Genomic DNA, 115,343 nt, shown 5'->3' with positions numbered 1-115,343 from the left:
TTGTCCCGCTCGTCCCACTACCGCCGTTGCCGCTCACTGGAACGCCCCCATTCCTGAGACCACTTGTCACTGAGTGCGCCAAGCCTTATCAGAATGCCGGTAAATACGGCCGTCCGTCCGGCGGTTGTCATCCTTCGAACGGGAAGCCGACTTGCCTCCGGCATACCCAGAAGTGCATGTGCCTCCAGGACTCGTGCACACAGAGTAATCCTACGATCACGCGTCCAGCCATGGCGATCCCCGAAACGCCACCTTTCGCCACCCCTTCGAATGAACTCACGGTCGCCTCCACACGATTGACTTGACAGAGGGCGACCGGGAGTGGGCGGAGCGGTGCATTCGGGGGCGTGCACGGTTGAGTACACAACCCGGGGGACCTCCGAGCGCCGACAAAACTCGAAAGTGGCAACAGAGAGTCACGGTTCGCGTTCGTCTCGTAACCACCGGCACGCCGGACACGTTGGAGGGGGCATGGGCTTCACGATCGGCGGCATTCGGGAGATCCGCTCCGGTACACGGCGACGCGGCCGCACGTCGGAGTGCACCGCCGTCGCCGAGTTCACCGGACTCTGGGGCTGGGACGTCGTCCCGGGCGCGCGGGCCGCGGCGGGCGCCTGCTCGTGCGGCCGCGCCGACTGCGCCGCCCCGGGCGCCCATCCCCTCGACTTCGCGCCCCATGTGCCGGCCGGTGCCACGCTCGACGAAGTGACCAGGACCTGGGGGGAGTTCCCCGGCGCCGCGGTGATGCTGCCGGTCGGCCGGGCGTTCGACGTGATCGAGGTGGCCGAGCCCGCCGGGCGCCACGCCCTGGTGCGCCTGGAGCGCATGGGTCTCCCTCTCGGCCCGGTGACCGCGACACCGGAGGGCCGCGCCCACTTCTTCGTCGCCCCCGGCGCCGCCGCCGAACTGGCCGAGCTGCTCTACCGCATGGGCTGGGACGACCCGTCCTCCCTCGACCTGCACGGCCTCGGCCCGGGTACGTACATCACGGCGCCGCCGTCCGACCGGGCGGGCCTGGGCCCGGTCCACTGGCTGCGCCCGCCCGAACTGGACACGGCGACGAAGCCGCCGGCGGCGCGGTTGCTGCTGGGGACGCTGGCGTATGTGGCACACCGGTCGCGCGCGTAGGCGTAAGTCGCGTAGCCGTACGTGACGAAGCGCCCGTCCCCCCATTGCACCTTGGGGGGGCGGGCGCTTCTGCGAGCACCTAGGAACGTTCCCAGGTCATTCTCCGATAAGGGCGTCAACGAACGCCTCCGGCTCGAACGGCGCCAGGTCGTCCGCGCCCTCGCCCAGGCCGACCAGCTTGACCGGCACGCCCAGCTCGCGCTGTACGGCGACCACGATGCCGCCCTTGGCCGTGCCGTCCAGCTTGGTGAGGACGATGCCGGTGATGTCGACGACCTCGGCGAAGACCCGGGCCTGCACGAGACCGTTCTGTCCCGTGGTCGCGTCGAGGACGAGCAGCACCTCATCCAGCGGGGCGTGCTTCTCGACGACACGCTTGACCTTGCCGAGCTCGTCCATGAGGCCGGTCTTGGTGTGCAGGCGGCCGGCGGTGTCGATGAGCACGACGTCGGCGCCCATCTCCTTGCCCTCCTTGACCGCGTCGAAGGCGACGGAGGCGGGGTCGCCGCCCTCGGGACCGCGCACGGTGTGGGCGCCGACCCGCTCGCCCCAGGTCTGGAGCTGATCGGCGGCGGCGGCCCGGAAGGTGTCGGCGGCACCGAGGACGACACTGCGGCCGTCGGCCACCAGGACGCGGGCGAGCTTGCCGGTGGTGGTGGTCTTGCCGGTGCCGTTGACGCCGACGACCATCACGATGCCGGGCTTGCTGGTCTCGGGCTCGGTCTTGACCTCACGGTCGAAGTCGGTGCCGACCAGCTTGAGCAGCTCGCCGCGCAGCAGGCCGCGCAGCTCGTCGGGCGTGCGGGTGCCGAGCACCTTCACGCGCTCGCGCAGACCTTCGACCAGCTCCTGGGTGGGCTGCACGCCGACGTCCGCGGTGAGCAGGATGTCCTCGATCTCCTCCCAGGTGTCCTCGTCGAGGTGCTCGCGGGAGAGCAGGACGAGCAGGCCCTTGCCGAGGGCGTTCTGGGAGCGGGACAGGCGGGCGCGCAGGCGGACCAGGCGGCCGGCGGTGGGTTCGGGGACCTCGATCTCGGGGGCTTCGACGAATGGCGGCTCCTCGACGGCCACGGGAGCCGAGCCGTCCGGAAGATCCACCTCCTCTATCGTCCGGCGCTCTTCGTCGCGCGGTGTCTCGGCCTCGTCGCCGATGTGCGGCTCGGCCGGCGGGGCGGTGATGTCGGGGGCGGCGGGGGGCGGCGGGGGCAGCGGCTTCCGGCGCCGGCTGCCGACGATGAGGCCGCCGAGCGCGCCGAGCACGACCACGGCGATGACTACAACAAGGATGACGATGTCCATAACCCGTCCAGTATGCGTGACCCACCTCCGGCGGGGCCGTCGCCCGCACGCCGAACGGGGCACGCCCCGCCTCTGGTTACCTGACGACCCGTCAGCTAACGTCCCCCTGCACCGGCACCCCACCCGTCCGGCGAAGGGGGTTTTCCCATGCCCGTCACCGTCATCCGTTTCAACCTCGTCGAGCCCGGCGCCACCCCCGCCTCGCTCAGTGCCCGCTACCGGGCCGCCCTGGAGATGGCCGCGTATGCCGACGACCACGGGATCACCACCGTGCAGACCGAGGAGCACCACGGCGTCGGCAACAACTGGCTGCCGTCGCCGTTCGCCTTCGCGGGGGCGGTCTTCGGCGCGACGCAAGGAAATTCAGCGGCGCGCAGCGCCTCGTTGAGGGGTGGTGGTCGGGCGACGGGCGGGCGGATCGCGGTCACGGTCTCGGCGGGCATCGGCCCGCTGCACGACCCGCTGCGGCTGGCCGAGGACATCGCCGTGCTGGATCTGCTGAGCGGCGGCCGGCTGGTGACGGTCGCCGGGATCGGGTACCGGCCCGAGGAGTACGCCCTGTTCGACGTGGAGTGGAAGCGGCGCGGGAAGATCCAGGACGAGGTACTGGAGACGGTGCTGAAGGCCTGGAGCGGCGACCCCTTCGAGTACCGAGGACGCACGGTACGGGTCACTCCGCGCCCGTACACCGATCCGCACCCCCTGCTGCTGGTCGGCGGCTCCTCGAAGGCCGCCGCCCGCCGGGCCGCCCGCCTCGGTCTGCCCTTCTTCCCCAGCGCGCACCTGCCGGAGCTGGAGGCGTACTACAAGGAGCGGCTCGTCGAGTACGGCACCGAGGGCTGGACCATGATGCCCGCCGCCGAGACCCCGCTGTTGCACATCGCGGAGGACCCGGACGAGGCGTGGGGCCGGTACGGCGCGCACTTCCTGCACGAGGCGCGGACGTACGCCTCCTGGCAGTCCGGGGACATCCGGTCGGCGGTGCGGTCGGCGGCCACGACGGTGGACGAGCTGCGCGCCGAGGGCGTGTACCGGATCCTCACGCCCGAGGAGTGCCTGGCCCAGGGCCTGGACAACCTCGTCCTGCATCCGCTGGCCGGCGGGATGCCGCTCGACGAGGGGTGGCGCAGCCTGCGTCTGTTCTGCGAAAACGTACTGCCCCGGCTCAGCGAGTGAACCGGGGCGGTACGCCTTACGGGTGTCGAGGAGCCGGCAGCGGGGACTTGGCCCGGCTCCTCGAGCTCAGTGGCCTCTTCGAGGAGGCTCAGCCCATCTCCTCCAGCGTCTTGCCCTTCGTCTCCTTGACGTACTTGAGGACGAACGGGATGGAGAGCGCGGCGAAGACCGTGTAGATCACGTAGGTCACGGAGAGGTTCCAGTCGGCCAGCGACGGGAAGCTCGCGGTGATGGCCCAGTTGGCGATCCACTGCGCGGAGGCGGCCACGCCCAGGGCGGCGGCACGGATCCGGTTCGGGAACATCTCGCCGAGGAAGACCCAGACGACCACACCCCAGGACAGGGCGAAGAAGAGCACGAACACGTGGGCGGCGATCAGGGCGATCCAGCCCTGGGTTGCGGGCAGCTTGCCGTCGACCAGGTCGAAGGAGAACGCCCAGGCCTCCAGCGCGAGACCGATCACCATGCCGACGGAGCCGATCAGGGCCAGCGGCCTGCGGCCGACGCGGTCGACGAAGATCATGGCGATCACGGTGCCGAGGATGTTGATGATCGACGTCGTGAACGAGTAGAAGAACGAGTCCGTCGGGTCGACGCCGACCGACTGCCACAGGGTCGAGGAGTAGTAGAACGCGACGTTGATGCCGACGAACTGCTGGAAGACCGACAGGCCGATGCCGATCCAGACGATCGGCTTGAAGAAGAAGCCGCCGCCGAGCAGGTCCTTGAAGGTCGACTTGTGTTCGCTCTTCATCGCGTGCTCGATCTCGGCGACGCGGGCGTCCATGTTCACGTCCTTGCCCTCGACCTCGGCGAGGATCTCGCGGGCCCGCTCGTGCTTGCCGACGGAGATCAGGAAGCGCGGGGACTCGGGGATCGCGAAGGAGAGCAGGCCGTAGAGGACGGCCGGGACGACCATGACGCCGAGCATGACCTGCCAGGCCTCCAGGCCCATCAGCTTGCCGCGCTGGTCGCCGCCGGCGGCGTTCAGCAGACCCCAGTTGACCAGCTGCGACACGGCGATGCCGATGACGATCGCGGCCTGCTGGAAGGAGCCGAGGCGGCCGCGGTAGGCGGGCGGGGCGACCTCGGCGATGTAGGCGGGGCCGATCACGGAGGCCATACCGATGGCGAAACCGCCGACGATGCGCCAGAAGGCGAGGTCGTACAGCGCGAAGGGGAGCGCCGAGCCGACGGCGCTGATCGTGAAGAGGGCCGCCGATATCTGCATGCAGCGGATACGGCCGATGCGGTCGGCGATGCGTCCGGCGGTCGCGGCGCCGATGGCGCAGCCGATCAGGGCGATGGCGATGACCTGGGCCAGGGCCGCGGAGCCGATGTCGTAGCGGCCCCTGATGGCCTCGACGGCGCCGTTGATCACGGAGCTGTCGTAGCCGAAGAGGAAACCGCCCATCGCGGCCGCCGCCGCGATGAAGATGACGTGCCCGAGATGATCGGGGTGAGCCGTGGCGGCTCCTGACTTGGATCCCTGCGCTGTGCTGGTCACGTGTACTCCTCGGGCCGCCGGCAACGTCGCCGGCGGGGGTCGGCCCTTCGAGGTAGGTGGTACCTGAAGGTAAAAGCAACGTTGCCGAGACTATGCCTTCAAGTTTCGAAGTCAAGAGCCAGCAGATGTGACCTATGCCCCCGCAAGTGGGGGTATTGCGTTCACGAGTTGAAGGAAAGGCAAAGCCGCGTCAGCGCAGTCGCTGCGAGATGACCTTCGATACGCCGTCGCCCTGCATGGAGACGCCGTACAGCGCGTCGGCGACCTCCATGGTCCGCTTCTGATGCGTGATCACGATCAGCTGCGAGGCCTCCTGAAGCTCCTGCATGATCCGGATCAGCCGCTGGAGGTTGGTGTCGTCGAGCGCCGCCTCGACCTCGTCCATCACGTAGAACGGGCTGGGCCGCGCCTTGAAGATCGACACCAGGAGTGCCACGGCGGTCAGCGAGCGCTCGCCGCCCGACAGCAGGGACAGCCGCTTGACCTTCTTGCCCGGCGGCCGGGCCTCGACGTCCACGCCCGTGGTGAGCATGTTGTCCGGGTCGGTCAGCACGAGCCGCCCCTCGCCGCCCGGGAACAGCCGGCCGAACACGCCCTCGAACTGGTGGGCCGTGTCCCAGTAGGCCTCGGTGAAGACCTGCTCGACGCGCTCGTCGACCTCCTTGACGACCTGGAGCAGGTCGGCGCGGGTCTTCTTCAGGTCCTCGAGCTGCTCGCTGAGGAACTGGTGGCGTTCCTCCAGCGCCGCGAACTCCTCCAGCGCGAGCGGGTTCACCTTCCCGAGCTGCTGGTACGCGCGTTCGGCGACCTTCAGCCGCTTCTCCTGCTCCGCGCGGACGAACGTCTTCGGCTGGTTCCTCGGATGCTCCGGATCTTCCGGCAGCTCTTCGCCCTCGGCGGGGGGCGAGGGGGGCACCAGCTGGTGCGGGCCGTACTCGGCCACGAGCCCCGCCGGTTCGACACCGAGCTCCTCCAGCGCCTTGGTCTCCAGCTGCTCGATCCGCATCCGCTTCTCGGCGCCGAGCACCTCGCCGCGGTGGACCGAGTCCGTCAGCTTGTCGAGTTCGCCCTTGAGATCGCGTCCGGCGCCCCGGGCGGCGGTCAGTTCCTGCTCGCGTCGCGCCTTGGCGGCCTCGGCGGCGGACCGCTCTTCGTCGGCGCGCGCGAGGGAGACCTCGACATGGGCGAGCAGCTGCCGCGTCCCGGAGGCGACCGCTTCCGCGACCGTCGCCTCGTGCCGCAGCCGGGCCCGTCGCTGTTCGGCACGCGCGCGTGCCTCGCGTTCCGCGCGGGCGGCCCGGTCCAGCGAGTCGGCCCGTCCGGCGAGCCCCTTGACGCGTTCCTCGTGCGTACGGACCTGGAGGCGGGCCTCCATCTCGGTCTGACGGGCGTTGGCCCCGTCAGCGGCGAGACGGTCCCGTACCGACGTGTCGGGCTCCTCCTCGACCGGCATCTCCTCGGCGACGGCGAGCCGTTCGGCGAGTTCCTCGACATCCTGGAGGGCCTTGTCGAGCGCCTCCTGGGCCCGCGCCGCGGCGGCGGTGGACCGCTCGGCCTCCCCTGCCGCGCCGCGCGCCTGTCCGGACAGCCGCCCCAGCTGCTGGGCTACGGCCGACTTCTCGCGGTCGGCGGCCCGGCGCCGCTCCCCCAGCTCCTCGACCCGCGCGGCACAATCCCGGCGCCGCTCGACGGCCGCGTGCTGCGCCTCGGTCAGCTCCGCGCACCGCACGGCCAGCTCTTCGAGCTCGGCGGCGGCCTCGTCCACGGACGCCTGCACTTCGAGCAGACTCGGCGCCCCGGCGGACCCGCCCTGCGCGAAGTACGCGCCCAGCAGATCGCCCTCGGCGGTCACGGCGGTCAGATCGGGCCGCGCGTAGACGAGATCCTCGGCGTCCTCGAGGGTGCCGACCACGACGATCCCGCGCAGCAGCCGTCGTACGGCGGGCATCAGCTCGGCGGGCCCGCGGACGAGGTCGGCGGCATACGGCGGCCCGTCGGTGCGTGCCTCCTGCGGTACGTCGTCGGGGGCGCCGCTCAGCAGCAGGGCGGCCCGGCCCGCGTCCTGCTTGCGCAGCAGCCGGATGGCGTCGGCGGCGGCGGACGGCGTGGTCACCGCGAGGGCGTCGGCTCCGACGCCGAAGGCCGCGGCCAGGGCGACCTCGTGGCCCTGGGCCACGGTCAGCAGTCCGGCGGCCGGGCCGAGCAGACCGCTGAGACGATCCTTCGCCGCGAGCAGCGCTCCGGTCCCGTCCTTGCGGCGCAGACCCAGTGCCAGCGCCTCGCGGCGGGCCTGGGTCGCCGCCCGCTGCCGCTCCGCCCCCGTGGCCGCCTCGCGGGCCGCCGTCAGGGCGGCCTCCGCCTCGGCGAGCTGCTGTTTCGCCGTCTCGTGCTGCTCGGCGAGTTCCTGGTCGCCGGCGTCGAGGCCGTCGACCTCGGCCTTGAGGGCCTCGTACTCCTCCTGGGCGGCGACGGCCCGTTCCTGTGCCTCGTCCCGGGCGGCGGCCAGCCGGTCGATCTCGGCCTGGGCCGAGGCAGCGCGCGAACGGGCCGCGTTGACCTGGCCGTTCAGCCGGGCGAGGCCCTCGCGGCGGTCGGCGATGGATCGGGCGACATCCTTCAGGCGCCGCTCTTCGTGCGCGAGTTCGCGTTCCAAGTCGGCCCGGTGGGCGACCGTGTCCTCCAGGGCCCGCTCGGCCGCCTCCAGGGCCGCTTCGAGTTCGGCCTCCTGCTCGCGGATCCGGGCGGCCTCGCGCTCCATGTCCTCGGGGTCCCGGCCGCGCCGCTCCTCTTCGGGCGCCGAAGTGGCGCTCTTCACGCGCGCGTCGGCCAGCGAGATCGTGCCGCGCACCCGCTCGGCCAGCTGGGACAGCTCGTACCAGGTCTGCTGGGCACGCTGGAGACGCGGGGTGAGCTGCCGCACCTCGTCCTCCAGAAGCGCCTCGCGCTGGAGCGCCTTCTTCAGGTCCAGCTCGGCGGCTTCCTTGCGTTCCTTCAGGGCGGCCTCGTCGGCGATCTCGGCCTTGAGGGCCTCCCGCAGCCGTACGAGATCGTCGGCGAGGAGCCTGAGGCGCGAGTCGCGGAGGTCGGCCTGGATGACGGCGGCCCGGCGGGCGACCGCGGCCTGGCGGCCGAGGGGCTTGAGCTGGCGCCGCAGCTCGTCCGTCAGGTCCTGCACGCGAGCGAGGTTGGCCTGCATCGCGTCCAGCTTCCTGAGCGCCTTCTCCTTGCGCTTGCGGTGCTTGAGGACACCGGCCGCCTCTTCGATGAAGGCGCGGCGGCCCATGGGGTCGGCGTGCAGCACGGAGTCGAGCTGGCCCTGGCCGACGATGACGTGCATCTCGCGGCCGATGCCGGAGTCGGAGAGGAGTTCCTGGATGTCGAGCAGGCGGCAGGTGTCGCCGTTGAGCTGGTACTCGCTGCCGCCGTTGCGGAACATTATCCGCGTGATGGTGACCTCGGCGTACTCGATGGGCAGTGCCCCGTCGGAGTTGTCGATGGTCAGGGACACCTCGGCGCGGCCCAGCGGCGGGCGGCCGGTGGTGCCGGCGAAGATGACGTCCTCCATCTTGCCGCCGCGCAGCGACTTGGCGCCCTGCTCGCCCATGACCCAGCTGAGCGCGTCCACCACATTGGACTTGCCCGAGCCGTTCGGCCCCACGACACACGTGATACCCGGCTCGAACCGGAGCGTGGTCGCCGAGGCGAACGACTTGAACCCGCGGAGGGTCAGGGCCTTGAGGTGCACGCCGCTGGACTTTACCTCCCGGGGGTGTCTCACTCCATGAACCCGCGGTTTCACCGGTGAACGTGCAGGGCACACCAGACGTTAAAGAGAGTGAAAGGGTGCGCGGGGGCAAGAAAGAAGGGACGCCGAAGCGTCCCTTGCAGATCTGACAACTTAGCGGCTGATATGGGCTGCCCAACCACTGCTGTCGTTGTTCGATGCAGTGATCAGGTGAGCGCAGGCTCCGCCTGGTGTGCGTCGATGCTCTCCATGCTCTCCATGATCCTGTCGTGAGAAGCGGCAGCCGCGAGCGCGTCGTTCTCTTCCTGGATCCGTACAAGCTCGGATTCCAGGTCCTGGACGCGCTGCTGGAGCCGTCGCATCTCGGCGAGGAGTCGAGGGTCGGAGCCGCCGACGTAACCGAGAAGCGCCTTTGCCATGATGGATGGTCCTCCACACTGAGTGACCGACCGAAGCGGTGTGGGTCGTGAGGGATTCGCACCCGCGGTGCTTGACACTTTTGAGTTCGTGCTGTTGTTCTTCCATGCCAAACAGCTAAGGTGCGCGGGGTGCTTTTAGCGTCTCACCAAAAAGTTTGACGGTCAACACGATCACGCCCGTATTGGCGGGCGAACCGGGGGCACGCGGCCGGGAAACGGCGGCGCTGCGACTCCTGCGGGACCCTTGGGCGTGGCGATCATCTTTACGTGCGGAGCCTGTCACCGCAAGGGGTTATTGGCAACCACCAGGCACTTTCTGCTTCGGGCAGGTGCCGATGGCATGCCCCTCCGGTTCCGCCCGGGGATTCCGAAGAACTGGATCACCGGATGGCGAAGCCGTCGTAACCCCCGCGAGGTGTGTCCCAGATCTCGGTGACGCCGTCCACGCGGCCGGGCGTGTCGTCGCCCTGGAGCCAGTCGAGGAGCCCCTGGCATCCCGCGCGGGGCCCTTCCGCCACCACCTGGACCCGTCCGTCACCCAAATTGAGAGCAAAACCACTCAGGCCGCCGATCTCCAGCGCCTTGGCCCGCGTGAACCAGCGGAAACCCACGCCTTGCACACGTCCACGCACCCAGGCGACCAGTCGCACATCCTCGCTCATGAGTGCAACCTAACCGGCCAATGTCTCTCGGGGCACTTCCTCCCCTGGCGCCATGCGGTACCGTCCCCACCCAATGAATCTCATACGAAACTCACTCGTTCGTGTGAGTTTTGTGAGCTTGGTTGACCGGGGGGACGCGTCGACCGCGAGGACGAGGAAGGCAAGGACATGGGACGCCACCGACGCTCCGCCGCCGGCCGCGCCGCCACGGGCCGCGCCACGGGGGTCACGGAAACCTATGGCTCCCCCACGGAGAGCCACCCGGACCACGACCCGTACGACTCGTACGCCGGCGACCGCCCCACGCTGGGCATCGCCCCCTATCTGAACCCCGAGTCGTACGCCGAGGCCTACACGAAGAGCCAGGAATACCTCTTCGCGACGGACTTCGCGCCGGACGACCACGGCCGCACCGGCGCGGTCTTCCCGTCCGACGGCTTCACGCCCTCCGACGGTCCCCGGCGCGCGGGTTCGCACCGCCGCCGGAAGAAGGGCGGGACGCCGGTCAAGACCGGGCTGCTCGGCGTCTCCGCCGCGGTCGCCCTCGGCACGGTCGCCGTCGCCACGGGTGCGGTGCCCGGCCTCGACAACTACCAGCTCGGCGGGGGCAGCGGCAGCGGCGCCGACAAGGTGCAGGCGGCAAACTCGCCGACCAACTCCCCGGTCGAGCAGGGGGGCACCGACGGCAGCGCCGGCGGCACCGAGAGCCGTGACGACGGCTCGTCGACGAGCCGCGACGCCGAACGCTCCACCTCGCCGACCCCCACGCCGTCCGCCTCGAAGTCGACGCCGTCCGCCGCCCCGACCAAGACGCCGTCCAAGAAGCCGAGGACGACGCCGCCCAGCAAGCCGAAGGCGCCCCCTTCCCGTGCGGCCACGAAGGCGCCGGAGAAGACGACCGAGCCCGTGACGGTGTCGGCGGAGACCCAGGCCGAGGCCGAGGTGCTCAAGCTCGTCAACGAGGAGCGGGCCAAGGTGGGCTGCAGTGCGCTGGCCGCCAACAGCGCGCTGGCCAAGCTGGCCGAGGACTTCAGCGAGGACATGGCCGCGCGGGGCTTCTTCGACCACACCGACCCGGACGGGGCGAGCCCGTGGGACCGGGCCGCCAAGGCCGGGATCACCGACCTCGGCGGCGAGAACATAGCCCGGGGCCAGGCCGACGCGGCCGCGGTGATGGAGGCCTGGATGAACAGCCCCGGCCACAAGGCCAACATCCTGAACTGCGACTTCAAGACGCTGGGCGTCGGTGTGCACCTCGGGTCGGGCGGCCCTTGGTGGACCCAGGACTTCGGGTACTGACGGACAGGACCCGCACTAACTTCTGGTTAGTGCAACCTATCGGTTAGCGCTGCGTTCACGTACGCTTGGGATATGGACACCACGCACGAGCGCTCGGAGGCGCAGGACCTCCCGTACAGCGTGTTCGCCAAGGCCTGCCCCTCGCGCGGCACGCTGGAACACGTCACGGGGCGCTGGGGCACGCTCACGCTCGGCGCGCTGCACGAGGGATCGCTGCGCTTCAACGAGCTGCGCCGCCGGGTCGACGGCGTGAGCGAGAAGATGCTGTCCCAGACGCTGCACGCGCTGGAGCGCGACGGCCTGGTGCACCGCGAGGCCCAGCCGACCAACCCGCCCCGAGTGGACTACGAACTGACCCCGCTCGGCCACGAGATCGCCCAGCGTCTGCTGAGCCTCATCCACTTCGTGGAGGGCACGATGGACGACGTGCTCGCCGCACGCGAGCGTTACGACGTGACGCGCGGCGCTCGCTGACAGCGCGGGCAGAAGTAGCTGGAGCGGTTCATCCAGGGCCGCCGGCGCATCGGCGTACCGCACCGATTGCACGGCAGGCCCTCACGCCCGTACGCGTCGAGCGACCGGTCGAAGTAGCCCGACTCACCGTTGATGTTGACGTACAGGCTGTCGAAGCTGGTGCCCCCGACGGCGAGGGCCGCGTTCATCACGTCTCGTGCGTGGCCCAGGAGTTCGGCGGTGCGCGGGCGGGTGAAGTTCGCGGTGGGGCGCTCGTAGTGGATGCGGGCGCGCCAAAGCGCCTCGTCCGCGTAGATGTTGCCGACGCCGCTGATCAACGACTGGTCGAGCAGGGCCCGTTTGATGGTGGTGCGCTTGCGGCGCAGAGCCTGATGGAACGCCTCGTCGTCGAAGAGCGGGTCGAGGGGGTCGCGGGCGATGTGCGCGATGACGTCGGGCAGGCCCTGAGGGGTGGTGTCGTGCAACGACAGGCCGCCGAAGGTGCGTTGGTCGACGAAGCGAAGTTCGGTCTCGAGGTCGTCCGCGAATCTCACGCGGATGCGCAGGTGCTTCTCGTCCGGCGCCGCCTGCGGCTGCACCAGGAGCTGACCGCTCATCCCGAGGTGCGCCAGGATCGCCTGGCCGGTGTCCTCCAGCGGCAGCCACAGGTACTTGCCGCGACGGCTGGGATTGCCGATGCGGTGGCCCTTGAGGCGGTGGGTGAAGTCGTCGGCGCCGGCGAGGTGACGGCGTACCGCGCGCGGATGCAGCACCTCGGCCTCGGCGACGGTCCGGTGGGCGACCCACCGCTCCAGACCGCGCCGTACGACCTCGACCTCGGGCAACTCGGGCATGGGATCCCCCGTCACATCCGGTGTATGAGTCGAGCGCCCGCCCTCGGTCAAGGGGGCGGACGCTCGGATCGCTCTTGTGCGGTCAGGCGGAGACGGACGACGGACCCTCGCCGTCCTGGGCGGCCTGCTCGACCACCGCGGCCGGCTCGACCACCGTCTTGGCGCGCTCGTCCGCCGCGGCCCGGATGGACCGCCACGCGGATTCCGCGGCCTGCTGCTCCGCCTCCTTCTTGCTGCGGCCGGTGCCGGTGCCGTACGAGACGCCTCCGACGCGGGCGGCAGCAGTGAAGGTCTTCTCGTGATCGGGGCCGGTCTCCGTGACCAGGTACTCGGGGACTCCGAGGCCTTCGGTCGCGGTGAGCTCCTGGAGACTGGTCTTCCAGTCCAGGCCGGCTCCGAGGTTCGAGGACTTCTCGATCAGCGGGTCGAACAGGCGGTGCACCAGCTCCGCCGCCGAGTCCAGTCCCTGGTCGAGATAGACCGCGCCGATCACCGCTTCCAGGGTGTCGGCGAGGATGGACGCCTTGTCCCGGCCACCCGTGCCCTCTTCACCGCGGCCGAGCCGGATGAAGGAGCCGAGTTCGAGGCCACGGCCGACCTCCGCCAGTGCGCGTGAGTTGACCACCGCGGCCCGCAGCTTGGCCAGCTGGCCTTCGGGCAGGTCGGGGTGGGTGCGGTACAGCGTGTCCGTGACCACGAGGCCGAGGACGGAGTCCCCGAGGAACTCCAGACGCTCGTTGGTCGGCAGACCGCCGTTCTCGTACGCGAACGAACGGTGGGTCAGCGCACGCACCAGAAGGGCGGACTCGAGCTTGTACCCGAGCCGCCCTTCCAACAGCGTGTGGGACGAGGCTGTGTTGTCCGCCGGGTCGACCCCGTTGGTACGGGGGGTGTTCTTCTTTGGCGTGGACACGGTGCCTCTCACCAGCCGCTCAGACCTCGAGGACCTGGCGCTTGTTATAGGTGCCACAAGCGGGGCACGCGATGTGCTGAAGCTTGGGCTCGTGGCAGCGCTCGCACGCGACCAGGTTGGGGACCGCAGCCTTCCACTGCGACCGGCGGTGGCGCGTGTTGCTGCGCGACATCTTCCGCTTCGGAACAGCCACGGCTACTTCTCCTGCTTCTCGTCGACGCCCGGTTCGGCGTCGCTGGTGTCGTCCTTCTCGCCGTCTCCGAGTGAACCGGCGAGTCCCTGCAGTGCCGCCCAACGAATGTCGACGGCGTCATGGTGGTGGTCCGGGTCGTCCGCAAGGCGTGCTCCGCACTGGGCGCACAGTCCTGGGCAGTCTTCCCGGCACACCGGCTGCATCGGCAGTGCGAGCACCACCGCATCACGCAGCACGGGTTCGAGGTCGAACAGTCCGTCCTCGATGAAGAGCATGTCCTCATCTTCCTCGGCGTCGTCGACCGGCTCCGCCTTGGGGCGGCCCCGGTCATCGGCGTCGGGGTACGAGAACATCTCCTGGAAATCCGCTTCGAGCTCCAGCTCCAGCGGCTCCAGACACCTTACGCACTCCCCCTTGGCCTGTGCACGGGCGGTGCCCGTGACGAGCACCCCTTCCATGACCGACTCAAGGCGGAGGTCGAGCTTCACCGGGGCGCCTTCCGGCACTCCGATGACCCCCTGGATACCGAAGTCCTTGGGGGCGCCGGTCTCGCGGGTCAGGCGCTGTAGCGCACCAGGCCGCCGACCCAGCTCGTGCGTGTCGAACACGAGGGGGTTGCGGTGGTCGAGGCGGGCGTTCAGGGCCATTCCTGCTTTCGATCTTCTGAGCTCTGGGGCGCTGCCCTTCGGTGTTCCCGGGCAGCGTTGATCGCGGACGTACACGCGACCGAAGAGCCAGGATACTGGACCTTTCGCTCATGGCCCAATCCGGTGTGCGCTCCCGGCCGGGAGGCGGGTGTCAGCCGTTGCCGCGCCCCTGCTCGAACGCCCGCAGCTGCTCCGCGCTGATCATGCCGGTGTCGAAGAGACTGGTCTCGTCGAGGGCGGGCATCGGCTGCTGCTCCGCGTATCCCTGCTGGGCCTGGTTGGGGTCGTAGGCGGGCTGCTGGCCCTCGTAGCCCTGGTAGCCGTAGGGATCGACCTGCTGCTGGTAGCCGTACTGATCCTGCTGGCCGGCGTACGGCTGCTGGTAGCCGCCGTAGGGATCGGGCTGCTGCTGGTAGGCGTAGGCGGGCTGGGCGCCCTGCTGGTCGTATTGCTGCGGTACGGGCTGCTGCTCGGCCGGGGCCGCCGGGGTGTCCGCCTCCGCGAGGGCGGTGAGGTTGGCCAGGTAGTCGGCGTCGCTGGAGTGCTGGACCGTGGTGAGGTCGTCGGCGAGGGAACCGAGGTCGTCGCTGGCGATACGGCCGTGCAGTTTCTGGCGGCCACGGCCGACGGCGTCCAGGGTCTTGGCGAGCACCGCCTCGAAGGCGCCCAGCTTGACGTCGACGTACTCGTCGGCGCTGCGGCGCAGGGTGTCCGGGTCGTGGCTGCGCTCGGGGGCGTCCTCGTCCTCATAGCCCTGCTCGTCGATGCCGGGGCCGGTGCCCAGGAGCTTCTCCCGGCCGCGGCCCACCGAGCCGAGGGTCTTGGTGAGGACGACCTCGAAGTTGGCGAGCTTGGAGTCGACGTAGTCGTCGGCCTCCGCGCGGATCTCCTCGGCCTGTTTGCGGGCCTCGGTCAGGATGCGGTCGGCCTCGGCCTGGGAGCGGCGGGCGATCTCGGTGTCGGAGATCAGCGAGCCCCGTTCGGCGTGCGCCTGCCCGATGATCCGCTCGGCCTCCTGGCGGGCCTGTTCGACCATCTGCTCGCGGTCGCCGATCAGCTCCTGGGCCTGCGCGAGGGAGCCCGGCAGGGCCGCGCGCACCTCTTCGAGCAACGAGAGCAGTTCGGCGCGATTGACCACGCACGAGGCCGACATGGGCATCGACCGGGCACCGGAGACCGTGGACACGATCTCGTCGAGCTTCTTCTGCACGTCCACCTGTGCTCGCCACTCTCTACAGCTGTGTTGGAGACGGACGGGACGACTGTACGGCCATGGGATGGCCGGGGGCACCCGAGTGACGGGTCGTCAGGTGCTCAGTCCTTTCTGAGGCGCTCGGCAAGGGCCTCGAGGACGATCGGGGGCACCAGGTGGGACACATCGCCGCCCCAGGTAGCGACTTCCTTGACCAGGGAGGACGACAGGAAGCTGTAGGTGGGGTTGGTGGGCACGAAGAGGGTCTCCACGCCCGAGAGGCCGTTGTTCATCTGGGCCATCTGAAGCTCGTAGTCGAAGTCGCTGACCGCGCGCAGCCCCTTGACGATGGCCGGGATGTCGCGCTGCTTGCAGAAGTCGACGAGGAGGCCGTGGAAGGCCTCGACGCGGACGTTGCCGAACTCGGCGGTGACCTGGCGGATCAGGTCGATCCGCTCATCGATCTCGAACAGGCCCTTCTTGGCCTTGTTGATCATCACCGCGACATAGACCTCGTCGTACAGACGGGAGGCGCGGGCGATGATGTCGAGGTGTCCGTTGGTGACGGGGTCGAACGACCCGGGACAGACGGCGCGGCGCACTTGAGATCCCTCGCTCTCCGGTCCGGTCATCGTGCGTCTTCACACGTAGAGGCGGCGCGACCGTACCAAAACGTTCCCTCGCCGTAGCGACGGGACCGGATCGCGTCGAAACCGTCAGGCCAACTGAATGCGCCGCCTCTGGTGCTGCGCTCCACGGTGACGAGCGCATCGGGCGTGAGCCACCCCTGCGAGCGGAGTGTGAGCAGAATCTCCCGAAGATCGTCGTCCGAGACGGCGTACGGCGGGTCGAGGAAAACGAGGTCGTACGGCTGTGCAGGCGGCGTCTGGATGATCTGCCGGGCCTTGCCCGCCCTGACCTCGGCGCCGGGCAGGCCCAGGGTTCGCACGTTCTCCCGGACGGTGCGGGCCGCCCGGGCGTCGGCCTCGACCAGCAGGGTGTGGCCGGCGCCGCGGGACAGGGCCTCCAGGCCGACGGCGCCGGAACCGGCGTACAGGTCGAGGACCCGCTCGCCGTTCAGCGGGCCGCCGAGGAGGGACTGCCAGGTGGAGAAGAGGCCTTCGCGCGCGCGGTCGGAGGTGGGGCGTGTGCCGGTTCCCGGCGGGACGGCTAGGCGACGTCCACCGGCTGCGCCGGCGATCACGCGGGTCATCTGGGGTCCTTGTTCGAGGAGGGTTACAGGTCCAGTTTGGCAGGCGGATGTGGGACCGGCTGTTCTCTAGCCCTTTTCCAGGTACTGCTCCCTCTCCTCGTCCAAGAGGGCGTCCAGGGCCGTGCGCAGGCCCGGGAGGTGGGTGAGGTCCGGGTCGGCGGCGACGAGCGCCGCCGCCTCCTCCCTCGCCTCCGCGATGATCTCCTCGTCCTCGATGACGGCGAGCATCCGCAGGCTGGAGCGGGTGCCGGACTGGGCCTGGCCGAGTACGTCGCCCTCGCGGCGCTGTTCGAGGTCGATGCGGGAGAGTTCGAAGCCGTCGAGGGTGGAGGCCACGGCGTTCAGCCGCTGGCGGGCCGCGCTCGCCTCCGGCATCTCGCTGACCAGGAGGCACAGGCCGGCCGCCGAGCCTCGGCCCACCCGGCCACGCAGCTGGTGCAGCTGGGAGACGCCGAAGCGGTCGGCGTCCATGATCACCATGACGGTGGCGTTGGGCACGTTCACGCCGACCTCGATGACCGTCGTGGCGACCAGGACGTCGGTCTCGCCGGCGGCGAAGCGGCGCATGACCGCGTCCTTGTCGTCGGGGTGCATGCGGCCGTGCAGGACTTCCACCTTGAGGCCTTGGAGGGGGCCCTTGGTGAGCTGGTCGGCGATGTCGAGGACGGCGAGCGGCGGGCGTTTCTCGGCCTCGTCCTCGGGGGACTTCTTGGCCTTTTTCGGGTCGGCGGGTTCGTCGATGTCGTCGCCGATACGGGGGCAGACGACGTACGCCTGATGGCCGTTGCCCACCTCCTCGCGCACTCGCTCCCAGGCCCGCGCCAGGAAGTGGGGCTTGTCGGCCGCCGGGACGACATGGCTGGCGATGGGTGAACGCCCGGCCGGGAGCTGGTCGAGGACGGAGGTCTCCAGGTCGCCGAAGACGGTCATGGCGACCGTCCGCGGAATGGGCGTGGCGGTCATGACCAGCAGGTGGGGCGGCTGTTTGCCCTTGCCGCGCAGGGCGTCGCGCTGCTCGACGCCGAACCGGTGCTGTTCGTCGACCACGACCAGTCCGAGGTCGTGGAACTGCACCTTGTCCTCGATCAACGCGTGCGTGCCGATCACGATCCCGGCCTCGCCGGTGACCAGGTCGAGCAGCGCCTGCCGTCGGGCGGCGGCCCCCATGGATCCGGTGAGCAGCACCACCTTGGTGGCCTGCTCGGCGCCGCCCAGCATGCCGCCCTCGGCCAGCTCCCCCATCATCTCGACGACCGACCGGTGGTGCTGCTGGGCGAGCACTTCGGTGGGCGCGAGCATGGCGGCCTGCCCGCCCGCGTCGACCACGGCGAGCATGGCGCGCAGGGCCACCATTGTCTTCCCGGAACCGACCTCCCCCTGGAGCAGCCGGTGCATCGGATGGTCGGTCGCCAGGTCGTCGAAGATTTCCCTGGTGACCTTCCGCTGGCCGTCGGTGAGGGTGAAGGGGAGGCGGTCGTCGAAGGCGGTCAGCAGGCCGTCCGGCCTGGGTCTGCGGGGAACCGCCGGGAGTTGGGCGTCGGCGTGGCGGCGGCGGGCGAGGGCGATCTGGAGGACGAAGGCCTCGTCCCACTTGAGGCGGGAGCGGGCGTCGTCGATGTCCGCCTTGGTGTGCGGGCGGTGGATCTTGAGGAGGGCCTCGGGGAGGGAGACCAGGCCGCGGCCCTCGCGGAGGGAGTCCGGGAGGGGATCGACGGCTTCCTGGGCGCCGGGCAGCACCGTCTGGATCGCCTTGCCGATCTTCCAGGACTCCAGCTTGGCGGTGGCCGGGTAGAGCGGGATGAGGGCCCCGGCCCAGGAGTCGACGGCTTCCTCCGCGCTGTCGCCGTCGCCGCGCAGCAACTCGTACGCCGGATGCGCCAGTTGGAGTCGGCGGTTGAAGACGGAGACCTTGCCCGCGAACATCGCGCGCGTGCCCGGGAGGAGTTCCTTGTGGGGTTTGTGAACGCCATGGCCGAAGAAGACCAGTTGGAGCCGGCCGCTGCCGTCCGTGATGGTCACTTCGAGGCGCTGGCCCTTGCCCCGCGGCGCCTTGGACGAGGCGAAGGTGTGCAGGCGGGCGTCGGCGACCTGGGCGACCACCGTGACGTGCTCGTCCATGGGGAGGTCGGCGAGGTGGGTGAGCTGGCCGCGCTCCTCGTATCTGCGCGGGTAGTGGTGCAGGAGGTCGCCTACGGTGTGCAGGCCGAGATGCTCGGCCATCACCTTCGCGGTGGCGGGGCCGAGCACCTTTTTCAGGGGTTCTTCCAGTGCGGGCACGAGATCCATTGCACACCACAGCACTGACAATGCCGTATACGTCTCGGGAAACCCCTGGTCAGGCGGCTGGTTGGGGACCTAGGATGGCGCGCTCCCGGCCATCTCGACTCCGCTGCCGGCCCGCCCTCGCGGTCACCGCCTCACATGGGACCGCCCGACCCCGCGCCGTCGCTCTTCCCCCCACCGGCGCTGTGACGATGGACTCCCAGACCTCACAGTCATCACACTCATCCCAGTATCCTCAGACACCTCATACGTTCCAGGTCGACCTGCGCGGTCTGGTGGACCTGCTCTCCCATCACCTCTACTCCAGTCCCAAGGTGTATCTGCGCGAACTGCTCCAGAACGGGGTGGACGCGATCACCGCCCGGCGGGCCGAGCAGCCCGACGCCCCGGCGCGCGTGCGGCTGTATGCCGAGAGCGGCTCCCTGCGGGTCGAGGACTCCGGAATCGGGCTCACCGAGGCGGACGTGCACACCCTGCTCGCCACCATCGGGCGCAGTTCCAAGCGCGCCGAGGGACTCCAGGAGGCCCGCTCCGACTTCCTCGGGCAGTTCGGCATCGGCCTGCTCGCCTGCTTCGTGGTCGCCGAGCGGATCCGCGTGGTCAGCCGCAGCGCGCGTACGCCGGGCGCCCCGCCCGTCGAGTGGACGGCGAGCGACGACGGTTCGTACACCGTGCGCACGCTGCCCGACGAGGCCCGTCCCGAACCCGGCACCACCGTGCACCTGGTGGCGCGGGCCGGCGCCGGCGAGTGGCTGACCGAGGAGCGCGTCCTCGCCCTGGCGCGGGACTTCGGCTCGCTGCTGCCCTACGACGTACGGGTGGGCGAGGAGACGGTCACCGATCTCCCCGCACCCTGGGACCGGGCGTATCCGAGCCCCGCCACCCGAAGGGTGGCCCTGGCGCGGCACTGTCACGACCTCTTCGGGTTCACTCCGCTGGACGCGATCGACCTGAACGTGCCGGTCGCCGGGATCCGCGGGGTGGCGTACGTCCTGCCGTCGGCGGTCAGCCCGGCCCAGCGCGCGGGGCACCGCGTCCACCTCAAGGGGATGCTGCTGACCGAGCGGGCCGAACAGCTGCTGCCCGACTGGGCGTTCTTCGTGCGCTGTGTCCTGGACACCGACAGCCTGCGGCCCACGGCCTCGCGGGAGTCGCTGTACGAGGACGAGACGCTGGCCGCCGTACGGGAGGCGCTGGGCGAAAGGATTCGGTCCTGGCTGACGGGCCTGGCGGCCGGTGATCCGGAACGCCTCGCGGCCTTCCTGTCCGTGCACCACCTGGGCGTGAAGTCCCTGGCGCGGCACGACCAGGAGATGCTGCGCACGATGCTGCCGTGGCTTCCCTTCGAGACCACCGACGGGCGGCTGTCCCTGGAGGAGTTCGCGCAGCGGCACCCGGTGGTGCACTTCACGCGGACCGTCGAGGAGTACCGCCAGGTCGCGCCGATCGCGTCCGCACAGGGCGTCGGGGTGATCAACGGCGGTTACACGTACGACAGTGAGCTGATCGAGGCGCTGCCCTCGGTGCGGCCGGGCACCGTGGTCGCCGAGCTGGACGCCGACACCGTGACCGCCCATCTGGACGCGGTCGACCCGGCCGAGGAGCTGGCCCTGTCCGGCTTCCTGGCGGCCGCGCGGGCGAAGCTCGACCCGCTGGGCTGTGACGTCGTCCTACGGGCCTTCCATCCGCTCTCCGTGCCCGCGCTGCACCTGGACGACCGTTCCGTCCGGCACGAGCAGGCCCGCGCGGAGGCGGAGGAGCAGGCCGACGACCTGTGGGCGGGCATCCTCGGCTCGCTGCGCGGCAGCGCCCCGCGCGCGCGGCTGGTGCTCAACCACCTCAACCCGCTGATCCGGCGGATCAGTTCACTCGGCGACCCGGAACTGATCGGCACCGCCGCGGAGTCCCTGTACGGGCAGGCGCTGCTGATGGCCCAGCGCCCGCTCAGGCCCGCGGACTCGGCGCTGCTGAACCGGGCGTTCATCGGCCTGTTGGAATGGGCCACCCACAGCGAGGACGGTCACCGATGAGCGGGATCACGGACTTCGACGACCTGCGCCGGGCGATGGCGGAGAACTCCGAGCAGCCGGAGGGACCCGCCCGCAACGCGCGCGCGGAGCAGCTGCTCGCCGAGGCGGAGAAGCTGAACATCCCGCTCGCGGTGATCGAGGCGCTCGGACACCAGCTGAAGGTCTACAACTACAGCTCCGAGAAGGCCAAGATGTTCGTCCCCTTCGCGCGCCTGCTGCGCATGTGGGACGAGCGGCCCGAGGACTTCGACGAGTACGAGACGCACTCGCTGCACTGGGTCTTCAAGTGGATGTCGTCCGGCATGCTCGACCAGCCGCACATCCCGCTCGCCTCCGTCGAGAAGTGGCTCGGCGAGATGGAGCACCGCTACCGGCTCGCCGGGCACTCCGAACGGGCCGTGCGCGGCGCCGAGTTCAGTGTGGCCGCGCACATCGGGGACGTCGGGCGGGCCGAGCGGGCGTACGCCGCGTGGCTGGCCGCCGACCGGGACAACATGGCCGACTGCCACGCCTGCGAGCTGCACGGGCAGGGCTGGTGGCAGGCGGAGCGGGACCGGGACGCGGAGGCGCTGGAGCTGTGGGGGCCGGTCCTGGCGGGCGAGTTCAGCTGCGCCCACGAGCCGCACACGGTGCTCGCGTCCTCCCTTACGCCCCTGCTGCGGCTGGGCCGCGTGGAGGAGGCGCGCGCCCACCATCTGCGGGGCTTCCGGCTCGTACGGGCCATGGAGAGCATGCGGGGCGCGTACGCCGACCACGTGGAGTTCTGCGCGCTGACCGGCAACGAGGCGCGCGGCCTGGAGCTGCTCGCCCAGCGGCCGGCGTACTTCACGAACGACGGGCATCCGCGCAGCAAGCTGGACTTCATGGCCGTGGTGGCTCTGCTCATGGACCGTCTGACCGAGCTCGGGCTCGGCGGGCAGCGGGTGCCCGGCCCGGCCGACCGGACGTGGACCGCACGCGAACTCGCCGCCCACGCGCGCGGGGAGGCACTCGCGCTGGCCGCCCGCTTCGACGAGCGCAACGGCACGCGGCATGTCAGTGAGCGGGCACGCGCGCGTATGGCGCAGCGGCCGCTGGTGGAGCGGCTGCCGCTGGGGGTGCGTACGGCGGCGCGTCCCGTCTCCGCGCCTTCGGTGGCGCCGCCGGTCACCGTGACCACGGACGAGCCCGATCTGGCCGCGCTGCTCGCCAAGGCGCGGCGGCTGTCGGAGACCCTGCAACCGAACGCCATCGAGGCGTGGGCGGCCGTCTCACGGGTGGCGGAGGGCGTCGCCCTGGACGCGCGCGACCGGGCGGAGATCGCCGACCACGAGGCGATGGACCTGGGCCCCGAGGGCGTCGAACGGTTCGAGCGTGCCGCCGAGTTGTACGCGGAGGCGGGCGACCCGGGCGAGTCACTGGCCGCACGCGCGCGTGCGGCGTACGTACGCGCCCTCACGGGCCAGGTGGACGAGGCCCTCGCGAAGGTCGCCGCGCCCTACGACGAGATCCTCGCGCTCTACGCCGAGGGCGGCACCGGAGTACGGCAGACGGCGTCCGTGCTGATGGGGCGGGCACGGATCCTGATGCGGCGGGTGCACGAGGCCGAGGGGGCCGTGGAGGACGGGGGCGTGGAAGTCGGGGGCGTGGAGGACAGGGGCGTGGAGAACGGCTCGCCCGGCGAGGCCGACGTCCCCCAGCGCACCCCGATACCGGCTGCTGACAGCTCCTTCGTGAGCTCCGTCCTCGCCGACGCGGAGATGGCCGCCCGGGAGGTGCTGGCCCTGGTCGAGGGGCGTACTGAGGGTTCTGACGCTTCTGAGGCTTCCGAGGAAGGGGCCGACGTACGGCTTGCCTCGCGAGCCGCCGAGGCGCGGGCGATGCTCGCGGAGCTGGCGGCGCAGGCTGGGGACGTGGAGAGGGCCGCGGAGCTGTTCGCGCGGGCGGCGGCGGCCTTCGTCGGTGCGGGGCTGCCGTGGTTCGCGGTGGAGTACGAGGCCCGGCTGGCCGGGCTGGCCCACCACCTCGGCGACACCGCGGCGGCCGAGCGGGCACTGCGGGCCGCGCTGGAGCACGGCGGGCCGCATCTGGAGGCGCCCGGGCGGGCTCGGCTGCACCTCCAGCTCGCCGAGGTCGTCGGCGGCAGGGGGCTGTCCCAGGAGGCGGCCGAGCACGCCCTGGAGGCGGCGCACTGGGCCGACGAGGCCGGGGAGGGCCCGACGCTCGGCGCCTGGGCCCGGCACCAGCTGGGCGGGTTCCTGCTGCGGCAGGGGCGGTGGGCCGAGGCCGCGGAGGTGCTGGAGTCGGCGCTGCCCGACCTGAGCCCCGAGACGCACGGCGACGGTGCGGTCGTACAGACCCAGTGGTGGCTCGGCGACTGTCTGAGCGAGCTCGGTGAGCACCGCGCGGCTGCCGAACGGCGGCTACAGGCGGCCGAGATCGCCCGGCACTGGCCCGAGCAGCACGACCACGCGACGCTCGCCCACCTCGCCGCCGAGTCCCTCGGACACGCGGGCCTGCCCGCCGAGGCGGACCGGGCCTACGCGCGCGCGGGCGACCTGTGGCGCGAGCTCGGCAACGTCCACGGCCTCGTCCGCTCCCTGCGCGCCCGCGCGTGGCTGGCTCTGAACACGCAGGAGGGCCCGGGCGACGCTCAGGCGAAGGACGGGGCGTACAGCGCACGGGAGTTGATGTCGAGAGCGGTCCAGGAGTGCGAGGCGGCGCTGGGCTCGGACACGGCCGACGAGGCGGCCCGACAGCGGCTCGCCGCCGAACTCGGCCACACCCGCCGCCAGTTCGGCGACCTGCTCGCCCGCTCCGCCGCCGAGGACGCCGACGACCACTCCATCCGGGCCGTCCTGGAGGACGCCCTGTCCCAGATGACGCAGGCGAGTGAGATCTTCGCCTCCCTCGGCCACACCGCCCTGCACAGCCGGACCGGCGCCGAACTCGCGGCGGGCTGGCTGGAGGCCGACCTGGGCCGCCCGGCTCCGGCGGCGGCACGCGCGCGTGCGGTACTGGCGGCGTACGGCGCCGACAGGGACGAGGACGGGGACGCACAAGCACGGCTGGCCGAAGCCCGGCAGCTGCTTCAGGTGATGCAGGAACAGAGGCACGAGCAGACGGAGGAACAGACGGCGGGGAAGGCTGAGGATCAGGCGGCGGGCTAGCGCCTACTCGACCCCTACTCGACCCCGATGAGGAGTACCGCTCCCTGCCGTCCTCCCCGGTACACCACCGTGTCGACGGCGAGGTACGACTCCCTCACGCGTGCTTCGAGGCGGTCGGCGACGGACTCGGGGGCCTCGTCGCCCAGGACGAGGGTCACCAGTTCGCCGCCGGCCGCGAGCATGCGGTCGAGGACCGTCTCCGCGGTCGCGGTGACATCCGTGCCGATCACGGCCACGTCGCCCTCGATCAGGCCGAGGATGTCGCCGGCCTGGCAGATGCCCGCCATGGTCCAGGACTGGCGCTCCGCGACGACGACTTCGGCGTAGCGGGTCGCGCCGGCCGCCGAGGTCATCGTCACGACGTCCTCGTCGAAGCGGCGCTCCGGCTCGTGCACGGCGAGCGCGGCGATGCCCTGGACCGCGGAGCGCGTCGGGATGAGGGCCACGCGGATGCCCTCGGTGCGGGCCTGCTCGGCCGCCGCGGCCGCCGTGTGGCGCAGGTCGGCGTCGTTGGGCAGCAGCACCACCTCGCGCGCGTGGGCCCGTCGTACGGCGTCGACGAGCTCCCCGCTCGCGGGCTGCTCCCCGGGGCGCGCGAGCACCGTGGTCGCGCCCGCCTCGGTGTACAGCCCGGCCAGTCCCTCGCCGGGCACGACGGCCACCACGGCCCGCTGGGCCCGCTCCCGGACCGGCCGCTCGGCCCCGGTGGTGTGCACGTCGCCGAGCCCGAAGTGCGTGATCCGGATCCGGTACGGCCGCCCTGCCTCGACGCCCGCTTCCACCGCGGCGCCCGCGTCGTCGACGTGCACGTGGACGTTCCACAGGCCGTCGCCGCCGACCACGACGAGCGAGTCCCCGAGGGCGTCGAGCCGCTCCCGCAGCCGCGCCACGGCCGTGTCCTCGGCCTCCAGGAGATAGATCACCTCGAAGGCGGGCCCACCCTCCTCCGGGCCGCCATCCCCGCACTCACGATCTGCTTGACCAACTACTTGACCGAGTTGATCGAGTTGATCGAGATCCGCGGAACCCGGACCGGCAGTCCCGCGCGCGTGGGACACCCGTTCGTCATCGCGCGCCCACGCTGTGCCCGGCCCGTGGTCACCGTCGCCGGCCCGACCGCTGCCGAGCTCCCCGCCGGAACCGGAAGCCGCACTCGCCGTCTCTCCCGGCGTCTCCCCCGTGAAGGTCGCCACCAGTGCCCCGAGGACCGTCACCAGCCCCCGTCCGCCGGCGTCGACCACCCCGGCACGCTCCAGGACGGCCAGTTGCCCCGGCGTCGCGGCGAGGGCCGCGCACGCTCCCTGGTAGGCCGCCCGGGCCACCGTCGCGCAGTCGCCCTCTGCCCCGCCGGCCGCGTCGGCGGCGGCCGAGGCGACCGTGAGGACGGTGCCCTCGACCGGATGGGCCACGGCCTGGCGGGCGGAGTCGGCCGCGTGCCGCAGGGCGAGACCGAGGCCCCGTCCGTCGGCGTGAGCGCTCCCGGTGCCACCGTCGGCGGCGAGCACCTGCGCCATACCCCGCAGCAGCTGCGCGAGGATCGTCCCGGAGTTGCCCCGAGCGCCGATCAGGGCCCCGTGCGCCATCGCGCGCACGGCATCGGCGAGCGCAGGCTTCCCGGCGGCCCCGGTGGTCCCGATCTCCACGGCAGCCCCGAATTCCCCAGAAGCACCGGCTTTCCCGGAGGCACCAGCACCCACCACACGCCCGGCGAACACCGCCTCGACGGCCGCGGCGGCCGACTCGACGGTCAGATACAGGTTCGTGCCGGTGTCCCCGTCGGCGACGGGATAGACGTTGATCGCGTCGATCTCCTCGCGCGCCCGGCCCAGCGCCTGGAGCGCGAGACCGCACCAGGTGCGCACCGCGAGAGCATCGAAGAATGTCTGCGGCACCTGCGCCACCTGCGCCTCCTTGAGCTGCTGGACGTGGGACGCAGCGTAGACCTCAGATGGGTGTCCGCCGGAAGAGGGCCTGGACGAGGCCCCTGAGCAGCCATGGTAGTTTCGTTCTACTGGCGCAGTCGTTGTATGCTGCTCCGGTTGCCCGATCCACATCGGGCTCTCCGCCTGGCACCGCCTCCCGATCTCTGATCCTGCGATCTTGATCCCGGCATGCCGGGATCAACCGTAAGTGCATCTGAAGTCTTTGGAGTGACCCGTGGCTGCCAACTGCGACGTCTGCGGCAAGGGGCCGGGCTTCGGCAACAACATCTCGCACTCTCACCGCCGTACGCCCCGTCGCTGGAACCCGAACATCCAGCGCGTTCGTACTGTGGTGGGCGGGACGCCGAAGCGCGTGAACGCTTGCACCTCTTGCATCAAGGCCGGCAAGGTCTCGCGCTGACGCAGAGCTAAGCGCGCGGCCACTGCTGGTTCGCTGCACTGAGCCGGTCCACCGAGTGTGGATCGGCTTTTTGCATGCCCGGACGGCATAACGGACGGCATGCCTGGACGTCGTACCGGACGCCCGGAGCGAGCACCCTAGTCCTGAGCCCTGAGCGCCCACCCGTGGTCCACCGGCCCGATCCCCCCGCCCAGCGCGAACCCGGCCCGGATCGCCCCGGTCACGTACTCCTTGGCCGCCGCCACCGCCTCCGGCACGGACTGCCCCTTCGCCAGCTGCGCGGCGATCGCCGACGCGAGGGTGCAGCCCGTCCCGTGCGTGTGCCGGTTGTCGTACCTCGGTGCGCGCAGCCAGTGCTCCTCGGAGCCGTCGCTGAGCAAGTCCACGGCGTCACCGGAGAGATGACCGCCCTTGACGAGCACCCACCTCGGTCCGTACGCCAGCACAGCCGCAGCCGCCTCACGCATCCCGGCCTCCGCCTCGACCCGGAGACCCGTGAGTTGAGCCACCTCGTCGAGGTTCGGCGTCGCCACGGTCGCCACCGGCAGCAACTTGGTGCGTACGGAATCCAGCGCGGACGCGGCCAGCAGCGAGTCCCCGTGCTTGGAAATCCCGACCGGATCGACGACGGCCGGTGCGTCCGTCCCGCCGATCAACTCGGCCACCGCCTCGACCAGCTCGGCCGACGCGAGCATCCCGGTCTTGACCGCCTGTACGCCGATGTCGTCGACCACGCTGCGGTACTGGGCCCGCACCGCCTCCACCGGGAGCTCCCAAGCCCCCTGCACACCAAGGGAGTTCTGCGCGGTGACGGCCGTGATCACGCTCATGCCGTGCACCCCGAGCGCGAGCATCGTCTTCAGGTCGGCCTGAATGCCCGCGCCCCCGCCGGAATCGGAGCCCGCGACCGTCAGCACCCTGGGCGGCGCGCTCATGACTCGATGTCCCCGAAGTGGTCCCAGCCGCCCTTGCTGGTCCACGGCGCCCCGTCGACCGTCACCTGGGGCAGCGCCGAGGGGTTGAGCACCTCGCCGATCACCTTCCAGCGAGCGGGCAGCTTCACGTCCGGCGGGAAGGTCGCCACGATCGCGTGGTCCTCTCCCCCGGTGAGCACCCACTGCATGGGGTCGACACCGACGGCCTGCCCGATGTCGTTCATCTGGGACGGGATGTCGATCGCGCCGGAACGGACGTCGATACGGACCTTGCTGGCCTCGGCGATGTGCCCGAGGTCGGCGATCAGCCCGTCGCTCACGTCGCACATCGCGGTCGCCCCGAGCCCGGCGGCGGCCGGCCCGGCGTGATACGGCGGCTCGGGGCGCCGGTGCGCCTCCACGAAGGCCCGCGGCGAACGGAACCCCCGGGACAGGACGGCGTATCCGGCCGCGGACCAGCCCAGCCAGCCAGTGACCGCGACGATGTCGCCAGGCTGCGCGCCCCCTCGCGTCACGGGCTCGTTGTTGCGCAGATCGCCGAGCGCGGTGATCGACACCATGATCGTGTCGCCGCGTACGACGTCCCCGCCGACCACCGACGCGCCCGCGACCTGGCACTCGTCGCGCAGGCCGTCCATCAGCTCGACCGGCCAGGCCACCGGGAGTTCGCCCGGGACGACCAGGCCGAGCAGCAGCGCGGTCGGTACGGCGCCCATCGCGGCGATGTCCGCGAGGTTCTGCGCGGCCGCCTTGCGGCCCACGTCGTAGGCGGTGGACCAGTCGCGGCGGAAGTGCCGCCCCTCCAGGAGGATGTCGGTGCTGGCCACGACCCTGCGATCGGGCGCGGCGACCACCGCGGCGTCGTCGCCGGGGCCGACCCGGACCGCCGGGGTGGTGGTGAGACGGGAGGTGAGCTCCCTGATGAGCCCGAATTCCCCGAGCTCACCAACCGTGCCCTTCATTGCCCTTACGCCCCTTCTGTCCCTGTCCGTGCCCGCTCGCGCGTCACCAGTGTCCTCGATACGGTCGAGGTGACCGTCAACTTCTTTCGTGCCCGCACCCCGGCGCGCAAGCCCCGGCCCCCGCAGGTCTCCCCGTGGCGAGCGGCGACGCGATACCGTGGCGTTCCTTTTCCCCACATGATCCTCGTGGCCGCCCTGGAGGTTCCGTGGTACAGGCGTACATCCTGATCCAGACGGAGGTCGGCAAAGCGTCGACCGTCGCCGAGACGATCAGCAAGATCCCTGGAGTCATCCAGGCCGAGGACGTGACAGGACCGTACGACGTGATCGTGCGGGCCCAAGCCGACACGGTCGACGACCTCGGCCGCATGGTGGTCGCGAAGGTCCAGCAAGTGGACGGCATCACCCGTACTCTGACCTGCCCGGTCGTGCATCTGTAGTCCCCGTCTACCCTTGGCCGGTGAACTGTTTCCGCCGCCGGCACCGCATCCTCATCGGGCCGCCCGCGCTTGCCGTGCTGATCACGGTCGCGGGCTGCTCCTCAGCAGACGACACCGCGTCGGCGGCGGTTCCCAGTCCGAGTACGAAGGTCACCAAGCTGTGCCAGAACCTGGACAAGGCGCTGCCGGCGAAACTGGACGGGCTGGGCCGCGAGGATCCCGAGCCCGCGTCCACGTTGACGGCGGGCTGGGGAAGCCCGGCGATCATACTGCGCTGCGGTGTCGTACAGCCGCCCAAGATGGTCGACCCGAAGGTGGCCGAAGGCGGCGACCCGGACGCGGTCGCCGGCGGGGTGAACGGCGTCGACTGGCTGATGGAGAAGCAGGACGACGGGGCGTACCGCTTCACCACGGCCAATCGCAGCGCATACGTCGAGGTCACGGTGCCGAAGGGGCGGGACAGCTCCGGAGCGCTGATCGACCTCGCCCCGGCAGTCAAGAAGGCGATCCCCGAAGGGATCGCCGACTGAGGCGACTGAGATGACTCAGGGGTACGACGCTCAGCGCAGGCCCGTCGACCTGCGCAACGCCGCCTGCACCAAGCGGTCCACCAGCTCCGGATAGCTGATCCCGCTCGCCTGCCACATCTGCGGGTACATCGAGATCGGTGTCATGCCGGGCATCGTGTTGATCTCGTTGATCACGAACTCGCCGTCCTCGGTGAGGAAGAAGTCCGCGCGCACCAGGCCCTCGCAGGACGCCGCCTCGAAGGCCTCCACCGCGAGCCGCCGCACCTCGGCGGTCTGCTCGTCGGTCAGCGGGGCGGGCACGATGCCGGGGGTGGAGTCGATGTACTTGGCCTCGAAGTCGTAGTACGCGTGCGTGTCCGCCGGCGGGATCTCCGAGGGCACGCTCGCCCGGGGCCCGTCCTCGAACTCCAGCACCCCGCACTCGATCTCACGGCCGCGCAGCGCGGCCTCCACGAGGATCTTCGGGTCGTGCCGCCGGGCCTCGGCGATCGCCTCGTCGAGCCCCGCCAGATCGTCGACCTTGGTGATGCCGATCGACGACCCCGCGCGCGCGGGCTTCACGAACAGCGGCCAGCCGTGCTCGCCGGCGAAGTCGACGATCTTCTTGCGGGCGGCGGACTCGTCGCGCTCCCACTCGCGCGGCCGGATCACCACGTACGGGCCCACCTTGAGCCCGAAGGAGGTGAACACGCGCTTCATGTAGTCCTTGTCCTGGCCGACGGCCGAGGCGAGCACACCAGAGCCCACGTACGGCACACCGGAGAGCTCCAGCAGGCCCTGGAGGGTGCCGTCCTCGCCGTACGGACCGTGCAGCACCGGGAAGACCACGTCGACCTCGCCGAGCGCCTTGGGCACCGATCCGGGCTCGCTGTAGACCACTTCGCGGTTGCCGGGGTCGATGGGGAGCACCACGCCGCCCTCGCGCGAGTCGGCCAGCTCCTCGACGTTGGGCGTACGGCGGTCGGTGATCGCCATGCGTTCCGGTTCGTCGGCGGTGAGCGCCCAGCGGCCGTCCTGGGTGATGCCGATCGGCAGGACGTCGTACTTCGTCCGGTCGATGGCCTTGAGGACGGCGCCGGCGGTGACCACGGAGATCCCGTGTTCGGAGCTGCGCCCGCCGAACACGACGGCCACGCGCGGCTTGCGAGGCGGCTGCTCAGGGCTCTGGGAGAGGTTCTCGGTGCTCATATCGCGTTGAGGGTACCCGCTGGTATCCGCAGAGTCAGCGACCACTTGGCCGCCGTAGCTCAGCGTCGTTCCGGCTTCGCGCTGCGCGACATCAGCTCCTTGAGAGCGACCACCGGAGGCTTGCCCTCGTGCACGATGCCGACGACCGTCTCGGTGATCGGCATGTCGACGCCGTGCCGGCGGGCCAGATCCAGCACGGACTCACAGGACTTGACGCCCTCGGCGGTCTGCTTGGTGACCGCGATGGTCTCCTGGAGGGTCATGCCCTTGCCGAGGTTGGTGCCGAAGGTGTGGTTGCGGGACAGCGGCGAGGAGCAGGTCGCCACCAGGTCGCCCAGACCGGCGAGTCCGGAGAAGGTGAGCGGGTCGGCGCCCATCGCGAGCCCGAGCCGGGTGGTCTCGGCGAGACCGCGCGTGATGAGCGAGCCCTTGGCGTTGTCGCCGAGCCCCATGCCGTCCACGATGCCGACGGCGAGGCCGATGACGTTCTTGACCGCGCCGCCCAGTTCGCAGCCCACCACGTCCGTGTTGGTGTACGGGCGGAAGTACGGCGTGTGGCAGGCGGCCTGGAGCCGCTGGGCGACGCCCTCGTCGGTGCAGGCGACCACCGCGGCGGCCGGCATCCGGGCGGCGATCTCCCGGGCGAGGTTGGGCCCGGTGACCACGGCGATACGGCTCGGGCCGACCTTGGCGACATCCTCGATGACCTCGCTCATCCGCATGGCGGAGCCGAGTTCGACGCCCTTCATGAGCGAGACGAGGATCGTGTCGGGCGCGAGCAGCGGCGTCCACGCGGCGAGGTTGGCCCGCAGGGTCTGCGAGGGGACCGAGAGGACCGTGAAGTCGGCGCCCGCGGCGGCCTCGGCGGGGTCCGTGGTGGCCCGCAGGTTCTCCGGGAGCTCGATACCCGGAAAGTAGTCGGGGTTCGTCCGCGTGGAGTTGATCGCTTCCACGACCTCCGGACGACGTCCCCACAGGGTGACCTCGCAGCCCGCGTCGGCGAGCACCATGCCGAAGGCCGTGCCCCACGAACCGGCGCTGAAGACCGCCGCCTTGACCGGCTTGCTCACGTGCTGCGCCCTTCTTCCTGTCCGGCCCTGGGCCGGGTCTGCGCCTGCGACCGCGTCTGTGACTGCGACCGGCTCCGGCGCCGCTGCTCGATCCGCTCACGGCGCGGGTCGTAGGGCGTGGCGGGGGCCTTCGCGCCGCGGATGATCTCCAGCTGGCGGGTGACGGCGGCCATGATGACCTCGGTCGCCTCCTTGAGGAGGTCCGGGGTCATCTCCTTGCCGTAGAAGCCCGACAGGTCCACCGGCGGGCCCGCGAGGACGTGATGGGTCTTGCGCGGAAGGACGTTGGGCTTCTTGGCGTACGGCGGCAGCAGTTCGTTGGCGCCCCACTGGGCGACCGGGATCACCGGGCACCTGGTCTGCAGGGCGACCCGCGCGGCCCCCGTCTTGCCGGTCATGGGCCAGCCGTTCGGGTCGCGGGTGAGGGTGCCCTCGGGGTAGAAGGCGACGCACTCGCCGCGCTCCACGGCGTCGATCGCGGCCCGGAAGGCGCTGAGCGCGTCCGTGCTCTCGCGGTAGACGGGGATCTGCCCGGTGCCGCGCATCGCGGCGCCGACGAACCCCTTCCGGAAAAGACCGCTCTTCGCGAGGAATCGCGGAACACGACCGGTGTTGTACTGAAAGTGCGCGTAGGCGAAGGGATCGATGTGCGAATTGTGGTTCACCGCGGTGATAAATCCGCCCTCGGCCGGAATGTTCTCCATTCCGCGCCAGTCCCGCTTGATCAGAACCACCAGCGGCGGTTTGCACAGGACCGCTGCGAAGCGGTACCAGAACCCGATTCTGCGGCGGGGCACGCGGACACCTTCCTCTAGGGCCTGAGGGCCGCACAAGTCTCGCCCCAGGCCGCCGGTCTGTCGAGAACACGGTACGCCCCGACACAGCGCCCGCCAGATAGGTCGGTGACGGCTGAGTAACAATGGCCGCGACAAGAGAGGGACGGAACACTCGTGCAGTGGACCTTGGTCATACCCCTGAAAGCCCTGGCGCGGGCCAAGAGCAGGCTCTCGGACACCGCCCACGACGGGTTGCGCCCCGGCCTGGCACTCGCCTTCGCCCAGGACACCGTGGCAGCCGCGCTGGCCTGCCCGTCGGTGAAGGATGTGGCAGTCGTCACGAACGACGCCCTGGCCGGCCGCGAACTGGGCGCGATGGGCGCCCGCATCGTCCCGGACGAACCCAGCGGCGGCCTGAACGCCGCGCTGGCACATGCGGAAGCCGTCGTACGGACAACACGCCCACAAAGCGCGGTGGCGGCCCTGAACGCGGATCTGCCGGCGCTGCGCCCCCTGGAATTGGCCCGGGTCCTGGACGCGGCCACGGAATTCCCCCGCGCTTTTCTCCCGGACGCCGCCGCAATCGGCACCACACTGCTGGCCGCGATCGCGGGAAGGGAATTGCGCCCGCTATTCGGCACTGATTCCCGGGCCCGCCATCGCGCATCCGGCGCCGCGGAACTCGCCTTGGCCGCGGTGGATTCGGTACGCCAGGACGTGGACACCGGCGACGATCTGCGGGCCGCACTGGCCCTGGGAGTGGGACCGCGGACGGCCGCCGCGGCGGCGCGGCTGCTGATTCCCGGGCAGTAGGCTGCGGCCATGCAGGCGACCGCTTACACGTACGACTCCGACAGCCGCAGCGGGCAGGTACTGCTGGACGACGGCACCCCGCTGCCCTTCGACGCGCCGGCGTTCGACGCGGGCGGGCTGCGGCTGCTGCGGCCCGGGCAGCGGGTGCGGATCGAGACCGAGGGCGAGGGCGAGGCCCGCCGGATCACCCTGGTGACGCTCCAGACCCTCTGACAGCCCCCTGAACGCCCCGTAAGCCCCCTTGAACGCGCCGCGGGCCGGACTCCCCACGGGAGTCCGGCCCGGCGCGTGAGTGCCCCTGTGCCCTTACCTCTTGCGGGCGGTGGCCTTCGTGGCGGTGGTGCGGGACGTCGACTTCCTGGCCGGGGCCTTCTTGGCCGTCGCCTTCTTCGCCGGGGCCTTCTTGGCCGTCGCCTTCTTGGCGGTGGTCTTCTTCGCTGCGGTGGTCTTGGCGGCCGTCGTGGTCTTCTTGGCGGGCGCCTTCTTGGCCGTCGTCTTCTTGGCGGCGGCCGCCGTGGTCTTCTTCGCGGGCGCCTTCTTGGCCGTCGTCTTCTTGGCGGCGGCGGCCTTGGTGGTGGCCTTCTTCGCGGCGGCCTTCCGCACCGTCGCGGAGGCACCGGTCAGGCTGCCCTTGGGTGCCTTCTTGACCGCGACCTCGCCACCACGGGGGAGCTTCTTCGAGCCGCTCACCAGATCCTTGAAACCCTGGCCCGCGCGGAAGCGCGGTACGGAGGTCTTCTTGACCCGAACCCGCTCGCCCGTCTGGGGGTTGCGGGCGTAACGGGCCGGGCGGTCGACCTTCTCGAACGAACCGAAGCCGGTGACCGAGACCCGCTCACCCGAGACCACCGCGCGGACGATGGCGTCCAGTACGTGGTCGACAGCGTCGGCGGCCTGCTGGCGGCCGCCCATCTTGTCGGCAATCGCTTCTACGAGCTGCGCCTTGTTCACGTCTTCCCCTTCGGAGACATTGCCAGAACGAAAGTGTTCAAGCCTTTTCGCACGTTAGGCAGATATATACCGCAAATCAAACACGAAACGGGCTAATCACCCGTGCGCCGCAACGAACTCGACTGTCTCGGACCTGTTCAGCGTTCCTCTTCGGGGAATCGACCCTCGTCGAGGTCCGCGGTGAACGCCTCCAGACGCCTTGCCGCATCGGCGAGATCGTGCTTGGCCGCGGCCGTAATGACCAGCAGCTTCCGGGTCAGCGCCATCCGTACGCCCTCCGGGACTTGCAGTGCGCGCACCTTTGCGTGCGCTTCCTTGAGCTGGACCGCGACTGCCGCATAGAGCTGGAGTTGGCCGTCGTGTTCCATGCACAGATTGTGCCATCTGGGGCGAGTTGTCGCCTGCTCAGGGTGCAACTGCCACCTCAAACGGCCTCTCCGGCGCCCGTGGAAGCCACGGCTACAAGGCTCGCGTACCCAGACAACAGCCGCCGTAACGTGGGAAGTTGAGAGGATCTCCCGGCGCACCCGGGGCTGTTCGGGTGCAGACAAAGCTGTACCCCCGATCGGGCCGATCGGGGGTACAGCGGGGGTGTCGAGGTGGCTGAAACTCGACTTGCCAAGGCCCTCCGCGGGCCCTCGGCGTCAGACCTGGAGCGTCCGCGGCTTGTGCGCAGGGCGCTTGGCCTCGTACGCGGCGATGTCGGGCTCGTTCTGGAGGGTGATGGAGATGTCGTCCAGCCCGTTCAGCAGCCGCCAACGGGCGTTCTCGTCGAGTTCGAAGGCCGCGGTGATGCCCTCGGCACGCACCTCACGAGCCTCAAGGTCCACAGTGACCTCAGCAGTCGCGTCCTTCTCCGTGAGCTCCCACAGGGCTTCCACGATCTCCTGCTCCACGATCACCGTGAGCAGGCCGTTCTTGAGCGAGTTGCCGCGGAAGATGTCGGCGAAGCGGGAGGAGATGACGGCCTTGAAGCCGAAGTTCTGCAGCGCCCACACGGCGTGCTCACGGGAGGAGCCGGTGCCGAAGTCGGATCCGGCGACCAGAACGGTCGCGCCCTCGCGCTCGGGCTGGTTGAGGACGAAGGACGGGTCCTTGCGCCAGGCCTCGAACAATCCGTCCTCGAACCCGTCCCGGGTGACCTTCTTGAGCCAGTGAGCAGGGATGATCTGGTCGGTGTCGACGTTGCTGCGGCGCAGCGGGACGACCCGGCCGGTGTGCGTGGTGAATGCTTCCATGGCTGATCAGACTCCAGCGGGCGTACGGGTCTCGGCGTCGGACAGGTCGGCCGGGGAGGCCAGGTGGCCCAGGACCGCCGTAGCGGCGGCGACCTGCGGCGACACCAGGTGCGTACGGCCGCCCTTGCCCTGCCTGCCCTCGAAGTTGCGGTTGGAGGTGGACGCGGAGCGCTCACCGGGGGCCAGCTGGTCCGGGTTCATGCCCAGACACATCGAGCAGCCCGCGTGCCGCCATTCGGCGCCGGCGTCCTTGAAGACGACGTCCAGGCCCTCGGAAACGGCCTGAAGACCCACCCGCGCGGAGCCCGGGACGACCAGCATGCGTACGCCGTCGGCGACTTTGCGGTCCTTGACGATCTCGGCGGCGGCGCGCAGGTCCTCGATGCGGCCGTTGGTGCACGAACCTACGAAGACGGTGTCCACCTTGATGGAGTTCAGCGGCTGGCCGGCCTCCAACCCCATGTATTCCAGGGCCTTTTCGGCGGCCAGGCGCTCCGAAGCGTCTTCGTACGAAGCAGGGTCGGGGACCGCGGCCGAAAGCGGCGCTCCCTGGCCCGGGTTGGTTCCCCAGGTGACGAACGGAGCCAGCTCGGCGGCCTCGATGACGACCTCGGCGTCGAACTCGGCGTCCGCGTCCGTCTTCAGCGTCTTCCAGTACGCGACGGCCGCGTCCCAGTCCTCGCCCTTGGGGGCGTGCGGGCGGCCTTCGAGGTACGCGAAGGTGGTCTCGTCTGGGGCGATCATGCCCGCGCGGGCGCCGGCCTCGATCGACATGTTGCAGATGGTCATGCGGGCTTCCATCGAGAGCTGCTCGATGGCGGAGCCGCGGTACTCCAGGACGTAGCCCTGGCCGCCGCCCGTACCGATCTTGGCGATGATCGTCAGGATCAGGTCCTTGGCGGTGACTCCGTCGGGCAGATCCCCGTTGACGGTGATGGCCATGGTCTTCGGGCGGGCCATGGGCAGCGTCTGGGTGGCCAGCACGTGCTCGACCTGGGAGGTGCCGATGCCGAACGCGAGTCCGCCGAAGGCGCCGTGCGTGGAGGTGTGCGAGTCGCCGCAGACGACCGTCATGCCCGGCTGGGTCAGGCCCAGCTGCGGGCCGACGACGTGCACGACGCCCTGCTCGACGTCGCCCAGCGGGTGCAGGCGCACCCCGAAGTCGGCGCAGTTCTTGCGCAGCGTCTCCAGCTGGATCCGGGAGACCGGGTCGGCGATGGGCTTGTCGATGTCGAGGGTCGGGGTGTTGTGGTCCTCGGTGGCGATGGTCAGGTCGAGCCGGCGCACCCGGCGACCGCTCTTGCGCAGACCGTCGAAGGCCTGCGGGCTGGTCACCTCGTGCAGCAGGTGCAGATCGATGAAGAGGAGGTCGGGCTCGCCCTCGGCGCGCCGGACGACGTGGTCGTCCCAGACCTTCTCCGCGAGTGTCCTACCCATCGCTTTCCCTCCGGCCGGCAAGTGGTGCGCCGGCCCAACTAGAGATCTTGAGAGGCTGCGGCGCCCGCGCCCCCCGCATTTCCGGGCACTCGCCGCCAGGCCCTTTGCACTACGAGCCACTGTGTCTTCCAGGGTGGCGTGTTCCACCGAAAATTGAACTTGCGTTTCACAGAGTGAGACGCGAGTATCGTTTCATGGACAACAGTAGCGGCGTCGGCGTTCTGGACAAGGCAGCCCTTGTCCTGAGCGCCCTGGAGTCCGGTCCGGCCACCCTCGCGGGTCTGGTCGCGGCGACCGGGCTGGCACGACCCACGGCCCACCGGCTGGCCGTGGCCCTGGAACACCACCGTATGGTGGCGCGCGACATGCAGGGCCGTTTCATTCTCGGCCCCCGGCTGGCCGAGCTGGCCGCGGCGGCGGGCGAGGACCGCCTCCTCGCCACGGCGGGCCCGGTGCTCACCCACCTCCGTGACATCACGGGCGAGAGCGCGCAGCTCTACCGGCGTCAGGGCGACATGCGCATCTGCGTCGCCGCGGCGGAGCGCCTGTCCGGACTGCGGGACACGGTCCCGGTCGGCTCGACGCTCACGATGAAGGCCGGTTCCTCCGCGCAGATCCTCATGGCCTGGGAGGAGCCGGAGCGCCTGCACCGCGGCCTCCAGGGCGCCCGCTTCACGGCCACCGCGCTCTCGGGCGTACGACGCCGGGGCTGGGCCCAGTCCATCGGTGAGCGCGAGCCGGGCGTCGCCTCCGTCTCCGCGCCCGTGCGCGGCCCCTCCAACCGAGTGGTGGCCGCCGTCTCGGTCTCCGGCCCCATCGAGCGCCTGACGCGCCACCCGGGCCGTATGCACGCCCAGGCGGTCATCGACGCGGCCGGCCGCCTCTCCGAGGCCCTGCGCCGCACGGGCTGAGCAGCGCCGGCGATCGGGAAGACGGCCCGCCTCAACGCCGCGGCAGGCCCGGTCCCCGACGTCCGTCCCGCTCACTTTCCCCTGAGTCGACGACGAGTCGATCGGCGAGTCGATCGGCCGCACGGTCGCCGCGCCGGGCGACCGGCACCACCCCGGTGGCCTCGCCCAGGCCGAACTCGGGCATGTTCACATAGACCGACTCGTAGGATCCGGCGGGCACGACGTACGTCTCGTGCCAGAAGCCGACCTTCCCCTTCCCCTCGCGCAGTCGCCGGTTGAAGGCGGTCCAGGCCGGGCGGTGCTTCCGGTCCGGCGCCGAGGCGTACGCGAGGAGCTTCTCCTTCGAGTCCCAGTACTGCACGACGTACAGCACGCGCGGGAAGCCCAGCAGGAGCTGGTACCCCAGCAGTCCGCTGCCCTTCTCGCGCGAGAGCTCCGCGAGCATCGGCGGCATCGCCCTCGCGGTCGGCCACCAACTCCGCGGTGCGGCGAAGCTGTTGATGCGCATCCCGATGAGGAAGACGACGATCTCGCCCTCACTCGCGGCGGTCATGCGCCCTTCGATCGGCTTACCCATGATGTCCCCCATCGACGATCATTGGATAGCTTCACTATCCATGATTGGATAGTGACACTCCCCAAGCGGGAAAGCAATCGGAAACTCGAACACGGGACGGATATGCGACTGGCGGAGCTGAGCGAGCGCAGCGCGGTCTCGACGGCCACGATCAAGTACTACCTGCGCGAAGGCCTGCTCCCGCCGGGCCGCCGGATCACGGCCACGCAGGCCGAGTACGACGAGGAGCACCTGCGGCGGCTGCGTCTGGTGCGCGCGCTGATCCAGGTCGGCGGGGTCTCCGTGGCCTCCGCGCGCGACGTGCTCGCCGCGCTGGACGACGACTCCCTGGATCACAACAAGCGCCTGGGCACCGCGGTGTGGGCCCTGCCGCACGGCCAGGCCCCGGACGAGGCGGACCCGGCGACCCGCACCGCCCGACGCCGCGCGGACACGCTCCTGGAGCGGCTGGGCTGGGGCTACGGCCCGACGCCCGAGGGGGCACCGCCCCCGTACGGGATGCTGGTGACCGCGATCGCCACGCTGGAGCGGCTCGGATACCCGTGCGGCGTCGAGGACTTGGAGCCCTACGCCCGCGCGCTGGCGCGGCTGGCGATCGACGATCTGGATCTGGTGGAGCGCTACAGCGACTCCCCGGACGAGCAGGTGGAGGCGGCCGTGGCGCTGACCGTGCTGTACGAGCCGGTACTGCTCGCCCTGCGCCGGCTGGCTCAGGCGCAGGAGTCGCGCCGCCGGTTCGGCGGGAAGTGAGGCCCGAACGCGAGGCCGGACACGCCGATGGGCCCCCACCGAAGTGGAGGCCCATCGGACTACGTACCCCCGACCGGATTCGAACCGGCGCTACCGCCTTGAGAGGGCGGCGTGCTAGGCCGCTACACAACGGGGGCGAGGATCTTGCAAGCGTCTAATTTACACCGCCGCAGATCCGAGCTGGTCTACCTGGACTCGAACCAAGACTAACTGAACCAGAATCAGCCGTGCTGCCAATTACACCATAGACCAATGTGGTTTAGACCAGTTTGTACCCCCGACCGGATTCGAACCGGCGCTACCGCCTTGAGAGGGCGGCGTGCTAGGCCGCTACACAACGGGGGCCCTAGCGATCCAGGAAGAACCAGGATCCGTACCCCCGACCGGATTCGAACCGGCGCTACTGCCTTGAGAGGGCAGCGTGCTAGGCCGCTACACAACGGGGGCTTCGCGGAGATGATCCCCGCTTTTGCAGATGAGCTCTGCGAGCTGGCCTACCTGGACTCGAACCAAGACTAACGGAACCAGAAACCGTCGTGCTGCCAATTACACCATAGGCCACTGGAACTCAAGTCCCTGAAGGGATCTTGTTCTAGTGTGCTCCCCCGGGTTCCGGCCTTTCGGCCCGCTCTCCGGCGGCGCAGGAAGAACATTACCCGAAGGTGGACGGGGCTCCAAAACGGGTATCGGCGCCGAGGATCGCGGGGAGTTCGGCGAGAGAGGCGATCCGGTGCGGGCCCGCGGCGGCGTCGGAGCCGGTGTGGACGCCGGTCCGGTCGATCCAGACCGACAGCAGCCCGGCGTCGGCGGCGCCCCGCCCGTCGATCTCCGGGTGGTCACCGACGTACGCCACTTGGTGCGGGGCCAGCTCCAGGGCGTCGCAGGCCGCCAGGAAGGCGCGGGCATCCGGCTTGGAGAAGCCAAGCTCGGCGGCGCACAGGACGGCCTCGAAGCGGTCGTGCACGCCGAGCAGCCGCAGCTTGCGATCCTGGACGTGGATGCTGGAGTTGGACAGCACGGCGTGCCGGTGGCTGCTCGCGAGGGCGTCCAGCGCGGGCAGGACGTCCGGGAAGAGGGCCCAGGCGGTCTCGTAGTGCGCGACGTACCGCTCGAACCAGGCGTCGGCCTCGGCGTCGGACAGAGCCGCGTCGCCCAGGAAGACCCGTACGCGGTCCCGGCGCTGCCCCTGGAAGGTCGCCTCCCCCGCCGCGAACCGCGCCCACTGCGCGTCGGTGATCCGCCGCCAGCGAACGAGGGCCTGCTCGACGCTGTCGTAGCCGTCGAGCAGGCCCTCGGCCGCGAGGTGCCCGCGCATGCCGACACGGTCGGCGGTGGTGTAGTCGAAGATCGTGTCGTCCACGTCCCAGACCACTGCTTCCAGCGACATGCGATCGACCTCAGGTACCTCAGGTGTCGGGTGGCGGGTCAGCCGGTGGAGGCATCCTCCCACGGGCCGCAGTCCCACGGAGTGCCTCCGGCGCCGTCCTGGAGGCAGGCGCGGATGTCGATGAGCCTGTTCTCGGGCAGGGAGAGGTTCCAGGTCTTCGTCTTCCCCGCGCCGTTGGGGTTGTAGTACGAGTTGACGGTGGACGAGCCGTTGTAACGCCACTGGGCCGTGGCGCCGTGGCCATCGGCGTTGTTGTCCTCCGAGGTGAGGATCTCGCCGTAGTTGTCGAAGTACGTGAACGAGTCCAGGCCCCTGCTGCCCGCTCCGTACCTCGTGGCGGCCGCCGGGGTCGCCACCATCGCGACCACCGCGCTGCCGCTCGCGATCAGGCCGGCCATCGTCAGGAGATTTCTTCGGAGACTGCCCATAGAAGTGAACCCCACCCCATATTCGAACTAACTTCCAGAACGGGGTGAACGTATCACTCGGGGATCACCGGAAGTCCCGTGTTCACCAAGGAAGTTGACGGTTGGATCAGCCGGCCAGCCTGACCAGTGCCGCGTCGATCCGTGCCAGCGTCTTCTCCTTGCCCAGGACCTCCAGGGACTCGAAGAGGGGCAGGCCGACCGTGCGGCCGGTGACGGCGACGCGGACCGGGGCCTGGGCCTTGCCGAGCTTGAGGCCGTGGGTCTCGCCGGCGGCCAGGACGGCCTCCTTCAACGACTCCGGCGAGGTCCAGTCCGCCGACTCCAGCTTCTCGCGGGCCGTGCGGAGCAGGGCGTCCGAGCCCTCCTTCATCGCCTTCGTCCAGCTCGGCTCGTCGAAGACCGGCTCCGGCAGGAACAGGAAGTCGACGTTGTCCGTGATCTCCGACAGCACCTTCAGGCGGGTCTGCGCGTGCGGGGCGATGGCCTGCCACTTCGCCTCGTCGAAGGCTTCCGGCGCCCAGGAGGCGAACGGGGTCTGGAGCCACGGGCGGCAGCGCTCCGTGAAGTCCTTCACGTCCAGCAGGCGGATGTGGTCGCCGTTGATCGCCTCGCACTTCTTCAGGTCGAAGCGCGCCGGGTTGGGGTTCACGTCCGCGATGTCGAAGGCCGCGACCATCTCGTCCATCGAGAAGATGTCCTGGTCGGCCGAGAGCGACCAGCCCAGCAGGGAGAGGTAGTTGAGCAGGCCCTCCGGCAGGAAGCCGCGCTCGCGGTAGAGGTTGAGCGACGACTGCGGGTCGCGCTTGGAGAGCTTCTTGTTGCCCTCGCCCATCACGTACGGCAGGTGGCCGAAGGACGGGATCCGCCGCGCGATGCCCAGCTCGGTCAGCGCCTTGTACAGGGCGATCTGGCGCGGGGTGGAGGAGAGCAGGTCCTCGCCGCGCAGGACGTGGGTGATCTCCATCAGGGCGTCGTCGACCGGGTTCACGAGCGTGTAGAGGGGCGCTCCGTTGGCTCGTACGATCCCGTAGTCCGGCACGTTCTCCGGCAGGTACGTGATCTCGCCGCGGACCAGGTCCGTGAAGGTGATCGCCTCGTCGGGCATGCGGAAGCGGACGATGGGCGTACGGCCCTGGGCCTTGTACTCCTCGACCTGCTCGGCGGTCAGCTCGCGGCAGTGGCCGTCGTAGCCGGACGGCTTGCCGGCGGCGCGGGCGGCCTCGCGGCGGGTGTCCAGCTCCTCCTGGGAGCAGTAGCAGCGGTAGGCGTGGCCGGCGTCCAGGAGCTTCTGCGCGACGTCCTGGTAGAGGCCCATGCGCTGCGACTGGCGGTACGGCGCGTGCGGGCCGCCGACCTCGGGGCCCTCGTCCCAGTCGAAGCCCAGCCAGCGCATCGCGTCGAGCAGCTGGGTGTACGACTCCTCGGAGTCGCGGGCCGCGTCGGTGTCCTCGATCCGGAAGACCAGAGTGCCCTCGTGGTGCCGGGCGAACGCCCAGTTGAACAGGGCGGTGCGGACCAGGCCCACGTGGGGGTTACCGGTGGGCGACGGGCAGAATCGGACGCGAACGGGGGAGCCGGGTGCGCTAGCCACGCTTGACAACCTTGTTGGTGAGAGTGCCGATGCCTTCGATGGTGACGGCGACCTCGTCGCCGACGGTGAGGGGCCCGACGCCTGCCGGGGTGCCCGTGAGGATCACGTCGCCGGGGAGCAGCGTCATGGCCTCGGTGATGTTGACGATCAGATCCTCGATGGAGTGGATCATCTCGCTGGTGCGGCCGAGCTGACGCTGCGAGCCGTTGACGGTGAGCTGGATGGTCAGGTCGGAGGGGTCCAGGTCCGTCTCCACCCAGGGGCCCAGCGGGCAGGACGTGTCGAAGCCCTTGGCCCTGGCCCACTGCTTCTCGCGTTTCTGGACGTCGCGGGCGGTGATGTCGTTGGCGCAGGTGTAGCCGAGGATGACGTCCTTGACGCGCTCGCGCGGGACCTCGCGGCACATGCGGCCGATGACGACGGCCAGTTCGGCCTCGTGGTGGAGGTCCTCGGAGAAGGTGGGGTACTGGATCTCGTCGCCCGGGCCGATCACCGAGGTGGACGGCTTGAAGAAGGCGAACGGGGCGTCGGGCACCTCGTTGCCCAGCTCCTTCGCGTGCTCCGCGTAGTTGCGGCCGAAGGCCACGACCTTGTTGGGGAGCATCGGGGGCAGCAGCCGCACCTTGCGAAGGGGGACCTTCGTGCCGGAGAGCTCGAAGTCCGCGAACGGGATGCCCTTGATGATGTCAAGGACGAGTTCGTCCGGCTTGTCGCCCTCGACCGCGCCGAAGGCGACGTTCCCGTCGATGGAGAATCTGGCGATGCGCACGGGATCCTTGCGCCCCTCACTGAGTCACTGAGCTGCTGAAGTCTGAGGCCCCAGGGTACTCAGCGGCGCGGTGGTTGGCTCCAGGAGGCGCGGGGAGGACGGCTGCGCGTACTATTCCGCCGCGGACGCCGCGGCCGGGAGCTCCATGAGGATGGTGCGCCTGGGGTTCGCGGTCTGTGCGGGCAGGTCGACGGAGTGCTCCTGCTGCCGCTGGTCCGGGATCCGCACCTCGTCGGCGTCCTCCAGGTGCGCCAGCGTCGTGCGTCGCGGGTTGGCTGTGGTGCGGAACATCATCGTCGTCTTCACAGTTGTACGAGACCTTGTCCTGTACGGGCGCCGGAGGGCCCCAAGGGTCCTGAGGTCGGCGCGGGTTGTCGGATTTGCCATCTCTGTAAAGCGTCAGGCTAAACATCCAATTCCCCCGCGAAGCCGCACACAGCCCTTGATCCGCGTGTGAGTTTGCTCACGGAGCTACGGGCAATCCAGTCAAATCAGACCCACAGCCCATCCCAACGAAACGGACATTGGCTCCCTGAAGCCATCATTCCGCTCCTGATCATCTCGACTGGGACACCCGCTGCCCCCGGGCGACTCGCGGGCATAAGTCCGCTATGCGGGAGATCAGTTTCCACACCCCGTCACTCGCCACTCACGTGGTGTCACGTAGGTCACGGCATGGCCTACGGGCCTTGTTGGAGATCCGGCACTGTGCTGGAATTCCACGGACCGCCGCAGGATCGAGCCGGCGCACAGGGGGCGCGCAGAAGCGCCGAGCGGCGGTGAGACAGGGGGAGCCAGCGCCGGTTACTCACGACCACCCGGGGGGCGTTTTCAGGACGCCTCCTACGACGCCGACACCGTCCTTCCGTTCGCGCGGAGGGGCGCCTGGTCCAGAGGTTGCGACGCTAGTGCAGGGACGTTTCAAGAGGGATGGCAGTGCTTCGGCGAAGCCGGAGCCGCAAGGTGGGGCTGGCCCCATAAAAGGCAGCTCCTCGCCCCAGCACGCCCAGAACCCGGGCCCGGCCGGCGACGGCGGTGAGCGCTCCGGGCGCCCCGGCGCGTCCGCGCCGGCGAGCGCCTCGGCCTCGACCACGCCGACGGTGAAGCCGCCGAAGGGCCCCGCCGGCCCCGGCCCGCGCGTAGCCCTGCGCAACTGGCGCATCTCCACGCGTCTGGTGGCCCTGCTCACGCTCCCGGTGGTCGCGGCCACCTCGCTGGGCGCGCTGCGCATCAACGACTCGATGGACGACATCCAGCAGCTCGACAACATGAAGCTGCTGACGGAGATAACCAAGCAGGCCACCGAGCTGGCCTCCGCGCTCCAGGAGGAGCGCGACCTGTCGGCCGGCCCGCTGGCACACGGCTCGAAGGCGTCGACCGACTACACGGTCAAGGGCTTGCGGGACAAGACCGACCGGGCCATGACCTCCTTCACGGACGCGGCGGAGGACGTCGACACCTCCAGCAAGGACGGCAACCTCTCGGGCGTCCGCGAGAGCCTCGTCGGCCTGGTCCGTGACCTGGGCGGCCTCGCGCAGATCCGCAGCAATGCCTACGAGACCAAGAACAACGCCTCCCAGACGGTCGAGGGCTACCACCGCCTCATCACCCACCTGCTCGACCTCTCGCAGGACATGGCGGAGGCCACCAGCAACCCCGAGATGATCCAGCGCACGCGCGCCCTGTCGGCCTTCTCCTCCGCCAAGGAGTACGCGTCCGTCCAACGCGCGATCCTCGCCGCGGCGCTGCCCATTACCACCGCCAACTCGAGCGGCGACCTCTCCGAGAACGACCGCCTGTACGCCGAGGGCGCCAAGGAGAGCGAGGACTCCGAACTCTCCGGCTTCCGCAGCATCTACGGCACGGACAGCGCCCCCGAGCTCCTCAAGCCCGTCGAAGAGGGCAACCCGACCATCCAGGCCACCGACCTCTACGCCGGCCGTGCCTTCGGCCGGGTGGACGGCCTCGCCGGCCTGGACAAGCGGTCGTACAAGGACTGGGTGGACGACAGCTCGATCAAGATCGAGCAGATGGGCAACATCGAGCACACGCTGCTCGAGGACATGGAGCAGAAGGCCCGCGAGCTGCGCAACGAGTCGGAACAGGACGCGATCATCTCCGGCGCGCTGATCCTGCTCGTCCTCGGCATCTCGCTGGTCGGCGCCTTCGTCGTGGCCCGGTCCATGATCCGCTCGCTGCGCCGCCTTCAGGAGACCGCGACCAAGGTCGCCCAGGACCGCCTGCCCGAGCTGGTCAAGCAGCTGTCCGAGTCCGACCCGCAGGACGTCGACACCTCCGTCGAGTCGGTCGGTGTGCACTCCCGGGACGAGATCGGCCAGGTGGCCGCGGCCTTCGACGACGTGCACCGCGAGGCGGTCCGCCTCGCCGCCGAGCAGGCCCTGCTGCGGGGCAACGTCAACGCGATGTTCACCAACCTCTCGCGCCGCTCCCAGGGCCTCATCCAGCGTCAGCTGTCGCTGATCTCCGAACTGGAGTCCCGCGAGGCCGACCCGGACCAGCTGTCCTCGCTGTTCAAGCTCGACCACCTCGCGACCCGCATGCGCCGTAACGGTGAGAACCTGCTCGTTCTCGCCGGTGAGGAGCCCGGCCGCCGCTGGACCCGTCCGGTCCCGCTGGTCGACGTGCTGCGTGCCGCCGCGTCCGAGGTGGAGCAGTACGAGCGCATCGAGCTGGCCTCCGTGCCGACCACCGAAGTGGCCGGCCGCGTCGTCAACGACCTCGTGCACCTGCTCGCCGAGCTGCTGGAGAACGCGACGTCGTTCTCCTCCCCCCAGACCAAGGTCAAGGTCACCGGTCACGCGCTGCCCGACGGCCGGGTGCTGATCGAGATCCACGACACCGGTATCGGCCTCTCCCCCGAGGACCTCGCGGCGATCAACGAGCGGCTCGCCTCGCCGCCCACCGTGGACGTCTCCGTCTCCCGCCGCATGGGTCTGTTCGTGGTCGGCCGCCTCTCGCAGCGCCACGGCATCCGCATCCAGCTGCGCCCGTCCGACTCCGGTGGTACGACCGCCCTGGTCATGCTGCCCGTGGACGTCGCCCAGGGCGGCAAGAAGCCGCAGCCCAAGCCGGGTCAGGGCGCCGGTGCGGGTGCGGCGGCGGCCGCCGCCGGTGTGGCCGCCGCCCGCCGCGGCACCGGCCAGCCGGGCGGCGACGCCCTCGGCGCCGGTGCCAGTAGTGCCGGTGCTCTCGGTTCCGGTGCGCCCACGGGCGGCCGACTCAATCCCGGTCAGGGACCGCGGGCCGCGCTGCCCGGGCGTGACGCGGGCGGTCGTCCGGGTGCGCCGGGCGGAGCACGCGGGCCCCAGGGTCCGGGCGCGCCGCAGCAGGGCCGGCCGGCTCCGGCCGGTGCGGGCGCCGGCTTCGGCGGTCAGGCTCCCGGTGCGCCGCAGGGCCTTCAGGCCGCGGGCACGGGCGTGCCGCCGCAGGGCCAGGACGCTTTCGGGGGCACCCGAGGCCCCGTACCTCCGCAGTCGTCGTCCAACTCGAACAAGGGCTCCGAGCCGCAGGGCCGGCGCCGTCGGCCGCAGCTGCCGGGGCGCGGTGGCCCGCGGGCCGAGCTGCCCGGCGGCAACCCGCAGCCGCGGCCCAGCTGGAGCGACGAGAACGCGCAGCCGCCGGTGCCGCGCGCCTCGCTCGACGCCCCGCGCGGCCATGACGAGCAGGACACCGACCAGAACTCCCGGATGCCGCGGATCGACGACCGGCAGGGGCCGGGTTCGACCGCGGAGATGCCGGCCATTGGGCGCATGGACGGCCGCCAGGGCCCGGGCGCCACGTCCGAGTTCGCCCGCCCGGACTTCGACGCACCGCGGCCCGGCCCGAACAGCGCCCAGAACACCGGGCAGTTCCCCCGTCCCGGCTTCGACATTGCGGCCCCCGGCGGGGACAACGGCCCCCAGAACACGGGCCAGTTCCCCCGCCCGGGCGCGAACGACGGCCAGAACACGGGCCAGTTCGTCCGCTCGGACGTCTTCGGCGCCCCGAACGACAACCCGGCCGCACCGTCGACGCCGTCGACCACCGGCCAGTTCGCGATGCCTCCGGCGCCTTCGGCGTACGACAGCGGCTACGACGGCAGCTCCACGGGACAGCACGCCCTGCCGGGCGGGTCTGCCAACGGCGGCTCCTCGACCGGCCAGTTCGAGCGTCCGCAGGTCAACGGCGTGCGTGGCGCCGACTTCGGTGCCCCGCGACCGCCGGCCCCGCAGCGTCCGCAGCAGCGGCCCGCCCGTCAGGACCCCGAGGCGCTGCCGCCCGCGGGTCCCGGTGACGGCCGTACGCCGCTGTACGACACGCTCGAGACCAACTGGTTCCACGGCAGCCCGCAGGAGCAGCAGCAGAGCAACGGCTCAGCTTCCGCCCCGGCCGCCCCGCAGCAGCAGCCTCAGGCTCCCGCTGCCCCACAACGTCCCGTAGCCAGCTCCTGGCGCAGCTCGCCGAATGACGATCTCATTCGGCAGGCAGAGCGCGTACGGCAGCCGGCCGCGGGCGGCGTCACCACCTCCGGCCTGCCGCGCCGGGTGCCCCGGGCCAACCTCGTTCCGGGCACCGCTCAGCAGCAACAGCACCAAGCCGGTCCGCAGGTCTCGCGTGCGCCTGATGCCGTACGCGGCCGGCTGACCAATCTCCGTCGGGGCATAGCTCAAGGTCGACAGGCCGGTACCGGCCAGACCGAGAGCTTCCCGAGCCCCACTCACCAGCAGGAGCGTTAGTTGAGCCCGATGAGCCAGGCGGCACAGAACCTGAACTGGTTGATCACCAACTTTGTGGACAACACCCCTGGGGTGTCCCACACCGTCGTCGTGTCCGCCGACGGCCTCCTTCTGGCAATGTCCGAAGGCTTTCCGCGCGACCGTGCCGATCAGTTGGCGGCGGTCGCCTCCGGTCTGACGTCCCTGACGGCCGGGGCCTCCCGGATCTTCGAGGGCGGCAGCGTGGCACAGACGGTCGTCGAGATGGAGCGGGGATTTCTCTTCCTCATGTCCGTCTCGGACGGCTCGTCGCTCGCCGTTCTCGCCCACCCCGACTGCGACATCGGCCTCGTCGGCTATGAGATGGCGCTCCTCGTCGATCGCGCGGGCGCGGTGCTCACGCCCGACCTGCGCGCTGAGCTGCAAGGCAGTCTGCTCCACTGACCGCCCCAGATCCACCCGTCTCACCAAATCACCGTCCGGCCGCCACAAACCCCCCACCGGCCCCTGTCCGACGGCTTGACTGACCGACTTGCTGTCCCGCCCGGAGGATTCATGACCCCGCCCACCGCCTCTCATGATCCGTACGCGGAGCCGTACGAGGATGAGGGCGACCAGCCGCTGGTACGTCCGTACGCGATGACCGGCGGCCGGACCCGGCCGCGCTACCAGCTCGCCATCGAGGCCCTGATCAGCACCACGGCCGATCCGGCTGCGCTCATGGGACTGCTCCCTGAGCACCAGCGCATCTGCCACCTGTGCCGAGAGGTGAAGTCGGTCGCCGAGGTCTCGGCACTTCTGGCCATGCCGTTGGGCGTGGCCAGGATCCTCGTCGCGGACCTCGCGGAGGCCGGACTCGTCGCCATTCACCAGCCGGGCGGCGACGAGAGCACCGGCGCTCCGGACGTGACACTGCTCGAAAGGGTGCTCAGTGGACTTCGCAAGCTCTGACGGAGGCCGGGCGACCACCTCCGCCAAGATCGTGGTGGCGGGCGGCTTCGGCGTGGGCAAGACCACGTTCGTGGGCGCCGTCTCCGAGATCAACCCGCTGCGCACCGAGGCCGTGATGACGTCCGCGAGCGCGGGCATCGACGACCTCACCCACACCGGGGACAAGACGACCACCACGGTCGCCATGGACTTCGGCCGCATCACCCTCGACCAGGACCTGATCCTCTACCTCTTCGGCACGCCGGGCCAGGACCGTTTCTGGTTCATGTGGGACGACCTGGTGCGCGGTGCCATCGGTGCCGTCGTCCTCGTGGACACCCGCCGGCTCGCCGACTGCTTCCCCGCGGTCGACTACTTCGAGAACTCGGGCCTGCCCTTCGTCGTCGCCCTCAACGGCTTCGACGGGCACCAGCCCTACGCGCCCGAGGAGGTGCGCGAGGCTCTGCAGATCGGTCCGGACACCCCGATCATCACCACGGACGCCCGTCACCGCTCGGATGCCAAGAGCGCGCTGATCACGCTGGTGGAGCACGCTCTCATGGCGCGTCTGAGATAGCACCCAAGTCAGTGACGCCATATGGCAGTTGTCGTAGATGTCCCGGAGCCGGCTGTGTCCTTTGACACGGTCGGCCCGGGTGTTCATAACGTTTCGGCAGAGGAATCGGGTGGTACGGCCACGCGTCGCGGTCGTGTGGTGTCGCTACGCACACAAAGGCCCCGTCTTTTGACGGGGCTCGCTCTTTATGACCGTTTTATCTGGGCCTTACATCACTACGGATCCCCGCCTTCCACTGTTTGGAAGTGCGCAGGCCGCCGTGCTGGAATGCCTGGACTGCCCAATAGTCAACGACGTACTCACCAGTCTGTGACGTACTGGGCTCTGAGACACTGCGGCACAACGTTGGTGCCCGCCGCCGAGAGGTTGTTGGTCGAGTGAGGCGAAGCAAGAACGGTCCCGAGCCGTCGGCCCGGGGCAACTTCACCCCGCCGCCGCGCGGAGCGGCGCCTGCCCCTGTGCCCGGTTCGGAGCCCGCGGCCGCGCCCGCTTCGAGCGGCGGCCGTTTCTCCCCGCGCAACTGGCGCGTACCGACCAGGCTGAACGCGATCCTGCTCATACCCGTGGTGGTCGGCCTCGTCATGGGCGGCTTCCAGGTGAAGAGCTCGATCGACACCTGGCAGGAGGCCCAGGACGCGGAGAACACCGCGCGCCTGGTGAGAGCCTCCCTGACCTACGCGGACGCCCTCTACAACGAGCGGGACGTCAGCGCCGCACCGCTGCTGAAGGGCTCCGCCCAGACCGCCGCGGACAAGGCGACCGTCAGCACGGCCCGCAAGAACACCGACAACGCCGCCGACGCCTTCGACGCGGCCGCGCAGAACATGCCGCAGAAGGCCGGCCTGCTGCGCCGCCTGTCGATCTTCCGCGCCGAGGAGCCCAAGCTCCAGGCGCTGCGCTCCACCGCGTACACCTCCAAGCGCACCGGTGTGCAGACCGAAGAGGGCTACGTCGAGATCGCCCACCCGCTGATGGAGTTCTCCAACGAGCTGGGCCTCGGCACCGGAAACATCACCAGCTACGGCCGTACCGTCTACGCGATCGCGCTCACCAAGGCGTCCTTGTCGCTGGAGCGCTCCATCGGCATGCACCTGCTGGTCAACCCGGGCCCCAAGAACAGCGACCTCGCCGCCCAGCGCGTCGCCCTGACCTCGTACGCGTACCTCGAAGGCATCGCCGTCGAGGAGTACATCGGCGGTGGCACCGCGGCGGACGCCAAGAAGCTCGACGACGCCGAGGCGAAGATCAAGAGCGACGGCGCGGCGATGGCCAAGGAAGCCGCCCAGCAGGCCGCCGCCAAGGGCGAGAAGTACGTTCCGCCGCCGTCCGACCCGACCGACATGGTCAAGGCCATCGGGACGCTGACGACCACCGACCCCTCCGCGCGCCAGGCGCTCGCCGAGGAGGGCGTCACCGCCGAGAACTGGTGGGCGGTCAACACCCTCAAGTACAACGCCTATCGCCAGATCGAGTCCGACCTGACCGACAAGGCGGTGAACGAGGCCGCCGGCATCTCCGACGACGCCCGGCGTGACGCCTTCATCACCGGTGCCGCCGTCGTGGTCGCCCTGCTCGCCGCGTTCATCCTGGCCGGCATGGTGGCCCGCCAGATGAGCCGCGCCATGCGCCAGCTGCGCAACGCCGCCTTCGGCATCGCCGAGCAGCGCCTGCCGATGCTGGTCGACCAGCTCTCGCGCACCGACCCGGGCCGCGTGGACACGCGTGTGCAGCCCATCCCGATCACCACCAGGGACGAGATCGGCGAGGTCGCCCGGGCCTTCGACCAGGTCCACCGCGAGGCCGTCCGGCTCGCCGCCGAGCAGGCCCTGCTGCGGGGCAACATCAACGCGATCTTCACCAACCTCTCGCGCCGCAACCAGTCGCTGATCGAGGGCCAGCTGACCCTGATCACCGAGCTGGAGAACAACGAGGCCGACCCGGACCAGCTGGAGAACCTCTTCAGGCTGGACCACCTCGCGACCCGTATGCGCCGCAACGGCGAGAACCTCCTGGTCCTCGCCGGCGAGGAGCCCGGCCGCCGCTGGGACCAGCCGGTCCCGCTGGTCGACGTGCTGCGCGCCGCCTCCTCCGAGGTGGAGCAGTACGAGCGCGTCGAGCTGTCCGGCGTCCCGGAGGCCGAGATCCACGGCCGCGCCGTGACCGACCTCGTGCACCTGCTGGCCGAGCTCCTGGAGAACGCCACCACGTTCTCCTCGCCGCAGACGAAGGTCCGCGTGACCGCGACCCGGCTCCCCGACGGCCGCATCATGATCGAGATCCACGACAAGGGCATCGGCCTCACCGCCGAGGACTTCGCGGACATCAACCACAAGCTGGCCAACCCGCCGACCGTGGATGCCGCGATCTCGCAGCGCATGGGCCTGTTCGTGGTCGGCCGGCTGTCCGACCGGCACGGCATCCGCGTCCAGCTGCGCCCCTCCGGCGAGCAGGCCGGCACCACCTCGCTGGTCATGCTGCCCGACGCGATCACCCACGGCGGTGGCGGCGAGCAGCAGCCCGTCCGCGACGAGTTCACCGTGTCGCAGATCATCCCGGAGCAGAACTTCCAGGGCGAGAACTTCAACAACGGCCTGCCGATGCGTACGGCCGCGGAGCTCGGCTTCGACGACAGCCGCTACACCGAGGTGCCCGACGACATCCGCGAGCTGGACCCCGTGGGCCGCTCCCTGATGCGCGAGGAGCGCCGCGCGGCCCTGGAGTCCCAGTCGGACGAGCCGGGCCAGCCGCCCACGGAGCATTCCTCCGAGGCCGCCTCCTACACCGACGGTTTCGACGCCCGGCCCGGCTACGACAACGGCCGCAGCGGTTTCCCGGAGCAGCCGGCCGCGTTCGACCACCAGCAGGCGTACGAGGAGCCGCGGCAGCCGTCGTACGAGGAGCCCCAGCAGGCGTCGTACGAGGAGCGGCAGCGGACCGCGTACGACGAGCCGCAGCAGCCGTCGTACGACGACTCGTACTACGCGCCGAACGGCGGCCTGCCGCGCTCCGACGCCTTCTCGCCGAGCGGCGGATACCCGGAGCCCGGGTATCCGGAGCCGGTCCAGGAAGAGCCCGCCCCGCCCCGCGCCGCCGCCCCGGACAGCTTCCAGGGCTTCGCGGAGCGGCCCTACCAGGATGACTGGCCGCAGCAGGACGGCTACCGCGACGGATACCAGGACCAGTACGCTCCGGAAACGGAATCCGCGCAGGCCGCTGACGTGAGTGAGCGGGACCGCGTAGGCTTCGAGCGTCCGGGACCGGCACCCTCCGCCGCCCACGCGCTGACCGACGCCGGGCTTCCCCGCCGCGGATCCACCGCGAGCGGCGCGAACGGCTCAGGCGACGCGCGGCACGTGAACCAGGAGCCGCCGGCCCCCGCGGAGAGCAACGGCGACGGCAGCAGCTGGCGGTCGGCGAACGACGATCGCTGGCAGCAGGCCTCGCAGCTGCGCAAGCCCAAGGCGGGCGGGGTCACCTCCTCCGGTCTGCCGCGGCGGGTGCCCAAGGCCAACCTGGTCGAGGGAGCCGCCGAAAGCACCCACCAGGGGGGCCCACAGGTCTCCCGTGCTCCCGAGGACGTCCGGGGCAGGTTGAGCAACCTGCGCCGTGGGGTCCAGAGGGGACGTAACGCAGGTAGTGAAACGAACGGCCAGGCCACCAGGAATCAACACGGTGGTCCTGACAGCACCTACAACCAGGAGCGTTAGTGTGAGCCCGATGAGCCAGGCGGCGCAGAACCTGAACTGGTTGATCACCAATTTCGTGGACAACACCCCCGGGGTGTCCCACACCGTGGTGGTCTCCGCCGACGGACTCCTTCTGGCGATGTCCGAAGGCTTTCCCCGCGACCGTGCCGACCAGCTCGCGGCCGTCGCCTCCGGTCTGACGTCCCTGACGGCAGGCGCCTCCCGCATCTTCGAGGGCGGCAGCGTGAACCAGACGGTTGTGGAGATGGAGCGGGGATTCCTCTTCATCATGTCCATCTCCGACGGTTCCTCGCTCGCGGTTCTCGCACATCCGGAGGCGGACATCGGTCTCATCGGGTACGAGATGGCGCTCCTGGTGGACCGTGCCGGTACGGTCCTGACGCCCGATCTGCGCGCGGAGCTCCAAGGGAGCCTGCTCAACTAACAGACAGACGGTGCGTTTTGACGTCCCGAGGCCATAAGGTTTCGGGACGCGGCTCCACAGTGCAGGGTGCAGGGCGCAGTCGGAGGAGGAGAGAAAGTGGCAACACCCCCAGGCGGTTCATCTTCGGGCAACTGGTCGTACGGCCCTGCCCAGGGCCAGGGCGACGGTTCCCAGAACCCGAACCGTTACAACTTCCCCTCCGCCCCGACCCCACGGCGTCCGCAGCCGTACGCACCCCACAGCCCCCAGGGCCCCGGGCCGTCGCCGTACGACCAGCCGCCGGCGCCGCGCATCCAGCCCGTGCAGCCGCAGCGACGCACCCCTGAGCCCGCGCCCGCCGGGGGGACGAACAACCCGCTGGTACGTCCGTACGCCATGACCGGCGGCCGGACCCGCCCGCGCTACCAGCTCGCCATCGAGGCGCTGGTGCACACCACCGCGCAGCCGCACCAGATGCAGGGCCAGCTGCCCGAGCATCAGCGCATCTGCCACCTCTGCCGGGAAATCAAGTCGGTGGCCGAGATCTCGGCCCTCCTGACGATCCCTCTCGGCGTGGCCAGGATCCTCGTCGCCGACTTGGCGGAGGCGGGCCTGGTCGCCATTCATCAGCCCGGCGGCGACGAGAACGCCGGCGGCCAGCCAGACGTGACTTTGCTCGAAAGGGTGCTCAGTGGACTTCGCAAGCTCTAGCGGAGGGCCTTCCCGCTCCACCACGTCCGCGAAAATCGTGGTGGCTGGCGGCTTCGGCGTGGGCAAGACCACGTTCGTCGGCGCCGTCTCGGAGATCAATCCGCTGCGCACGGAGGCCGTGATGACGTCTGCTTCGGCGGGCATCGACGACCTCACCCACACCGGGGACAAGACGACCACCACGGTCGCCATGGACTTCGGCCGCATCACCCTGGACCAGGACCTGATCCTGTACCTCTTCGGTACGCCCGGCCAGGACCGCTTCTGGTTCATGTGGGACGACCTGGTGCGCGGCGCGATCGGCGCGGTGGTGCTGGTGGACACCCGGCGCCTGGCCGACTGTTTCCCCGCGGTCGACTACTTCGAGAACAGCGGCCTGCCGTTCGTCATCGCCCTCAACGGCTTCGACGGGCAGCAGCCGTACAACCCCGACGAGGTGCGCGAGGCGCTCCAGATCGGCCCCGACACCCCGATCATCACGACGGACGCCCGCCACCGCGCGGACGCCAAGTCGACGCTGATCACGTTGGTGGAGCATGCGCTGATGGCGCGGCTGCGGTAGCGCTTTCGCGGGATTTTCCCGGCGGCCCCCGATTTCTCCGGTTGGAGGGAGCGGGGGTCGTTTTGCTTGGGCATAATTTCGTGGTTCACGTTCGGGAGGGGATGCGATGAGCGCGGAGGCGGCTGCGTTACGGCTGGGGACGACCGTGGCGAGGTCGGCGGCCCAGGCCTGGCTCGGCGGGAAGCGGCGGGAGCAGGAACGCCGGCTGCCGATGGCCGAGCTGGTCCGGCTGCGGGTGCCCGGGCTGCGGCTTCAGCGGAGTGTGGAGCGGCAGTTCGGGGAGATCGCGGACGCGGTGTTCGACCGGCTGGCGCCGTTTTTGGAGCGGGAGTTCCAGGGGCTGTCGGAGGGCGGCCGGCAGGCGGTGCTCGACGGCGTCTGCGACACCTTCGAGCGGGCGGACCTGTCGGACGCGGCGATCCTGGCGGCGGACGCGAATCCGGCGGTGGTGGTGCGGCGGATCACCGGGGCGGTACGGGCGCCGGTGGGCCTGAGCGAGGCCGAGGGCCGGCTGCACGAGGTGCTGTTCGCGGAGTGCTGCGAGTACTACGTCCGGATCGTGCGCGGCCTGCCGGTGTTCGAGGAGCGGGCGCTGACCGAGCTGCTGGCGCGGACGACGTCCTTGGGCACGGAGATCGCCCGCATCCTGGAGCGCCTCCCGGACCGGTCGCTGTTCGCGCCGGAGGGGACGGACCGGGATGCCGAGTTCCGCCGCCGGTACCTGGAGCTGGTGAGCACCAGCCTCGACGAGGTGGAGCTGTTTCGCCGTACGTCGGACCGGGCGGCGGCGCAGGCTCGCTTGTCGGTGGCGTATGTGAGTCTGCGGGCCACGGGGGACGACGGGAGCCGGCGAAAGCTCGGACGGCGTTCCCTGCCGCTGCTGCGGCCCGACATGAGCGACTGGGAAGAGGCCGGGGGCGACGGCGCCGGGATGCGCGTCGAGGCGGCGTTGGGGGGCGCCTCGCGCGTGCTGTTGCGCGGTGAGGCGGGCTCCGGCAAGACGACGTTGCTGCGGTGGCTGGCGGTCACCGCGGCGCGGGGCGCCTTCACGGGAGAGCTGGCGGGGTGGAACGGCCTCACCCCGGTGTTCGTGAAGCTGCGGGAGTACAGCGGACGGCCGCTGCCGACGCCGGAGGCGATGCTGGACTCGGTGGCCGGACACCTGACCGGGGTGATGCCGAAGGCCTGGGTCGAGCGGCAGCTGGCCGACGGCGGGGCACTGCTGCTGATCGACGGGGTCGACGAACTGCTCGACGGCGAGCGCAGAGCCGTACGGGATTGGCTGCGGAAGCTGCTGACGGCGTACGGCGAGGTCCGGGTCGTGGTCACCTCGCGGCCGACCGCCGCAGGGGCGGACTGGCTGCGCCGGGAGGAGTTCACGGCGCTGCACCTGGACCGCATGCAGCCGCCGGACCTCGCGGCGTTCGTGCGGCAGTGGCACCAGGCCGTGCGGGAGCTGGGCGACGAACTGCCCTGCTCGGTGGACGAACTCCCCCAGTACGAGCAGTCGTTGCTGAACAGCCTCAAGGACCGGCCGCACCTTCAGTCGCTGGCCGGGACGCCCCTGCTGGCGTCGATGCTGTGCGCGATGCACCTGAACCGGGGCAGCCAGCTGCCGCGCGACCGCATGGAGTTGTACCGCAACGCCCTGCACACCCTGGTGCACGAGCGGGACGCGCACCGGAGTGTCCCGAGCGCGATGGACAGCCCGCTGAGCCTCGGCGACAAGGTCGTCCTGCTGCGGGACCTGGCCTGGCGGCTGTCGGACAACAACCGCAGCGAGATCTCGCTGGAGCAGGCGCAGACGTACGTCGGGCGGAAGCTGGCGGGCATGCGGCATCTCGACGAGACGGACGGCAGCCGCGTGCTGGAGCAACTGCGCGGCCGCTCGGGCGTGCTGCGCTCCCCCACCGTGGGGCGGCTGGACTTCGTCCACCGGACCTTCCAGGAGTACCTGGCGGCCGAGGAGGCGACGGAGGAGGACCGGATCGGCAATCTGGTCGGGCGGGCGCACCTGGACATCTGGCGCGAGACCATCGTCATGGCCGCAGGGCACGCCAACCGGCCGCAGCGGGAGGAGCTGCTGGGCGGGATCCTGGACCGGGCACGGGCCGAACCCCGGCATGCCCGACGGTTGCGGCTGCTGGCCGCGGCCTGCCAGGAGACGGTGCCGGAGGTCTCCGAGGGGCTGGCGGGGCGACTGGACGAGGCGATTGGGGCGCTGCTGCCGGCGCGGCGGCCGACAGATCCGCCCGCACTGGCGGCCGTGGGGACGAGTCTGCTGAGGAAGCTGCCCCGATCACTCGGGGAGCTGACGGAGAAGGCTGCCGCACAGACCGTACGGACGGTGGCTCTGATCGGCGGCCAGGAGGGGCTTTCGCTGCTGGCCGGGTACACGGACGACGAGCGTGACGGGGTGGTGGAAGAGCTCATCAACGCCTGGGGCTACTTCGATGCCGACGCCTACGCGCAGCGGATCCTGGCGCGACTGCCGTTGGCGGACTACGAAGTCCGACTGACGCACACCGGACAATGGCGCGCCGCAGCCGGGCTGCCCGGCATCAGGCAGGTGGTGATCGACCACCCTGTCACGGACTTCGCCATGCTGAACGAACTTCCGCCGCTGACAAATCTGGCAGTCTTCAGCCTGCGGGGCAGGCCCGACCTTTCCGCGCTCCGAGCACATCCCGGGCTGACCACAGTGACCCTGGCAGGTCATGGAGAGCCGAAGGGCTTCGAGGCATTGGCGGACCTGCCGCATCTGCACCACCTGTTGCTGGACACCGAGAGCGTGCCGGACCTCTCGGCGCTCCGCCTTGGACCGGCGACTTCAATTCTGACTCTGCTGCACGTGAAGCCGATCACAGATCTCGCCTTGCTGGCCGACTGCCGCAACGTCTCTCAACTTCACCTCCTGACTTCGAATACCTGTCTCCCTAAAGGGGTTCAGGCCCTCCGTTCCTGGCCCGAACTGAGGTGGCTGTACCTCGTCCGCATGGATATGGACGCCTGGCTGCGGGCCTCGGGGCTCCCGCCGCAGCTGAAACAACTCGCCCTCCGTAACTGCCTCCTCCCCGACGACCCGTCCGCCCTCAATCTCCCCGGTGTCAATCTGATGATCAAATGACAGCACGTACACGGCCCCGCCCTCCCGAAGGAGAACGGGGCCGTGTACACGCGCCGAAAAAACTCAGTGCCAGCTGTGCGGTGCCCGGAACCCGGGCTCGCGCTCCAGTCGCCGCCAGCCCGCCCTCGGGCGGCCGCGGTGGGTCGGGGTCGTGGACGGCTGGGCGGCGGCGCGGGCCAGGAGGATGGCCGTGATGGCGGCGACTTCCTCGGGCTCGGCGTGGCCCTTCTCGACACGAATGTCAGGGGTGCTCATGGGTGTCAGTCTCCGTGAGAGAGGTTTCCGCGGGGGTACCGCGAAGGATCCGCAGGGTTACTGCGGGGGGTTGCCGTGCTTGCGGGAGGGCAGGTCGGCGTGCTTGGTGTGCAGCATCGCCAGGGACTTGATCAGGACCTCGCGGGTCTCCGCCGGGTCGATGACGTCGTCGACCAGGCCGCGCTCCGCCGCGTAGTAGGGGTGCATCAGCTCGGACTTGTACTCCTTGACCATGCGGGCCCGCATGGCCTCGGGGTCCTCGGCGTCGGCGATCTGACGGCGGAAGATGACGTTGGCCGCGCCTTCCGCGCCCATGACCGCGATCTCGTTGGTCGGCCAGGCGTAGGTGAGGTCGGCACCGATGGACTGGCTGTCCATGACGATGTAGGCACCTCCGTAGGCCTTGCGCAGGATCAGGGAGATCCTCGGCACGGTCGCGTTGCAGTAGGCGTAGAGCAGCTTCGCTCCGTGCCGGATGATCCCGCCGTGCTCCTGGTCGACGCCGGGCAGGAAGCCCGGGACGTCCAGGAAAGTCATGATCGGGATGTTAAAAGCGTCGCACATCTGGACAAAGCGCGCAGCTTTTTCCGACGCCTCGATGTCCAGGACGCCCGCGAGGGACTGCGGCTGGTTGGCGACGATGCCCACGACCTGGCCGTCCAGGCGGGCCAGCGCGCAGATGATGTTGCGGGCCCAGCGCTCGTGGACCTCCAGGTAGTCGCCGTCGTCGACGATCTCCTCGATGACCTTCGTCATGTCGTACGGCCGGTTGCCGTCGGCCGGGACCAGGTCCAGCAGGACCTCGCCGCGGCGGTCCGACGCGTCCGTGGACTCCACGCGCGGCGGGTTCTCCCGGTTGTTCTGCGGAAGCATCGACAGCAGGTAGCGCACCTCCCCCAGGCACGTCTCCTCGTCGTCGTAGGCGAAGTGGCACACCCCGCTCGTCTCGGCGTGCACGTCCGCGCCGCCCAGGCCGTTCTGGGTGATCTCCTCGCCGGTGACCGCCTTGACGACGTCCGGGCCGGTGATGAACATCTGGGAGGTCTCGCGGACCATGAAGACGAAGTCGGTGAGGGCGGGGCTGTAGGCCGCGCCGCCCGCGCACGGGCCCAGCATCACGCTGATCTGCGGGATGACGCCGGAGGCCTTGGTGTTGCGCTGGAAGATGCCGCCGTAGCCGGCGAGGGCCGAGACGCCCTCCTGGATGCGGGCACCGGCGCCGTCGTTCAGGGAGACCAGGGGCGCTCCGGCCGCGATGGCCATGTCCATGATCTTGTGGATCTTCGTGGCGTGGGCCTCGCCCAGCGCGCCGCCGAAGATGCGGAAGTCATGGGCGTAGACGAAGACCGTCCGGCCCTCCACCGTGCCCCAGCCGGTGATCACGCCGTCCGTGTACGGCTTCTTGGCCTCCAGGCCGAAGCCGGTGGCCCGGTGCCGGCGCAGCTGCTCGACCTCCCGGAAGGAGCCCGGGTCGAGGAGCAGTTCGATGCGCTCGCGAGCGGTCAGCTTGCCCTTGGCGTGCTGCCCCTCGGTCGCCTTCTCGCTGGGGCCGGCCAGTGCCTGCGCACGGATCTCGTGCAGTTCGGCCACTCGCCCGCGCGCATCCGTCGGCTCAGCTGTCGCCTCGTCCGTCGACTCACCCGGCGCCTCATCCAAAACGGTCATGTAGCGACCTTACGAAGTCCACCAAGAAAAGCTCGCCGTCGACTCTGCACAGTGTCCGGACCGTTTTCCTGGTACCCCTGAACAGAACCACGTCGGCATGCAGCCCTTTCGACTGCTCAGAGGCCCTGGGGCTTGTAGGGGTCGGACAAAGCCATCAGGTGAGAGCCACCTCACATTCGTGGCCGGCACATGCCCTCCCCGGAGTGACACGAAGACCCAGACGGCGGCCTGTCGCGACGACCTCCACCGAGTCGTCGGCCCGGATCACCCCGCGCACCGGCTGGTCCCAGGTGATGTCCAGCGGTTCTCCGGTGCGGGGCGGTTCGCTCACGCAGAGGGTAGCGGTGCGGCCCCGGCGGCGGACCAGCACGCTCGCCCCCGCGGACGCGGTGAGCGCTCCCGCCGTACCGGCCTGCCAGAAGTTGGCGGCCGTCAGGCCGAGGGAGGGGACGTGGACCGCCTGGCAGGTGCCGTCGTTGGCGAGGACCGACAGCCAGTGGCGGTCGGCGGCGCGGGCGGCGACCGTACGGCGGGAGGCTCCGGGCAGGAGGACGTAGACGTAGGCGGCGTTCGTCGGGTCGGTGCCGTGGTCGAGCCAGAGGGTCTGCCAGCGGCGGGTGCGGCGCTCGGTCGTACTGGAGGTGTTGATGTCGGACCAGGCGCCGGTGCGGTCCTCGCGGAGGGTCTCGAGGTGTCCGCCGGGGACGATCCAGCCGCCGTGGTCCTCCAGGTGGGCCCAGCCGTCACCGCGGACGAACGACTGCGTGCCGGCCTCCCCCAGGTTGCGGTTGTCGACGACCGTCTCGACCGGGACGCCGTCGGCGCAGGTGATCCCCGCGCCCAGGCAGATCACCGCGTCGGCGACGCAGAACCACGACTTGCGGGCCTGGAGGGTCGAGCCCAGCCCCTTCAGGTGCTGGCCGATCGCCGCGTACTCGCCGTCGGTCGTGCCGCCGACCCACCGCACGTCCGGCTTGGGTTCGCCCCATTCGCCGCCCGCCTTGTCGGAAAGCCGCTTGGTGGAGACGGTGGTGCCGGGGAGCCGGTACCAGTCGACGGTCGGCCAGTACCAGTCGGTGTACTGGTCGCTCGCCTGGTCGGCCGCCCACCACGAGAGCATCCCGGCGCCGGTGTGCCAGCCGCGCGGGTTCTCGCCATTGCCGCACTCGTAGTGGGCGATGCGGTCGCCGGCCATGGCGATGTTCGCGGTGAAGGCGGGGCGGCGGTGGACGGCGCGGTCCATGGCCGGGAAGAGGCGGTGGCCGAGGGGTTCGGGCGCCGCCGGGAGCGGTGAGCCGGCCACGGCGTGCAGGCGGGCGAGGTCGGCCACGTCCAGATGACGAGCCGTCAGGATCGGTGCCACGGTGTCCCGTTCGATCCACCCCTTGATGCTCGCGTACCAGCGGTCGCGCTCCGCCGTACTCGCGGCGACGGCGATCAGCGCGATGGCCGCGATGAGGGACTGCCCGTGGAAGTGGTCGCCGCGCAGGACGTGGCGGTCGTCGCTCTTGAGGTAACCCCGGCTGATCGCACGGCCGTTGACGCTGTCCATCACCAATCCGTCGTGGATCAGGGGCGCGTACGCGTGCTCGACGCTGTCGAGGACGAGCTGCCGGTTCGGGTCGGTCACCTCCCAGGCGGATCCGGCCAGCAGCGCGAAGAGACGGCCGAGTCCGTCGAGCATGACCTGGCCGTACGTCCCCGAGTAGGCGACCCAGGTGTGCTGGACGAACGAGCCGTCGGCGTACAGCCCGTCCCCCCGCGTCACGTACGGGAACACCGGCGAGAGCGCGTCACGAGCGAGGGCGATCTTGGCCGGGGCCCGCCCGAGGATGCCGCGCAGGGCGACGGAGCGGCACAGGTCGACGCGGTTGGCGCCGGTGGAGGTGCCGGAGTAGTCGGTCAGCATCGCGTCGGGGACGAAGTGGTCGACGGCGGCGCAGGCGGCTTCCCGTCGGTCGTCGGTGAGGTGGTCGTACAGGGCGGCCGTGATGTCCATGAGCAGGCGGGGGCTGCCGATCTGCCATTCCCACCAGTTGCCGTAACGGGTGGTGGAGGGGTTGTAGACGGTGGCGGAGAGGTGGTCGAGGCCGCGGAGTACGTCCGCGAGGAGGGCCGGGTCCGCGGTGGAGCCGGTGCCCTGCCGGACGTACGCCTGGGTCATGGTCCACAGGCGGCCAAAGCTCTGGGTGATCCCGGACGGCGGGTCGTAGGGGTGGTCGGGCCAGAGGGAGCCGGCGGCCGGGGCCATGGTGGCGCGGAAGCCGCGGGCGAGTTCGCCGGTCTCGGCGAGGCGGGAGGCGTACGGCTCGGTCGCGGGGTCGTAGCCGGTGCCGAGGGTGAGGTCGAGCCAGCGGTGGCGGAGGGGGGTGTACGGGTCAGCGGGGGCTGTGGGGACGCATGGGGCCGTCGCCATGAGGGCCGCGGCGAGGAGGATGGCCCGGCGGTGGGGGTTCATGCCAAGGGCGTTTATCACCTCAGCGTCACCGCGCCAACACTTTGCGGATGATGTTGAATCTTGTACGGAATAGGTCTAGCGTCGTTTCCGTTAGCTAGTTCAACGTTCAACATACTCCGAACCTCCTCCGACAGGGGCACATCATGAGCATCTTCAGCCGCAAGGACTCCGCGCCGGCCGCCACGGCGACCATCGCCGTAAACCCCGACCTCGCCGCGCTGACCGGCGAGTACACGATCGACCCGGCCCACTCCTCGATCGGTTTCGTCGCGCGCCACGCCATGGTCACGAACGTCAAGGGCAAGTTCCTCGACTTCAGCGGCACGCTGCACCTGGACGGCACCGACCCCGCCGCCTCGACCGCCTCCCTCGACGTCAAGATCGAGAGCGTCGACACCGGGTCCGCGGACCGCGACGGCCACCTCAAGAGCGCGGACTTCTTCAAGGCCGAGGAGTTCCCGACCATGACCTTCCGCTCCACCAAGGCGGAGGCGCTGGGCGGCGACGACTACCGCATCACCGGCGACCTGGAGATCCTCGGCACCACCAAGCCACTCACCATCGACCTGGAGTTCAACGGCGCCGCGAAGGACCCCTTCGGCAACGAGCGCGTCGGCTTCGAGGGCAAGGCGGAGATCCTGCGCTCCGAGTGGGGCCTGTCGTGGAACGCCGCGCTGGAGACGGGTGGCGTGCTGGTCTCCGACAAGATCAAGCTGAACTTCGACATTTCGGCCATCAAGAACGCGTGAGCCTGGTTGCTCAGGAGGGGTGTGCTCGTTCCTGCACAGTCGGGGGGCCGATGGTTCACCCGCGCCGGACCTTGATCTGCTAAACAGCCATCACATGATCCGCAACCCCCCACAGCGGAGAACTTGATGAGCAGATCAACCAGCAAGCCCGGCAGGGGGCTTGCTGTACTGGCGGGCCTCGTGTCGCTGGCCCTCCTTCCCGTCGCAGAGCCCGCAGCGGCCACCGACACCGCCTCTCCTGGCACCACCTCTACCGGCACCACCTCTTCCGGCACCACCTCTTCCGGCACCACCTCTTCCGGCACCGCGCAGCGCGTCATCGTCATGCTGCGCGACACCCGGCGCGCCGCGGCCCACGACCAGGCCGTGGCCGACGGCCAGGCAGCCGTCGTATCCGATCTGCGGGACGCCGGCGCCACCCGCCTGAGCAAGCTGAACCTGCTCAACGCCGTCGCCGCGACCGTGCAGCCGGCCGCGTTGGCCCAGCTGCGGGCCGACAAGCGGGTCGCCGCGGTCGTACCCGACCGGCTGATAGCCATGCCCGACGCCCGCCGTGCGACCGCCGACGCGGTCCAGGCGGCCGGCGGAACCACCGCCACCGCGCCGGCCTGCCCCAAGAACCCGGCCAGTCCCCTCATCGAGCCGGAGGCGCTGCACCTGACCAAGAGCGACACCGCCCAGCGGATCGCGACCGGCAAGGGGGTCAAGGTGGCCTTCTTCGCCGACGGCATCGATGTGAACAACCCGGAGTTCCTCCGCCCGGACGGCACTCATGTGATCACCGACTACCAGGACTTCTCCGGCAACGGAACGAACGACCACACCGACGGCCGTGAGGCGTTCGGCGACGCCGGATCCATCGCGGCCCAGGGCAACCGCACATACGACCTCTCGGAACAGCTGCGGCACACCAAGGTGGCGAAGGGCTGCACCGTCCAGGTCCGCGGCGTCGCCCCCGGCGCCGAGTTGATGGCGATGAAGGCGTACGGCGAGACCGGCGGAGCCTGGGCCTCGACTCTGGTGCGGTCCATCCAGTACGCCGTCGACCACGGCGCGGACATCCTGAGCCAGTCCTTCGGCGGCAACGGCTATCCCGACGCGGCCACCGACCCGGTCCGGATGGCCGACCGGGCCGCCGTCGCGGCCGGTGTGACGGTCGTGGCCTCCAGCGGTGACTCCGGTGTGTCGGGCACCATCGGCAGCCCGGCCAGCGACCCGCAGGTGATCGGGGTCGGCGGCACCAACGCGTACCGGCTGACCGCCCAGGCGTACGGCTACCGCGGCTACGTCAGTGACAACATCGCCGCCCTGTCCTCCGGCGGCACCACGCTCGACAACAAGCTGGTCGACCTGGTGGCCCCCGGCTCGGCCGGCCTGTCCCCCTGCACGGTCGGCCCGCACTGGACCGGCTGTGCGGCCGCGACCAACGTCTTCCACGGCACCAGCCAGTCGGCACCGTTCGTGGCGGGCGCGGCGGCGCTGGTGATCCAGGCGTACAAGGAGACGCACCTCGGTGCCCGCCCCTCACCGGCGCTGGTCAAGCGCATCCTCACCGGCACGGCGACCGACCTGCGTGTCCCCGCCTCGGAGCAGGGGGCAGGGCTGCTGAACACCACGGCGGCCGTCAAGGCGGCCCGCGCCGTCGACGCACCCGGCGGCGACGCGCGGAGCACCGCCCTCGTCCCCTCCGCCGGGCAGCTGAACCTGACCGGTCAACCGGGCAGTACCCAGCGGACGTCCGTCGCGCTGGCCAACACCGCGAACCGTCCGCAGCGGGTCACCATGACGTCACGCACCCTCGGCGACCGGGTCTTCCGTACGGACCGCACTCTCACCGTGGGGAAGCCGCAGAACACCAAGGCCGTCGAAGGCCCGCTGGCCGCGCCGCCCGTCACCTTCGAGGTGCCGCGCGGCACCCCGTTGCTGGACGCGCGGATGGTGTGGCCGGGCACCGAGAAGACGGGCCACTTCGTCCTCTTCCTGATCGACCCCGACGGCCGGCTGGCGCAGGTCAGCTACAACTTCGAGGAGTACGGCACCTACAGCAATTACCAGTACGTCGATGTGCACGACCCGCGTCCCGGCACCTGGACCGCCAAGCTGGTGTGGAACAACGGCCGGATGGACCTCCAGCATCCGCTCACGCCGCCCGGCAGCTACCGGGGAGCCGTCAAGCTGCGGCTGACCGGCTACCGGTACGCGTCGGCCGGGGTGCCCGCCCAGACCAGGCTCGTCCCGGCGGGCGGCACAGCGGAGTTCGGCGTGCAGGTCCCGATCCCGGACCAGGCGGGTGACGCGCCCTTCTCGCTCCAGTTCACCTCCGGCACGGGAAGCGTCCTGTCGCTGCCGGTGGCCCGGCGTGCGCTGATTCCGGCCGACCCGGCCCCCGGGCACAGCACCTCGTTCACCGGCACCGTCACCGGCGGCGTCGGCCGGGACGTGGGACAGTCCCTCGGCTTCTACCTCGACCTGCCGCCCGGCCACCGCGGCCTGAGCATCGACCTCACCATCCCGGACCCGGCGAAGGAGCTGGTGGAGTACCTGGTCAGCCCCAGCGGCCAGGTACTGGCCCGGGACACCGACCGCAACTTCTCCGACAGCAAACCGACGAAGTACGTGAACCTGTCCGCCAACCGGCCCGCCGCCGGGCGGTGGACCGTCATCGTCGCCCTGATCAACCCGGCCAGCGGCAAGGAGTTCAGCCAGCGGATCACCGGCCGGGTACGTCTCGACTCGGCGACCGCGTCCGCGCCCGGCCTGCCCGACAGCCCTGACCGGACGATCAAACGGGGCAGCAGCGTCACCGTCCCGATCCGGGTCCCCAACCCGGGACCGGCTGAGCGGACCATGTTCCTCGACCCTCGGCTCGACACGATGCGCGAAGTCCCTGTCCAGCCGTTCGACTCGGATACGGCGACGCTGCCCGACAAGGGGACCCTGGGCTGGTTCGTGCCCTCGCACACGACCTCGCTGAAGGCCACCGCCACCGGGTCCTTCCCGGTGGACCTGACCCTGGGGCCCTGGACCAGGTCACCCAGCACGGTGGCGCCGGCCGGCACCGGCGACACCACGACGGTCACGGCGACGGCGGACCAGCTCGCGGCCGGCGACTGGATCACCGAGGTGGACCAGCCCGCGCCCTTCACCGACGGCCACCTGTCCAAGGGCACCGCGAAACTGTCCCTGACCGCCACGACCCAGCCGACCGACCCGGACGCCCAGGCATCCACCGGCGACCTCTGGGACCTGAAGGCCGACTGGGAGGGACTCGACGTACCGGCGGGCAAGACAGCGGAGATGACCCTCACCCTGAAACCGACCGCGCCGGTGGGCACGGTGGTGCGCGGGGTGGTGTACGTCGACACGATCACGCCGATGCCGGGGATGGGCTCGGAGGTGATCGGCATTCCGTACGTGTACACCGTGGGGTGATTGTTCCGTCGCGGATGCCGCACCCCGGACCCGACGGGGCAGGACCGCGTCTGCGGGTTCTGCGGATCCTGCCCGGTCGGGTCCGGGGTCGCTCACTCGCCCTCGTACAGACGCCTCAAGTCGACCAGCACCACTTCCCCACGGTCGCCCGCGCTCCGCAGCTCGTCGGTGAACCCGGCCCCGCTGTAACAGGCGAGGCGCACGGCCGACGTGTCGACTCCCCGCCCCGCGAGGAGCGCGGCAGCTCGGCTCAGCCGGTCCAGGTGCCCCACGCCCATGACCTGGTCCCACTTGGCCTCCCCCAGGGAGAGCAGGACGCCGTTGTCCTGGCCGACCGCGCCGCGTACGACCACGTCGATCTCGTAGCTGGTGCGTTCCGTCTGGTCGGGAACGGTGCCGTACGAGACGTCGATCGGCATCCCTCCGAACGTCTCCGGCGCGGCGAAGTGGGCAACCCACTCCCGGCAGATCTGCTCGAAGTGCGGCCCCACTACGGCGGACAGGAAGCGCGGCCGGGAGCTCTCCCAGACGTGTTCCGCCATACCCCGGTCCAGCAGGGCGAGCTTGGGCCGGGAGATGGCGTGGTCGAAGGCGATGAGGGGCTCGCCCACTCGGTACACGCTTCGGTTCTTACGGAAGGCGTCCGTCTCCCGGCGTACGAGTCCGCAGTCCTGGAGGACGGTGAGGGGGTGGGTGATATCGCTGATGGGCCGCTCCAGACAGCCGGCGATGCGGCCCGCCGTGGCGTTGCCGGACGCGAGCGCGGCGAGTACGGAGTGGTACAGGGCGCGGTCCCGAAGATCGGATTCGTCCGCGAGGAGGTAACGGGCTTCGCGGTAGAGGGGAGAGCGGGGGGACAGCGCGGTACGGCAGACCCAGGCGTCGAAGTCGTCCAAGTCGGCGGGTACGTCGTCGCGTACGAACTCCCTGCGGTACGCGGGTGTTCCGCCCACCACGCTGTGCACGAGCAGGGCGAGGCGCGGGTCGTCGATACCCCAGAAGGCCGCCGCCTGCCGGAAGTCCAGGGGGTGCACGATCAGTTCGAGTCCGGCGCGGCCCCGCAGAGGCGAGGTGCCGCTGAGCAGCTTGCCCATGAAGGAGAGGGAACTGCCGCAGAGGAGCAGGCGGGTGCGGGACTGAAGACGCTCCGGGCGACGGGGACCGTAGGCGACCTGGACGACGGAGGGGAGGGAGGGGGTGGCCCTGGCGAGGTAGGGGAATTCGTCGAGGACGACAGGGAGAGGGCGATCCTTGCCGAGTTCGAGCAGTGCGTCGACCGCGTGCTCCCAGCGATCGAACCGCATCGGGGCGACGCTGTCGGTGTACTGGCCGAGTTCCTCGCCGAACCGACGAAGGGACTCGGCCTCCGTCGCCTCGTACGCACAGAAGTAGAAGCCTCCGGCTGCCCTCGCGAGCGAGTCGAGGAGGAAGGACTTGCCCTGCCGTCGGCGACCGGAGACGACGGCCATGGTGGCCTCCGGGCCCTCGTCGGTCGCGAAGGCCGTCAGCTCGCTCCATTCCCAGTCGCGGGCGAACATGTCGGAGGGCTTGGGCAGATTCGTGCGCGAGCGGACCATGAGCGGCTCCCTGAGGCTTAGGGAAGTACGTTTCCCGGAAGTACGTTTCCCTTAACGAGGAGCGCTGCGATGCGTCACGCCGGGTCCTCGAACTCGCACCACATCGACTTGCCCGGGTGCCGCTCCCCCACCCCCCACTTGTCCGCGAGCGCGGCGACGAGCAGGAGGCCTCTGCCGTGCTCCGACTCCGGTGGTGCGTCCGGAGTACGGACCTCTCCCGGGCCGCTGTCGTGCACCTCGACCCGCAGCACCCGGTCGGTGTGCAGGGCCAGTCGCAGGCGGAAGCCCCGGCCCGGCGGTACGCCGTGGAGCAACGCGTTGGTGGCCAACTCGCTTACGCAGAGCAGTACGTCGTCGCAGCGGGCGGTCACGGACCAGTCGGCGAGGGTCTTGCGGGTGAACTCGCGGGCCAGGCGTACCGACCTGCGGTCTCGGCGGTAGAAGGCCTCGCGTTGGTAGGGGTGTTGGGGTTCCGCGTTCATGAGGCCACTGTCACAGGCAGTCACTAGAGTGGAGCAGTGTGTGAAGTCGTAGTTGTGATTGCTACGAGTCCACTACGAGGACTTGTGGCGTGCGCGGGGGAAAGGGGCAGGCATGCACTCGCCGAGGAAGCACAAGAAGGTCGGTTCATGGCAGGCGGTTGGGGCGCTCATGGCTCACTTCCGGAAGAACGCCCGTCTCACGCAGGAACAGTTCGCTGAACTGGCGAGCGTTCACGTCGACACGGTGGGGTCGATCGAGCAAGGGCGGCTGACGCTTCAGCCGGATCGGGCCGAGCAGTTTGATGAACTACTGGGGACTGGTGGGGCGTTGGCCGTGCTGGTGGCCAAGTTGCCGGTACGGGAGCGGATCGTGCAGTTCGCGCAGGGGCTCGTCGATCACGAGCAGGAGGCGGTGGGCATCCTCTCGTACCAGAGTCTGGTGGTTCCGGGGCTTCTTCAGACTCGGGACTACTGTCGCGCCGTCTTCGGTTACCGGTATCCGGCACTCGGGAGCGAGACGGCCGAGCAGTGGGTCGACGCCCGTATGGAGCGGCAGTTGATCTGGCAGCGGGAGCGGCCGCCCGTGGACCACTTCATCCTGGAGCAGAGCATCCTGAAGCGGGAGGTCGGCAGTCCGGAAGTGATGCGGGAGCAGATCCGGCAGATCCTGGAGTACACCGAACCGTGGCACATGAGCTTCCAGATCATGCCGGAGGACCGGACGCCGCATGCCTGTCTCGACGGTCCCATGGTGCTGTTGGAGACACCTGAGCACGAGCGTCTGGTTTACCTGGAAGTGCAGCGCGCCAGCTTCCTCGTCGACGACCCGGATGAGGTCAGCGACTATCACCTCCAGTATGGAATGCTGCGGTCACAGGCCCTCTCACCCGGCGAGAGCGTGCGCCTCCTGAACGGACTGCTAGGAGAGTCATGAACACCGCAGACCTGCCATGGTTCAAGTCGAGTTACAGCGGCAGCCAGGGCGGCGACTGCCTCGAAGTCGCCTGCACCTGGGGCAAGTCCAGTTACAGCAGCAACGAAGGCGGCAACTGCGTCGAGGTCGCCACCCACCCCGCCGCCGTCCACGTCCGTGACTCCAAGAACCCCGGCGGCGCCATACTCACCGTCTCCCCCTCCGCCTGGACCACGTTTCTCGGTCGCGTCGGCGGCTGACGGCAAGTAGCCTGCCTGCGTGTCCAGCCCCGAGGCGTCCAGACTCCGGCCACCGGCTCTCCGGTGGCTGTTCGTGATGTCGGGCTGATGTCGGGCTGATCCCGCCACCGGACCGCCGGGTCGTCGTGTCGTGTACGACTTCTTCGACTTCGGGGTGCGGAGTTTCTTCATGCCGTTTGCTCTGTTTCTGCTGGGCGTTGCCGTGTTCGCTCAGGGGACGTCCGAGTTCATGCTGGCCGGGCTGGTGCCGGACATCGCCCGGGATCTGAGCGTGTCCGTCCCTGCTGCGGGGGCGTTGACCTCCGCCTTTGCCGTGGGGATGGTGGTCGGGGCGCCTCTGATGGCCGGGGTTGCCCGGCGGTGGTCGCGGCGAGGGGCCTTGCTGGGGTTTCTCGTGACCTTCCTCTGTGTTCATGTCGTCGGGGCGGTGACCGACAGTTTCGGGGTGCTGCTCGCCACGCGGGTCGTGGGGGCGCTCGCCAATGCCGGGTTCCTGGCTGTCGCGCTGGTGACCGCCGTCGGGATGGTGGCGCCGGATGCCAAGGGGCGAGCCACCTCCATGTTGCTGGGCGGGGTCACGCTCGCCTGTGTCGTCGGGGTGCCCGCCGGGGCGTTGCTCGGGCAACTCTGGGGCTGGCGTTCGGCGTTCTGGGCGGTGGCCGTCGTGTCCGTGCCCGCTGTGGTGGCGGTGGCGCGGTCGGTGCCGGCCGGGGGCGCCGATTCCTCCCCTCCCTCGTTGCGGGGAGAGCTGCGGTCGCTGCGCAGTCCTCGGCTGCTCGGGGTTCTGCTGCTCGGGGCGCTCGTGAACGGTGCGACCTTCTGCACGTTCACCTATCTCGCGCCTCTCGTCACCAACATCACTGGACTGGGCGGGAGTTGGGTGCCCGTCGTGCTCGCGCTGTTCGGGTTCGGGGCGTTTGTCGGGGTCCGGGTCGGGGGGCTGTTCGCCGACCGGCGGCCCGTGTTGGTGGTCGGGGCCGGTGGCCTTGCGCTGTGTGCCGGGTGGGTCGGGTTCGCACTCGGCGCGGGTGAGCCGGGCGTCGCGCTCGGGCTCGTTCTCGTGCAGGGCGCGCTGTCCTTCGGCGTCGGGTCCACGCTGATCTCGCAGGTGCTCTACGCCGCACCGGGTGCCCCTACGCTGGCCGGCGGCTTCGCGACCGCCGCCTTCAACGTGGGGGCCGCGTCCGGCCCTTGGCTCGGCGGTACGGTGATCGGCGCCGGGTTCGGGTACCGGTCGCCCCTGTGGGTCAGCGCGGTTCTGGTCGGCCTCGCCCTCGCCTTCGTCGCGGTCATGGTCCGTATGACCGCTCGTTCTACCTCTGATCTTGGCCAGTGCTCCGCCGTTTACGGGCGGGGGTGAAGGCCATCTCGGAACTGCTCTGACCCGCAGCGTACGCACGGGCCCGCAGTGTTGTCCTCAGCCCACGGGGCGCTGCTGATTCTCGATGTACTGCTTGACGACGGTCAGCGGTGCCCCGCCGCAGGACCCGGCGAAGTACGAGCCGGACCAGAAGTGTCCGCCCCACAGGTAACGGCGGACGTGCGTGCTGTACTCCTGGCGGAGCCTGCGGGAGGACACGCCCTTGAGGGAGTTGACCAGCTTGGAGAGCTGGACTTTCGGCGGGTAGTGCACGAGCAGGTGCACATGGTCCTGCTCGCCGTTGAACTGCTTGAGCTCGGCCTCAAAGTCCGCGCAGACCTCCCGCATGATCTCTTCAGTGCGCGTCAGCATGGCATCGGTGAATGCCTTGCGCCGGTACTTCGTGACAAAAACCAAGTGGACATGCAGGTTGTAGACGACGTGACGGCCGGTGCGTACATCGGGGTTTGGATTCCAGCGTGGCGACATGAACCAAATGATACAGTGATCGCGTGACCACGGAACGTGCGCGGGAGAAGCGGCAGTTCGGGCACCGCGCCCGGCTGGCGCTGACGCCTGCACAGATCCGGCTCATGGACGACCAGGCGCACGCGGCGCGGGCGATGTGGAATCAGCTCCACGACCTGTGGACCATGACGCCGAAGTGCCAGCGCTCGCTGTCCCGCATGGACCAGACGTTGCGTCAGGCCCGTAAGGAGATCGACTGGTACGCGGTGCTGCCTGCGCAGGCCGCGCAGGCGGTGCTGAAAACGTACTTCCAGACGTGGCGGAACTGCTGGGACGGGCGGGTGGACGAGCCGAACTTCAAGGCCCGTGTCCGCACCGTCATGTCTGTGGACATCCCGCAGGGCCGCGACCTGCAGATCAAGCGGGTGCACCGCCGATGGGGCATGGTCAACATCCCCAAGGTCGGACGTGTCCGCTTCCGCTGGACCAAGGATCTCCCGGTCGGCAAGCTGGCCAACGAGGAGAACCGGATCACCGGGGCACGGCTGGTCAAAGACGGGCTCGGATGGCATATCGCCTTCCGAGTCCAGACTCTGGAGCCGAAGCCTGAGCCGCACACTGGTCCTGAGATCGGCATCGACGCCGGGGTCAGCCTCCCCCTTGCCCTGTCCGACGGCAACCATCAGGACCACCAACGACCCGCCCGGCTCCCGGACGGCACCGCCGACCGGGACAAGTGGCTGAACCCGGACGAGAAGGCCAAGCTGCTCCGCCTGGAGCGGCAAGCCGCACACCGCAAATCCTTCCGCAAGCCGAAAGAGCGCAGCTCCAACCGGCTGCACCGCACCTACGACCAGATCAAGCAGCTCCGCGCAAGAGCCACGCGCCGCGCCGTTGACTGGCAGCACCAGACCACCACGAGCCTCGCCCGCACCTACGGCACGGTCGTGGTCGAACAACTCAACATCACGAACATGGTCAAGTCCGCCAGGGGAACCATCGAGGAACCCGGGAAGAACGTCGCGCAGAAGTCCGGCCTGAACCGCTCCATCAACCAAGAGGCATGGGGCCGCACCGTGACCATGCTGACGTACAAGACCGCCCGCCACGGCGGCACCCTGCACAAGGTTCCCGCCCCGAACACCTCCCTGCGATGCTCCGCGTGCGGCTTCCTCACGCCCGGCAGCCGGGAAGACCAGGCCACGTTCGTATGCAAGAACCCAGACTGCGGCTGGTCCGACAACGCCGACTGGAACGCTGCCCGGAACATCTTGCACCTGTACCGGATCGGCCTCGTGGCGATCCCGGCTGCCGGGAGGGCAGTCGTCAGGCGCACTCGTGGCGCCAAGCCCGCCGCCGCAAGGTAGGCAGGAATCTCCTTCCTGAGCTTGCGAAGGGAGGAGAGCACTTCAAGCCAGCAGGTCGTCCAGTTCGGCTGTGAAGAGCTGCACGGAGTCGAATCCCATCCCGGTGAAGTGGCCCGCGAGTTCCAGGGACAGGACGCCGTGCAGCCGGGTCCAGACGGTCAGGGCCCGGTGCAGGGCCGCCGACGGGGCGGGGTGGCCGTCCGCCCACTGCCGGTGGTCTTCGAGGTGCGCGGCGAACGGCGTCACGGGAGTGTCCGAGGGGATCGCGGCGCAGGCGTCGAGCAAGGTCGCCATGATCTCGGACGCGATGGCGGTGACGTCGTCGGGGGCGTGGTAGCCGGGGACGGGGGTGCCGTAGATGAGGAAGTACCGCTGCGGGTCCTCCAGCGCCCATCCGCGCAGGGCGTGTGCCAGGGCGGCCAGGTCGGCACCTGACTCGGACTCGGAGGTCGCGCGGCGGAAGGTGTCGGCCAGGCTTCGGTACGCGTCCCTGATGAGTTCGGTGATCAGATCGTCGCGGCTGGCGAAGTACCGGTAGAGCGCGGGTCCGCTCATCCCCATCTGCTTGGCGATGGCGTTGAGGGAGAGCGCGGATGCCCCGGCGGCGGCCATCTGCTCCCACGCTCGTTCCTTGATCTCCGTGCGCACCTGCGTGCGGTAGCGCTCGCGCGGGGTCCTTGTACGCGTCTCCGCCATGGCCTGCCGCCCTTCCAAGCCGTGAGGCTACATATACAAGAGTTAATTAGAGGCTATCACGGAAGCTATTGACACCTTCTTCCTGGCGCGCGTCCTCGGGAGTCGTGGGCCGCGCCCCGGCCGGCGTTGGCCGCTTCGGGACCGGGAGCAGGAACCACGCCGCCGCCACCGCCAGTACCGCGCCGATCACGATCGCGGCCAATCGGGTCGGCAGCAGGCTGGTGGCGTCCTGGCCGAAGTAGCCGAGGAGAAGGGAGAGGGCGGTGGTCATGCCCGCCGCCCAGTAGGCGTAGTTGAGGGGGCGCAGCCACAGGGCCACGGCCAGGACGGCGAACATCAGCGCCACCGAGGTGTGGCCGGTGATCCCGGCAGCCGCGACGGCAGTGGCGAGGAGGGTGCCCGCGGCCGCTCCGGTGAGACGCTCGACTCCCTTGCGCAGCACGTCCGTTCGGCCGCGGTTGCCGCTCGCGGCGACGTACGCGGTGAGGACCGCCCAGGGCCAGTGACCTTCGAAGAGGAGCCGGCCGGCGAGGAAGCCGGTGGCCACGGCGGCCGCCATCTGGAGGGCCATGCGGGTGCTCGGGCGGGGGTGGAGGCGGGAGACGCGGCGCGGCACGGCCGGTTCGGGTTCCGGGCGCCAGGGGCCGAATCGGTCGCCGAGCCCCTGTACCAGCCAGACACAGCACGCCGCCAGCAGCCCGATCAGCGCCGCCCAGCCCCAACTCACCAGCCCGCTCTGCGCCTTGGGCGGGAGTGCCGGACCGGGGACGACGAGGAGCGCGACGAACGGCAGGGTCATCAAGGTGCCCGCCTTCGTGGCGGTGTGGCCGTATCTGCGGATCCAGACGGGCAGGGAGATGCCCGCCGTGAAGACTGCGGCGCCGACGGCGAAGTGCGCGGTGATCAGACGGCCGACGAGGATCGAGACGCCTGCCGTCGCGGGCAGCAGCACCAGTGCGGTGAGCCTGCGGCGCGTGTCGGCGGAGCGCTGGGTGCCGGCGAGGGTGACGGTCAGGGCGACGGCGAGGACGAGCACGTCGGTGTGCAGTCCGGCGGCGCCCTCCAGCCACAGGGCGACGACCCAGCAGAGCAGCACGGCCGTCATCGTCAGAGCTGCTTCGTACGCGTTGCGTATTAGTTTGGCGGTCACTTGGGCGAGAATACGGGGGTCTTGCGTTTTATTACCATCGGGATAGTAAGTATTCGCGTATGGTATGCGTCATGGAACATCTCTCCTCGGCCGCCCAGATCCGTCGCGGTGTCGTACGGCTCAACCGGCGACTGCGTCACGAGCGCGGCGACGGCAGCCTCAGCCCCAACCAGCTGATCGTGCTCGGGCATCTGCACCGGCACGGGGCCGCCACTCCCGGGGAGATCGCGGCGGCCGAGCGGCAGCGGCCGCAGTCGCTGACGCGGGTCTTCGCCGAGCTGGAGGCGGAGGGGCTGATCGTGCGCGGGACTGACTCCAGGGACCGGCGTCAGTCCGTGCTCACGCTCACGGCGGAGGGGCGTCGGGCCCTGGAGGGGGACATGGGTGAGCGCGACCGGTGGCTGGCGGCGGCCCTTTCCTCCCTCAGCGAGACGGAGCGCGGGGTGCTGGAACTGGCGGCGGCGCTCATGGAGCGGCTGGCCGATGCCGATGCCGGCGCCTCCGAACCAGACAGGCCTGGCCGGATCAGACCCCTTGTGTGAGCGCTTGCGGCGTTCTCATAATCCAGCAACAGATTTTGTCCTGCCCATGCCAGCAAAATGGGCGTTTCTTTGTTGCCCGTATTGACATGCGCACGTCAATTCTGTGTTCGGTTGCTCGGTTCCCTGTTCAACCCCCACGGAAGGCATCATGTTGAAGAGACTCCTCACCGCCCTCAAGAGATGCGTGGCCGTCGGCGCGGCCGCTCTCGCTATCGCCAGTCTTCAACCCGTGTCGGCCGCGCAGGCGGCCCCGGCGCCCGTCGTCGGCGGAACCCGCGCCGCGCAGGGTGAGTTCCCGTTCATGGTCCGGCTCTCCATGGGCTGCGGCGGGGCGCTCTACACCCAGCAGATCGTGCTCACCGCCGCGCACTGCGTGGGCGCGACCGGTGCCAACACCAGCATCACCGCCACCGCCGGTGTCGTGGACCTTCAGTCCACCACCGGACGGGTCCAGGTCAGGTCCACGTACGTCTACCGGGCGCCCGGCTACAACGGCACCGGCAAGGACTGGGCGCTCATCAAGCTTGCCCAGCCCATCAATCTGCCGACGCTGAAGATCGCGACCACCACGCAGTACAACACCGGGACCTTCACTGTCGCGGGCTGGGGCTCTGCGTCCGAGGGCGGGGCTCAGCAGCGGTACATGCTGAAGGCCAATGTGCCGTTCGTGAGTGATGCGACCTGTCGTTCCTACAGTGGCTACAGCGGGTTGGTCGCTGGTGAGGAGATCTGCGCCGGTTATGCGGCGGGCGGGGTCGACACCTGTCAGGGTGACTCCGGGGGGCCGATGTTCCGTCGGGACTCCGCCAACGCGTGGATCCAGGTCGGCATTGTCAGTTGGGGCATAGGCTGCGCCCGGCGTAACGCGCCCGGTGTCTACTCCGAGGTCTCCACGTTCGCCTCCGCCATCGCTTCGGCCGCGTCCTCGCTCTGACGCACGGCTCGTTTCGTACGCACGTCTGCGGGTCCGGTGCGCCTTGTGCCGGGCCCGTGTTTTTCGCCCCCGCCGCCCCTACCCGTCCCATCTCCAGGGGCTCCGCCCCTTCGACCCCGCCAGGGGGCTTCGCCCCCTGGACCCCCGATCGGCCTGAGCGGCCTCGTCCTCAAACGCCGGACGGGCTGAGATTGCCTGAACCGGCGTTCGTCATTGGACGCCGGACGGGCTGAGATGACCTGAACCAGCACTCGAAAACGAACGCCAGACAGGCTGGGCCGGTATGCGCTCTGGCCAGTGGTTCAGAACCCTCCGCCAAAGTCCCCACCCCCGCCGAAATCCCCGCCCCCGCCAAAGCCCCCACTGAAGTCCCCGGTGTCGAAGTCCGCGCCGGAGACGTCCCCGCCCTCGTAGCCGGCGCCGCCGAAGTCGCCGTAGCCGGAGCCGTAGTCGGCTGCGTAGGCCGGGGTGGCCATCATGCTGCCGAGCATCGTGCCGATGAGGAGGCCGGGGAGGATGCCGCCGCCGAAGTAGCCGCCTGCCCAGGGGCCGTAGGCGGGGCCCGCTTCCCAATAGGGGCGGCGGCCCTGCTCGGTGTCCACCTCGCGGGCCAGTGGGTCGCGGCCGTCGGCCAGGCGGGTTCGGTCGGCCGCGCAGACCGGGACCTCGCGGGCGGTGCCGCCCGATGGTGTCCAGGTCTCGTCGGCGACCGACGGGCCGTGGCGCGGGTCGAAGAAGCAGGGCGGGCGCCGTTCGGGCAGGGGGCTGCCCTCGCGGCGGGCGGCGAGTCGGGCGAGCGAGAAGCGGCCGTCGTCCAGGGACTGGGTGACCGCCCGCACGTCCTCGGGTTTGCGGGCCCCGGCCATGTGCGTCTTCGCCTTCTCGTACTCGTCCAGCGCGTGCTCGTAGTCCTCGCGCATGGCGTCGTTGGCGCCCGGCTCTCCCGGATGGAAGTCGAGGCGGTCCAGCTCCTCGCCGAAGGCGGTGATGTCCTCGTCGACGACGACCCGCAGCTTCTGCAGCGCGGCCCGCTGCTCCTCCTCGTGCCGGCGCCGGTTGCGTCGGACGAGCGCGTACGCGCCGGCGCCGCCGGCCGCCAGGACCACGCCGGTGGTGATCAGCCCGGCGGTCGGCACTCCGCCACCGTCGGAGGTGTCCCAGCCGGCGGGGGCCGAGCCGCCCAGGTTGGTGAGGGCACGGTCGGCGAAGTCGTCGAGCTGGGTACTGGCATCCTTCTCGGTCGCGACGCTGCTGACGAGGTTGTCCACGGCCGTCACGGGCAGGACCGCCCGGTCGGCCTGGGCGTCGAAGTCGTCGCCGACGCGGATCGCGTACAGGCCGGTGATGCCGGTGGCCGTGCGCAGGTCGGTGAAGAGCTTTTCCTTGGGCTGGTCCGCGGGCAGGACGGCGACGAAGAGCGGCTTGTCGGCGTCCTTGATCTGGTCGGCCAGCGCGTCCGCCTCGGCGGACGACATCTGGTCGGCGGCGGCGGGGGCGACATAGACCGGGTTCTCGCGCAGGGCCTCGGCGATCGTCGAGACGTCGGTGGCCGCGTGGGCGTGCCGGGCGCCCGCCATCAGGACGGCCAAGGCCGTCAGGACGGCGAGCGCCAGCGCGGTCAGCAGTCCGGCGAAGCTTCGGGTCGATCGTGCGACCTTCATACTTCGAAGCTACCTGAAAGCCAACAAAAAGGGTCCCTCCCTGTCCCTCAGGCTGCGTCCCTCAGGCTGCCCGATATGCCGTCGTCAGCTTCTTCACCGCCTCCCCGTAGCGTCCCGTCAGCAGCAGGTGGTCCGCCTCGGCGAAGGGCTTCGCGACCGCCGCCGGGATGTTCTGGCCCACCCGCTGCTGGACGATCAGCCTGGCCTTGGCCACGAGTGCGCGGCCCATCTCCCGAGCGCCGGTCTTCTCCGCCGCGGCGGCGGACGCGGCGAGCACCTTGAGTGTCGTCGCGCCGCCCTCCGGCACCTTCGTCAGCGTCGTCAGCCCCCAGCCGTACGGGAACCGCGGGTCGTACGCCGGGTCGCCGACGTTGATCGGCAGCTGCGCCTGCGACTTCGGCCAGGTCACCGGGAGCTGCCCGGTGAAGGGCCGCCTGCCGTAGAGGACGTCCGCGACGCCGTCGCCCTCCGTGCCCGGCAGCCAGGACGCCACCAGGGCGTCGATGTCGCCGAGCCGGTCGTCGTCGATCAGCTGCGGGCGCCCGGAGACGATCAGCACCGCGCACTTCATCGCGCCGCACACCTTGTCGACGGCTGCCTGGTCGGCGGCGCTCAGCTCCAGGTCGTGGCCGTTGCCGACGTCTCCCATGCCCTCGGCGTACGGGGTCTCGCCGACGACGACCACGCCCACGTCGTGACCGGTGACAGGCGCCGACGCGTCCTTCGAGTACGTGACGTCGCCGCCCGTCTTCCGCATGCCCTCCAGGATCGTCGTACCGGGCGTGATGTCGCCGGAGGAGCCCTGCCAGGTGACGGTCCAGCCTCCGGTCTGGTTGCCGATGTCGTCGGCGTTGGATCCGGCGACGTACACCTTCTGTGTGGGCTTCAGGGGCAGGAGGTCCTGGGAGTTCTTCAGCAGTACCTGCGATGCGGCGGCTGCCTCGCGGGCGACGGCGCGGTGTGCGGCGGAACCGATGTCCAAGGCGCCGCTCGTGTCGGCGTACGGCTTCTCGAACAGGCCCAGCCGGAACTTCTGCGTGAGGATGCGCGCCACGGCGTCGTCGATCCGCCGCTCGCTGACGCGGCCCGCCCGCACCTCGTCGACGAGTGTGGTGTGGAAGTCCTGGTAGGCGTTCGGGACCATGATCATGTCGAGGCCCGCGTTGACCGACGTACGGACGTCGGAGGCGTAGTCGCCGGGCAGCTGGTCGATGCCGGCCCAGTCGCTGATGACGAAGCCGTCGAAGCCCATACGGCCCTTCAGCACGCCGTTGATCATGTCGGCGCGGCCGTGCATCTTCACCGGGCCCCGGCCGTCGCCGGCGAGGTCGAGCGAGGAGTAGGAGGGCATGACCGTGCCGACTCCGCGGTCGATGGCCGCCTCGTACGGCGCCAGATGGACGGCCGCCAGCTGCTGCCGGGTGACCTTGGTGACGCCCTGGTCGATGGTGTAGGTGCCGGTGGTGGAGGAGCCGTACTCGGTGCCGCCGTCGCCGACGAAGTGCTTGGCGGTGGCGAGGACCTTCTCGGCGCGCTTCAATTCCCGGCCGTCCGGGGCGCCTTGGAGTCCCTGGATGACGGTCTCCATGGCCTCGACGAGGGCCGGGTCCTCGCCGAAGGACTCGTAGGAGCGGCCCCAGCGTTCGTCGCGGGTGACGCAGAGGCAAGGGGCGAAGGTCCACGGGATGCCGGTGGCACGCGTCTCGGCGGCGGTCACCGAGGCCGTCTTCTGGGCGAGTCGGGGATCGCGGCTCGCCCCGATGCCGATGTTGTGCGGCATGACCGTCGCGCCGACCAGGTTGTTGTGGCCGTGTACCGCGTCGACGCCGTAGATCAGCGGGATCTGGAACCGCGTAGCCCGCGCCCGGAGTTGGAAGCCGTCGATCATCTTCGCCCAGGCCTCGGGGGTGTTGGGCGTCGGGGTGGAGCCGCCGCCGGAGAGGAGCGAGCCGAGGTCGTACGCGGCGATGTCACCGGGCGCCGTGATCGCACCGCGCTCGGCCTGGGTCATCTGGCCGGCCTTCTCCTGAAGGGTCATCCGCGACAGGAGGTCGGCGACGCGCTTGCGCACCGGCAACCTGCTGTTCTGATACGGCAGTCCGTGGGCGTCGACGACGACCTGCGGGTTCTCGGCCGGGGGCTTGGCGCCGGTGACGGTCAGCTTGAGCGGGATCGTCTCGGCGGACTCGGCCGGTTTGTCCTCGAGGGTGGGGATCCGGAGGGTGCGGGTGGCGCCGGAGGCCGTACCGGCAGGGAAGGTGACCGTCCCCGTGACCGGGGTGTAGTCCTTGCCGGGGTCGGCGGAGCCGGTCGCGGGCGTCTCGTAGGCGATGGTCACGGGCTCGGCGAGGGGCGCTGAGCCGGTGGTGGCGGCGGTGAGGGTGACGGCCGCCGTCCTGCCCTCCTCGACCGGGTACACGGCGGAGTCCGTCGTGACCGACGCGCGCAGCGACTGGTCGGCCTTGCCGTACAACTCGACGCCGTCCATGGCGAACTCGCCCTTGACGCCGACGGGGAGGGTGACCGCGTAGCCCCAGGTCTCGGTGAGGCCGAGGACCTGGTCGATGCCGCCGACGGGCTGGTAGTCGGTGCGGTAGGCGAAGTCGGTGAAGGGGATCTCGATCTGTTTCCAGCCGCTGAAGTCGTCGGTGAAGGAGGTCGTCCAGAGTTCGGAGGCCTCGCCGCTGGTACCGCCGTCCTTCAGTTCGAAGGCGATCTTCTTGCCGTTGTCCTGGCCGTCCCACCAGAAGCGGATGCCCCGGTGGGCGGACCAGTCGTGGGCGGGGTCGGCGGAGGCGAAGTCGTGGGTGAAACCGCCGTAGCCGCTGATGTCGTACGTGCCGCTGAGGACCTTCTCCCCCTCTGGGGCGTCCTCGCGGGCGGTGAGTTCGAGGGCGGGCGGGTCGTCGTTGTCGCTGCCCCAGGTGAAGATGCCCTCGGCGGGCGGGTTCGCGAAGGGGACCTCGCCCTCGAAGCGGTCGACGGGCACGGGCACGGGGACTGGATCGTCGGCCGGGCCGGCCCCCGCGGCGGATCCCGCGGAGGCCAAGGGCAGGAGGCCGGTGAGTAAGGCGGTGGAGATGAGCAGGGCTGTTCTTCGCATGAACGTCCCTCCGGGCGGCTCGGGCATCGCACTGCGCTGGACCCCCAACTCCACCGGCAGTCCCGTAAGCCGTCAAGACACCGGAGGGGTACCCGAGTTGACCGCCTACTCCGCCGGCTCCACCCCCGCCCGCAGCAGCCCGTACGCGTACGCGTCCTCCAGGGCCTGCCACGATGCCGCGATGACGTTCTCGGCGACGCCCACCGTGGACCACTCCCCCGCCCCGTCGGAGGTGGAGATGAGCACGCGGGTCGTGGAGGACGTGCCGTGCACGCCTTCCAGGATGCGGACCTTGTAGTCCACGAGGTCGAGCTTGGCGAGCTGCGGGTAGATGCGTTCGAGGGCTACGCGCAGGGTGCGGTCGAGGGCGTTGACCGGGCCGTTGCCCTCGGCCGTGGCGACGATGCGCTCGCCCTTGGCGAAGAGCTTGACGGTGGCCTCGTTGGCGTGGCTGCCGTCGGGGCGGTCCTCGACGATCGCGCGCCAGGACTCGACCTGGAAGTACTTCACCGGCTTGCCCTCGACCTCGGCGCGCAGCAGCAACTCGAACGAAGCGTCCGCCGCCTCGTAGGTGTAGCCCTGGAGTTCGCGCTCCTTGACCCGGTCCACCACCCGGCCGACCAGTTCGCGGTCGCCGCCCAGGTCGATGCCGAGTTCCTTGCCCTTGAGCTCGATCGACGCGCGGCCCGCCATGTCGGAGACCAGCATCCGCATGTGGTTGCCGACCAGTTCGGGGTCGATGTGCTGGTACAGGTCCGGGTCGACCTTGATGGCGGAGGCGTGCAGGCCGGCCTTGTGGGCGAAGGCCGAGACACCGACGTAGGGCTGGTGGGTGGAGGGGGTGAGGTTGACGACCTCGGCGATGGCGTGCGAGATGCGGGTCATCTCGCGCAGGCGGCCCTCGGGCAGCACCTTCTTGCCGTACTTCAGCTCCAGGGCGGCCACGACCGGGAACAGGTTGGCGTTGCCGACCCGCTCGCCGTAGCCGTTCGCCGTGCACTGGACGTGGGTGGCGCCCGCGTCGACCGCGGCAAGCGTGTTGGCCACCGCGCAGCCGGTGTCGTCCTGGGTGTGGATGCCCAGGCGGGCACCGGTGTCCGCGAGGACCGTGGAGACGACCGCCTGGACCTGCGCGGGGAGCATGCCGCCGTTGGTGTCGCAGAGGATCACGACGGACGCGCCGGCCTCCGACGCCGTACGGACGACGGCCTTGGCGTACTCGGGGTTCGCGCGATAGCCGTCGAAGAAGTGCTCGCAGTCGACGAAGACGCGGCGGCCCTGGTCCACCAGGAAGGACACCGTGTCGCGGACCATGTTCAGGTTCTCGTCGAGCGTGGTGCGCAGGGCGAGTTCGACGTGCCGGTCGTGGGACTTCGCGACCAGGGTGATCACCGGGGCGCCCGAGTCCAGCAGCGCCTTGACCTGGGGGTCCTCGGACGCCTTCGCACCGGCCCGGCGGGTGGCGCCGAAGGCGACCAGCTCGGCGTGCTTGAAGTCGATCTCCTGCTGGGCGCGGGCGAAGAACTCGGTGTCCCGCGGGTTGGCGCCGGGCCAGCCGCCCTCGATGAAGCCCACGCCGAAGTCGTCCAGGTGCCGTGCGATGGCGAGCTTGTCCGCCACGGTGAGGTTGATGCCCTCCCGCTGGGCGCCGTCGCGCAGGGTGGTGTCGAAGACGTGGAACGAATCGTCGAGCTCGCTGGTTTCGGTCATGGTCTCAAGGCTCCTGTGTTGGATCTCGGTCTACCGGAATGACCGGTTCCACCGTCCCCACATGGTCCCTTACGCTCTCGCTCCCGGCTGAGGGTGGGCCAGAAAAAGCGAAAAACCTCTCGCGGGTGCGAGAGGTCTGCGCGCGGGTCGAGGACGACGGTGTCCGCCCGTACCTGGTCGTACGTGGCGGTCACTGCGGACCGGCGCGCCTGCTGCCAATAATCGTGGCGAACGAGAGCACGGAGGCAGTCTGGCACAACCCGCCCCCGTGCTCACCCTCCGTCTCAGGATGCGAACTCCGGGTCTCTCATCCGAGGCACCTAGGGCTCAGCGGAGGCGGCGCACGAAGCCGTCGCTCACGCTGTTCGTGTCGCCGGCGACCAGCGATGCCCCAAACCCGTAGGGCCGCCCGCACGCCGCGTGGAGGCGACCCCGGTTCTCTCTCGACCCCGGTTCTCTCTCAGCCCAGCCCGTGCATCCAGCCGTGCTTGTCCTCGGCCGTCCCGCGCTGGACGTCCAGCAGCGCCTGGCGCAGCTTCAGGGTGACCTCGCCCGGCTCGCCGCCCGACTGCCGCCACTCGGCGCTCGCCCGCTTCACCGTGCCGACCGGCGTGATGACCGCGGCCGTACCGCAGGCGAAGACCTCGGTCAGGGTGCCGTTCTCGGCGTCGCGCTGCCACTGGTCGATCGACACGCGGCCCTCCTTCGGCTCGTAGCCGAGGTCGCGGGCGACGGTGAGCAGGGAGTCGCGGGTGACGCCCTCCAGGATGGAGCCGGTCAGCTCGGGCGTGACGATCACCGGCTTCTCGTCGGCCGCGCCGCCGTACACGAAGTACAGGTTCATGCCGCCGAGTTCCTCGATCCACTTGTGCTCGACCGCGTCGAGGTAGCAGACCTGGTCGCAGCCCTTGGCCGCGGCCTCGGCCTGGGCGAGCAGGGAGGCCGCGTAGTTGCCGCCCGTCTTCGCGTCGCCCATGCCGCCGGGGACGGCGCGGACGCGGTCCTCGGACAGCCAGATGGAGACCGGCTTGACGCCGCCCGGGAAGTAGGCGCCGGCCGGGGAGGCGATGACCATGAAGAGGTACTCGCCCGCGGGCTTCACGCCCAGGCCGACCTCGGTCGCGATCATGAACGGGCGCAGGTAGAGGGATTCCTCGCCGCCGTGCGCCGGGACCCATGCCCGGTCCTGGCGCACCAGCGCGTCACAGGCCTCGATGAACGTCTCGACCGGCAGCTCAGGCATGGCCAGCCGGCGCGCGGAGGACTGGAAGCGCTTGGCGTTCTTCTCGGGGCGGAAGACGGCGACGGAACCGTCGGGCTGGCGGTAGGCCTTGAGGCCCTCGAAGATCTCCTGCGCGTAGTGCAGGGCCATCGTCGCCGGGTCGAGGGAGAGCGGGGCGTACGGGACGAGCTGGCCGTCGTGCCAGCCGCGGCCCTCTGTCCACTTGATCAACACCATGTGGTCGGTGAAGTGGCGGCCGAACCCTGGGTTGGCCAGGATCGCCTCGCGCTCCGCGTCGGAGAGTGGCGAGGCCGAGGGCTTGAGCTCGATGGTGGGCGTCGTCATGAATGGTGTCCTTCACCGGTTTGGTCAGTGACGGGCCGCGCTCACGCCCCTACTGCCAGTGGCCAGTGCTAGGACGTCCGAGCATTCCCTCATTCCGCGGCTCCGCGTTCGATTATCTCGCGGCGGAGGCCAGGGACGAAAAACGGCGTGAATGCGACCCAGGGATGATGGTGGCACCCGGCGGGGACATGCGAAAGCCGCCGGGTGTTGAGCGACCCGGCGGCTGTGGAGCAGTCGGCGGGTCAGCCGGCTACTCGTACGGCGAGCGCGTCGCCGATCTGCGAGGTGGAGCGGGCGGGCTTGCCGGTGCGCTCGGCGAGGTCGGCGGAGACGGCGTCCTCGATGCGGGCCGCCTCGGTCTCGTAGCCGAGGTGGCGCAGCAGGAGGGCGACGGACAGGACCGTGGCGGAGGGGTCGGCCTTGCCCTGGCCCGCGATGTCGGGCGCCGAGCCGTGCACGGGCTCGAACATCGAGGGGAACTCGCCGGACGGGTTGATGTTCCCGCTCGCGGCGACGCCGATGCCGCCGGAGACGGCCGCGGCGAGGTCGGTGATGATGTCGCCGAAGAGGTTGTCGGTGACGATCACGTCGAAGCGCTCGGGCTGCGTGACCAGGTAGATGGTCGCCGCGTCCACGTGCATGTACTCGGTGGTGACCTCGGGGAACTCCTCGGCCACCTTGTTGAAGATGTTCGTCCACAGCTGACCCGCGAAGGTCAGCACGTTGTTCTTGTGGATCAGCGCGAGCTTCTTGCGCGGGCGGGCCTGGGCGCGGGCGAAGGCGTCCCGGACCACGCGCTCGACACCGAAGGCCGTGTTGACGGAGACCTCGGTGGCGACCTCGTGCTCGGTGCCCTTGCGGATGGTGCCGCCGTTGCCGGTGTACGGGCCCTCGGTGCCCTCGCGGACGACGACGAAGTCGATCTCCGGCTCGCCGGCCAGCGGGGTGGCCACACCGGGGAGCAGCTTCGAGGGGCGCAGGTTGACGTGGTGGTCGAAGGCGAAGCGGAGCTTGAGCAGGAAGCCGCGCTCCAGGACGCCGGACGGCACCGACGGGTCGCCGATCGCGCCGAGCAGGATGGCGTCGTGCTGCTTGAGGGCGGCGAGGTCGGCGTCGGTGAGGGTCTCACCGGTGGCGTGGTAGCGCTGGGCGCCGAAGTCGTAGTCCTTGGTCTCCAGCTTCACATCCTGCGGTAGGACGGCGGAGAGGACTTTGAGACCTTCGGCCACGACCTCCTGGCCGATGCCGTCACCGGGAATCACTGCGAGATTGATGCTGCGAGACATGTCGGCACCCTACCCCTCGTCCCATGTGATGACATGAGCCGTCCGCGATACGGACACGACAACCGGGGCGGCATCGGGGGCGGCGCAGGCCCGTCGGCTTCCGTTCACCCGTACGTAGGGCGTGCGTTGGGGTTCGCTGGGAAGTTCACAGCCATGGATCTCCCCGACTTCGGCATTCCGCCGCAGCTCGCACGCCGGATGAGCATGGCCGAGCAGCACGAGTACCTGCGCACGAAGCTGTCCCGGCGGCGCACCCTGGTGACGGCGGGCGCGGTGGCGGGCGGGCTGCTGACCGGCTGCACCGGCCAGGGATCGGACGGTACGACCGCCACCCGCTCCCCGTCCGCGTCCCCCGTCGAAACGCTGCCCGGCTCGGTCGTCGCCCCCTTCGGCCGCCACCTCGCCTTCGGCGCCGATCCGAAGACACAGATGCGGATCTCCTGGCAGGTACCGCTCGCGGTGCGCAAGCCGTACGTCCGGATCGGCACCCGGCCCGAGGACCTGAGCCGCAAGATCGAGGCCGAGATCCGGGATCTGCACACGCCCGGGTTGACGGGGGTGCGTCGGGCGCTCGACCAGTACTACGTGCACGCGGCCCTGGACGGCCTGCGCCCGGGCACGACGTACTACTACGGCGTCGGCCACGACGGCTTCGATCCGGCCTCTTCCGCCCGCCGGTCGACGATCGATTCCTTCCGTACGGCGCCGGCGGCCCCGGAGCGGTTCGTCTTCACCGCCTTCGGCGACCAGGGAGTGAGCAAGGCGGCGGCCGAGAACGACCAGATCCTGCTGCGCCAGAAGCCGGCCTTCCACCTGCACGCGGGCGACATCTGCTACGCCGACGCGAACGGCCGGGGCGAGAAGACGGACGGCTACGACCCCGCCTACTGGGACCTGTTCCTCAAGCAGAACGAGCCGGTGACGAGGTCGGTGCCGTGGATGGTGACCACCGGCAACCACGACATGGAGGCCTGGTACTCACCGGAGGGCTACGGCGGCCAGCTCGCCCGCTGGTCCCTGCCGGACAACGGCTTCGACCCGCGCACGGCACCGGGCGTGTACGCGTTCACCTACGGCAACGTCGGTGTCGTCGCCCTCGACGCGAACGACGTGTCGTACGAGATCCCCGCCAACCTCGGCTATTCGGAGGGCAAGCAGACGGCCTGGCTGGACCGGAAGCTGACTGAGCTGCGGGCCGCCGAGGGCATCGACTTCGTCGTCGTCTTCTTCCACCACTGCGCCTACTCGACCTCCTCGCACGCCTCCGACGGGGGCGTGCGCGCCGAGTGGCTGCCGCTGTTCGCCCGGCACCAGGTGGACCTGGTGATCAACGGGCACAACCATGTCTACGAGCGCACCGACGCCATCAAGAACGGCGAGGTCGGCAGGCCGGTCCCGATCGGCGCGGCCACGGATCCGACCCGCGACGGGACCGTGTACGTCACGGCGGGCGGCGGCGGCAAGGATCTGTACGGCTTTCCGGCGGGCGTGAAGGAGAGCTACGAAGGGCACGTCACGGACCGGGAGTCGGTCGAGACCTTCCGGTGGACGAAGTCGAAGCAGTCCAAGCCGGAGACCGTTCAGTGGTCGCGGGTGCGCTACCGGGGCTTCTCGCTCCTCTCGGTGGAGGCGGAGAGCGGTGCCGTCCCGAAGCTGAAGGTGTCGGCGCTGGCGCAGAGCGGGGAGCGCATCGACCACTTCGAGGTGCGGCGCGGCGGTTGAGACCGCGCCGCACCTCGTACGGGGCGGCTCCCGGCTAATGGATCGCCACTGTGTTCAGTGGGCGGTCGGTGTTCAGTGGGCGGTCAGTGTTCAGTGGCCGCTCGGTGTTCAGTGGCCGGTCGCGCCGCCGTTGTCGCGGCGGTCGAGGGCGCGCTGGAGTGCGGCGGCGGCGTTCTTGCGGTCGGACTCGCTCGTACGGGAGATACGGCGGACTCGGCGGTGTGCGGTCGTCTCGGCCATGGGAAATCGACTCCTTCGAGATTCCGGAGTGCGGAATGGTGGGTTACGAGACGCCGGAGGAGGCGGGGAGCGGTGCCGCAGGGGTTGCCTGCACGGGGCCCGGCTCACGACCGCCATTCGCTGGGTCGAGCGAGACGTTCGGCTCCTTCAAAGTTAAGGGAGGATGACGCCCGTGTCTCCAGAACTACTCGGACTTCCTACTATCTGAGACGGTGCCGTGGCTCACACTGCCGTGACCTGCGGTTTCGTCACCACGCGAGGGCGTTGGCCACTGCCGCACGGAACCCCTTCGGATCCTCGACCCACGGCAGGTGCCCGGCGCCCGGCAGGATCACCCGCCGCACGCGCGGCAGGGCCCGCTCCAGCGAGTCGACCGCCGAGCGCGGCCGGATGTCCCGATCGCCGTCCACGACGAGCACGGGCAGGTCCAGGGCCTGGCAGGCGGCGTACAGCTCGGGCGTGCCCCACGCCCGCTTCCGCTCCTCGTTCAGCGCCTTGTTGGACTCGTGGTTGATCCCGAACCACGGGTCGGCCATGCGGCCTGCGTGCTCCGGGGCGCGCTCGCGGTCCTCGAACTCGATCGACCACTGGAGGACCGCGCGTTCCCGGTCCTCCTCCTCGGTGAGCCGTGGCCGGTCCGTCAACTCCTGCCAGCGGGCGAGCCGTTCGGGCACTTCACCGAGCCGGGCGAGGAAGTTCGCCCGGAAGGCGGGGTGCCAGTCGGCGTCCGGCCCGATGCCCGTACCGCTCACGTAGATCAGCGCGCCGACCCGCTCCGGGTGCGCCAGCGCGTAGCTCAACGCCAGTTGCGCGCCCCAGGAATGACCGAGCAGCACCATGCGCTCCAGCGCGAAGTGCGCTCGTACGGCGTCCAGATCGGCCACGAACCGCTCGCTCGTCCACGGCCCGTCACACCGCTGCGACCGCCCGCAGCCGCGCTGGTCCCAGCGGACCGTCGTGGCCTCGCCGTCGAACATCGCGGCCAGGTCCTCGAACATGTCCCACAGCCCGGGCCCGCCGTGGCACAGCACCAGCGGGGTGCCCCGGCCCGATCGGTGCGCCCACAGCCGTACGCCGTCGTCGGTGGTCACAGTCTCGGTCGTCACAGTCACAGTCACAGTCACAGTCTCCGTCATGGCGGAGCCGTACTGAACGGACCATCAGCAATCCGATGTCTGATGCTGTCAGATTCCTTGACAGGCCTCAATAGCCCCTCCACGCTCACAGTCATCGGATGACTGCGACAAGGAGGGGTTCCCCATGGTGGTCCACATCCGGGCCAGAACCACCGTATTGACGCTCTGTTCCGCACTCCTCGCCACAGCCGTGGCAGCACTCCCGGCCCGCGCCGAACCCGGCGCGGCCCCGGCCTCCTGGGAGGTACGCGGCCCGCACGGCTCCCCCACGGCCGTGGTGAGCCTCGACCCGGCCGACGGCCACCCCACCCTCGCCGTGAAACGTGACGGCCGTACGGTCATCGAGCCGTCCCCTCTCGGCCTGGTCACCGAACAGGCCGACTTCTCCAAGGACTTGACGCTCACCGGACGTACCGACCGCACGATCGCGGAGCAGTACACGGTCCCCACGGGCAAGTCGCACCAGCGAGTCGTCCGGATGACCGAGTCCCGCTTCCGCTTCCGCACCGCCGACGGCGCCCGCCTGGACCTGCTGACCCGCGTGGCCCCGGACGGCGTCGCCTACCGCTACATCCTTCCCGACGACCACGGCGACGTCCTGCGCGAAGCCTCCGCCTTCACCCTCCCCACCAGCGCCGAAGCCGTACTCGGCCGCTACCGCGCGGACAACGAACTCCCCTTCACCCGCTACCAGTCGGCGGCCGGCGCCCCGGCGGGCACGTACATGATGCAGTCCCTCTTCAAGACGGACGCCGGCTACGCCCTGATCGCCGAGTCCGACCTGAACGGCGGCTACTCCGGCGCCCACCTCACGCACACCGCGGACTCCTCGACGTACGGCGTGAGTCTGTGGAACGACGAGCCGGTCGAGACGGACGGTCCGCTCACCACGCCCTGGCGCGCTGTGATCACCGGTGACCTGGCGACCGTCACCGAGTCGACGTTCACCGACGACCTCGCCCCCAAGTCCCGCGTCCGCGACACCTCCTGGATCAAGCCGGGCCCGGCCCTGTGGACCTGGCTCGCGGGCGGCAAGGAGGCCGGGCAGAGCCTGGAGGCGCAGAAGAAGTACGTCGACTACGCGGCCGAGCGGAACTGGCCGTACGAAGTCGTCGACGCGGGCTGGTACTTCAAGCCCGGCGAGTGGGAGGTCATCGACCCCGACTGGCAGACGGACAACTGGATGCCGGAGCTGGTGCGCTACGGCAAGGAGCGCGGCGTGGGCATCCAGGTCTGGCTCCACTACACCCTGCTCACCGACCCCGTGGAGCGCGAGAAGTGGCTGTCCACCCTTGAGCGTTGGGGCGTCAAGGGGGTGAAGATCGACTTCATGGACTCGGAGTCGCAGGAGCGGATGCGCTGGTACGACGATGTCCTGGAGTCCACCGCCAGGCACCACCTGATGGTCAACTTCCATGGCTCCACGATCCCCAAGGGCATCCAGCGCACCTGGCCGCAGGTGATGACCCTGGAGGGCGTCGGCGGCGAGGAGAAGCGCAACAACACCCCGGAGCAGCTGGCCGCGCTCCCCTTCACCCGTAACGTCATCGGCTCCATGGACTTCACGCCGGGCGCCTTCCACCGCCCGTACCGCCCCAACGTCGGTTCCGACGCGGGCGAGTTGGGTCTGACCGTCCTGTACGAGTCCGGCATCCAGAACCTCGCCGGCACTCCCGAGTCGTACGACGCCCGTCCTGAGGCCCGCCGCTTCCTGGAGCAACTGCCGAGCGGGTGGGAGGAGACCCGGTTGCTGACCGGCGATCCGGGCCGCTCGGCCGTTCTGGCCCGTCGCTCCGCCGACGGACGCTGGTTCATCGGCGGTACGTTCGCGGGGGCGGCCCAGAGCGTGGACGTACCCATGCGTCTCGGTGCGGGCAAGTGGCTCGTGGAGACGGTCACCGACGGTCCGTCGGGGCTGGTCCGCGAGCCGCACGTCGTGCGCGGCGGTGACACGCTCACCGTTCCGGTCGTGGCGGACGGCGGGTTCGCTGCCCTTGCCTGCCGCTGGTACGAGGGCCGTACGAGCTGCGACCGCTGATATACCCGCCTGACAGACCCTCCGCATGGGGCCGCCCCCGCTCCGGGCTTCCGGAGCGGGGGCGGCTGTCGGGCTGAGAGGAGGTCAGCCCATGTGCGGGTACGGGTAGTCGGTCGGCGGAACCAGCGTCTCCTTGATGGCGCGGGTCAGGGTCCAGCGCATCAGGTTCTGCGGGGCGCCTGCCTTGTCGTTGGTGCCGGAGGCGCGACCGCCACCGAAGGGCTGCTGGCCGACGACGGCGCCGGTCGACTTGTCGTTGATGTAGAAGTTGCCGGCCGCGTAGCGCAGCTTCTCCATCGTGTACGCCGCCGCCGCGCGGTCGCCCGCGATGACCGAGCCGGTCAGCGCGTAGTCGGACACCGACTCCATCTGGGTCAGCATCTCCTCGTACTTCTCGTCCTCGTAGACGTGGACGGCGAGGAACGGGCCGAAGTACTCGGTCGTGAAGACCTCATTGGCCGGGTCCGTGCACTCCACGACCGTCGGGCGGACGAAGTAGCCGACCGAGTCGTCGTAGGAGCCGCCCGCGACGATCGTGCAGGCCGGGTCCGACTTCGCGCGGTCGATCGCGGCCTTGTTCTTGGCGAAGGCGCGCTCGTCGATGACGGCGCCGATGAAGTTCGACAGGTCGGTGACGTCGCCCATCGTGACGCCGTCGACCTCGGCCGCGAACTCCTCGCGGAAGCCGGAGTTCCAGATCGACGCCGGGACGTACGCCCGGGAGGTCGCGCTGCACTTCTGGCCCTGGTACTCGAAGGCGCCCCGGGTCAGGGCGGTCTTGAGGATCGCGGGGTCGGCGCTGGGGTGGGCGACGACGAAGTCCTTGCCGCCGGTCTCGCCGACCATGCGCGGGTAGGTGCGGTACTTCTCGATGTTGTTGCCGACCGTCTTCCACAGGTACTGGAAGGTCCTGGTCGAGCCGGTGAAGTGGATACCGGCCAGGTCGCGGTGCTCGAGGGTGACCTTGGAGACCTCGACGCCGTCGCCGGTGAGGAGGTTGATGACGCCCTTGGGCAGACCGGCCTCCTCCAGGAGCCGCATGAGGAGCACGGCCGCGTGGGTCTGCGTCGGGGACGGCTTCCAGACGACGACATTGCCCATGAGGGCCGGGGCCGTCGGCAGATTGCCCGCGATCGCCGAGAAGTTGAACGGCGTGATCGCGTAGACGAAGCCCTCCAGCGGGCGGTGGTCGAGACGGTTCCAGACGCCCGGGGAGTTGGCCGGGGGCTGCTCGGCGAGCAGGTCACGGGCGTACTTGACGTTGAAGCGCCAGAAGTCGATCAGCTCGCAGGGACAGTCGATCTCGGCCTGCTGGGCGGTCTTGGACTGCCCGAGCATGGTGGAGGCGGCGAGCGTCTCGCGCCACGGGCCGGACAGCAGTTCGGCGGCGCGCAGGATGATCGCGGCGCGGTCGTCGAAGGACATGGCGCGCCAGGCGGGCGCGGCGGCGAGGGCCGCGTCGACGGCGTCCTGCGCGTCCTGCTGGGTGGCGTTGCGGTAGGTACCGAGGACGGCCTTGTGGTTGTGCGGCTGGACGACGTCGAAGCGCTCGCCGCCGCCCATCCGCTTCTCACCGCCGATCGTGCAGGGCAGGTCGATGGGGTTGTCGGCCAGCTCCTTGAGCTTGGTCTCCAGCCGGGCGCGCTCGGGCGAGCCGGGGGCGTAGCCGTGCACCGGCTCATTGACGGGGGTGGGGACCTGGGTCACGGCGTCCATGGTTTGCGTAACTCCTTACTGAGCGGGTGGGTCAGCCCTTGGTGACGAGGGAGCGGGCGAAGAAGCGCAGGTTGGCCGGCTTCTCCGCGAGGCGCCGCATGAAGTAGCCGTACCAGTCGGTGCCATAGGCGGTGTAGACGCGCACGCGGTGGCCTTCGGCGGCCAGTCGCAGGTGCTCGTCGCTCCGGATCCCGTACAGCATCTGGAACTCGTACGCGTCGAGCTCGCGCGCGGCGCGGTGGGCGAGTTCCTGGGCGATGGAGATGAGCCGGGGGTCGTGGGACCCGATCATCGGGTACCCCTCGCCCTCCATCAGGACCTTCAGGATCCGGACGTACGCCTTGTCGATCTCCCGTTTGTGCTGGTGGGCGACCTCGGCGGGCTCCTTGTACGCCCCCTTCACGAGCCGTACGCGGCTGCCGTTCGCGGCGAGGCGGCGGGCGTCGGCCTCGGTGCGGAAGAGGTAGGCCTGGATGACACAGCCGGTCTGGGGGAAGTCCTTCCGCAGCTCCTCGTGGATGGCGAACATCGAGTCGAGGGTGGTGTGGTCCTCCGCGTCCAGCGTGACGGTCGTACCGATGGCGGTGGCGGCCTCGACGACGGGACGGACGTTGGCGAGGGCGAGTTCGTGGCCGCCGTCGAGCGCCTGTCCGAACATGGACAGCTTGACGGACACCTCGGCGCGAGTGCCCAGCTCCAGCCCTTTCAGCCGGTCGATGAGCTCCAGATACGCGTCCCGGGCGGCGGCGGCCTGCTCGGGCGTGGTGATGTGCTCGCCGACGACGTCCATCGTCAGCTCCAGGCCCTGATCGGTGAGGTCCTGGACGACCGGGACGATGTCGTCCACCGTCTCGCCGGGGATGAAGCGGTCGACGACCTGCTTGGTGACCGGGGCCGCCGAGATCAGCCGTCGGATCCGGTCGCTGCGCGACGCGGCGAGAATCACGGGACCCAGCACGGGAACCTCCACATACCAACGTATATGAGGCCGATTCCCGAATATTCGGGTACGGCACGGGCAACTACCGTGAAACATAAGGATCCCTCCGTTCGTCTGCCATCGACAGCTGTCACGCATCCGTGCCGCAGATCTCAGACAGATGTATGAAGGCACGCGGAAATGCGGGAGAATGCCCAAGTGACGGCCGAATACAAGGACCCCAAGGGTGACTACCAGGAGCTGGTCGACGAGATCTCGGAGCTGCTCGGCGCACCGGCCACGCTGGAGAACCGGGACTTCGAGCTGATCGCCTTCGGCGCGTACGACAGCGAGGGCGATCTCGACGCCTCGGCGCTGGACCCGGTGCGCACCCGCTCGATCCTGACCCGCCGCTCGACGGCGGCCGTCCGGACGTGGTTCGAGGGCTTCGGCATCACACGGGCGACCGGCCCGGTCCGCATCCCGCCGACCCCGGAGGCGGGGGTGTATCGCGGGCGGATCTGTCTCCCCGTACGCCATCGGGGGGTCGTCCTCGGTTACGTCTGGCTCCTGGACGACGATCCGGGCCCGGGCGAGGGACAGCTGAGCGCGGCCATGGAGGTGACGGCCCGCATCGGCGCGCTGCTCGCCGACGAGGCCCAGCACGGGGCGGACCTGAGCCGGGAGCTGCGGGCGGTGCTCACCGCGGAGCGGGACTGGCAGCGCGACATGGCCGTCGCCGAACTCCGCACGGCCCTCGGCCCCCGCGCGGACACCCTCCACACGGTGGTGTGCGTGGCCCCCTGGCCCTCGGCCGACCCGGACGACGCCCCGTCGGTCCGTACGGTGCCGGGGGCGACGGCGCTGTGCACCCTGCCGTGGGGACCGACGTCTCACTGCCTCGCCCTGCTGGTACGGCTGCGCGCGGCGGACGTCCTGACACCGGCGACGTCGGCGGCGGGGCGGTTGCTGGAGCGGGCGCCCGGCGGGACGGTGAGCGGGGGTGGCCCGAGTGGCGGGAGTGGCGGGACGGTGGGCGGGGATACAGGGCCGACCGCCGGTATCGCGGCCGCCCGCGCCGGGCTGGTGGAGCTGGGTGCCGCGTGGCGGGAGGCGTCGGCCGCGGCCCGCGCGGTCCTGGCCGAGCCCCGGCTGGGGCCGATCGCCGAGTGGGCGTCCATCGGCCCGTTCCGCCTGCTGACCCAGCTCCCTGCGGAGGCCGCCCACGACCCCGTCGTACGCACCCTGCTCTCCCCCGCCCACCGCGAACTCGCCCGCACCGCCGAGGTCTACCTCGACTGCGCGGGCCAGGCGGGGCGAACGGCGGCGGAACTGGGAATCCATCGGCAGACGCTCTACTACCGGTTGTCACGGGTCGAGCAGCTCACGGGGCTGGACCTGGACGACGGGGAGGACCGGCTGCTGCTGCACATGGCGTTGAAGGGAGCACGGCTGTAGGTATGCCTCTGCTGCTGATCGACCTCGACAACACGCTCGTCGACCGCGATGCCGCCTTCGGGGAGGCGGCGACCGCCTTCTTCGCGGAGCACGCCCTGCCCATGACCGACCTCGACTGGCTGCTCTCCGTCGACGCCGGCGGTTACACGCCCCGGCATGATGTCGCCCAGGCCATGGCCGACCGCTACGGCGCGGCCCTCCCCGTGAGCGCCGCCCGGACCTTTCTCGACCGGGGCGCCGCCGATCGCGTCGTCCTGCCCGACGTCACCCGCGACGCACTCGGCCGTGCGATCGCCGCCGGCTGGACGTGCGTGATCGTCACCAACGGCCGCGTGGCACAGCAGGAAGCGAAGATCCGGAACACTCGGCTCGACGGGATCGTCCACGGCTGGGTGGTCTCCGAGGCGATCGGCCACAAGAAACCCGCCCCGGAGATCTTCCACGCGGCAGCGGAAGCCACCGGGGTCTCCCTTCACCAGGCCTGGGTGGTCGGCGATTCGGCGCACGCCGACATCCGCGGGGCGATGGGGATCGGCGCGCAGAGCGTCTGGGTGTCGGGGGGCCGTCCATGGACCGAGGCGGCGTATCGGCCCACCTATGTCGCCGACGACGCGGCATCGGCCGTCAACCACGTCATCGGCATTCCGAAGTGACCATCGCACCCGGCGATCGATCCGCATCTGAACCTCGCTGAATGCAGGTTCACTGGTCCTCGGCCGGAGGCCAGGTCTTCCAGACCTGTTCGAGGCGGTCGTAGGCGTCGTCGAACCAGGAGTCGGCGAAAGGTACCGTCACGGTCACTGTTGTCAGAGTCGACGCATCGTCCCTGATAGTGACGCAGAGTCGCTCTTCGGCCTCGTCGCGTTCGATGGACAGGGCGGGGCCTCGTACGGCCTCACGCCAGGTGATGGCCGGTTCCCCGGCGTCGAGCGCGTCGAGACATTGCTGCCATTCGGCCAAGTCAGCAGGAAACACCCAGTCATTGAGGGTTCCGCTGATGAACGGCGTATCGACCACGAACTCGCTCGTCAGCACGTCGGACATGCGCGCCCCTCGCCCCGTCTCCCGTCCCGTGATCCGAAGGACGACGCTGTTGCCTCCGCCGACCAGGCGGATCAGGTCGATCGGCCCCTGAGTCATCGTTGCCCCTTCTCCGCCTGACGCGGCTCCGCATGGGTGACTTCCACCAGTCGATCGATCACTTCATCACACCGCTCTCTCTCCCGCACGCTCGCCCAGGCATCGAACGGATCCCCGCCGTGGACGCGCAGCACGTACACCGTGAACAGCGCCTTGACGCAAAGACGTCTTCACCCTCATACGAGACGCAAGCTCTCCAACAAGGTGAAGAAAAGATCCTCTGCGAACGGATCGGCCTCCTTTTGGAAGACCTCGGCCAGCGAGGCACTCGCCACCAGGCGCCCCGTCAAGTGAGCCCAGTTGACGGCGTGTGTCGCAGCCTGCTCTGGTGTCAACATCCAGTCCTCCAGCTGCTGCCCCGCTTCAGCCAGATAGCCCGCCATTGCTTTGGGACTCAGACAGGCAGTCCAAGCCCCATTGCTGGAGTCGGCGGCCTCGATCACCACGCAATCACTGTCCATCACAAATCCGACAAGCGCAGGCTTGCCGGTTTCCTCGGCAAGAGCAATGGCCAGGTCATCGGCCTCAAGGCCAGGCTCCGCCGGATGCTCCCAGACCTGCCAATCTCCCGACAGGCGCCGATTCAGTGTCAACCCTGGGGTCGCCCGCATACAGGCCAGGCCACCAAGCGGGGAGGCGGATTCGGCAACAGCGAAATATCCCCAATATCCCATCGCTTCTCCCATTTCATTGTTCGGCCGACGCAACAATATCTTACTGCCGCCCGGCGAGAAGAGGGCGATCGGCGGGATTGTTTGACCAGTCGTGATTGGTGATGTTCCTTTGCTACCAGTTCCGGAACAACGATGGGCGGGGGCGTCGCCTTGGCGGCGGGGCATTGACAGATCGAAGCCCGGCACGATGTCGAGGCCCTTGTAGTCAAGGTCCGGCTTCATGCCGGCGTTCCGCAGTCTCAGAGGCCGATTTCCAGAGCCGGTGCGAAAAACGGCTCGGGCACCAGGGCGGCGATGGAAAAGGGTTCGAACTCCGGGTCTGCCACCACCCGGTAAATGAACTCGGGTGTGGACATGTCCAACTGGCGCCACTCCCGGTACCCCCGCCCCCGCGTCACGATGGGCCACTCATCCGCCGGCTTGCCGCCGGCGAGCCAGTGATACTCGTTCTCCATCTGTCCGAAACCCCACGGGATCAGCCCCACTTGGCCGGGCCGGTACATCCCGTACGGCGCGTACAGCGGGTCGTCACCCCCGGCAGGAGCATCAGCGCTGAAACCCTGCCAGGTGGTGGCCAGGTCGAAGGCTCCCCCCGGAGCGACGGAAAGGATCTTCAGGAAGTCGGAGAAGAGCCCCTTGCCGAAGACCGCGGCGAGGCGCTTGTAGTCCTCGGGCAGCGACAGGCCGAGACGTTCCTCGGTCTCGCCCCAGGACATCTCCGCCTGACACGGCTCCCAGTGGGTGACTTCCACCAGTCGATCGATCACTTCACCCTCGGGAAAATCAGGGCCCGCGGGCCACTTGAGTCCGGGGGCAACCGCACCCCTACCCCGGTCACGGCTTCGCGTTGCGTGCGTCCTCGTACACCACATGAAGAGGCGGATCGGTCGGCTGAGGTTCGGAGCGCATGGGCACACCGGGGCGGAGCGCCGGTGACACCGCCGCCCACACGGCTCGCGCATGGTTGTCGTCGTACGCCGCGAATTCAGGGGTGGCCTGGAGCCAGATTGCACCGTCGGCCAATTCCTCAACTTCGCAGAAGGCCCCGGATTCCAGCAATTCCTGTTTCCCGCCCAGAGCGGAAGAAAGCTCCTTCGGACACAGCGTCACCCAACTGTAGCCACGGAGATACTGCCGACTCTCGGGTACCGTCTGCTCGGCCAGCAGCCAAGGCGGGCCAAGCACCTCCTCCAGAGCCGTGTTCTCCAGGTTGTAACGATGAGCGACGTGACCGAACGACGGACCCAGTGTGTTCGCCTGGGTCTTCATGAAGCGCAGGAAGGCTCCCTGAAATCCGGAGTCGCGCAGGGAATACTCAGGAATGTCACAGCCGAGTCGTACCCACGATTCCGCCCCTTCTTGACGCTCGACCGTGATTCGGGCCAATCGGAGCCGAGGGCTGCCGTTGTCGCCCAACTTGGAGATACCGACCGTGGCAGAGAAAGGGCCGCTGGAAATCTTGCGGTAGAACCAATCGAGGTTCTTCTCGGAAATAACTCTTGCCGAATCGCGAAGGTTGCGCCCGACTCGCTCAGTCAGCGAGCAGAAGCCCCACCATGAATCCGGAGGACCGAGTGGCACGCCTCCGCGCATCCCCTTCGGGTCGAGCGGAGGTCCGCCGAGGATGGCCTCCAGCTCATCAGAGAAGAGGTCACGCAAAGCACCTTCGAACCACTCCCGCATGGTGTTCGAGTACTTGGCCTCGGAATGGAACTCGACATCGATCTCGCCCCGCACCACGAATCCACCCTCGGCCACGCGAAATCACCTAACCATTAGTTAAAGTTCTCGGCCTGCAAGTCGCCGACCGGGAGCATACCAGAGCAAGAAGTCATCCAACAGCTTTTCCCCCTCGCCGTCGGTACGACTTGACGGCGAGGGGGAAAAGCCTACGAGTACCCAACGGGACGACAAGTACCCTACGGGCCTACGAATACCCTACGGGAATATCGGTACCGGCATCGGGAGGGGCCCCACAGGACCGGTCGGAGCGAATGGACTCTGCGACCAGTCATGGAGTCCGACGTTCCGATGCCACCAATCGCCGATTGAATTCACCATTCCTGACAGGGACCAGGCGCCGTCTGCCACGCTGGCCGCCGGAATAAGGTCCGGCTTCGGCTGGTACAGCGGACGGGTCCTGGCCCATTCGGGACGTTTGCCGCCGTCCGAGGCCGGGGTTGGCGAGGACTGGGCCGACGGGGAGGGAGTCACCGTCGCACGGGGCGTGGGCGCCTTCGGATCATCGTCGCGGTCGCTCACGTCGTAGGTGATGATGCCTCCCGTCGTGGATCTTGCTGTGATCATCTTGTTGGGATTGCTGAGACTCGGCGTGGGACCGAGTTCGGGAACGATGTCGCCGCCCGCCACAACCCTGCGGTTGTCGCCGGCCGCCGCCAGCATCTTCTGAAGCTCAGTGATGTACCTCCTGAGCTGAGCGGGGCCCGCCGCCTCTGCCGGGCCGCCGGCCTGCTTCACCTCCCAGACCTCGACCCGGCCCTTGCCCCAGCGGACAATGTCCGCCCAGCCGTACTCGCCGTTCCCCTTGGCCGATCCGCCGTCGATCCGCACCTCGTTGTCGAAGTCGTCTCCCGGGTACTGGGACTTGAGCCAGCTCGTCGCCATGCCGACTGCCGTGTCGTGGTTTCCGCTGAGGTCCTTGTACCAGGGCTCCGCGGCTTCGCTGTCCGAGGCCGAGGTCGAGGTCGGGCAAGCCGCGTCGCCCGCGTCGCCGCACAGGAGCCGGTGGCCGTCGAACTCCACGTTCGTGGCCGGATTGCCGCCCCCGAACGCGTACCGGTTACCCGAGTACGGATCGACCCCGAGCCCCATGTCCGCAAGCGCCCCGTTGTACATGTCCCGCGTCGTGAACCGGTTCAGCCCGGGGCTGTAGTCGCGGAAGCCCATGTCGTAGGTGCCGGACTGGGCGTCCCACCGCTTGGAGTTGAAGCGGTAGGCGTTGTACGCCTCCTTCGTGGGGTTGGCCGCGTCCGGCTTGTCGATACCGGTGAACTCGGACGAGTCGTCCTTGCCGTAAGCGGTGTAGCCGTAGGTCGCCTTCGTGTCGCCGTTCTTGTCCGTGAGGGTCTCGACGTCGGTGTGGCCGTTGTAGCCGTAGTAGCCGTCCTCGGTCGTGCCGTCGCTGTTGTGCTTGACCTGCGACAGGCGCTCGCCCCACGGGCTGTACTGGTACGACTTGGTCAGCGTGCCGGCGACCTTCTCATCCAGGACCTCGGACGAGAGGCCCAGATACGCGAAGTCCGTCGTCTTGCCGTCCGCCGTCTGGGACACGGTGCGGTCCATCGGGTCGAAGGCGTACGTCGTCGACTTCATCGCCCCCGTGTCGTCCATCTTCTGGGACTCCACGACGTGGTCGAAGCCGTCGTACACGCTCCGTTCGACGACCTTGCCGCCCGACGCCACCGACGCCTGACGGCCGAACGGGTCGTAGTCGTAGTTGGCCGTGGAGCTGCCGGTGGTGGCGCTCAGCAGGCGGTTGCGGTCGTAGTTGTAGGTGCTGGTGACGTTGTCGACCGTCTGACTGACGACGTTGGAGTTGTCGTCGTGCACGTACGTGTCGGTGCCCGCGCCGTTGCCGGTCTTCACCGACTGCGCCAGCCGGTCGGCCGGGTCGTAGGTATAGCCCGTGGTCGACGACAAGTACGCCGCGTGGTCGTCGGCGCTCATCTTCTTCGCCACGTCCTGCGCCTTGTTCCCGTTCGGATCGTAGGCATAGGTGTGCGAGTCGACGAGAGTGCCGCCCGGCTTCTTCTCCGTCGACGTCTTCAGCGCCGCGTCCAAGTAGTACGTGTAGTCGACGGTGTTGCCGTTGGCCTTGGTCTCCTGGAGCTTCTGCCCGCGGTCGGTGTACGTGTAGGACGTCACCTTCGGCGACGCGTCCGTGGCGGACTTGCCGACCGAGACCGTCTTCACCAAGTCCCGCAGATCGTAGGTGTACTTGGCGAACTGGTCCGGATGCGTGATCGTGTCCGGTTGGCCGTTCGCGTCGTATGCGTACGACGTCGCCTTCTTCTCCGTCCCAGCCAGCGACTCGCTCACCTTCTGCACCTCGTTGAGGCCCGTGTAGGTGATCGCGTAGGCGTCGATCTTCGCCGTCGACGAAGTGTCGTCGATCTGCGTCAGGTTGCCGTTGAGGTCGTAGGAGTAGGTGAAGTTCTTCTTCTCCGTGTCGGCCGGGTCGCCGCTGGTGTCCCGGACGAGCTTCACGCCGTCCGCGGCCACCACACCGCCGCCGTTCTGGAACAGCTGGAGCTTGGCCGCGTTGCCCTGCTTGAAGGCGTAGGAGCCCAGCGAGACCCAGGTGCCCTGGTTCGCGGTCGCGTTCTGGTCGATCGTCTTGTCGACCGTCCCGCCGTCGTATGTCAGCGTGTACTTCGCCGTGGTCGCGGCGCCCGTCACCTTCGGGAACTTCACGTACGCGGCGTACGTGCCGTCCTTGGGGGTGTTGAGCGTCCACGTGAACGAGTCAGTACCCGTACCGGCCGCGTGCGTGAGGTGGTCGTAGCCCTGCTGGCCGGCGATGTCACCGGACGTCCAGGTGCCGGTCTTCGACGTGTTCTGGGTGTCGGAGTTGTCCGCCAGGACCACCGACTGGCCTGCCGGAACGCCATCGTCCGCGCGGGACTTGAGGCTGCCGTCCGGGTAGTACGACCACGTCAGAGTGCGGTTCGACGAGCCGTCCGCGGCGGAGATCGTCCGCTTCGTCTGGGCGCCGAGGTTGTCGTAGTCGTAGTCGGTGACGATGGCCCACGGATCGGTGGACTTCCTCACCCACCCGTTGTCGAAGTACTCGTAGCTGGTGTCGTTACGGACCGTCTCGCCCTCCGACGGCGGCAGCGAGGTCTTCGCCACCCGGCCCACGTCGTCGTAGTCCGTGCGCGTGTAGACGTTCGGGTCGTTGTAGCGGCCGTCCGCCGGGTCGTAGGGCTGGTACTGCTTGACCGGGCGGTTGAGCTCGTCGTACTCGGTGCGGCCGGTGAAGGCCGTCGTCGCACCGGCCGCCGTCGCCCGCGGCGTGAGCACCTTGGTGGCGTTGCCGACCTGGTCGTACTCGTACTTCGTGGTGCGGTACGTGATCGGCGAGGAGCCCTCGTGCGGCACCTGAACCTGGGTGGTCTTGCCACGCTCGTCGTAGGTGATGAGCGTGGTGTTGTTCTCCGCGTCCGTGGTCGACGTGACCAGCGAGTCCTTGTCGTAGGCCCGCTTGGTGATCTTGCCGGCCGCGTCCGTGACGGACGTGAGCCGATGGTCCAGGTCGTAGGCGGTCTTGTTCGTGTAGTCGGTCGTGTCCGCCGTCGCGTTCTTCTTCGGGTCGACGACCGTGACGACGTTGCCGACGTTGTCGTACTCGTACGAGAGCTTGTCGCCCTTGGCGTTCAGGATGGACGTGAGCTGGTAGATCTCGTCGTAGTAGTTCGTCGTGACGGAGTCGGTCGTGTCCGTCGTAGTCGCCGTGCCCTTGGGCTCCGTCGTCGACTTGAGGTTGCCGGCCTTGTCGTAGGTGTACGTCGAGGTACGCGGGCTGGTCTGGTTGTTCGCCGGAGCCGTCGCCGACGTGACCTGGTCCGTGTTGTCGTACACCGCCGTCGACACCGCACCGCTGGGCGCCGTCGACTTGGTGACGTTGTCGTTCTCGTCGTACACCGGCGCCGGGGTCGTGATCAGAAGACCCGTGTCCTGGTTCTTCGGCACCGTGTTGACCAGCGGACGTCCGAACGTGTCGTACGTCTGTGTGGTGACCTTCTGCTTGGCGTCGGTGACCTTGGTGACCTGGCCCCGCACGTCGTACTCGAACAGCGTCGACTTGAGCTTCGCGTCGGTGATCTTCGCCGGGTATCCGGTCGACTCGAAGGCGCTGTACGTCGTCGCGTGCCCGTTGGCGTCGGTCGCCTTGGTCAGCTCGCCGTAGGAGTCGTACTCGTACGACGTGGTGTAGTCACCCGCCGTCGTGGTCGCGACGCCCTTCGGGTCCGTGACCGTCTTCAGGTTGCCGAACGTGTCGTAGCCGAACTGCCAGGCACGGTTCTCCGGCGACGTCTTGCGGAACAGGTCGGCCGAGAAGCCGTCCGCGCGCGTCTGGTACTCGTACTTCGAGGCATTGGCCGGGTAGGTGCCCGGCGCGCAGTCGGACTGCGCCGGTACGCCCGACTTGTTGTTCTCCGCGTCACGCTGCCAGAGCGGGTAGCCCGTCTTCTGGTCGTAGCAGTACGCGGTCTTGGCGCCGTTGGCCTCCTCCAGGTACGTGACGTTGTTGTCCGCGTCCCAACTCATCTGCGTGCTCTGGGACTTGGCGTTGGTCGTCTGGACCGGGCGGCCGAAGTCGTCCGTCACGTACTTGCTCGTGTGCGACTCGGCGTCCGTCACCGTGGCGTCGACGAACTTCGTGTTCGTGGCGTTCGCCGCGTACGCGAAGCCCGTGTCGCCCTGCACACGGTCGGTGATCGTCTTCGTCCACCAGTGGTACTTCGGGTCGTCACCGGCCTGCGGCGCGTAGTACGCCAGCTGCGTCCCGTGCCCGCGCGGGTCGGTGGCCGTGACCAGCTTGACGTTCTTGTTGCCCTGGGTGGCGTCGTAGGTGAACTTGAAGGTCTTCGGCTGGGACGAGCCGTCACCGTCCACGAACTGCCCGAGCAGGCCCTTCGTCGTGTAGAAGAAGGAGATCTTGCGGCCCGAGATGTCCGTCATGGACTTCACGTGGTCGTAGATCTTCGAGTTGGTCAGGTTGGTGCCGCTGACCTTGGCGCCCGTGTCGTCGATGTAGTCGTACGACGCGTCGCCCTTCTTGTAGTAGGCGACGGTCAGGGACTGACGGGACGCCGGGTCGGTGATGTAGGTGAGGAACTTGGTCGGCTTGTTGTTGGACCTGCGCTCCTCGTAGGTGTACGTCTGCGTGTTGCCGTTCTTGTCGACCGTGGACGTCAGGTAGCCGTCGCAGCCGAAGAGGAACCGCGTGCCGTCGGGGCGCATCAGCGTCCAGGCGTCCGGCACCGGGTCCTTGTCCGGCGTACAGTCCAGGCCCGCCTTCATCGTGACCTTGTAGTGCACGCCCGCCGGCGCCTTCCACGACCCGTCCGCCTGCTTGCGGAAGACGTGCGTGGTGCCGTCGCCGTCGGGGAGACGGATCTCCGTCGGGTTCGGGTTGGGATGGAAGTCCAGCGGCGCGCCCAGCCGTATCGGCCCCGCCGCCTGCCCGGACCAGCCCGCGCCGAGCACCGTGTCGGAGGTGTCGAGCGAGTTGTAGGAGAAGCGGGCGAAGGTGGTCAGTCCGCGGCCCGGGTTCGTGAACGCGTTGTAGGACCACACCGAGTTGCCCGAGGCCAGGTTGTTCATCACCGTCGAACCGGCGCCGGTGTTCTTGCCGGTGTAGGAGTAGAACTTCTCCAGACCCAGCGCGTTCGACGTCGGGTCCTCGACCGCCACGTTCTGCTTCAGCGACGGGATGCCGCCGGTCGCGGCGGACAGCCAGGTGCCGTCGGAGACCTTCTTGACGTCCCAGCCCAGCACGTAGTCGGTGCGCTTGTTGCCCGAGTCCGAGTTGATCGGCGTGTTGACGGTGGCCTGGATGGTCGCCGACTGGCCCGGCGAGAGCGCCGGGATCGCCGTGGAGGCCTGGTTGCCGCCGGTCGTCACGTCCGTGCCGTCGGGGAGCTTCCAGGTGTACGACATCACGCGCTCACCGGACGCCCAGGCACTGGACGTGGTGTTGGTGACCGTCATGTCCACCGTGTAGGTGGAGTTGGGGGTCATCCGGGCCGGGGTCTGCGGCGCGTAGTACGTGTCGTCGGTGGTGGAGTCGACGTAGATCACGCGCAGCAGCGGGCCGAGCTGCGGGTCGGGCGCCTCCGACGACAGGAACAGGGTGCGTTCCTGCGGGCCGGTGGTGGTCTCGTCCTTGAGTTTGACCAGGGCGCCCTTGTTGCTGGAGGGCGTCTTGGTCCAGCCCTGGGTGAGGCTGGTGGCGTCCCACCAGTGGCGGCCGACCTCGGAGACCTGCGCGACCGTGTCCGAGACGGTGGCCGAGAAGTCGCCGCCAGTCGCCGTCCACGGCGTGGTCGACGTGGCGTTGTTCCATGTCGCGGTCGTCTCGGCGAAGTCCCGGTTCAGGCCGTGGAGTTCGTAGATCGCCCCGTCGGTGCCCGTCGTCGTCTCCGCGCCCCACATGAACAGGCGCGATTCGAGGACCGTGGCCGTGGTCGGGATGCTCGACGTGGTGAACTTCATCGCCGCGCGGGTCTTGCCGTACGTGGAGGAGTTGTTGCCTACGCTCAGCCACTTCTGGCCGACGTTGAAGGACTGGATGGTGTCCTGGTTCGTGGTCGGCTGCGCGGACGACAGGGTCGTGTCGGTCACCCCGGAGGTGCCCTGGATCAGCCGCATGGTGCGGCCCGCCTTCGGCACGCCGACGATCCGGGTGGGCGAGCCGAGGAGCTGGCCGTCCTTCGTCTTCACCGCGAGTTGGTAGTAGTACGACCGGCCGATCTCCACCGAGGAGGAGTCCGGGGTCGGCGTCGCGGTGGTGTCCGTGTAGGCCGTGACCGCCTTGTCGACCGGGGCCACCAGCGTCGCCGCGGACGGCGTGAACGCCTGCTGCGTGGAGCGGTGCAGCTGGTACTCGGCGAGGTCCAGGTTCGGGTCTCCGGTGGCGTTGGAGTACGCCTTCCACGACAGCTCCGGACCCGTGCCGTGCACGACCGTCGGCGAGTTCAGCGTCGTGCCGACCTTGCCGTACGTCACCGTCAGGCGCGGGATGGTCGACGTCTCGCCGCCGTAGTCGCCGTCACCGGCCTCGTAGCGCGGGCCGCCGGTCGGGGCGGTCGAGGTCTCGTCGGTGGCCTTCAGCACGAATCCGTTGTTGGCCGTGCCGTTCAGCCACTGCTGCACGGTGTCGGTGACCGGGAACTTGTGCCACTGGTTGTACTCGCCGGTGTTCTTCACGATCGACGCCGGGTTGGTGAGCCGCACCGAGTCCGCGATCACCGCCGTCGACGTGGAGGCCGGGCCGTCGCCGAGGACGACCTTGCCCGCCGTGCCCTTGGCGAAGTTGATCTGCGAGCCGCCGTTCAGCGCGGCCCACACGCCGTTGGTGCCCGTCTGCTGGTTGACCGGGTAGGTGGCGGTGCCGTCCTGGGAGGTCACCGTGTACGGGGCATTGGTGGCCCGGTCGGTCGCGGCCACGTAGTGGGCCTCGACCTTGTAGCTGGCCGCTTCCTTGATGTTCGGCTGCCAGGTGTAGGTGTCCCCGGCGACGGCGTCCTTGTTGGACCGGTAGTCGCCGCCGGTGCCGTACTGGGCCAGCGAGGAGGTGGAGGCGGGCCAGCTGCCGACGGCCGCCGTGGTGCCCGCGTCGCCGTCGTCGACCTGGACGCTGGTGCCGGACAACTCGCCCACCAGGGCGCTGGTGTTGGACCAGGTCGCCGCCGACTCGCTCCACGCGCCGGTGGCCCGGTAGGCGCCGATGGTGACGTCGTTGGCGTTGGTGGTGTGCGACTGGTCGAAGTACATCTCCAGGCGCGCCGAGTCGATCGTCGTGCCCGACGGGATCTCACTCAGCGGGAACTTGATCAGCGAACGGGCGGTGCCGGTGTCGGTCTTGCCCGCCGCGAGCTTCCAGCTGGTGTTGAAGTTCACCGACGCCTGGTCCGACAGGACCATGGTGTCCTGGGAGTCGGTCGGGGACGGCGCGATGGTGATCGTCGGGTCGATGACGACCGGGTACTGCCGCTCCTTGGCGGCCAGCCACTTCGTGTCCGGCGTGACGGTCAGCTTCCAGGCGTCGCCGTCCTTGGTGAGCTTCTGGGTGACCTTGGTGCTGTAGGTCTTCCCGAAGACGGACCGGTCGGCCTTCTTCGCGTCGGTCATGTACGGCGCCGGGATCACCAGTTCCGGCGTGTGCGGCAGCTCGCCGTACAGGGCGATCGAGCCGTCCTCGCGGGCCTTCGGCACCAGCCCGTCGGTGTTCAGCGTGAAGGTGAACTTCAGTGGGCCGGCGGGGCGTTCGGGGAGGGTGATGTTCTCCTTCACCCGGCCCGGTCCCACGGCGTACTCCAGGTCCGCGCCGTGCGCCGCGTCCTTGTACGTGACCGTGGAGCCCTTGGCCTTCGGCTTCAGCTCGCGGCCCGCGCCGTCCAGGCCGAGGGTGACCGAACGGCCGTCGGGCGCCGCGAAGCGCACCAGACGGCCGGCGTCCGCACCGAACCAGGTGCGCCCGTTGTTGGTGGCGTTGGCGAACTCGAAGCCCTTCGCCGCGCTCTCGCGGACCGTCGTGTCGATCGGCTTCCACTCCGCCGACCTGCCCGACCCGGAGCGGTACGACGTCGGCACCGCCGACAGCTCCGCCTGGACCCGGCCGTCGGACAGCTGCCAGAAACGGGCATTCGCCGTACGCCGTCCGGTCAGCTCCTTGACGCGCTTGGCCTTCGGGTCGTTCTTCCCCTGGGGGAGCTTCTGCCGGTCGGCAATTCCCAATTCGTCATGCGACGGCGGTTTGTCGTTTCCCTTGCTGTCATCCGCGAACCAGCCCTTGACGGTATCGACAATTCCCTTGTCGTCACCGTCGGAAGCGGACGCCGCATACGCGGCCTGTGGTAGCGCGGTACTCGTCACCGCGGATACCACCAGGCACGCTATGAGCCTGCCCCATCTGGGTCTCACACCAAACCTTTCCTCATGCGCCGGGACCTGAACACGCTGCTGAAACGCAGCGGCGCCGAGGTTCTAGCCACTCGGCAAAGGGAAAGTCAACTGTGCAGACAAAACGGGAACCAGATGGCAAGAAACCCTTATCCGTCACCCGGGTGTCCGTTATTTCCGCTCGCTGGCCATCCGCTCGGGGCGTCGTGTATAACCGCCCCGTTCCTATGCGAGGGGGAGAATTAATGGGCGACACAATGCAGAAATCCGCAACGGACGCGACTATCACGGACGCGGCAGCGGAAAAGCCCGTACGGTCCCGTCGCGCCGACCGCGCCGGCCTGATCGCGGGGGCCGCGGTGCTGGCCGCGTGCTCCGGGCTCGTCCTGTATGGGGTCCTCGACAGCGACCAGGGGGAGGGCGAACCGGAACACCGCGCCCCCACCGCCTCGGTGACCTACGAGGTGACCGGCGAGGGCACCGCCGACATCAGTTACCAGGCCCGCGACGAGTCCGGGAAGGCCACCGTCGTCAAGGCGGCAGCGCTGCCCTGGCACGCGACCGTGGACGTACCGCTCGGCCAGGACCCGATCGTCAGCATCGTCCTCGGCGAGAAGGGGGGCCAGGCCCGCTGCACGGTCGCGGTCCGCGGCCGGCACGTCCAGAGCGCGACCGCCACCGGCACCTTCGGCCGCGCCACCTGCTCGGGCACCTTGCCCGGCACGGACGCGACCGGGGGCTGACAGCGCACCCCGAACCCAATCCCCGCTAAATTATTGAAAACGATTGTCATCATGCTACGGTCGGCGCATTCACCCTTGACCACCCCTTTACCCGGAGGGTCCCGTGCGCCTGCCCGCTCACCGCCTGCTCCCCGCCACCGCCCTCACGGCCGCCTCCGCCCTGCTCACCGGCTGCTTCGCCGGCGCGGAGTCGGCCACGGACGACACAGGGGGCGGCACCCGCATACGCGTCGCGATGATGCAGCCCCCGCGTTCGGGGCTGTCCCCGCTCTCCGACGACGCGTTCAAGCTGTCGCGCTGGTCGACCGCCGAGACGCTCGTGACGCTCGACGCGGAGGGCGACGCCGAGCCCGCGCTCGCCACCAAGTGGACGCAGTCGGGGAAGAGCTGGACCTTCACCCTGCGCGACGGGGTCACCTTCCACGACGGCACGGACCTCACCGCCGAGTCCGTCGTCCGCTCCCTCACCAAGGCCGCCGGCGCCGCCCCCAAGCCGCGCATCCTGGACGGCGTCGAGCTGACGGCGAAGGCTCAGGGCAGCGACACCGTCGTCGTCACCACCTCCGACGAGGACCCCCTCGTCCCGCAGCGGCTCAGCTCGCCGCAGCTGTCGATCCTCGCGGCGAAGGCGTACCGGGGGAAGACGGTGAACCCCGTCGGCACCGGCACCGGCCCCTTCGAACTGACCAGGGTCGACGGCACCTCCGCCGCCGCCCTCGACCGCTACGCCGGCTACTGGGGCGACAAGGCCAAGGCCCCGGGAATCGACGTCAGGTTCGTGCCCGACGGCACGGCCCGCGCCGCCGCCCTCCGCAGCGGCGAGGCCGACATCGTCGAGGCGGTCCCCGTGTCCCAGGCCGCGCTGCTCGAGGAGGACCTGATCACCGAGGTCCCGATGCCGCGCACCAACACCCTGTACCTGAACACCGAGAGCGGCCCCTTCAAGGACGCCTCGCTGCGCGCCGCCGCCCGTGCGGCGCTCGACGCCGAGTCGATCGTGAAGGGCGTGTACGAGGGCCGCGCCGACGTCGCCAAGGGGCTGCTCGGGCCGGCCCTCCCGTGGGCGGCCGAACTGCGCACGCCCGTCAAGCGGACCACGGCCGGGAAGCCGGACGGTCAGACCATCACCATCGGCACCTTCACCGACCGCGCCGAACTCCCCGAGGTCGCGGCCACGCTGCAACAGCAGCTCCAGCAGGCCGGGTTCAAGGTGAAGCTGGACGTCCGCGAGTACGCCAACATCGAATCCGACGCGCTGGCGGGCGCGTTCGACGCCTTCATCCTCTCCCGGGCCACCATCCTCGACTCCGGCGACCCGGCCGCCTACCTCTACAGCGACTTCGCCTCCGACGGCTCCTTCAACATCTCCCAGCTCGACGACGCCTCCGTGGACGAGGCGTTGAAGAAGGCCGGCGAGACGAAGGCCGGTGACGCCCGCCGCAAGGCCGTCATGGCGGCCGAGGCCGCCGTGCTCCGCACCGACGCGGCCGTGCCGATGCTCCACGAGCGCGTGATCCAGGGCGACGCCGCCTCAGTCGTCGGCGCCGCCCACGACCCGCGCGAGCGGGAACTCGTCACGGCGGACACCCACCTCAAGTGAAGCCGACCGCCGCCGGGGTGACCCGGGCCCTGAGTCTCGTCGCGGTCGTCGCCGCCGTCGGCCTGCTGCCCTGGCTCTCCGGCAAGGACCCCGCCCTGACGGTGCTGCGGGCCCGCTCCGCCGAGCAGGAGCCCACGAAGGAGGCCCTGGACGCCGTACGAGACGATCTCGGGCTCGACGCCGGTCCCCTTTCCCTGCTGGGGAGTTGGGCATCCGACCTGCTGCACGGCGACCTCGGCGGCTCCTGGGTCTCCGGCACCGACGTCCTGCCGTCCGTCGGCTCCGGGCTCCAGGTGTCGCTGGGGCTGATGGGCGCGGCGTTCGGTGTGGCCGTGCTGCTGGCGTGCGCGCTGGTCGCGCCCGTGCTGGTGCGGGGGCGCCGGTCGGCCGGGGCGTGGGCGGCGATGCTGGCGGCCGTGCCCGAATTCCTGCTGGCCACCGTGGCGTTGCTGGTGTGCGGGGTGTGGCTCGGGTGGCTGCCGACGTCCGGCTGGCAGGGGCCGCAGTACATGGTCCTGCCCGCGCTCGCCCTCGGCGTCCCGGCGGGCGGGCTGCTCGGCCGGCTGGTCGCGGACGCGCTGCCCGCCGTACTGGACGAGCGGTGGGTGGAGTTGTGGCGGGGCGCCGGAGTCAGCCGCAAGACCATCTCGGCAGCCGCGCTCAAGCGCGTACTGCCGCCGCTGGTACCGCAGTTCGGGATGGCCGCCGTCGGCCTGACCGGCGGCGCGGTCGCCGTGGAGACGGTGTTCGCGGTGCCCGGCATCGGGCGTACGGCACTGGGCGCGGCCAAGTCGCAGGATCTCCCGCTGCTCCAGGGAGCCGTCCTCGCCCTGTTGCTGCTCGGCCTGGTCACCGGCGCCCTGGCGGCTCTCGTACGGCGCCGGCTGCTGGGCCCTGCCCTGCGCGCGGCCGAGTTGTCGCTGCCGCCCGTCCGCCCGGTCCGCGCGCACCCGGCGATCCCGATCGCCCTCGCCGCCCTGCTCGCGACGGCGATCGGCGGGGGCCTGCTGCGCGACCCGTACACCGTGGACACGGCGGCCCGCCTGGCCGCGCCTTCCTGGTCGCATCCCCTGGGCACGGACGGCCTCGGCCGCGACGTGCTCGCCCGTCTCGGGCACGGCGCCGCCCCGACGGTCGGCACGGCCGCGGCCGTCTGTCTGCTGAGCCTGCTGGTCGCCCTGGTCCTGGGCTTCCTGCCGGGCCTCGCGGCGGGCGCGGCGGACATCGCCAACGCGCTGCCCCCGGTGATCGTCGGCATCCTGGTCGCCGCGGTCGCCGGGCCCGGCACCGGCGGCGCGGCCTTCGCGGTCGCGCTGATCTCCTGGCCGCCGCTGGCCGCGCACGCGGCGGCGCTGGTGCAGGAGGTGCGCGCGTCGGCCTTCCTGACCGCCCAACGGGCCATCGGGGCGACGCCGCTGTGGATCCTCACCCGGCACGTACTCCCGTCGGTGGCCGCGCCCGTCGCCCGGCACGCCCTCCTGCGCCTGCCCGGTATCGCCCTCGCCCTGGCCTCGCTGGGCTTCCTGGGCCTCGGCGCCCAGCCGCCCGCCCCCGAGTGGGGCCTGCTGCTCGACGAGTCACGCGCCTACGTGGAACGCGCCCCCTGGGCGGCCCTGGCCCCGGCGGTGGCGCTGGCCCTGCTGGCGGGGCTCGCGGTCTCGGGAGCGGCGTACGCGCAGGGCCGGGGAGTCAAGAAGGCCGTACCGAAACCGAAGGAGACCCCCGTTGGAGTCGGAGTCCGGCATGGCTGACGTGCTGCTGTCAGTACGCGATCTCCGCATCGCCTTCGACGGCGTCGAGGCCGTCCGCGGCCTGTCCTTCGACGTCCGCCCGCGCGAGGTCCTCGCCGTGGTCGGCGAGTCGGGCGCGGGCAAGTCCCTGACGGCCCGGGCGCTGCTGGGGATGCTTCCACCGGGTGCGACGACGAGCGGGGAGATCCGGCTGCGGGGGTCCTTGGACCTCGCCGCCCAGCGCGGGCGCCGGATCGCCCTGGTCCCGCAGGACGCCCTGTCCGCCCTCTCCCCGGTGCACCCGGTCGGCGACCAACTCGCCGCCGCCGTACGGTCAGTGGCCCGCGTGTCCCGCAAGGAGGCCCGGGTCCGGGCGGTCGCCGCGCTCGACCGTGTCGGCATCCCGGACGCCGTAGGCAGGGCGCGGGCGTATCCGCACGAGTTCTCCGGCGGAATGCGGCAGCGGGCGGTCATCGCCATGGCGACGATCAACGAACCCGATGTCCTCGTCGCCGACGAACCGACCACCGCCCTCGACGAGGAACGCCGCGACCAGGTGCTGCGCGTCCTCGCCGAACAGCGGGAGGCGGTCGGCGCCGCGCTCGTCCTGGTCACCCACGACCTGGACGTCGTACGGGACCACGCGGACCGCGCGCTCGTCATGTACGCCGGACGCCTGACCGAACTCGGCCCGGCGGCGGCGGTGTTGGGCCGCCCCCGCGCCCCCTACACGGCGGGCCTGCTGGCCTCGCTCCCGGAGCACGCACACGGCCGCCGCCTCCCCGCTCTCCCCGGCACCCCGCCCGCCCCGGGCGCGCTCCCGCCGGGCTGCGCGTTCGCCCCGCGCTGCCCGCTCGCGACGGAGGTCTGTCACCGGTCGGAGCCCGAGCCCCAGCAGGTGGAGGACCGCCTGGTCGCCTGCCACCACTGGGCCGAAGTCCCCCACCCCGCCGTCGAGTTGTTCCAGGTGACGCGCCATGCCTCTGCTTGACGTCCGCGACCTCGTCGTCCGCTACGGACCGGTGACCGCGGTGGACCATGTCTCCTTCGCCCTGAGCGAGTCAGAGACCCTCGCCCTCAACGGTCCCTCCGGCTGCGGCAAGTCCTCCACCGCGCTGGCGGTGCTGCTACTGCGCCGCCCGGACGGCGGCGAAGTCCACTTCGAGGGACGGGAGTTGACGCCCCTGTCCGAACGCGAACTGCGCCCACTACGCCCGCGCATGCAGCCCGTCTTCCAGGACCCGTACGGCTCCCTCAGCCCGCGCCACCGCATCCGCGAGGCGGTGGCGGAACCGCTGAAGGTCCAGGGCCGCTGGAACACCGCGACCGGCCCCGCCCACGTGGCCCGACTCCTCGACCGGGTCGGCCTCGACCCGTCGTACGGAGACCGCTACCCGCACGAGCTCTCCGGCGGCCAGTGCCAGCGCGCCGGCATCGCCCGCGCGCTCGCCTCCGAGCCGCGACTGCTGGTCCTGGACGAACCGGTGTCGGCCCTGGACCCGTCCGTCCGGGCCGGCGTCCTGAACCTGCTCGCCGATCTCCAGGACGAGCTGGGCCTCGGGTATCTGTTCATCTGCCACGACCGGGCGGTGGTACGGCACTTCGCGGACCGGGTGCTGGAGATGCGGGAGGGGCGCGTCAGTTCCCCGTGAGGCCCTCGATCACCTTCCGCAGCCCTTCCGTCAGCTGTTCGGCCTCGGGGGCGCTCTTCGGGTCGAAGGTCCACTGCGCCATTACGCCCATCATCAGGGTCAGGTAGAAGTAGCCGAGGGTGTCCACGGTCTCCTCCGTGAGGTCTTCCTCACGCCCCCCGTGGAAGAGCGTGACGATGCCGCGCGCCCCCTCCCGCTGGGCGCGCGCCAGATGCTCCCGCACCTCGGGCAGTTGGTCGCCCATGACCACGATCTCCATGCTCAGCCGCCACAGCGAACCGGGCTCCCGCATGGTGCCGATGATGTTCGACCACACCTCGGCGAACCGCTCGATCGAGCCGGGCTCCCCCCGGATCTCGCCACCCCCGTCGAAGGCGTCGGAGATCCCCTCCACCATGTCGATGTACGCCTGCGCCAGCAACGCGTCCTTCGACCCGTAGTGGTAGCCGATGGACGCCAGGTTGGTCCCCGACTCCTTGACGATGTCCCGCGCGGTCGTGCGCAGGAATCCCTTCTCCATCAGGCAGCGCTTGGCGCCTTCGAGCAGATCCTCACGGTGTCCCATGCGGACCACCCTACTCGGATCCATACAGCCGTCCTATACAGCTGAATTATACGTACGTCCTAGACAGGCGTTTAAGACGCTCGTACAGTCACCGCCATGACGAACTCGACAAGCTCCTTGGCGGCCCCCCGAGCCGGCCGCCGCGAATGGACCGCCCTCGTCGTGCTGATGCTTCCGCTGCTGCTGGTCTCCATGGACGTCTCGGTCCTCTACTTCGCGATCCCGGCGATCAGCGCGGACCTGGAGCCGAGCGGCACCCAGCAGCTGTGGATCTTCGACATCTACGGCTTCGTACTGGCCGGCCTGCTCATGACGATGGGCTCGCTCGGCGACCGCATCGGCCGCCGCAGGCTGCTCCTGATCGGCGCGACCGCCTTCGGCGCGGCTTCGCTGGTGGCGGCGTACGCGAACAGCGCCGAGACCCTGATCGCGGCCCGCGCGGTCCTCGGCATCGGCGGCGCGACCCTGATGCCGTCGACGATGGCGCTTCTCCGCACGATGTTCACCGACCCCGGCCAGCGCGCGAAGGCGATCGGCCTGTGGTCCGGCGTCATGACGGCCGGGGTCGCGCTCGGCTCGGTGATGAGCGGCATCCTGGTCGAGCACTTCTGGTGGGGCTCGGTCTTCCTGGTCAACCTGCCCGCGATGGCCCTGCTGCTGGTCATCGGCCCAGTCCTGCTGCCCGAGTCGAAGGACCCCGCGCCCGGCCGCTTCGACTGGCTGAGCGTCCCCCTGTCGATGGCCGCGGTGCTGCCCGTGATCTACGGCCTGAAGGAGATCGCGGCCGAGGGCTGGAACGTGCGGTACGTCGTCTCGATCACCGTCGGCCTGCTCTTCGCGGCCCTCTTCGCCCACCGCCAGCGCACGACGGCCGCACCGATGATCTCCCCGGCCCTGTTCCGCGGCAAGGGCTTCGCCCCGGCCGTCGTCCTCAATCTGATCTCGATGTTCGGGATGCTGGGTTCGGCGTTCTTCACCACGCAGTACATCCAGTCGGTGCTCGACAAGAGCGCGCTGGAGGCAGCCCTGTGGGCGCTGCTCCCCTCGGTACCGATCGGCCTGGCCGCCCCGATGGCGACCTCCCTCGTCCAGAAGGGCGTCAACCGCGCCTACGTCGTGACGGCGGGCTTCGTCATCGGCGCGTGCGGCTACGGCATGCTCGCTCTCGCCGGTACGGACTCGATGTGGCTGGTGCTGGCCGCGTGCGGGGTCCTCGCCTCCGGGATCGTCACGGTCATCTCCCAGGTGACGGACCTGGCGATCGGCACGGCCCCGGCCGAGCGGGCGGGCTCCGCGTCCTCCCTGCTGGAGACGGGCGCGGAGTTCGGCGGCGCCCTCGGTATGGCGGTCCTCGGCTCCATCGGTACGGCGATCTACCGCCACGAGATCCCTGCCTCGGCGCCGGCCCCGGCCCACGAGACGTTGGGCGGGGCGCTGGCTGTGGCGGACCAAGTGCCGGGCCTGGCTACGGCTGCCCGGGAGGCGTTCACGAGTGGGATGCAGGGGGCGGCGATCGTGGGGGCGGCGGTGCTGGCGGGGGCGGCGGTGCTGGCGGCGATGACGCTGCGCCGGGTTCAGGTGCACAGCAAGACGCCGGACGAGCCGAGTTGCCTCAGCCCGTCCGGCGTTTGAGAACGTGCCTCAGACCAGGTTCACCGCGCGAGCGGAGGTCGCCCCGATCTCCGCCTCGACCTCGGTCAGCACCCCGGCGGGCACCGTGTCGTCGACGGTCAGG

At 69.8% G+C, this 115,343-nt stretch carries 93 protein-coding genes and 5 tRNA genes (1 of these 98 running past the window's edge); 40 read left to right on the top strand and 58 right to left on the bottom strand.

The features are described 5' to 3' along the window. A protein-coding gene (locus AB0I77_RS36570; protein WP_363287089.1) for a hypothetical protein crosses the window boundary here: on the bottom strand, window positions 1–37 show its beginning. Its footprint begins 1,466 nt before the window's first position; only the first 37 of its 1,503 coding nucleotides appear in the window; it begins with the start codon at window positions 35–37; its stop codon lies off the left edge, out of view. Window positions 38–471: 434 nt separating this feature from the next. On the opposite strand from AB0I77_RS36570, the gene AB0I77_RS36565 reads away from it, so the two are divergent. Then, window positions 472–1,128 (top strand): bifunctional DNA primase/polymerase, encoded by a 657-nt coding sequence (locus AB0I77_RS36565; RefSeq protein WP_363287087.1) that lies wholly within the window; start codon window positions 472–474, stop codon window positions 1,126–1,128. Window positions 1,129–1,224: 96 nt separating this feature from the next. Here the strand turns inward: AB0I77_RS36565 and ftsY are convergent, their stop codons facing one another. Next, window positions 1,225–2,427: a signal recognition particle-docking protein FtsY gene (gene ftsY, locus AB0I77_RS36560; protein WP_363287086.1), complete on the bottom strand. Its 1,203-nt coding sequence runs from the start codon at window positions 2,425–2,427 to the stop codon at window positions 1,225–1,227. Between the two features lie 147 nt (window positions 2,428–2,574). On the opposite strand from ftsY, the gene AB0I77_RS36555 reads away from it, so the two are divergent. After that, a complete protein-coding gene (locus tag AB0I77_RS36555) occupies window positions 2,575–3,603 on the top strand; it encodes an LLM class flavin-dependent oxidoreductase (RefSeq protein ID WP_363287085.1) in 1,029 nt (342 codons plus the stop codon). 88 nt (window positions 3,604–3,691) lie between these two features. Here the strand turns inward: AB0I77_RS36555 and AB0I77_RS36550 are convergent, their stop codons facing one another. The 4 genes from AB0I77_RS36550 to AB0I77_RS36535 all read right to left on the bottom strand — a co-directional run bounded on the left by AB0I77_RS36550 (window position 3,692) and on the right by AB0I77_RS36535 (window position 9,936). After that, the gene (locus AB0I77_RS36550) at window positions 3,692–5,110 is read right to left on the bottom strand and encodes a sugar porter family MFS transporter (protein WP_363287084.1); all 1,419 of its coding nucleotides are present in this window, start codon (window positions 5,108–5,110) and stop codon (window positions 3,692–3,694) included. A 190-nt stretch (window positions 5,111–5,300) separates the two neighbouring features. Continuing rightward, window positions 5,301–8,855, bottom strand: coding sequence for a chromosome segregation protein SMC (gene smc, locus AB0I77_RS36545; RefSeq protein WP_363287083.1), 3,555 nt, complete (start codon window positions 8,853–8,855; stop codon window positions 5,301–5,303). A 206-nt stretch (window positions 8,856–9,061) separates the two neighbouring features. Next, the gene (locus AB0I77_RS36540) at window positions 9,062–9,274 is read right to left on the bottom strand and encodes a hypothetical protein (protein ID WP_363287082.1); all 213 of its coding nucleotides are present in this window, start codon (window positions 9,272–9,274) and stop codon (window positions 9,062–9,064) included. Between the two features lie 380 nt (window positions 9,275–9,654). Then, entirely contained in the window at window positions 9,655–9,936 is a 282-nt protein-coding gene (locus tag AB0I77_RS36535) for an acylphosphatase (protein ID WP_363287081.1), read from the bottom strand. A gap of 168 nt (window positions 9,937–10,104) precedes the next feature. Between AB0I77_RS36535 and AB0I77_RS36530 the strand changes: the two genes are divergently transcribed. Then, window positions 10,105–11,235 (top strand): CAP domain-containing protein, encoded by a 1,131-nt coding sequence (locus tag AB0I77_RS36530; RefSeq protein WP_363287080.1) that lies wholly within the window; start codon window positions 10,105–10,107, stop codon window positions 11,233–11,235. 72 nt (window positions 11,236–11,307) lie between these two features. Continuing rightward, on the top strand, window positions 11,308–11,709 hold the full coding sequence (locus AB0I77_RS36525; RefSeq protein WP_363287079.1) for a helix-turn-helix domain-containing protein: 402 nt from the start codon (window positions 11,308–11,310) through the stop codon (window positions 11,707–11,709). Here the strand turns inward: AB0I77_RS36525 and mutM are convergent. The 8 genes from mutM to recG all read right to left on the bottom strand — a co-directional run bounded on the left by mutM (window position 11,682) and on the right by recG (window position 18,986). Then, window positions 11,682–12,542: a bifunctional DNA-formamidopyrimidine glycosylase/DNA-(apurinic or apyrimidinic site) lyase gene (mutM, locus tag AB0I77_RS36520; RefSeq protein WP_363287078.1), complete on the bottom strand. Its 861-nt coding sequence runs from the start codon at window positions 12,540–12,542 to the stop codon at window positions 11,682–11,684. The two genes, AB0I77_RS36525 and mutM, sit on opposite strands and share 28 nt — an antisense overlap. A gap of 82 nt (window positions 12,543–12,624) precedes the next feature. Then, window positions 12,625–13,455, bottom strand: coding sequence for a ribonuclease III (gene rnc / locus AB0I77_RS36515; RefSeq protein ID WP_363287077.1), 831 nt, complete (start codon window positions 13,453–13,455; stop codon window positions 12,625–12,627). 19 nt (window positions 13,456–13,474) lie between these two features. Continuing rightward, window positions 13,475–13,648, bottom strand: coding sequence for a 50S ribosomal protein L32 (gene rpmF / locus AB0I77_RS36510; RefSeq protein ID WP_033321093.1), 174 nt, complete (start codon window positions 13,646–13,648; stop codon window positions 13,475–13,477). Between the two features lie 2 nt (window positions 13,649–13,650). After that, complete coding sequence (locus tag AB0I77_RS36505; protein ID WP_363287076.1) at window positions 13,651–14,295, bottom strand: YceD family protein; 645 nt, start codon at window positions 14,293–14,295, stop codon at window positions 13,651–13,653. A 151-nt stretch (window positions 14,296–14,446) separates the two neighbouring features. Beyond that, window positions 14,447–15,511 carry a cell division initiation protein gene (locus tag AB0I77_RS36500; RefSeq protein WP_363287075.1) on the bottom strand — a complete coding sequence of 355 codons (1,065 nt, stop codon included), beginning with the start codon at window positions 15,509–15,511 and terminating at the stop codon, window positions 14,447–14,449. A 98-nt stretch (window positions 15,512–15,609) separates the two neighbouring features. Next, a complete protein-coding gene (gene coaD / locus AB0I77_RS36495) occupies window positions 15,610–16,089 on the bottom strand; it encodes a pantetheine-phosphate adenylyltransferase (protein ID WP_363287127.1) in 480 nt (159 codons plus the stop codon). A 26-nt stretch (window positions 16,090–16,115) separates the two neighbouring features. Then, window positions 16,116–16,700 carry a 16S rRNA (guanine(966)-N(2))-methyltransferase RsmD gene (gene rsmD / locus AB0I77_RS36490; RefSeq protein ID WP_363287074.1) on the bottom strand — a complete coding sequence of 195 codons (585 nt, stop codon included), beginning with the start codon at window positions 16,698–16,700 and terminating at the stop codon, window positions 16,116–16,118. Window positions 16,701–16,766: 66 nt separating this feature from the next. After that, a complete protein-coding gene (gene recG, locus AB0I77_RS36485) occupies window positions 16,767–18,986 on the bottom strand; it encodes an ATP-dependent DNA helicase RecG (RefSeq protein WP_363287073.1) in 2,220 nt (739 codons plus the stop codon). Window positions 18,987–19,174: 188 nt separating this feature from the next. Between recG and AB0I77_RS36480 the strand changes: the two genes are divergently transcribed. Then, window positions 19,175–21,013 carry an HSP90 family protein gene (locus tag AB0I77_RS36480; RefSeq protein ID WP_363287072.1) on the top strand — a complete coding sequence of 613 codons (1,839 nt, stop codon included), beginning with the start codon at window positions 19,175–19,177 and terminating at the stop codon, window positions 21,011–21,013. After that, window positions 21,010–24,162: a tetratricopeptide repeat protein gene (locus tag AB0I77_RS36475; protein WP_363287071.1), complete on the top strand. Its 3,153-nt coding sequence runs from the start codon at window positions 21,010–21,012 to the stop codon at window positions 24,160–24,162. The genes AB0I77_RS36480 and AB0I77_RS36475 overlap by 4 nt, the downstream gene beginning before the upstream one ends. Window positions 24,163–24,176: 14 nt before the next feature. Here the strand turns inward: AB0I77_RS36475 and AB0I77_RS36470 are convergent, their stop codons facing one another. Beyond that, window positions 24,177–26,063 carry a DAK2 domain-containing protein gene (locus AB0I77_RS36470; RefSeq protein WP_363287070.1) on the bottom strand — a complete coding sequence of 629 codons (1,887 nt, stop codon included), beginning with the start codon at window positions 26,061–26,063 and terminating at the stop codon, window positions 24,177–24,179. A gap of 256 nt (window positions 26,064–26,319) precedes the next feature. On the opposite strand from AB0I77_RS36470, the gene rpmB reads away from it, so the two are divergent. Continuing rightward, complete coding sequence (rpmB, locus tag AB0I77_RS36465) at window positions 26,320–26,505, top strand: 50S ribosomal protein L28 (protein WP_004924906.1); 186 nt, start codon at window positions 26,320–26,322, stop codon at window positions 26,503–26,505. A 137-nt stretch (window positions 26,506–26,642) separates the two neighbouring features. On the opposite strand, the gene thiD is transcribed toward rpmB, so the two are convergent. Both thiD and AB0I77_RS36455 read right to left on the bottom strand, forming a co-directional pair. Continuing rightward, window positions 26,643–27,440 carry a bifunctional hydroxymethylpyrimidine kinase/phosphomethylpyrimidine kinase gene (gene thiD, locus AB0I77_RS36460; RefSeq protein ID WP_363287069.1) on the bottom strand — a complete coding sequence of 266 codons (798 nt, stop codon included), beginning with the start codon at window positions 27,438–27,440 and terminating at the stop codon, window positions 26,643–26,645. Further along, complete coding sequence (locus AB0I77_RS36455) at window positions 27,437–28,402, bottom strand: thiamine-phosphate kinase (protein WP_363287068.1); 966 nt, start codon at window positions 28,400–28,402, stop codon at window positions 27,437–27,439. Before AB0I77_RS36455 ends, thiD begins: the two co-directional genes overlap by 4 nt. Before the next feature lie 206 nt (window positions 28,403–28,608). On the opposite strand from AB0I77_RS36455, the gene AB0I77_RS36450 reads away from it, so the two are divergent. Next, window positions 28,609–28,842, top strand: coding sequence for an Lrp/AsnC ligand binding domain-containing protein (locus AB0I77_RS36450; RefSeq protein WP_003997603.1), 234 nt, complete (start codon window positions 28,609–28,611; stop codon window positions 28,840–28,842). A gap of 20 nt (window positions 28,843–28,862) precedes the next feature. Continuing rightward, entirely contained in the window at window positions 28,863–29,372 is a 510-nt protein-coding gene (locus tag AB0I77_RS36445; RefSeq protein ID WP_363287067.1) for a DUF3515 domain-containing protein, read from the top strand. 30 nt (window positions 29,373–29,402) lie between these two features. On the opposite strand, the gene AB0I77_RS36440 is transcribed toward AB0I77_RS36445, so the two are convergent. From AB0I77_RS36440 to AB0I77_RS36430, 3 genes are read right to left on the bottom strand one after another with little or no spacing between them, the layout of a single operon-like run. Further along, window positions 29,403–30,560, bottom strand: coding sequence for a D-alanine--D-alanine ligase family protein (locus AB0I77_RS36440; protein ID WP_363287066.1), 1,158 nt, complete (start codon window positions 30,558–30,560; stop codon window positions 29,403–29,405). A gap of 59 nt (window positions 30,561–30,619) precedes the next feature. Next, the gene (locus AB0I77_RS36435) at window positions 30,620–31,630 is read right to left on the bottom strand and encodes an NAD(P)H-dependent glycerol-3-phosphate dehydrogenase (protein ID WP_363287065.1); all 1,011 of its coding nucleotides are present in this window, start codon (window positions 31,628–31,630) and stop codon (window positions 30,620–30,622) included. Beyond that, window positions 31,627–32,427, bottom strand: coding sequence for a lysophospholipid acyltransferase family protein (locus tag AB0I77_RS36430; RefSeq protein WP_363287064.1), 801 nt, complete (start codon window positions 32,425–32,427; stop codon window positions 31,627–31,629). Before AB0I77_RS36430 ends, AB0I77_RS36435 begins: the two co-directional genes overlap by 4 nt. A 153-nt stretch (window positions 32,428–32,580) precedes the next feature. Between AB0I77_RS36430 and cofC the strand changes: the two genes are divergently transcribed. Continuing rightward, complete coding sequence (gene cofC, locus AB0I77_RS36425; RefSeq protein WP_363287063.1) at window positions 32,581–33,219, top strand: 2-phospho-L-lactate guanylyltransferase; 639 nt, start codon at window positions 32,581–32,583, stop codon at window positions 33,217–33,219. 9 nt (window positions 33,220–33,228) lie between these two features. After that, complete coding sequence (locus AB0I77_RS36420; protein ID WP_363287062.1) at window positions 33,229–33,432, top strand: hypothetical protein; 204 nt, start codon at window positions 33,229–33,231, stop codon at window positions 33,430–33,432. Between the two features lie 93 nt (window positions 33,433–33,525). Here the strand turns inward: AB0I77_RS36420 and AB0I77_RS36415 are convergent, their stop codons facing one another. The 4 genes from AB0I77_RS36415 to leuC all read right to left on the bottom strand — a co-directional run bounded on the left by AB0I77_RS36415 (window position 33,526) and on the right by leuC (window position 36,845). Beyond that, window positions 33,526–34,170, bottom strand: coding sequence for an HU family DNA-binding protein (locus tag AB0I77_RS36415; protein WP_363287061.1), 645 nt, complete (start codon window positions 34,168–34,170; stop codon window positions 33,526–33,528). A 137-nt stretch (window positions 34,171–34,307) separates the two neighbouring features. Further along, complete coding sequence (locus AB0I77_RS36410) at window positions 34,308–34,538, bottom strand: hypothetical protein (protein WP_363287060.1); 231 nt, start codon at window positions 34,536–34,538, stop codon at window positions 34,308–34,310. Window positions 34,539–34,814: 276 nt separating this feature from the next. After that, entirely contained in the window at window positions 34,815–35,408 is a 594-nt protein-coding gene (gene leuD, locus AB0I77_RS36405) for a 3-isopropylmalate dehydratase small subunit (RefSeq protein ID WP_363287059.1), read from the bottom strand. 6 nt (window positions 35,409–35,414) lie between these two features. Next, window positions 35,415–36,845 carry a 3-isopropylmalate dehydratase large subunit gene (gene leuC / locus AB0I77_RS36400; RefSeq protein WP_363287058.1) on the bottom strand — a complete coding sequence of 477 codons (1,431 nt, stop codon included), beginning with the start codon at window positions 36,843–36,845 and terminating at the stop codon, window positions 35,415–35,417. Between the two features lie 194 nt (window positions 36,846–37,039). Between leuC and ndgR the strand changes: the two genes are divergently transcribed. Further along, a complete protein-coding gene (gene ndgR, locus AB0I77_RS36395; RefSeq protein ID WP_028806673.1) occupies window positions 37,040–37,756 on the top strand; it encodes an IclR family transcriptional regulator NdgR in 717 nt (238 codons plus the stop codon). A gap of 31 nt (window positions 37,757–37,787) precedes the next feature. Here the strand turns inward: ndgR and AB0I77_RS36390 are convergent, their stop codons facing one another. After that, entirely contained in the window at window positions 37,788–38,333 is a 546-nt protein-coding gene (locus AB0I77_RS36390) for a DUF4188 domain-containing protein (protein ID WP_363287057.1), read from the bottom strand. A gap of 102 nt (window positions 38,334–38,435) precedes the next feature. On the opposite strand from AB0I77_RS36390, the gene AB0I77_RS36385 reads away from it, so the two are divergent. Further along, the gene (locus AB0I77_RS36385; protein WP_363287056.1) at window positions 38,436–39,083 is read left to right on the top strand and encodes a MerR family transcriptional regulator; all 648 of its coding nucleotides are present in this window, start codon (window positions 38,436–38,438) and stop codon (window positions 39,081–39,083) included. Window positions 39,084–39,147: 64 nt separating this feature from the next. On the opposite strand, the gene AB0I77_RS36380 is transcribed toward AB0I77_RS36385, so the two are convergent. The 10 genes from AB0I77_RS36380 to AB0I77_RS36335 form a co-directional block, all read right to left on the bottom strand. Beyond that, window positions 39,148–39,220, bottom strand: a tRNA-Glu gene (locus AB0I77_RS36380). Between the two features lie 43 nt (window positions 39,221–39,263). Continuing rightward, window positions 39,264–39,335: transfer RNA gene (locus AB0I77_RS36375), tRNA-Gln, on the bottom strand. A 20-nt stretch (window positions 39,336–39,355) separates the two neighbouring features. Then, window positions 39,356–39,428 (bottom strand) — tRNA-Glu (locus AB0I77_RS36370). A 29-nt stretch (window positions 39,429–39,457) separates the two neighbouring features. Continuing rightward, window positions 39,458–39,530: transfer RNA gene (locus AB0I77_RS36365), tRNA-Glu, on the bottom strand. A gap of 42 nt (window positions 39,531–39,572) precedes the next feature. Then, window positions 39,573–39,644, bottom strand: a tRNA-Gln gene (locus tag AB0I77_RS36360). 91 nt (window positions 39,645–39,735) lie between these two features. Then, a complete protein-coding gene (locus AB0I77_RS36355; protein WP_363287055.1) occupies window positions 39,736–40,470 on the bottom strand; it encodes an HAD family hydrolase in 735 nt (244 codons plus the stop codon). A 38-nt stretch (window positions 40,471–40,508) separates the two neighbouring features. Then, entirely contained in the window at window positions 40,509–40,868 is a 360-nt protein-coding gene (locus tag AB0I77_RS36350; RefSeq protein WP_363287054.1) for a hypothetical protein, read from the bottom strand. 136 nt (window positions 40,869–41,004) lie between these two features. Further along, window positions 41,005–42,489: a glutamate--tRNA ligase gene (gene gltX / locus AB0I77_RS36345; RefSeq protein ID WP_363287053.1), complete on the bottom strand. Its 1,485-nt coding sequence runs from the start codon at window positions 42,487–42,489 to the stop codon at window positions 41,005–41,007. Continuing rightward, window positions 42,482–43,258, bottom strand: coding sequence for a fumarylacetoacetate hydrolase family protein (locus AB0I77_RS36340; RefSeq protein WP_363287052.1), 777 nt, complete (start codon window positions 43,256–43,258; stop codon window positions 42,482–42,484). The genes gltX and AB0I77_RS36340 overlap by 8 nt, the downstream gene beginning before the upstream one ends. Window positions 43,259–43,369: 111 nt before the next feature. After that, the gene (locus AB0I77_RS36335; RefSeq protein ID WP_363287051.1) at window positions 43,370–43,564 is read right to left on the bottom strand and encodes a hypothetical protein; all 195 of its coding nucleotides are present in this window, start codon (window positions 43,562–43,564) and stop codon (window positions 43,370–43,372) included. A gap of 602 nt (window positions 43,565–44,166) precedes the next feature. On the opposite strand from AB0I77_RS36335, the gene AB0I77_RS36330 reads away from it, so the two are divergent. From AB0I77_RS36330 to AB0I77_RS36290, 9 genes are all read left to right on the top strand, one after another. Then, complete coding sequence (locus AB0I77_RS36330) at window positions 44,167–47,994, top strand: nitrate- and nitrite sensing domain-containing protein (protein ID WP_363287050.1); 3,828 nt, start codon at window positions 44,167–44,169, stop codon at window positions 47,992–47,994. A gap of 9 nt (window positions 47,995–48,003) precedes the next feature. After that, a complete protein-coding gene (locus tag AB0I77_RS36325) occupies window positions 48,004–48,417 on the top strand; it encodes a roadblock/LC7 domain-containing protein (RefSeq protein WP_030611534.1) in 414 nt (137 codons plus the stop codon). Between the two features lie 111 nt (window positions 48,418–48,528). Then, window positions 48,529–48,924, top strand: a complete 396-nt coding sequence (locus AB0I77_RS36320; protein WP_030611532.1) for a DUF742 domain-containing protein — start codon at window positions 48,529–48,531, stop codon at window positions 48,922–48,924. Continuing rightward, the gene (locus tag AB0I77_RS36315; protein WP_015657619.1) at window positions 48,905–49,480 is read left to right on the top strand and encodes an ATP/GTP-binding protein; all 576 of its coding nucleotides are present in this window, start codon (window positions 48,905–48,907) and stop codon (window positions 49,478–49,480) included. The genes AB0I77_RS36320 and AB0I77_RS36315 overlap by 20 nt, the downstream gene beginning before the upstream one ends. Window positions 49,481–49,857: 377 nt before the next feature. Continuing rightward, window positions 49,858–53,187 carry a nitrate- and nitrite sensing domain-containing protein gene (locus tag AB0I77_RS36310; RefSeq protein ID WP_363287049.1) on the top strand — a complete coding sequence of 1,110 codons (3,330 nt, stop codon included), beginning with the start codon at window positions 49,858–49,860 and terminating at the stop codon, window positions 53,185–53,187. Between the two features lie 10 nt (window positions 53,188–53,197). Then, window positions 53,198–53,611, top strand: coding sequence for a roadblock/LC7 domain-containing protein (locus AB0I77_RS36305; RefSeq protein WP_004983065.1), 414 nt, complete (start codon window positions 53,198–53,200; stop codon window positions 53,609–53,611). Window positions 53,612–53,707: 96 nt separating this feature from the next. Further along, complete coding sequence (locus AB0I77_RS36300; RefSeq protein ID WP_363287048.1) at window positions 53,708–54,301, top strand: DUF742 domain-containing protein; 594 nt, start codon at window positions 53,708–53,710, stop codon at window positions 54,299–54,301. Beyond that, window positions 54,282–54,863 carry an ATP/GTP-binding protein gene (locus tag AB0I77_RS36295; RefSeq protein WP_026243582.1) on the top strand — a complete coding sequence of 194 codons (582 nt, stop codon included), beginning with the start codon at window positions 54,282–54,284 and terminating at the stop codon, window positions 54,861–54,863. The genes AB0I77_RS36300 and AB0I77_RS36295 overlap by 20 nt, the downstream gene beginning before the upstream one ends. 106 nt (window positions 54,864–54,969) lie before the next feature. After that, window positions 54,970–57,990 (top strand): NACHT domain-containing protein, encoded by a 3,021-nt coding sequence (locus AB0I77_RS36290; protein ID WP_363287047.1) that lies wholly within the window; start codon window positions 54,970–54,972, stop codon window positions 57,988–57,990. A gap of 63 nt (window positions 57,991–58,053) precedes the next feature. Here the strand turns inward: AB0I77_RS36290 and AB0I77_RS36285 are convergent, their stop codons facing one another. The 3 genes from AB0I77_RS36285 to AB0I77_RS36275 form a co-directional block, all read right to left on the bottom strand. Continuing rightward, window positions 58,054–58,245, bottom strand: a complete 192-nt coding sequence (locus AB0I77_RS36285; RefSeq protein ID WP_363287046.1) for an acyl-CoA carboxylase subunit epsilon — start codon at window positions 58,243–58,245, stop codon at window positions 58,054–58,056. 57 nt (window positions 58,246–58,302) lie between these two features. Beyond that, a complete protein-coding gene (locus tag AB0I77_RS36280) occupies window positions 58,303–59,910 on the bottom strand; it encodes an acyl-CoA carboxylase subunit beta (RefSeq protein ID WP_363287045.1) in 1,608 nt (535 codons plus the stop codon). A gap of 154 nt (window positions 59,911–60,064) precedes the next feature. Beyond that, window positions 60,065–62,368: a polysaccharide lyase 8 family protein gene (locus AB0I77_RS36275; protein ID WP_363287044.1), complete on the bottom strand. Its 2,304-nt coding sequence runs from the start codon at window positions 62,366–62,368 to the stop codon at window positions 60,065–60,067. A 143-nt stretch (window positions 62,369–62,511) separates the two neighbouring features. On the opposite strand from AB0I77_RS36275, the gene AB0I77_RS36270 reads away from it, so the two are divergent. Both AB0I77_RS36270 and AB0I77_RS36265 read left to right on the top strand, forming a co-directional pair. Then, window positions 62,512–63,117, top strand: coding sequence for a YceI family protein (locus tag AB0I77_RS36270; protein ID WP_363287043.1), 606 nt, complete (start codon window positions 62,512–62,514; stop codon window positions 63,115–63,117). Between the two features lie 126 nt (window positions 63,118–63,243). Then, window positions 63,244–66,549: a S8 family serine peptidase gene (locus tag AB0I77_RS36265; RefSeq protein ID WP_363287042.1), complete on the top strand. Its 3,306-nt coding sequence runs from the start codon at window positions 63,244–63,246 to the stop codon at window positions 66,547–66,549. A 92-nt stretch (window positions 66,550–66,641) separates the two neighbouring features. On the opposite strand, the gene AB0I77_RS36260 is transcribed toward AB0I77_RS36265, so the two are convergent. Together AB0I77_RS36260 and AB0I77_RS36255 are read right to left on the bottom strand one after the other, a co-directional pair. After that, window positions 66,642–68,126 (bottom strand): ATP-binding protein, encoded by a 1,485-nt coding sequence (locus AB0I77_RS36260; RefSeq protein ID WP_363287041.1) that lies wholly within the window; start codon window positions 68,124–68,126, stop codon window positions 66,642–66,644. 74 nt (window positions 68,127–68,200) lie between these two features. Further along, window positions 68,201–68,608, bottom strand: a complete 408-nt coding sequence (locus AB0I77_RS36255) for an ATP-binding protein (protein ID WP_363287040.1) — start codon at window positions 68,606–68,608, stop codon at window positions 68,201–68,203. 112 nt (window positions 68,609–68,720) lie between these two features. Here AB0I77_RS36255 and AB0I77_RS36250 point away from each other — a divergent pair, with 112 nt between their 5' ends. The 3 genes from AB0I77_RS36250 (at window position 68,721) to AB0I77_RS36240 (ending at window position 71,141) form a co-directional block, all read left to right on the top strand. Beyond that, complete coding sequence (locus tag AB0I77_RS36250) at window positions 68,721–69,542, top strand: helix-turn-helix transcriptional regulator (protein WP_363287039.1); 822 nt, start codon at window positions 68,721–68,723, stop codon at window positions 69,540–69,542. Beyond that, window positions 69,539–69,781 (top strand): DUF397 domain-containing protein, encoded by a 243-nt coding sequence (locus tag AB0I77_RS36245; protein WP_363287038.1) that lies wholly within the window; start codon window positions 69,539–69,541, stop codon window positions 69,779–69,781. The genes AB0I77_RS36250 and AB0I77_RS36245 overlap by 4 nt, the downstream gene beginning before the upstream one ends. A gap of 169 nt (window positions 69,782–69,950) precedes the next feature. After that, a complete protein-coding gene (locus AB0I77_RS36240; protein ID WP_363287037.1) occupies window positions 69,951–71,141 on the top strand; it encodes a Cmx/CmrA family chloramphenicol efflux MFS transporter in 1,191 nt (396 codons plus the stop codon). A gap of 57 nt (window positions 71,142–71,198) precedes the next feature. Here the strand turns inward: AB0I77_RS36240 and tnpA are convergent, their stop codons facing one another. Continuing rightward, entirely contained in the window at window positions 71,199–71,630 is a 432-nt protein-coding gene (gene tnpA / locus AB0I77_RS36235; RefSeq protein ID WP_266562112.1) for an IS200/IS605 family transposase, read from the bottom strand. Between the two features lie 23 nt (window positions 71,631–71,653). Between tnpA and AB0I77_RS36230 the strand changes: the two genes are divergently transcribed. Next, complete coding sequence (locus AB0I77_RS36230) at window positions 71,654–72,976, top strand: transposase (RefSeq protein ID WP_363287036.1); 1,323 nt, start codon at window positions 71,654–71,656, stop codon at window positions 72,974–72,976. A gap of 42 nt (window positions 72,977–73,018) precedes the next feature. Here the strand turns inward: AB0I77_RS36230 and AB0I77_RS36225 are convergent, their stop codons facing one another. Then, window positions 73,019–73,672 (bottom strand): TetR/AcrR family transcriptional regulator, encoded by a 654-nt coding sequence (locus AB0I77_RS36225; protein ID WP_363287035.1) that lies wholly within the window; start codon window positions 73,670–73,672, stop codon window positions 73,019–73,021. A 46-nt stretch (window positions 73,673–73,718) separates the two neighbouring features. Continuing rightward, complete coding sequence (locus AB0I77_RS36220) at window positions 73,719–74,822, bottom strand: FUSC family protein (protein WP_363287034.1); 1,104 nt, start codon at window positions 74,820–74,822, stop codon at window positions 73,719–73,721. Window positions 74,823–74,893: 71 nt separating this feature from the next. On the opposite strand from AB0I77_RS36220, the gene AB0I77_RS36215 reads away from it, so the two are divergent. Together AB0I77_RS36215 and AB0I77_RS36210 are read left to right on the top strand one after the other, a co-directional pair. After that, a complete protein-coding gene (locus AB0I77_RS36215; RefSeq protein WP_363287033.1) occupies window positions 74,894–75,364 on the top strand; it encodes a MarR family transcriptional regulator in 471 nt (156 codons plus the stop codon). Between the two features lie 151 nt (window positions 75,365–75,515). Then, a complete protein-coding gene (locus AB0I77_RS36210; protein WP_363287126.1) occupies window positions 75,516–76,298 on the top strand; it encodes a serine protease in 783 nt (260 codons plus the stop codon). A gap of 302 nt (window positions 76,299–76,600) precedes the next feature. Here AB0I77_RS36210 and AB0I77_RS36205 read toward each other — a convergent pair whose 3' ends face one another. The 5 genes from AB0I77_RS36205 to AB0I77_RS36185 form a co-directional block, all read right to left on the bottom strand. After that, window positions 76,601–77,959 (bottom strand): hypothetical protein, encoded by a 1,359-nt coding sequence (locus tag AB0I77_RS36205; RefSeq protein WP_363287032.1) that lies wholly within the window; start codon window positions 77,957–77,959, stop codon window positions 76,601–76,603. A gap of 61 nt (window positions 77,960–78,020) precedes the next feature. Further along, entirely contained in the window at window positions 78,021–81,062 is a 3,042-nt protein-coding gene (locus AB0I77_RS36200; protein ID WP_363287031.1) for a glycoside hydrolase family 3 N-terminal domain-containing protein, read from the bottom strand. A 105-nt stretch (window positions 81,063–81,167) separates the two neighbouring features. Beyond that, on the bottom strand, window positions 81,168–82,772 hold the full coding sequence (gene cimA / locus AB0I77_RS36195) for a citramalate synthase (protein ID WP_363287030.1): 1,605 nt from the start codon (window positions 82,770–82,772) through the stop codon (window positions 81,168–81,170). Window positions 82,773–83,232: 460 nt separating this feature from the next. Then, window positions 83,233–84,339: a branched-chain amino acid aminotransferase gene (locus tag AB0I77_RS36190; RefSeq protein ID WP_363287029.1), complete on the bottom strand. Its 1,107-nt coding sequence runs from the start codon at window positions 84,337–84,339 to the stop codon at window positions 83,233–83,235. Between the two features lie 242 nt (window positions 84,340–84,581). Continuing rightward, window positions 84,582–85,625 (bottom strand): 3-isopropylmalate dehydrogenase, encoded by a 1,044-nt coding sequence (locus AB0I77_RS36185; protein ID WP_363287028.1) that lies wholly within the window; start codon window positions 85,623–85,625, stop codon window positions 84,582–84,584. Between the two features lie 153 nt (window positions 85,626–85,778). Between AB0I77_RS36185 and AB0I77_RS36180 the strand changes: the two genes are divergently transcribed. Beyond that, on the top strand, window positions 85,779–87,347 hold the full coding sequence (locus tag AB0I77_RS36180) for a metallophosphoesterase family protein (RefSeq protein WP_363287027.1): 1,569 nt from the start codon (window positions 85,779–85,781) through the stop codon (window positions 87,345–87,347). A gap of 108 nt (window positions 87,348–87,455) precedes the next feature. On the opposite strand, the gene AB0I77_RS36175 is transcribed toward AB0I77_RS36180, so the two are convergent. Next, window positions 87,456–87,587, bottom strand: coding sequence for a hypothetical protein (locus AB0I77_RS36175; protein WP_363287026.1), 132 nt, complete (start codon window positions 87,585–87,587; stop codon window positions 87,456–87,458). A 248-nt stretch (window positions 87,588–87,835) separates the two neighbouring features. After that, complete coding sequence (locus tag AB0I77_RS36170; RefSeq protein WP_363287025.1) at window positions 87,836–88,693, bottom strand: alpha/beta fold hydrolase; 858 nt, start codon at window positions 88,691–88,693, stop codon at window positions 87,836–87,838. Between the two features lie 154 nt (window positions 88,694–88,847). Here AB0I77_RS36170 and AB0I77_RS36165 point away from each other — a divergent pair, with 154 nt between their 5' ends. Next, window positions 88,848–90,761 carry a glycoside hydrolase family 97 catalytic domain-containing protein gene (locus tag AB0I77_RS36165; RefSeq protein WP_363287024.1) on the top strand — a complete coding sequence of 638 codons (1,914 nt, stop codon included), beginning with the start codon at window positions 88,848–88,850 and terminating at the stop codon, window positions 90,759–90,761. 84 nt (window positions 90,762–90,845) lie between these two features. Here AB0I77_RS36165 and pruA read toward each other — a convergent pair whose 3' ends face one another. After that, complete coding sequence (pruA, locus tag AB0I77_RS36160) at window positions 90,846–92,477, bottom strand: L-glutamate gamma-semialdehyde dehydrogenase (protein ID WP_363287023.1); 1,632 nt, start codon at window positions 92,475–92,477, stop codon at window positions 90,846–90,848. Between the two features lie 31 nt (window positions 92,478–92,508). After that, a complete protein-coding gene (locus tag AB0I77_RS36155) occupies window positions 92,509–93,435 on the bottom strand; it encodes a proline dehydrogenase family protein (protein ID WP_363287022.1) in 927 nt (308 codons plus the stop codon). Window positions 93,436–93,597: 162 nt separating this feature from the next. On the opposite strand from AB0I77_RS36155, the gene AB0I77_RS36150 reads away from it, so the two are divergent. Next, window positions 93,598–94,854 carry a helix-turn-helix domain-containing protein gene (locus tag AB0I77_RS36150; protein WP_363287021.1) on the top strand — a complete coding sequence of 419 codons (1,257 nt, stop codon included), beginning with the start codon at window positions 93,598–93,600 and terminating at the stop codon, window positions 94,852–94,854. Between the two features lie 2 nt (window positions 94,855–94,856). Beyond that, window positions 94,857–95,507: an HAD family hydrolase gene (locus AB0I77_RS36145; RefSeq protein ID WP_363287020.1), complete on the top strand. Its 651-nt coding sequence runs from the start codon at window positions 94,857–94,859 to the stop codon at window positions 95,505–95,507. Window positions 95,508–95,556: 49 nt separating this feature from the next. Here the strand turns inward: AB0I77_RS36145 and AB0I77_RS36140 are convergent, their stop codons facing one another. From AB0I77_RS36140 to AB0I77_RS36120, 5 genes are all read right to left on the bottom strand, one after another. Continuing rightward, on the bottom strand, window positions 95,557–95,994 hold the full coding sequence (locus tag AB0I77_RS36140; protein ID WP_363287019.1) for a DUF5959 family protein: 438 nt from the start codon (window positions 95,992–95,994) through the stop codon (window positions 95,557–95,559). Between the two features lie 176 nt (window positions 95,995–96,170). After that, window positions 96,171–96,890 (bottom strand): hypothetical protein, encoded by a 720-nt coding sequence (locus tag AB0I77_RS36135; protein ID WP_363287018.1) that lies wholly within the window; start codon window positions 96,888–96,890, stop codon window positions 96,171–96,173. A 17-nt stretch (window positions 96,891–96,907) separates the two neighbouring features. Continuing rightward, complete coding sequence (locus tag AB0I77_RS36130; protein ID WP_363287017.1) at window positions 96,908–97,435, bottom strand: hypothetical protein; 528 nt, start codon at window positions 97,433–97,435, stop codon at window positions 96,908–96,910. 67 nt (window positions 97,436–97,502) lie between these two features. Beyond that, window positions 97,503–98,426: a hypothetical protein gene (locus tag AB0I77_RS36125; RefSeq protein WP_363287016.1), complete on the bottom strand. Its 924-nt coding sequence runs from the start codon at window positions 98,424–98,426 to the stop codon at window positions 97,503–97,505. A gap of 180 nt (window positions 98,427–98,606) precedes the next feature. Beyond that, on the bottom strand, window positions 98,607–106,340 hold the full coding sequence (locus AB0I77_RS36120; protein ID WP_363287125.1) for a DNRLRE domain-containing protein: 7,734 nt from the start codon (window positions 106,338–106,340) through the stop codon (window positions 98,607–98,609). A gap of 1,235 nt (window positions 106,341–107,575) precedes the next feature. On the opposite strand from AB0I77_RS36120, the gene AB0I77_RS36115 reads away from it, so the two are divergent. The 5 genes from AB0I77_RS36115 to AB0I77_RS36095 all read left to right on the top strand — a co-directional run bounded on the left by AB0I77_RS36115 (window position 107,576) and on the right by AB0I77_RS36095 (window position 113,043). Continuing rightward, window positions 107,576–108,061 (top strand): MmpS family transport accessory protein, encoded by a 486-nt coding sequence (locus tag AB0I77_RS36115; RefSeq protein ID WP_363287015.1) that lies wholly within the window; start codon window positions 107,576–107,578, stop codon window positions 108,059–108,061. Between the two features lie 103 nt (window positions 108,062–108,164). Then, the gene (locus AB0I77_RS36110; protein WP_363287014.1) at window positions 108,165–109,661 is read left to right on the top strand and encodes an ABC transporter substrate-binding protein; all 1,497 of its coding nucleotides are present in this window, start codon (window positions 108,165–108,167) and stop codon (window positions 109,659–109,661) included. Beyond that, a complete protein-coding gene (locus AB0I77_RS36105; RefSeq protein ID WP_363287013.1) occupies window positions 109,658–111,412 on the top strand; it encodes an ABC transporter permease subunit in 1,755 nt (584 codons plus the stop codon). The genes AB0I77_RS36110 and AB0I77_RS36105 overlap by 4 nt, the downstream gene beginning before the upstream one ends. Continuing rightward, window positions 111,405–112,382, top strand: a complete 978-nt coding sequence (locus tag AB0I77_RS36100; RefSeq protein WP_363287012.1) for an ABC transporter ATP-binding protein — start codon at window positions 111,405–111,407, stop codon at window positions 112,380–112,382. Before AB0I77_RS36105 ends, AB0I77_RS36100 begins: the two co-directional genes overlap by 8 nt. Beyond that, window positions 112,369–113,043: a dipeptide/oligopeptide/nickel ABC transporter ATP-binding protein gene (locus tag AB0I77_RS36095; protein WP_363287011.1), complete on the top strand. Its 675-nt coding sequence runs from the start codon at window positions 112,369–112,371 to the stop codon at window positions 113,041–113,043. The genes AB0I77_RS36100 and AB0I77_RS36095 overlap by 14 nt, the downstream gene beginning before the upstream one ends. Here the strand turns inward: AB0I77_RS36095 and AB0I77_RS36090 are convergent. Beyond that, entirely contained in the window at window positions 113,030–113,608 is a 579-nt protein-coding gene (locus tag AB0I77_RS36090) for a TetR/AcrR family transcriptional regulator (protein ID WP_363287010.1), read from the bottom strand. The genes AB0I77_RS36095 and AB0I77_RS36090 overlap by 14 nt on opposite strands. 96 nt (window positions 113,609–113,704) lie before the next feature. On the opposite strand from AB0I77_RS36090, the gene AB0I77_RS36085 reads away from it, so the two are divergent. Next, window positions 113,705–115,240 carry an MFS transporter gene (locus AB0I77_RS36085; protein WP_363287009.1) on the top strand — a complete coding sequence of 512 codons (1,536 nt, stop codon included), beginning with the start codon at window positions 113,705–113,707 and terminating at the stop codon, window positions 115,238–115,240. The last annotated feature ends 103 nt before the right edge of the window (window positions 115,241–115,343 follow it).

It is taken from the genome of Streptomyces sp. NPDC050619, from assembly GCF_040654815.1.
In the GTDB taxonomy this organism is placed as follows: domain Bacteria; phylum Actinomycetota; class Actinomycetes; order Streptomycetales; family Streptomycetaceae; genus Streptomyces.
This window is presented reverse-complemented; position numbering and strand designations above follow the sequence as displayed.

Excerpts from the sequence above, each read along its gene's own strand:
- AB0I77_RS36565 (WP_363287087.1), top strand. The coding sequence starts at position 472 with ATGGGCTTCACGATCGGCGGCATTCGGGAGATCCGCTCCGGTACACGG.
- ftsY (WP_363287086.1), bottom strand. The coding sequence starts at position 2,427 with ATGGACATCGTCATCCTTGTTGTAGTCATCGCCGTGGTCGTGCTCGGC.
- AB0I77_RS36555 (WP_363287085.1), top strand. The coding sequence starts at position 2,575 with ATGCCCGTCACCGTCATCCGTTTCAACCTCGTCGAGCCCGGCGCCACC.
- AB0I77_RS36540 (WP_363287082.1), bottom strand. The coding sequence starts at position 9,274 with ATGGCAAAGGCGCTTCTCGGTTACGTCGGCGGCTCCGACCCTCGACTC.
- AB0I77_RS36535 (WP_363287081.1), bottom strand. The coding sequence starts at position 9,936 with ATGAGCGAGGATGTGCGACTGGTCGCCTGGGTGCGTGGACGTGTGCAA.
- AB0I77_RS36530 (WP_363287080.1), top strand. The coding sequence starts at position 10,105 with ATGGGACGCCACCGACGCTCCGCCGCCGGCCGCGCCGCCACGGGCCGC.
- AB0I77_RS36525 (WP_363287079.1), top strand. The coding sequence starts at position 11,308 with ATGGACACCACGCACGAGCGCTCGGAGGCGCAGGACCTCCCGTACAGC.
- mutM (WP_363287078.1), bottom strand. The coding sequence starts at position 12,542 with ATGCCCGAGTTGCCCGAGGTCGAGGTCGTACGGCGCGGTCTGGAGCGG.
- AB0I77_RS36505 (WP_363287076.1), bottom strand. The coding sequence starts at position 14,295 with ATGGCCCTGAACGCCCGCCTCGACCACCGCAACCCCCTCGTGTTCGAC.
- rsmD (WP_363287074.1), bottom strand. The coding sequence starts at position 16,700 with ATGACCCGCGTGATCGCCGGCGCAGCCGGTGGACGTCGCCTAGCCGTC.
- recG (WP_363287073.1), bottom strand. The coding sequence starts at position 18,986 with ATGGATCTCGTGCCCGCACTGGAAGAACCCCTGAAAAAGGTGCTCGGC.
- AB0I77_RS36480 (WP_363287072.1), top strand. The coding sequence starts at position 19,175 with ATGGACTCCCAGACCTCACAGTCATCACACTCATCCCAGTATCCTCAG.
- AB0I77_RS36475 (WP_363287071.1), top strand. The coding sequence starts at position 21,010 with ATGAGCGGGATCACGGACTTCGACGACCTGCGCCGGGCGATGGCGGAG.
- thiD (WP_363287069.1), bottom strand. The coding sequence starts at position 27,440 with ATGAGCGCGCCGCCCAGGGTGCTGACGGTCGCGGGCTCCGATTCCGGC.
- AB0I77_RS36455 (WP_363287068.1), bottom strand. The coding sequence starts at position 28,402 with ATGAAGGGCACGGTTGGTGAGCTCGGGGAATTCGGGCTCATCAGGGAG.
- AB0I77_RS36440 (WP_363287066.1), bottom strand. The coding sequence starts at position 30,560 with ATGAGCACCGAGAACCTCTCCCAGAGCCCTGAGCAGCCGCCTCGCAAG.
- AB0I77_RS36420 (WP_363287062.1), top strand. The coding sequence starts at position 33,229 with ATGCAGGCGACCGCTTACACGTACGACTCCGACAGCCGCAGCGGGCAG.
- AB0I77_RS36410 (WP_363287060.1), bottom strand. The coding sequence starts at position 34,538 with ATGGAACACGACGGCCAACTCCAGCTCTATGCGGCAGTCGCGGTCCAG.
- leuD (WP_363287059.1), bottom strand. The coding sequence starts at position 35,408 with ATGGAAGCATTCACCACGCACACCGGCCGGGTCGTCCCGCTGCGCCGC.
- leuC (WP_363287058.1), bottom strand. The coding sequence starts at position 36,845 with ATGGGTAGGACACTCGCGGAGAAGGTCTGGGACGACCACGTCGTCCGG.
- ndgR (WP_028806673.1), top strand. The coding sequence starts at position 37,040 with ATGGACAACAGTAGCGGCGTCGGCGTTCTGGACAAGGCAGCCCTTGTC.
- AB0I77_RS36390 (WP_363287057.1), bottom strand. The coding sequence starts at position 38,333 with ATGGGTAAGCCGATCGAAGGGCGCATGACCGCCGCGAGTGAGGGCGAG.
- AB0I77_RS36385 (WP_363287056.1), top strand. The coding sequence starts at position 38,436 with ATGCGACTGGCGGAGCTGAGCGAGCGCAGCGCGGTCTCGACGGCCACG.
- AB0I77_RS36355 (WP_363287055.1), bottom strand. The coding sequence starts at position 40,470 with ATGTCGCTGGAAGCAGTGGTCTGGGACGTGGACGACACGATCTTCGAC.
- AB0I77_RS36350 (WP_363287054.1), bottom strand. The coding sequence starts at position 40,868 with ATGGCCGGCCTGATCGCGAGCGGCAGCGCGGTGGTCGCGATGGTGGCG.
- AB0I77_RS36325 (WP_030611534.1), top strand. The coding sequence starts at position 48,004 with ATGAGCCAGGCGGCACAGAACCTGAACTGGTTGATCACCAACTTTGTG.
- AB0I77_RS36320 (WP_030611532.1), top strand. The coding sequence starts at position 48,529 with ATGACCCCGCCCACCGCCTCTCATGATCCGTACGCGGAGCCGTACGAG.
- AB0I77_RS36305 (WP_004983065.1), top strand. The coding sequence starts at position 53,198 with ATGAGCCAGGCGGCGCAGAACCTGAACTGGTTGATCACCAATTTCGTG.
- AB0I77_RS36290 (WP_363287047.1), top strand. The coding sequence starts at position 54,970 with ATGAGCGCGGAGGCGGCTGCGTTACGGCTGGGGACGACCGTGGCGAGG.
- AB0I77_RS36285 (WP_363287046.1), bottom strand. The coding sequence starts at position 58,245 with ATGAGCACCCCTGACATTCGTGTCGAGAAGGGCCACGCCGAGCCCGAG.
- AB0I77_RS36280 (WP_363287045.1), bottom strand. The coding sequence starts at position 59,910 with ATGACCGTTTTGGATGAGGCGCCGGGTGAGTCGACGGACGAGGCGACA.
- AB0I77_RS36275 (WP_363287044.1), bottom strand. The coding sequence starts at position 62,368 with ATGAACCCCCACCGCCGGGCCATCCTCCTCGCCGCGGCCCTCATGGCG.
- AB0I77_RS36270 (WP_363287043.1), top strand. The coding sequence starts at position 62,512 with ATGAGCATCTTCAGCCGCAAGGACTCCGCGCCGGCCGCCACGGCGACC.
- AB0I77_RS36265 (WP_363287042.1), top strand. The coding sequence starts at position 63,244 with ATGAGCAGATCAACCAGCAAGCCCGGCAGGGGGCTTGCTGTACTGGCG.
- AB0I77_RS36260 (WP_363287041.1), bottom strand. The coding sequence starts at position 68,126 with ATGGTCCGCTCGCGCACGAATCTGCCCAAGCCCTCCGACATGTTCGCC.
- AB0I77_RS36255 (WP_363287040.1), bottom strand. The coding sequence starts at position 68,608 with ATGAACGCGGAACCCCAACACCCCTACCAACGCGAGGCCTTCTACCGC.
- AB0I77_RS36250 (WP_363287039.1), top strand. The coding sequence starts at position 68,721 with ATGCACTCGCCGAGGAAGCACAAGAAGGTCGGTTCATGGCAGGCGGTT.
- AB0I77_RS36245 (WP_363287038.1), top strand. The coding sequence starts at position 69,539 with ATGAACACCGCAGACCTGCCATGGTTCAAGTCGAGTTACAGCGGCAGC.
- AB0I77_RS36240 (WP_363287037.1), top strand. The coding sequence starts at position 69,951 with ATGCCGTTTGCTCTGTTTCTGCTGGGCGTTGCCGTGTTCGCTCAGGGG.
- tnpA (WP_266562112.1), bottom strand. The coding sequence starts at position 71,630 with ATGTCGCCACGCTGGAATCCAAACCCCGATGTACGCACCGGCCGTCAC.
- AB0I77_RS36225 (WP_363287035.1), bottom strand. The coding sequence starts at position 73,672 with ATGGCGGAGACGCGTACAAGGACCCCGCGCGAGCGCTACCGCACGCAG.
- AB0I77_RS36215 (WP_363287033.1), top strand. The coding sequence starts at position 74,894 with ATGGAACATCTCTCCTCGGCCGCCCAGATCCGTCGCGGTGTCGTACGG.
- AB0I77_RS36205 (WP_363287032.1), bottom strand. The coding sequence starts at position 77,959 with ATGAAGGTCGCACGATCGACCCGAAGCTTCGCCGGACTGCTGACCGCG.
- AB0I77_RS36200 (WP_363287031.1), bottom strand. The coding sequence starts at position 81,062 with ATGCGAAGAACAGCCCTGCTCATCTCCACCGCCTTACTCACCGGCCTC.
- cimA (WP_363287030.1), bottom strand. The coding sequence starts at position 82,772 with ATGACCGAAACCAGCGAGCTCGACGATTCGTTCCACGTCTTCGACACC.
- AB0I77_RS36190 (WP_363287029.1), bottom strand. The coding sequence starts at position 84,339 with ATGACGACGCCCACCATCGAGCTCAAGCCCTCGGCCTCGCCACTCTCC.
- AB0I77_RS36185 (WP_363287028.1), bottom strand. The coding sequence starts at position 85,625 with ATGTCTCGCAGCATCAATCTCGCAGTGATTCCCGGTGACGGCATCGGC.
- AB0I77_RS36180 (WP_363287027.1), top strand. The coding sequence starts at position 85,779 with ATGGATCTCCCCGACTTCGGCATTCCGCCGCAGCTCGCACGCCGGATG.
- AB0I77_RS36175 (WP_363287026.1), bottom strand. The coding sequence starts at position 87,587 with ATGGCCGAGACGACCGCACACCGCCGAGTCCGCCGTATCTCCCGTACG.
- AB0I77_RS36165 (WP_363287024.1), top strand. The coding sequence starts at position 88,848 with ATGGTGGTCCACATCCGGGCCAGAACCACCGTATTGACGCTCTGTTCC.
- pruA (WP_363287023.1), bottom strand. The coding sequence starts at position 92,477 with ATGGACGCCGTGACCCAGGTCCCCACCCCCGTCAATGAGCCGGTGCAC.
- AB0I77_RS36150 (WP_363287021.1), top strand. The coding sequence starts at position 93,598 with ATGCGGGAGAATGCCCAAGTGACGGCCGAATACAAGGACCCCAAGGGT.
- AB0I77_RS36145 (WP_363287020.1), top strand. The coding sequence starts at position 94,857 with ATGCCTCTGCTGCTGATCGACCTCGACAACACGCTCGTCGACCGCGAT.
- AB0I77_RS36140 (WP_363287019.1), bottom strand. The coding sequence starts at position 95,994 with ATGACTCAGGGGCCGATCGACCTGATCCGCCTGGTCGGCGGAGGCAAC.
- AB0I77_RS36135 (WP_363287018.1), bottom strand. The coding sequence starts at position 96,890 with ATGAAGCCGGACCTTGACTACAAGGGCCTCGACATCGTGCCGGGCTTC.
- AB0I77_RS36120 (WP_363287125.1), bottom strand. The coding sequence starts at position 106,340 with ATGGTCCTGTCGGACCAGGCGTCGGTGAACTTCAACACCAGCTGGAAG.
- AB0I77_RS36115 (WP_363287015.1), top strand. The coding sequence starts at position 107,576 with ATGCAGAAATCCGCAACGGACGCGACTATCACGGACGCGGCAGCGGAA.
- AB0I77_RS36100 (WP_363287012.1), top strand. The coding sequence starts at position 111,405 with ATGGCTGACGTGCTGCTGTCAGTACGCGATCTCCGCATCGCCTTCGAC.
- AB0I77_RS36095 (WP_363287011.1), top strand. The coding sequence starts at position 112,369 with ATGCCTCTGCTTGACGTCCGCGACCTCGTCGTCCGCTACGGACCGGTG.
- AB0I77_RS36090 (WP_363287010.1), bottom strand. The coding sequence starts at position 113,608 with ATGGGACACCGTGAGGATCTGCTCGAAGGCGCCAAGCGCTGCCTGATG.
- AB0I77_RS36085 (WP_363287009.1), top strand. The coding sequence starts at position 113,705 with ATGACGAACTCGACAAGCTCCTTGGCGGCCCCCCGAGCCGGCCGCCGC.